The organism is Arthrobacter sp. R4 (assembly GCF_051365025.1).
In the GTDB taxonomy this organism is placed as follows: Bacteria; Actinomycetota; Actinomycetes; order Actinomycetales; family Micrococcaceae; genus Arthrobacter.
In genome coordinates, this window is the sequence record NZ_JBLWIJ010000002.1 from 57,672 (window position 1) to 168,610 (window position 110,939).

At 64.4% G+C, this 110,939-nt stretch carries 106 protein-coding genes and 4 pseudogenes; 46 read left to right on the forward strand and 64 right to left on the reverse strand.

Going from position 1 to position 110,939, the window contains the following annotated elements; translation table 11 throughout:
- Positions 1–218: 218 nt before the first annotated feature.
- From ACLKOZ_RS00880 to ACLKOZ_RS00905, 6 genes are all read left to right on the forward strand, one after another.
- Complete coding sequence (locus tag ACLKOZ_RS00880; protein ID WP_436472261.1) at positions 219–758, forward strand: hypothetical protein; 540 nt, start codon at positions 219–221, stop codon at positions 756–758.
- A 469-nt stretch (positions 759–1,227) separates the two neighbouring features.
- The gene (locus ACLKOZ_RS00885) at positions 1,228–3,297 is read left to right on the forward strand and encodes a beta-galactosidase (protein ID WP_436472262.1); all 2,070 of its coding nucleotides are present in this window, start codon (positions 1,228–1,230) and stop codon (positions 3,295–3,297) included.
- Positions 3,298–3,308: 11 nt separating this feature from the next.
- Complete coding sequence (locus ACLKOZ_RS00890) at positions 3,309–4,289, forward strand: ABC transporter permease (RefSeq protein WP_436472263.1); 981 nt, start codon at positions 3,309–3,311, stop codon at positions 4,287–4,289.
- Between the two features lie 83 nt (positions 4,290–4,372).
- Complete coding sequence (locus ACLKOZ_RS00895) at positions 4,373–5,242, forward strand: carbohydrate ABC transporter permease (protein WP_436472463.1); 870 nt, start codon at positions 4,373–4,375, stop codon at positions 5,240–5,242.
- A 5-nt stretch (positions 5,243–5,247) separates the two neighbouring features.
- Positions 5,248–6,906 (forward strand): ABC transporter substrate-binding protein, encoded by a 1,659-nt coding sequence (locus ACLKOZ_RS00900; RefSeq protein WP_436472264.1) that lies wholly within the window; start codon positions 5,248–5,250, stop codon positions 6,904–6,906.
- An 8-nt stretch (positions 6,907–6,914) separates the two neighbouring features.
- Positions 6,915–7,649 (forward strand): DUF624 domain-containing protein, encoded by a 735-nt coding sequence (locus ACLKOZ_RS00905; RefSeq protein WP_436472265.1) that lies wholly within the window; start codon positions 6,915–6,917, stop codon positions 7,647–7,649.
- A gap of 21 nt (positions 7,650–7,670) precedes the next feature.
- On the opposite strand, the gene ACLKOZ_RS00910 is transcribed toward ACLKOZ_RS00905, so the two are convergent.
- The 6 genes from ACLKOZ_RS00910 to ACLKOZ_RS00935 all read right to left on the reverse strand — a co-directional run bounded on the left by ACLKOZ_RS00910 (position 7,671) and on the right by ACLKOZ_RS00935 (position 13,076).
- Entirely contained in the window at positions 7,671–7,952 is a 282-nt protein-coding gene (locus ACLKOZ_RS00910; RefSeq protein ID WP_436472266.1) for a hypothetical protein, read from the reverse strand.
- Positions 7,953–7,996: 44 nt separating this feature from the next.
- Positions 7,997–8,737, reverse strand: coding sequence for a hypothetical protein (locus ACLKOZ_RS00915; RefSeq protein WP_436472267.1), 741 nt, complete (start codon positions 8,735–8,737; stop codon positions 7,997–7,999).
- 1,084 nt (positions 8,738–9,821) lie between these two features.
- On the reverse strand, positions 9,822–10,511 hold the full coding sequence (locus ACLKOZ_RS00920; protein WP_436472268.1) for an integrase catalytic domain-containing protein: 690 nt from the start codon (positions 10,509–10,511) through the stop codon (positions 9,822–9,824).
- A 56-nt stretch (positions 10,512–10,567) separates the two neighbouring features.
- Entirely contained in the window at positions 10,568–11,026 is a 459-nt protein-coding gene (locus ACLKOZ_RS00925) for a hypothetical protein (protein ID WP_436472269.1), read from the reverse strand.
- Between the two features lie 60 nt (positions 11,027–11,086).
- Entirely contained in the window at positions 11,087–12,424 is a 1,338-nt protein-coding gene (locus tag ACLKOZ_RS00930) for an amidohydrolase family protein (RefSeq protein WP_436472270.1), read from the reverse strand.
- Positions 12,425–12,578: 154 nt separating this feature from the next.
- On the reverse strand, positions 12,579–13,076 hold the full coding sequence (locus ACLKOZ_RS00935) for a DinB family protein (RefSeq protein ID WP_436472271.1): 498 nt from the start codon (positions 13,074–13,076) through the stop codon (positions 12,579–12,581).
- A gap of 76 nt (positions 13,077–13,152) precedes the next feature.
- On the opposite strand from ACLKOZ_RS00935, the gene ACLKOZ_RS00940 reads away from it, so the two are divergent.
- From ACLKOZ_RS00940 to ACLKOZ_RS00955, 4 genes are read left to right on the forward strand one after another with little or no spacing between them, the layout of a single operon-like run.
- The gene (locus tag ACLKOZ_RS00940; protein WP_436472272.1) at positions 13,153–13,722 is read left to right on the forward strand and encodes an AAA family ATPase; all 570 of its coding nucleotides are present in this window, start codon (positions 13,153–13,155) and stop codon (positions 13,720–13,722) included.
- Positions 13,723–13,767: 45 nt separating this feature from the next.
- The gene (locus tag ACLKOZ_RS00945) at positions 13,768–14,238 is read left to right on the forward strand and encodes a DUF3592 domain-containing protein (RefSeq protein WP_436472273.1); all 471 of its coding nucleotides are present in this window, start codon (positions 13,768–13,770) and stop codon (positions 14,236–14,238) included.
- A 21-nt stretch (positions 14,239–14,259) separates the two neighbouring features.
- Positions 14,260–15,123 carry an alpha/beta fold hydrolase gene (locus ACLKOZ_RS00950; RefSeq protein WP_436472274.1) on the forward strand — a complete coding sequence of 288 codons (864 nt, stop codon included), beginning with the start codon at positions 14,260–14,262 and terminating at the stop codon, positions 15,121–15,123.
- A 40-nt stretch (positions 15,124–15,163) separates the two neighbouring features.
- The gene (locus ACLKOZ_RS00955) at positions 15,164–15,670 is read left to right on the forward strand and encodes an N-acetyltransferase family protein (protein ID WP_436472275.1); all 507 of its coding nucleotides are present in this window, start codon (positions 15,164–15,166) and stop codon (positions 15,668–15,670) included.
- Here the strand turns inward: ACLKOZ_RS00955 and ACLKOZ_RS00960 are convergent.
- Genes ACLKOZ_RS00960 through ACLKOZ_RS00970 form a run of 3 tightly spaced genes read right to left on the reverse strand, consistent with a single transcriptional unit; the run spans position 15,667 to position 16,780 of the window.
- Positions 15,667–15,984: a hypothetical protein gene (locus ACLKOZ_RS00960; protein ID WP_337346471.1), complete on the reverse strand. Its 318-nt coding sequence runs from the start codon at positions 15,982–15,984 to the stop codon at positions 15,667–15,669. The genes ACLKOZ_RS00955 and ACLKOZ_RS00960 overlap by 4 nt on opposite strands.
- Positions 15,985–16,028: 44 nt before the next feature.
- Positions 16,029–16,289 carry a helix-turn-helix domain-containing protein gene (locus ACLKOZ_RS00965; protein ID WP_337346472.1) on the reverse strand — a complete coding sequence of 87 codons (261 nt, stop codon included), beginning with the start codon at positions 16,287–16,289 and terminating at the stop codon, positions 16,029–16,031.
- Positions 16,289–16,780, reverse strand: coding sequence for a DUF2975 domain-containing protein (locus tag ACLKOZ_RS00970; protein WP_436472276.1), 492 nt, complete (start codon positions 16,778–16,780; stop codon positions 16,289–16,291). Before ACLKOZ_RS00970 ends, ACLKOZ_RS00965 begins: the two co-directional genes overlap by 1 nt.
- 108 nt (positions 16,781–16,888) lie before the next feature.
- On the opposite strand from ACLKOZ_RS00970, the gene ACLKOZ_RS00975 reads away from it, so the two are divergent.
- Positions 16,889–17,218 carry a hypothetical protein gene (locus ACLKOZ_RS00975; protein ID WP_436472277.1) on the forward strand — a complete coding sequence of 110 codons (330 nt, stop codon included), beginning with the start codon at positions 16,889–16,891 and terminating at the stop codon, positions 17,216–17,218.
- A 361-nt stretch (positions 17,219–17,579) separates the two neighbouring features.
- Here ACLKOZ_RS00975 and ACLKOZ_RS00980 read toward each other — a convergent pair whose 3' ends face one another.
- Positions 17,580–19,859, reverse strand: coding sequence for a beta-glucosidase family protein (locus ACLKOZ_RS00980; protein ID WP_436472464.1), 2,280 nt, complete (start codon positions 19,857–19,859; stop codon positions 17,580–17,582).
- Positions 19,860–20,180: 321 nt separating this feature from the next.
- On the opposite strand from ACLKOZ_RS00980, the gene ACLKOZ_RS00985 reads away from it, so the two are divergent.
- The 4 genes from ACLKOZ_RS00985 to ACLKOZ_RS01000 are packed head-to-tail and all read left to right on the forward strand — an operon-like array spanning position 20,181 to position 24,082.
- A complete protein-coding gene (locus ACLKOZ_RS00985; RefSeq protein ID WP_436472278.1) occupies positions 20,181–21,302 on the forward strand; it encodes a Gfo/Idh/MocA family protein in 1,122 nt (373 codons plus the stop codon).
- 31 nt (positions 21,303–21,333) lie between these two features.
- On the forward strand, positions 21,334–22,284 hold the full coding sequence (locus ACLKOZ_RS00990; RefSeq protein ID WP_436472279.1) for a PmoA family protein: 951 nt from the start codon (positions 21,334–21,336) through the stop codon (positions 22,282–22,284).
- A 2-nt stretch (positions 22,285–22,286) separates the two neighbouring features.
- On the forward strand, positions 22,287–23,024 hold the full coding sequence (locus tag ACLKOZ_RS00995; protein ID WP_436472280.1) for a cupin domain-containing protein: 738 nt from the start codon (positions 22,287–22,289) through the stop codon (positions 23,022–23,024).
- Between the two features lie 35 nt (positions 23,025–23,059).
- Positions 23,060–24,082, forward strand: coding sequence for a LacI family DNA-binding transcriptional regulator (locus tag ACLKOZ_RS01000; protein WP_436472281.1), 1,023 nt, complete (start codon positions 23,060–23,062; stop codon positions 24,080–24,082).
- A gap of 35 nt (positions 24,083–24,117) precedes the next feature.
- Here ACLKOZ_RS01000 and ACLKOZ_RS01005 read toward each other — a convergent pair whose 3' ends face one another.
- The 3 genes from ACLKOZ_RS01005 to ACLKOZ_RS01015 all read right to left on the reverse strand — a co-directional run bounded on the left by ACLKOZ_RS01005 (position 24,118) and on the right by ACLKOZ_RS01015 (position 26,392).
- Positions 24,118–25,374: an MFS transporter gene (locus tag ACLKOZ_RS01005; protein ID WP_436472282.1), complete on the reverse strand. Its 1,257-nt coding sequence runs from the start codon at positions 25,372–25,374 to the stop codon at positions 24,118–24,120.
- Positions 25,371–25,826 carry a MarR family winged helix-turn-helix transcriptional regulator gene (locus ACLKOZ_RS01010; protein ID WP_436472283.1) on the reverse strand — a complete coding sequence of 152 codons (456 nt, stop codon included), beginning with the start codon at positions 25,824–25,826 and terminating at the stop codon, positions 25,371–25,373. The genes ACLKOZ_RS01005 and ACLKOZ_RS01010 overlap by 4 nt, the downstream gene beginning before the upstream one ends.
- A 170-nt stretch (positions 25,827–25,996) precedes the next feature.
- Positions 25,997–26,392 carry a DUF1801 domain-containing protein gene (locus ACLKOZ_RS01015; RefSeq protein WP_337350264.1) on the reverse strand — a complete coding sequence of 132 codons (396 nt, stop codon included), beginning with the start codon at positions 26,390–26,392 and terminating at the stop codon, positions 25,997–25,999.
- A 104-nt stretch (positions 26,393–26,496) separates the two neighbouring features.
- Here ACLKOZ_RS01015 and ACLKOZ_RS01020 point away from each other — a divergent pair, with 104 nt between their 5' ends.
- Entirely contained in the window at positions 26,497–26,841 is a 345-nt protein-coding gene (locus tag ACLKOZ_RS01020; protein ID WP_436472284.1) for an iron chaperone, read from the forward strand.
- Between the two features lie 13 nt (positions 26,842–26,854).
- On the opposite strand, the gene ACLKOZ_RS01025 is transcribed toward ACLKOZ_RS01020, so the two are convergent.
- From ACLKOZ_RS01025 to ACLKOZ_RS01070, 10 genes are all read right to left on the reverse strand, one after another.
- Positions 26,855–27,433, reverse strand: coding sequence for a dihydrofolate reductase family protein (locus tag ACLKOZ_RS01025; protein ID WP_436472285.1), 579 nt, complete (start codon positions 27,431–27,433; stop codon positions 26,855–26,857).
- 170 nt (positions 27,434–27,603) lie between these two features.
- Complete coding sequence (locus ACLKOZ_RS01030; RefSeq protein WP_436472286.1) at positions 27,604–28,692, reverse strand: DUF4862 family protein; 1,089 nt, start codon at positions 28,690–28,692, stop codon at positions 27,604–27,606.
- Positions 28,693–28,718: 26 nt separating this feature from the next.
- Entirely contained in the window at positions 28,719–29,669 is a 951-nt protein-coding gene (locus ACLKOZ_RS01035) for a sugar kinase (RefSeq protein WP_436472287.1), read from the reverse strand.
- A complete protein-coding gene (locus tag ACLKOZ_RS01040; protein WP_436472288.1) occupies positions 29,666–30,352 on the reverse strand; it encodes a bifunctional 4-hydroxy-2-oxoglutarate aldolase/2-dehydro-3-deoxy-phosphogluconate aldolase in 687 nt (228 codons plus the stop codon). The genes ACLKOZ_RS01035 and ACLKOZ_RS01040 overlap by 4 nt, the downstream gene beginning before the upstream one ends.
- 80 nt (positions 30,353–30,432) lie before the next feature.
- Positions 30,433–31,821 (reverse strand): MFS transporter, encoded by a 1,389-nt coding sequence (locus ACLKOZ_RS01045; RefSeq protein WP_436472289.1) that lies wholly within the window; start codon positions 31,819–31,821, stop codon positions 30,433–30,435.
- Positions 31,822–31,893: 72 nt separating this feature from the next.
- On the reverse strand, positions 31,894–32,946 hold the full coding sequence (locus ACLKOZ_RS01050) for an alcohol dehydrogenase catalytic domain-containing protein (protein ID WP_436472290.1): 1,053 nt from the start codon (positions 32,944–32,946) through the stop codon (positions 31,894–31,896).
- On the reverse strand, positions 32,943–34,469 hold the full coding sequence (locus ACLKOZ_RS01055) for a mannitol dehydrogenase family protein (protein ID WP_436472291.1): 1,527 nt from the start codon (positions 34,467–34,469) through the stop codon (positions 32,943–32,945). The genes ACLKOZ_RS01050 and ACLKOZ_RS01055 overlap by 4 nt, the downstream gene beginning before the upstream one ends.
- 3 nt (positions 34,470–34,472) lie before the next feature.
- Positions 34,473–35,690, reverse strand: a complete 1,218-nt coding sequence (manD, locus tag ACLKOZ_RS01060) for a D-mannonate dehydratase ManD (RefSeq protein ID WP_436472292.1) — start codon at positions 35,688–35,690, stop codon at positions 34,473–34,475.
- Entirely contained in the window at positions 35,687–36,667 is a 981-nt protein-coding gene (locus ACLKOZ_RS01065; protein ID WP_436472293.1) for a 2-hydroxyacid dehydrogenase, read from the reverse strand. The genes manD and ACLKOZ_RS01065 overlap by 4 nt, the downstream gene beginning before the upstream one ends.
- Positions 36,668–36,669: 2 nt before the next feature.
- Complete coding sequence (locus tag ACLKOZ_RS01070) at positions 36,670–37,659, reverse strand: LacI family DNA-binding transcriptional regulator (protein WP_436472294.1); 990 nt, start codon at positions 37,657–37,659, stop codon at positions 36,670–36,672.
- Between the two features lie 201 nt (positions 37,660–37,860).
- Between ACLKOZ_RS01070 and ACLKOZ_RS01075 the strand changes: the two genes are divergently transcribed.
- The 4 genes from ACLKOZ_RS01075 (at position 37,861) to ACLKOZ_RS01090 (ending at position 40,502) form a co-directional block, all read left to right on the forward strand.
- Positions 37,861–38,373 carry a mycothiol transferase gene (locus tag ACLKOZ_RS01075; RefSeq protein WP_436472295.1) on the forward strand — a complete coding sequence of 171 codons (513 nt, stop codon included), beginning with the start codon at positions 37,861–37,863 and terminating at the stop codon, positions 38,371–38,373.
- Between the two features lie 220 nt (positions 38,374–38,593).
- Positions 38,594–38,971 carry a VOC family protein gene (locus ACLKOZ_RS01080; protein ID WP_436472296.1) on the forward strand — a complete coding sequence of 126 codons (378 nt, stop codon included), beginning with the start codon at positions 38,594–38,596 and terminating at the stop codon, positions 38,969–38,971.
- A 361-nt stretch (positions 38,972–39,332) separates the two neighbouring features.
- Positions 39,333–39,854 (forward strand): hypothetical protein, encoded by a 522-nt coding sequence (locus tag ACLKOZ_RS01085; protein WP_436472297.1) that lies wholly within the window; start codon positions 39,333–39,335, stop codon positions 39,852–39,854.
- A 21-nt stretch (positions 39,855–39,875) separates the two neighbouring features.
- A complete protein-coding gene (locus ACLKOZ_RS01090; RefSeq protein WP_436472465.1) occupies positions 39,876–40,502 on the forward strand; it encodes a GmrSD restriction endonuclease domain-containing protein in 627 nt (208 codons plus the stop codon).
- An 82-nt stretch (positions 40,503–40,584) separates the two neighbouring features.
- On the opposite strand, the gene ACLKOZ_RS01095 is transcribed toward ACLKOZ_RS01090, so the two are convergent.
- A complete protein-coding gene (locus ACLKOZ_RS01095) occupies positions 40,585–40,983 on the reverse strand; it encodes a DUF1304 domain-containing protein (protein ID WP_436472298.1) in 399 nt (132 codons plus the stop codon).
- 120 nt (positions 40,984–41,103) lie between these two features.
- Here ACLKOZ_RS01095 and ACLKOZ_RS01100 point away from each other — a divergent pair, with 120 nt between their 5' ends.
- Together ACLKOZ_RS01100 and ACLKOZ_RS01105 are read left to right on the forward strand one after the other, a co-directional pair.
- Positions 41,104–42,141, forward strand: coding sequence for a response regulator transcription factor (locus ACLKOZ_RS01100; protein ID WP_436472299.1), 1,038 nt, complete (start codon positions 41,104–41,106; stop codon positions 42,139–42,141).
- Between the two features lie 107 nt (positions 42,142–42,248).
- Positions 42,249–43,007, forward strand: a complete 759-nt coding sequence (locus tag ACLKOZ_RS01105) for a DinB family protein (protein ID WP_436472300.1) — start codon at positions 42,249–42,251, stop codon at positions 43,005–43,007.
- Between the two features lie 139 nt (positions 43,008–43,146).
- On the opposite strand, the gene ACLKOZ_RS01110 is transcribed toward ACLKOZ_RS01105, so the two are convergent.
- The 8 genes and pseudogenes from ACLKOZ_RS01110 to ACLKOZ_RS01145 all read right to left on the reverse strand — a co-directional run bounded on the left by ACLKOZ_RS01110 (position 43,147) and on the right by ACLKOZ_RS01145 (position 49,589).
- The gene (locus ACLKOZ_RS01110; RefSeq protein ID WP_436472301.1) at positions 43,147–43,551 is read right to left on the reverse strand and encodes a hypothetical protein; all 405 of its coding nucleotides are present in this window, start codon (positions 43,549–43,551) and stop codon (positions 43,147–43,149) included.
- Between the two features lie 253 nt (positions 43,552–43,804).
- Positions 43,805–44,107 (reverse strand): putative quinol monooxygenase, encoded by a 303-nt coding sequence (locus tag ACLKOZ_RS01115; RefSeq protein WP_436472302.1) that lies wholly within the window; start codon positions 44,105–44,107, stop codon positions 43,805–43,807.
- 9 nt (positions 44,108–44,116) lie between these two features.
- Complete coding sequence (locus ACLKOZ_RS01120; RefSeq protein WP_436472303.1) at positions 44,117–44,296, reverse strand: hypothetical protein; 180 nt, start codon at positions 44,294–44,296, stop codon at positions 44,117–44,119.
- Positions 44,297–44,537: 241 nt separating this feature from the next.
- Positions 44,538–45,101, reverse strand: a complete 564-nt coding sequence (locus ACLKOZ_RS01125; RefSeq protein ID WP_436472304.1) for a dihydrofolate reductase family protein — start codon at positions 45,099–45,101, stop codon at positions 44,538–44,540.
- Between the two features lie 138 nt (positions 45,102–45,239).
- Entirely contained in the window at positions 45,240–45,557 is a 318-nt protein-coding gene (locus ACLKOZ_RS01130; protein WP_436472305.1) for an ATP-binding protein, read from the reverse strand.
- A 3-nt stretch (positions 45,558–45,560) separates the two neighbouring features.
- A complete protein-coding gene (locus ACLKOZ_RS01135; RefSeq protein WP_436472466.1) occupies positions 45,561–47,426 on the reverse strand; it encodes a glycosyltransferase family 2 protein in 1,866 nt (621 codons plus the stop codon).
- A 161-nt stretch (positions 47,427–47,587) separates the two neighbouring features.
- Complete coding sequence (locus ACLKOZ_RS01140) at positions 47,588–48,820, reverse strand: glycoside hydrolase family 26 protein (protein ID WP_436472306.1); 1,233 nt, start codon at positions 48,818–48,820, stop codon at positions 47,588–47,590.
- 401 nt (positions 48,821–49,221) lie between these two features.
- A pseudogene (locus ACLKOZ_RS01145) lies at positions 49,222–49,589 on the reverse strand (STAS domain-containing protein).
- Between the two features lie 328 nt (positions 49,590–49,917).
- Between ACLKOZ_RS01145 and ACLKOZ_RS01150 the strand changes: the two are divergent.
- A complete protein-coding gene (locus ACLKOZ_RS01150) occupies positions 49,918–50,472 on the forward strand; it encodes an MOSC domain-containing protein (RefSeq protein ID WP_436472307.1) in 555 nt (184 codons plus the stop codon).
- A 1,023-nt stretch (positions 50,473–51,495) separates the two neighbouring features.
- Here the strand turns inward: ACLKOZ_RS01150 and ACLKOZ_RS01155 are convergent.
- The 6 genes and pseudogenes from ACLKOZ_RS01155 to ACLKOZ_RS01180 form a co-directional block, all read right to left on the reverse strand.
- Positions 51,496–51,825: a hypothetical protein gene (locus ACLKOZ_RS01155; protein WP_436472308.1), complete on the reverse strand. Its 330-nt coding sequence runs from the start codon at positions 51,823–51,825 to the stop codon at positions 51,496–51,498.
- A 170-nt stretch (positions 51,826–51,995) separates the two neighbouring features.
- Positions 51,996–52,451 carry an AAA family ATPase gene (locus tag ACLKOZ_RS01160; RefSeq protein ID WP_436472309.1) on the reverse strand — a complete coding sequence of 152 codons (456 nt, stop codon included), beginning with the start codon at positions 52,449–52,451 and terminating at the stop codon, positions 51,996–51,998.
- A 73-nt stretch (positions 52,452–52,524) separates the two neighbouring features.
- Positions 52,525–52,641, reverse strand: a pseudogene (locus ACLKOZ_RS01165) (VOC family protein); the annotation flags it as partial.
- Positions 52,642–52,790: 149 nt separating this feature from the next.
- On the reverse strand, positions 52,791–54,377 hold the full coding sequence (locus ACLKOZ_RS01170) for a serine hydrolase domain-containing protein (protein WP_436472310.1): 1,587 nt from the start codon (positions 54,375–54,377) through the stop codon (positions 52,791–52,793).
- 83 nt (positions 54,378–54,460) lie between these two features.
- Positions 54,461–54,967 (reverse strand): methyltransferase family protein, encoded by a 507-nt coding sequence (locus ACLKOZ_RS01175; RefSeq protein ID WP_436472311.1) that lies wholly within the window; start codon positions 54,965–54,967, stop codon positions 54,461–54,463.
- Positions 54,964–55,785: an alpha/beta fold hydrolase gene (locus ACLKOZ_RS01180; protein ID WP_337350246.1), complete on the reverse strand. Its 822-nt coding sequence runs from the start codon at positions 55,783–55,785 to the stop codon at positions 54,964–54,966. The genes ACLKOZ_RS01175 and ACLKOZ_RS01180 overlap by 4 nt, the downstream gene beginning before the upstream one ends.
- A 64-nt stretch (positions 55,786–55,849) precedes the next feature.
- On the opposite strand from ACLKOZ_RS01180, the gene ACLKOZ_RS01185 reads away from it, so the two are divergent.
- Positions 55,850–56,002: an LPXTG cell wall anchor domain-containing protein gene (locus ACLKOZ_RS01185; RefSeq protein WP_337346504.1), complete on the forward strand. Its 153-nt coding sequence runs from the start codon at positions 55,850–55,852 to the stop codon at positions 56,000–56,002.
- A gap of 49 nt (positions 56,003–56,051) precedes the next feature.
- Here ACLKOZ_RS01185 and ACLKOZ_RS01190 read toward each other — a convergent pair whose 3' ends face one another.
- Positions 56,052–56,594 carry a GNAT family N-acetyltransferase gene (locus ACLKOZ_RS01190; RefSeq protein WP_436472312.1) on the reverse strand — a complete coding sequence of 181 codons (543 nt, stop codon included), beginning with the start codon at positions 56,592–56,594 and terminating at the stop codon, positions 56,052–56,054.
- Between the two features lie 115 nt (positions 56,595–56,709).
- Between ACLKOZ_RS01190 and ACLKOZ_RS01195 the strand changes: the two genes are divergently transcribed.
- The 4 genes from ACLKOZ_RS01195 (at position 56,710) to ACLKOZ_RS01210 (ending at position 59,401) form a co-directional block, all read left to right on the forward strand.
- Positions 56,710–57,924 (forward strand): virginiamycin B lyase family protein, encoded by a 1,215-nt coding sequence (locus tag ACLKOZ_RS01195; protein WP_436472467.1) that lies wholly within the window; start codon positions 56,710–56,712, stop codon positions 57,922–57,924.
- 80 nt (positions 57,925–58,004) lie between these two features.
- Positions 58,005–58,340 (forward strand): cupin domain-containing protein, encoded by a 336-nt coding sequence (locus ACLKOZ_RS01200; protein ID WP_436472313.1) that lies wholly within the window; start codon positions 58,005–58,007, stop codon positions 58,338–58,340.
- A 116-nt stretch (positions 58,341–58,456) separates the two neighbouring features.
- The gene (locus tag ACLKOZ_RS01205) at positions 58,457–58,837 is read left to right on the forward strand and encodes a DUF7793 family protein (RefSeq protein WP_436472314.1); all 381 of its coding nucleotides are present in this window, start codon (positions 58,457–58,459) and stop codon (positions 58,835–58,837) included.
- A gap of 180 nt (positions 58,838–59,017) precedes the next feature.
- The gene (locus tag ACLKOZ_RS01210; protein ID WP_436472315.1) at positions 59,018–59,401 is read left to right on the forward strand and encodes a DUF1304 family protein; all 384 of its coding nucleotides are present in this window, start codon (positions 59,018–59,020) and stop codon (positions 59,399–59,401) included.
- A gap of 99 nt (positions 59,402–59,500) precedes the next feature.
- Here the strand turns inward: ACLKOZ_RS01210 and ACLKOZ_RS01215 are convergent, their stop codons facing one another.
- Together ACLKOZ_RS01215 and ACLKOZ_RS01220 are read right to left on the reverse strand one after the other, a co-directional pair.
- Positions 59,501–60,739: an MFS transporter gene (locus ACLKOZ_RS01215; protein ID WP_436472316.1), complete on the reverse strand. Its 1,239-nt coding sequence runs from the start codon at positions 60,737–60,739 to the stop codon at positions 59,501–59,503.
- 190 nt (positions 60,740–60,929) lie between these two features.
- Positions 60,930–61,382 (reverse strand): SRPBCC family protein, encoded by a 453-nt coding sequence (locus ACLKOZ_RS01220; RefSeq protein WP_436472317.1) that lies wholly within the window; start codon positions 61,380–61,382, stop codon positions 60,930–60,932.
- 195 nt (positions 61,383–61,577) lie between these two features.
- Here ACLKOZ_RS01220 and ACLKOZ_RS01225 point away from each other — a divergent pair, with 195 nt between their 5' ends.
- Positions 61,578–61,772 (forward strand): hypothetical protein, encoded by a 195-nt coding sequence (locus tag ACLKOZ_RS01225; RefSeq protein ID WP_436472318.1) that lies wholly within the window; start codon positions 61,578–61,580, stop codon positions 61,770–61,772.
- Between the two features lie 90 nt (positions 61,773–61,862).
- Entirely contained in the window at positions 61,863–62,756 is an 894-nt protein-coding gene (locus ACLKOZ_RS01230; RefSeq protein WP_436472319.1) for a potassium channel family protein, read from the forward strand.
- Between the two features lie 80 nt (positions 62,757–62,836).
- Here the strand turns inward: ACLKOZ_RS01230 and ACLKOZ_RS01235 are convergent.
- The 3 genes and pseudogenes from ACLKOZ_RS01235 to ACLKOZ_RS01245 all read right to left on the reverse strand — a co-directional run.
- A pseudogene (locus tag ACLKOZ_RS01235) lies at positions 62,837–63,220 on the reverse strand (Na+/H+ antiporter NhaA); the annotation flags it as partial.
- Position 63,221: 1 nt separating this feature from the next.
- A complete protein-coding gene (locus ACLKOZ_RS01240; protein WP_436472320.1) occupies positions 63,222–64,844 on the reverse strand; it encodes an ABC transporter permease in 1,623 nt (540 codons plus the stop codon).
- Complete coding sequence (locus ACLKOZ_RS01245) at positions 64,844–65,755, reverse strand: ATP-binding cassette domain-containing protein (RefSeq protein ID WP_436472321.1); 912 nt, start codon at positions 65,753–65,755, stop codon at positions 64,844–64,846. Before ACLKOZ_RS01245 ends, ACLKOZ_RS01240 begins: the two co-directional genes overlap by 1 nt.
- A 618-nt stretch (positions 65,756–66,373) precedes the next feature.
- Between ACLKOZ_RS01245 and ACLKOZ_RS01250 the strand changes: the two genes are divergently transcribed.
- Positions 66,374–67,651: a TrkH family potassium uptake protein gene (locus ACLKOZ_RS01250; RefSeq protein WP_436472322.1), complete on the forward strand. Its 1,278-nt coding sequence runs from the start codon at positions 66,374–66,376 to the stop codon at positions 67,649–67,651.
- A gap of 23 nt (positions 67,652–67,674) precedes the next feature.
- Here the strand turns inward: ACLKOZ_RS01250 and ACLKOZ_RS01255 are convergent, their stop codons facing one another.
- Together ACLKOZ_RS01255 and ACLKOZ_RS01260 are read right to left on the reverse strand one after the other, a co-directional pair.
- Positions 67,675–68,928, reverse strand: a complete 1,254-nt coding sequence (locus tag ACLKOZ_RS01255; RefSeq protein ID WP_436472323.1) for a glycosyltransferase — start codon at positions 68,926–68,928, stop codon at positions 67,675–67,677.
- A 72-nt stretch (positions 68,929–69,000) separates the two neighbouring features.
- Positions 69,001–69,291 carry a DUF3040 domain-containing protein gene (locus ACLKOZ_RS01260; protein ID WP_436472324.1) on the reverse strand — a complete coding sequence of 97 codons (291 nt, stop codon included), beginning with the start codon at positions 69,289–69,291 and terminating at the stop codon, positions 69,001–69,003.
- Between the two features lie 587 nt (positions 69,292–69,878).
- Between ACLKOZ_RS01260 and ACLKOZ_RS01265 the strand changes: the two genes are divergently transcribed.
- A complete protein-coding gene (locus ACLKOZ_RS01265) occupies positions 69,879–70,199 on the forward strand; it encodes a GYD domain-containing protein (RefSeq protein WP_337350231.1) in 321 nt (106 codons plus the stop codon).
- Between the two features lie 75 nt (positions 70,200–70,274).
- Here ACLKOZ_RS01265 and ACLKOZ_RS01270 read toward each other — a convergent pair whose 3' ends face one another.
- Both ACLKOZ_RS01270 and ACLKOZ_RS01275 read right to left on the reverse strand, forming a co-directional pair.
- Entirely contained in the window at positions 70,275–71,231 is a 957-nt protein-coding gene (locus tag ACLKOZ_RS01270) for a lipid kinase (protein ID WP_376045120.1), read from the reverse strand.
- Positions 71,232–71,338: 107 nt separating this feature from the next.
- On the reverse strand, positions 71,339–72,235 hold the full coding sequence (locus tag ACLKOZ_RS01275) for a ketopantoate reductase family protein (protein WP_436472325.1): 897 nt from the start codon (positions 72,233–72,235) through the stop codon (positions 71,339–71,341).
- 412 nt (positions 72,236–72,647) lie between these two features.
- Between ACLKOZ_RS01275 and ACLKOZ_RS01280 the strand changes: the two genes are divergently transcribed.
- On the forward strand, positions 72,648–73,724 hold the full coding sequence (locus ACLKOZ_RS01280; protein ID WP_436472468.1) for a methyltransferase: 1,077 nt from the start codon (positions 72,648–72,650) through the stop codon (positions 73,722–73,724).
- Positions 73,725–73,764: 40 nt separating this feature from the next.
- On the opposite strand, the gene ACLKOZ_RS01285 is transcribed toward ACLKOZ_RS01280, so the two are convergent.
- Positions 73,765–75,417, reverse strand: a complete 1,653-nt coding sequence (locus tag ACLKOZ_RS01285) for a LuxR C-terminal-related transcriptional regulator (RefSeq protein WP_436472326.1) — start codon at positions 75,415–75,417, stop codon at positions 73,765–73,767.
- A 158-nt stretch (positions 75,418–75,575) separates the two neighbouring features.
- On the opposite strand from ACLKOZ_RS01285, the gene ACLKOZ_RS01290 reads away from it, so the two are divergent.
- Positions 75,576–75,962, forward strand: a complete 387-nt coding sequence (locus tag ACLKOZ_RS01290; protein ID WP_436472327.1) for a hypothetical protein — start codon at positions 75,576–75,578, stop codon at positions 75,960–75,962.
- Positions 75,963–76,016: 54 nt separating this feature from the next.
- Here the strand turns inward: ACLKOZ_RS01290 and ACLKOZ_RS01295 are convergent, their stop codons facing one another.
- Positions 76,017–77,690, reverse strand: coding sequence for a thiamine pyrophosphate-binding protein (locus tag ACLKOZ_RS01295; RefSeq protein WP_436472328.1), 1,674 nt, complete (start codon positions 77,688–77,690; stop codon positions 76,017–76,019).
- 120 nt (positions 77,691–77,810) lie between these two features.
- Positions 77,811–78,314 (reverse strand): Lrp/AsnC family transcriptional regulator, encoded by a 504-nt coding sequence (locus tag ACLKOZ_RS01300; RefSeq protein ID WP_436472329.1) that lies wholly within the window; start codon positions 78,312–78,314, stop codon positions 77,811–77,813.
- A 93-nt stretch (positions 78,315–78,407) separates the two neighbouring features.
- Here ACLKOZ_RS01300 and hisC point away from each other — a divergent pair, with 93 nt between their 5' ends.
- Complete coding sequence (gene hisC, locus ACLKOZ_RS01305; protein ID WP_436472330.1) at positions 78,408–79,505, forward strand: histidinol-phosphate transaminase; 1,098 nt, start codon at positions 78,408–78,410, stop codon at positions 79,503–79,505.
- Between the two features lie 56 nt (positions 79,506–79,561).
- Complete coding sequence (locus tag ACLKOZ_RS01310) at positions 79,562–80,974, forward strand: amino acid permease (RefSeq protein WP_436472331.1); 1,413 nt, start codon at positions 79,562–79,564, stop codon at positions 80,972–80,974.
- Positions 80,975–81,048: 74 nt separating this feature from the next.
- Here the strand turns inward: ACLKOZ_RS01310 and ACLKOZ_RS01315 are convergent, their stop codons facing one another.
- Positions 81,049–81,183 (reverse strand): PEP-utilizing enzyme, encoded by a 135-nt coding sequence (locus tag ACLKOZ_RS01315; RefSeq protein ID WP_436472332.1) that lies wholly within the window; start codon positions 81,181–81,183, stop codon positions 81,049–81,051.
- Between the two features lie 381 nt (positions 81,184–81,564).
- On the opposite strand from ACLKOZ_RS01315, the gene ACLKOZ_RS01320 reads away from it, so the two are divergent.
- Complete coding sequence (locus ACLKOZ_RS01320; protein WP_436472333.1) at positions 81,565–83,019, forward strand: serine/threonine-protein kinase; 1,455 nt, start codon at positions 81,565–81,567, stop codon at positions 83,017–83,019.
- Here the strand turns inward: ACLKOZ_RS01320 and ACLKOZ_RS01325 are convergent.
- Positions 82,920–83,516 (reverse strand): FCD domain-containing protein, encoded by a 597-nt coding sequence (locus tag ACLKOZ_RS01325; RefSeq protein WP_436472334.1) that lies wholly within the window; start codon positions 83,514–83,516, stop codon positions 82,920–82,922. The two genes, ACLKOZ_RS01320 and ACLKOZ_RS01325, sit on opposite strands and share 100 nt — an antisense overlap.
- A 20-nt stretch (positions 83,517–83,536) precedes the next feature.
- Between ACLKOZ_RS01325 and ACLKOZ_RS01330 the strand changes: the two genes are divergently transcribed.
- The gene (locus ACLKOZ_RS01330; protein ID WP_436472335.1) at positions 83,537–84,004 is read left to right on the forward strand and encodes an amino acid permease; all 468 of its coding nucleotides are present in this window, start codon (positions 83,537–83,539) and stop codon (positions 84,002–84,004) included.
- Between the two features lie 313 nt (positions 84,005–84,317).
- Here the strand turns inward: ACLKOZ_RS01330 and ACLKOZ_RS01335 are convergent, their stop codons facing one another.
- The 3 genes from ACLKOZ_RS01335 to ACLKOZ_RS01345 form a co-directional block, all read right to left on the reverse strand.
- The gene (locus tag ACLKOZ_RS01335) at positions 84,318–84,857 is read right to left on the reverse strand and encodes a hypothetical protein (RefSeq protein ID WP_436472336.1); all 540 of its coding nucleotides are present in this window, start codon (positions 84,855–84,857) and stop codon (positions 84,318–84,320) included.
- Positions 84,858–85,192: 335 nt separating this feature from the next.
- Positions 85,193–85,774 carry a hypothetical protein gene (locus ACLKOZ_RS01340; protein ID WP_436472337.1) on the reverse strand — a complete coding sequence of 194 codons (582 nt, stop codon included), beginning with the start codon at positions 85,772–85,774 and terminating at the stop codon, positions 85,193–85,195.
- A 236-nt stretch (positions 85,775–86,010) separates the two neighbouring features.
- Entirely contained in the window at positions 86,011–86,871 is an 861-nt protein-coding gene (locus ACLKOZ_RS01345) for a restriction endonuclease (RefSeq protein WP_436472338.1), read from the reverse strand.
- 408 nt (positions 86,872–87,279) lie between these two features.
- On the opposite strand from ACLKOZ_RS01345, the gene ACLKOZ_RS01350 reads away from it, so the two are divergent.
- From ACLKOZ_RS01350 to ACLKOZ_RS01370, 5 genes and pseudogenes are all read left to right on the forward strand, one after another.
- A complete protein-coding gene (locus ACLKOZ_RS01350) occupies positions 87,280–88,128 on the forward strand; it encodes a DUF3883 domain-containing protein (RefSeq protein ID WP_436472339.1) in 849 nt (282 codons plus the stop codon).
- A gap of 342 nt (positions 88,129–88,470) precedes the next feature.
- Positions 88,471–89,046: pseudogene (locus ACLKOZ_RS01355) on the forward strand (nitrilase-related carbon-nitrogen hydrolase); the annotation flags it as partial.
- 305 nt (positions 89,047–89,351) lie between these two features.
- Entirely contained in the window at positions 89,352–90,659 is a 1,308-nt protein-coding gene (locus ACLKOZ_RS01360) for a hypothetical protein (protein WP_436472340.1), read from the forward strand.
- A gap of 127 nt (positions 90,660–90,786) precedes the next feature.
- Positions 90,787–91,959 carry a PD-(D/E)XK nuclease family protein gene (locus ACLKOZ_RS01365; RefSeq protein ID WP_436472341.1) on the forward strand — a complete coding sequence of 391 codons (1,173 nt, stop codon included), beginning with the start codon at positions 90,787–90,789 and terminating at the stop codon, positions 91,957–91,959.
- A 278-nt stretch (positions 91,960–92,237) separates the two neighbouring features.
- The gene (locus tag ACLKOZ_RS01370) at positions 92,238–92,483 is read left to right on the forward strand and encodes a hypothetical protein (protein WP_376045137.1); all 246 of its coding nucleotides are present in this window, start codon (positions 92,238–92,240) and stop codon (positions 92,481–92,483) included.
- 15 nt (positions 92,484–92,498) lie between these two features.
- Here the strand turns inward: ACLKOZ_RS01370 and ACLKOZ_RS01375 are convergent, their stop codons facing one another.
- The 5 genes from ACLKOZ_RS01375 to ACLKOZ_RS01395 all read right to left on the reverse strand — a co-directional run bounded on the left by ACLKOZ_RS01375 (position 92,499) and on the right by ACLKOZ_RS01395 (position 103,457).
- Positions 92,499–95,792: a UvrD-helicase domain-containing protein gene (locus ACLKOZ_RS01375; RefSeq protein ID WP_436472342.1), complete on the reverse strand. Its 3,294-nt coding sequence runs from the start codon at positions 95,790–95,792 to the stop codon at positions 92,499–92,501.
- Positions 95,789–98,623 carry a PD-(D/E)XK nuclease family protein gene (locus ACLKOZ_RS01380; protein ID WP_436472343.1) on the reverse strand — a complete coding sequence of 945 codons (2,835 nt, stop codon included), beginning with the start codon at positions 98,621–98,623 and terminating at the stop codon, positions 95,789–95,791. Before ACLKOZ_RS01380 ends, ACLKOZ_RS01375 begins: the two co-directional genes overlap by 4 nt.
- Complete coding sequence (locus tag ACLKOZ_RS01385; RefSeq protein ID WP_436472344.1) at positions 98,620–101,130, reverse strand: sigma-70 family RNA polymerase sigma factor; 2,511 nt, start codon at positions 101,128–101,130, stop codon at positions 98,620–98,622. Before ACLKOZ_RS01385 ends, ACLKOZ_RS01380 begins: the two co-directional genes overlap by 4 nt.
- 78 nt (positions 101,131–101,208) lie before the next feature.
- Positions 101,209–102,897, reverse strand: coding sequence for an NERD domain-containing protein (locus ACLKOZ_RS01390; protein ID WP_436472345.1), 1,689 nt, complete (start codon positions 102,895–102,897; stop codon positions 101,209–101,211).
- Positions 102,894–103,457, reverse strand: coding sequence for a hypothetical protein (locus ACLKOZ_RS01395; protein WP_436472346.1), 564 nt, complete (start codon positions 103,455–103,457; stop codon positions 102,894–102,896). The genes ACLKOZ_RS01390 and ACLKOZ_RS01395 overlap by 4 nt, the downstream gene beginning before the upstream one ends.
- A gap of 638 nt (positions 103,458–104,095) precedes the next feature.
- Here ACLKOZ_RS01395 and ACLKOZ_RS01400 point away from each other — a divergent pair.
- Entirely contained in the window at positions 104,096–104,716 is a 621-nt protein-coding gene (locus ACLKOZ_RS01400; RefSeq protein WP_436472347.1) for a DUF6308 family protein, read from the forward strand.
- Between the two features lie 365 nt (positions 104,717–105,081).
- Here ACLKOZ_RS01400 and ACLKOZ_RS01405 read toward each other — a convergent pair whose 3' ends face one another.
- The 3 genes from ACLKOZ_RS01405 to ACLKOZ_RS01415 form a co-directional block, all read right to left on the reverse strand.
- Entirely contained in the window at positions 105,082–106,866 is a 1,785-nt protein-coding gene (locus ACLKOZ_RS01405) for a hypothetical protein (protein WP_436472348.1), read from the reverse strand.
- A gap of 71 nt (positions 106,867–106,937) precedes the next feature.
- Positions 106,938–108,458 carry an ADP-ribosylglycohydrolase family protein gene (locus ACLKOZ_RS01410; RefSeq protein WP_436472349.1) on the reverse strand — a complete coding sequence of 507 codons (1,521 nt, stop codon included), beginning with the start codon at positions 108,456–108,458 and terminating at the stop codon, positions 106,938–106,940.
- Positions 108,455–109,420, reverse strand: a complete 966-nt coding sequence (locus ACLKOZ_RS01415) for an ARPP-1 family domain-containing protein (protein WP_436472350.1) — start codon at positions 109,418–109,420, stop codon at positions 108,455–108,457. The genes ACLKOZ_RS01410 and ACLKOZ_RS01415 overlap by 4 nt, the downstream gene beginning before the upstream one ends.
- Before the next feature lie 92 nt (positions 109,421–109,512).
- On the opposite strand from ACLKOZ_RS01415, the gene ACLKOZ_RS01420 reads away from it, so the two are divergent.
- Together ACLKOZ_RS01420 and ACLKOZ_RS01425 are read left to right on the forward strand one after the other, a co-directional pair.
- Positions 109,513–110,184, forward strand: coding sequence for an NUDIX hydrolase (locus tag ACLKOZ_RS01420; protein ID WP_436472351.1), 672 nt, complete (start codon positions 109,513–109,515; stop codon positions 110,182–110,184).
- Positions 110,185–110,284: 100 nt separating this feature from the next.
- The gene (locus ACLKOZ_RS01425) at positions 110,285–110,854 is read left to right on the forward strand and encodes a TY-Chap2 family putative peptide chaperone (protein WP_436472352.1); all 570 of its coding nucleotides are present in this window, start codon (positions 110,285–110,287) and stop codon (positions 110,852–110,854) included.
- The last annotated feature ends 85 nt before the right edge of the window (positions 110,855–110,939 follow it).

The window sequence follows — 110,939 nt, forward strand, 5'->3', positions numbered from 1 at the left end:
GACTCCCCTAAGTGAGTGTTGACTCCACGCGCGCACTGAGTAGGCTCTGCGGTGCAGGCTGAGCCTGTAACTGCTGTTTCGTCGCCGTGTCCAGGTGCGGCAAAGGGGGCCGAACCTGCGTAAGAGTGCTGCGGATCTTTCGCTGACGCTCGTTGCGCAGCCTTTGGCTGTGCTCGTTGTTTGCGCGGCCCATGTGCCGCCCACCCCCTGGAGAAGCCATGAAAAACGTCCCAGTCCGCCGTCTCGTGCCCATCGCCATCCTTGCCGCAGCATTGTTGGCGCTCCCTGCAGGGGCCAATGCGCTGGCCCCAATACCTGGTGACACCCCGCCTGACTTCCCGCCCGATCTGGTCTTGCCCGCGGGGGAGGGCTGCCCCGACTTTGCCTTGGGCATCGAAGCAACCGGTGCGTCGTCGAAAGTTCGGACTTTCGTTGACAGGAACGGCGACCCGGTACGCGTCCTCACTACCGGGAAGGGATACACCCTGACTTTCGTCAACGACGACACCGGCGCGGAGATCGTCTTCAGGGCCACCGGCTCCAACCGGACCGCCGTCACCAACCCGGATGGCACAACCTCCGTGACGGACAGGGGAGCTGTGGGCATCATTCTGTTCCCAAGCGACACTCCAAAAGGGCCAAGTGCCACGCTTTACCACGGGAGGGTCGAGTACACACTGACCGCTGATGGAACCAATACGTTCCTTTCTTTGGAAACCTCCGGGACAAGTTTCGACATCTGCGAGGCCCTTTCCTGAACGCGCGTGCGTTCCTTCCCAGTTTGTCCCGGCTCGGCAAGTCCTAGGCCGCGGAGTTTCTTGTATCCGCGCTGATTCTTGCGGCATGGGGCGAGGTGTCCGCCGGAGCAACTGGGCGGGAGCGCACGCCTAATGCCGGGAAGGCTGCGATGGATGCAGCAATGCGACGTCGCGGCCTTTCGCTTTGTCCAGGGGCTGCCACATTGCGTGCATTCGAGCATCTCCGATAGTTTCTATCGTTCTCCGGAAACAACAAGCGCCTGTACGTGACAAGAACCGATCCCACCTTGCCCAAAAATGCTGGAAATGCCGGCTGTCAGGACCGCTGCCCCACCCTTCCCCGCCAAAGTGGTAGTGGAATACGCTATCCAAGGTGTTGTTATTGCGTAAACTTTACGATAGTTTCTTCGTGTGATGCAGGTCGCATGGTGGGGAACCAGGCGGCCGACGTGCCAACCAAAGGACAATGATGACCAGCGAGCCACACAGCACGGCCGAAGACCGCCTGAAACACCTGCACGAACGCCTTGGCGGCATTGCCTACGGCGGCGACTACAACCCGGAACAGTGGCCGCGCGAGGTCTGGCAAGAGGACGTCCGCCTCATGAAGGAAGCTGGCGTCAACCTGGTCACGCTGGCCGTCTTCTCCTGGAGCCGGCTCGAAACCGCCGACGGCGTGTACGACTTCGGCTGGCTGGACGAGGTCATGGACCTTCTGCATTCCAACGGCATCGGCGTAGACCTGGCCACCCCGGATGCCGTACCGCCGGCCTGGCTGGTCGCCCAGCACCCGGACATCCTTCCGGTCCTGGCGGACGGCACCACCTTCGGTTTCGGCTCGCGCCAGCACTTCGACGTCTCCCACCCCGCGTACCGCGAAAAGTCCCTGGCCATGGCGGAAAAGATGGGGGAGCGGTACGCCCAGCACCCGGCCCTCTGCATGTGGCACGTGAACAACGAATACGGCCCCGTTTCCTACGGCCCGCACGCAGACCGCGCGTTCCGGGAATGGCTGCAGCGCAAGTACACCGATCTGGCCGGACTCAACCAGGCCTGGAGCACGGACGTGTGGGGCCAAGTTTACTCGGACTGGAGCCAGGTCAACGCCCCCGCCCAGCCCCGCACCTGGTCCAACCCCTCCCGCCGCTTGGACTACCACCGCTTCACTTCGGACTCCATGCTGGAGCACTACAAGGCGGAGCGGGACATCCTGCGCCGGCACACCCCGGACCTGCCAATCGTCACCAACTTCATGCGCTTCTACAAAAACAACGACTACTGGGCCTGGGCCGCGGAAGAGGACGCTGCCGCGCTGGATATCTACCCGGACCCGCGCGAAGCCGACGCCCACGTGGCCGCCGCATTGAACTTCGACCTCATGCGGTCGCTCCGAAATGGCCAGCCCTGGCTGGTCATGGAACAGGCCACCGCGGCGGTCAGCCAGTGGTCCGTCAACGTCTCCAAGCTCCCTGGCAAGATGCGGCTGGGCTCGTACCAAGCCATTGCCCAGGGCGCGGATTCCATCCTCTTTTTCCAGTGGCGCCAAGCCAAGGGCGGCACCGAACGCTACCACTCGGGCATGGTCAACCATGCCGGCCCCAACACCCGCGTCTTCCGCGAAGTCTGCCAACTCGGCCAGGAACTCAAAGGCCTCGGCGGCATGACCGGCACCCGCTCCGCCGCCAAGGTGGCAATCGTCTTCGACTGGGACTGCTGGTGGGCACTGGAACTGGGCAACTCGCCGCGCTCGGACCTGAGCTATACGCAGGAGGTCCTCCGCCTCTACCGGCCCTTCTTCGATGCCAACATTCCGGTGGACTTCGTCAACACCGCATCAGACCTGAGCCAATACGGCTTGGTGGTCCTCCCGGCGTCGTACCTGCTTTCGGACCAAGCGGCGCAGCGCGTCGAGGACTACGTGTCCGACGGCGGCCGGCTGGTGGCCAGCTACCTCTCCGGCATCGTGGACCCGGACAACACCATCCGCCTCGGCGGCTACCCGGGCGCCCTCCGGGACGTGCTCGGCGCGTGGAGCGAGGAACTGCATCCGCTCGCCGGAGAGGGTGAGGAGGTCAAGCTTTCAACGGCCGACGGCGGCACCGCCTCCGCCAGTTACTGGACTGAGCACCTGCACACCGAAACAGCCGAGGTCCTCGCCAGCTATGCGTCTGGAAGGCTTTCCGGCTCACCGGCCGTCACCCGCAACACCTTCGGCCAGGGCACCGCCGTCTACTTGTCCGCCCGGGTGGACAGCACCTTCCTGGAGGAGTTGCTCGCCGTCGAACGTGCGGCTGCCGGGATCCGTGCGGAATTGGACGCTCCGCTGGGAGTCCAGGTCCGCCGTCGAACCGGCAACCGGGGCAGCTACTTGCTTGTCCTGAACCACAACGACGCCCCCGTCAGCGTGGACGTGAAGGCTGGCGGCACCGACCGCCTCACTGGCACACAGCTCCAGGGAACCGTGGAGCTCGCCGCCAACGGCGTCCTCGTCCTGGAAGAAATCCCCACAGAAACCGTGCCCGCAGAAACCATCCGATAGGAGGAAATACCATGGCCATTCAACTGGAAGTACCTCCCGAGGCGGTCACCGCGGACCCGCCCGGCACCAAGGACAAACCGCGGAACAAGCCCAACGGCTGGAAGCTGGCCCTCAAGCGGGACTGGCGGCTGTACACCCTGGTGGCGCTGCCGCTGCTTTACTTCGCGGTGTTCCGCTACCTGCCGATGGCCGGCAACGTGATCGCGTTCCGGCAGTTCCAGCCCGGCGGCAGCATCTTCGGCGAGAAATGGGTGGGGCTGAAGTACGTCACCCTGTTCATCAACGATCCCAGCTTCTGGCAAGCGTTCCAGAACACCATTGTGCTGGGTGTGCTGACCCTGCTGTTCTGCTTCCCGATGCCCATCATCTTCGCGCTGATGCTCAATGAGCTTCGGTCACAGAAATTCAAGAAGTTCGTCCAGACCGTCGCGTACCTGCCGCACTTTATGTCCGTAGTGATCATCGCCGGCATGATCCTGCAGAATTTCTCGATGACCGGCACGGTGAACCAGATCGCGGAATCCCTGTTTGGCACCACGGTGAACTTCACCCAGGACGCATCCTGGTTCCGGCCTATGTACATCAGCTCCGAGGTCTGGCAGACCATGGGCTGGGGCGCCATCCTCTACCTGGCCGCCCTGACCCGGGTGGATGAGTCGCTGTATGAGGCGGCCCGGATCGATGGCGCCAACCGCTGGCAGCAGACCTGGCACGTGACGCTGCCGGCCATCCGGCCCACCATCATCACGCTGCTGATCCTGAACATCGGTACGTTCATGGCCGTGGGCTTCGAAAAGATCCTGCTGATCTACAACCCGCTGAACTACGAAACCTCCGATGTCATCTCCACCTACCTGTATCGGGTGGGCCTGGAATCGTCCAACTTCAGCTACGCGGCCGCGATCGGAATGTTCGAATCCGTCATCGGCCTCACGCTGATCCTCTCCGCGAACGCCATCTCCAAGCGACTCGCCGGAACGAGCCTGTGGTGAAAGGGGCAGTCATGAAGGAAGCACTCCTTAACAGGGCGGGTTCGAAGGCAGCGAGGAAGGAAACCGGCGTGCTGGTCAAGGACATGAAAGTCTCCCGCGGCATGCGGGTGTTCCGGGTGGTCAACCTGGCCTTCCTGCTGCTGGTGGTGTTCCTGACGGTGTATCCGTTCCTGAACATCGTGGCCCAGTCGTTCTCCAGCGAAGGGTTCATCAACGCCGGGCAGGTGAACCTGTTCCCGCTGGGCTTCAACGTGGAGACGTACAAGCTGATCCTGGCCGACTCCACCTTCTGGAACAACTATGGCAACACGGTCCTGTACACGGTGGTGGCCACGGCCATCTCCATGGTGCTGACCACATCCTTCGCCTACGCCATCGCCAAGAGGGACCTGAAGGGCCGCAGCGTGTTCATCGGCATCGCGGTGTTCACCATGTTCTTCAACGGCGGCCTGATCCCCAACTACGTGCTGATCAGCTCGCTCGGCATGCGGGACTCCATCTGGGCCGTGGTGCTGCCGAACGCCATCAGTGTCTTCAACCTGCTGATCATGAAGTCGTTCTTCGAAAACATGCCCCGCGAACTGGAGGAAGCCGCCGCCATCGACGGCCTCACCCAGTACGGCGTGCTGTTCAAGGTGGTGCTGCCGCTGAGTAAGGCGATCGTAGCCACCATGGTGCTGTTCTACGCCGTGGCCAACTGGAACTCCTGGTTCCAGGCGTTCCTGTACCTGGACAAGCCGGAGCTGTTCCCGGTGACCATCTACCTTCGCAACATGATCGCCGGCGTCACCACGGCCGGTTCCGCCGGCGGCACCGCGGAAAACGTGGGCCAGATTGCCGCCAACATCCAGTCGGTCACCATCGTCCTGACCGTCATCCCCATCCTGTGCATCTACCCGTTCGTCCAGAAGTACTTCTTTTCGGGCGTCATGCTCGGCTCCGTCAAGGAATAACCCTTATGAAAGGAAAGCCCATGATTGCAAAACCAGAGTTCCGCAGACGAGACTTCCTCGGCCTGTCAGCGCTCGCAGCTTTCGGCCTGGTGGTTGCCGGTTGCGATTCAGATTCCGGCAGCAAAATTGATACCTCCAAGGCCCGCACCGGCGCCATGGACAGCTTCGGGGTGGGGGATACGTTCAAGGCGACGGCGCCGCTGACGTTCAGCTTCCTCTTCAGCGACCAGCCCACGTACCCGTTCAAGAAGGACTGGCTGCTGTTCACCAAGATGGCCTCGGACAACAACGTCACACTGGAGACCACCATCGTGCCCAGCAGCGACTATGAGCAGAAGCGCAGCCTGCTCATCAGCTCCGGCAACGCCCCGGAGATCATCGCCAAGACCTACCCGGGCCAGGAATCGGCCTACGTTTCCTCCGGCGCAGTGCTGCCGGTCAGCGACTACGTGGACCTGATGCCGCACTTCCAGGACAAGGTCAAGAAATGGAAGCTGGAGCCCGAGATCGCCGGGCTCACCCAGGAGGACGGCAAATACTACGTGCTGCCGGGCCTGCATGAGGAGCTGTGGCCGGACTACACGGTGGCGTTCCGCAAGGACATCCTGGAAAAGGAAGGCATCGCCGAGCCGAAGACCTGGGATGAGTTCCGCGAGGTGCTGCGTTCGCTCAAAAAGGCTTATCCCGACGTCGTGCCCTTCTCCGACCGCTTCAAGGGTGACAGCGTGCTGAACATTGCGGGCAACGCCTTCGGTACCGTGGCCGGCTGGGGCCTGGTGGACGGGCTGAACTTCGCCGAGTCGGAGAAGAAGTTCGAGTTCGGCGCCGGCACCAAGCAGTTCAAGGAGCTTCTGGAGTACTTCAACTCGCTGGTGGCCGAAGGGCTGATGGACCCGGAGAGCTTCACCCAGACCGACGATTCGGCCATCCAGAAGTTCGTCTCGGGCAAGTCGTTCGTGATCAGCGCTAACTCGCAGAACATCATTACGTACCGCACCTCCATGGAGCAGTCCCTGGGCAAGGGCAACTTCAAGGTAGGCAAGATTACGGTGCCCGGCGGTCCGGCCGGCGACGTCATCGGCGGCTCGCGGCTGGAGAACGGCATCATGCTGAACTCGTCAGTGAAGGACAAGGACAGCTTTGTGGCGCTGATCCAGTTCATCGACTGGCTGTTCTACAGCGACGCCGGGCAGGAGTTCTCCAAGTGGGGCGTGGAAGGCACCACCTTCACGAAGGAGGGAGGCAAGCGCGTCCTGGCCAAGGACATCAACTTCCAGGGCCTGAACCCGGCGGGCACCAAGGACCTGCGCATGGAGTATGGCTTCTCCGGCGGCAACTTCGCCTACGGCGGCACCACCGACCTGCTGCACTCCACCTTCAACGAGGAGGAACTGGCGTTCCAGAAGGCCATGAAGTCCAAAAAGCCCAAGCCCGTGGCGCCACCCGTGCCGTTCAGTGACGTGGACCGCGAGCAGGCCACCCTGGTGCTCACCCCGCTGAAGGACCACGTCAAGCAGAACACCCTGAAGTTCATCACCGGCCAGCGGCCCCTCAGCGAGTTTGACGCCTACGTGAAGGAGCTCGATGCGAAGGGCCAGTCCAAGTACGTAGAGTTGGCGAACAAGGCATACAACGCCTATCAGGCGAACAACAACAAGAAGTAAGGCAGTTCGTGGCACAGAAGAAAGCGGAGTACGGCTCCGGTCCGCTGTTCAGGGCGGCCGGAGTGGTCTACGGGGTGATGGTGGCCGACGCACTGCTGGTCCTCGCGAACCTCCTGCTTGTTCTGGCGCCTGTTCTCGCCAGCCTGGCGGGTGGTTCCGCCCTGCTGGCGGCGCTCCTGGTGGTGGCGTTTGTCCCGGTGGGACCGTCGCTGGTGGCCGCGGCGTATGCGTTCAACCGCCTGCTGGCGGGGGAGGACACCGGGGTGTTCCGGGACTTCGTGCGCGGCTACCGGACCAATTTCCGCCAGGCGCTCGCGGTCTGGGTGCCGTACGTCGCGGTGCTGGCCGCCGTCGTCGTGAATCTTCTGCTGCTGCCCGGAACGTTCGACGCCGGGAACCCCGCCCCTTCAGCCGCGCGGGTGGGGCTGCTGGGGCTGGGGCTCCTGGTAGCGACGGCGGGTGTGACGGCCATGCTGCTGCTGTCCCGGTTCACGTTCCGCACCCGGGACGTCTACCGTCTTTCGCTGTACTGCCTGGGCGCGCAGAAGAGGGTGTCGCTGGGCAACGCCGGGATCCTGTTCATCACGGCGTTCCTGCTGACCGCCACCACCGCGGGGCTGCTGATCTTCGTCGCCGGGCTGGCGATGTTCCTGGTCTGCCTGAACTCGCGCCCGCTGCTGACGTTCATCGAACAGAAGTTCACGGTGCAGGAACCGACATCGCAGGAGCCTTTGACAGCCTAGTACAAGGGTGATTTGTGACTCTCACCCTTCGTGTTCCGGGTCCACCGTGAGCGATTCTCTTGGTTTGTTGTGCGCATCGATGTGTCGCATCACGAGCGAAGCTGAGATAAGAGCCGCTGAAAATGGCAAGAAGCCGACGGTAACCAGTTGCCAGAGAACCGACATAATCTCGCCCAGCATTGGAGTGTTGTTTAGCGTAAAACCGGCTCTTTCAACTACCCGGGCAGTGAGGGTAATTGCCAGCACTCCGAGGATCCCAACGATGATTCCGGCGCGCAATGTTCGTTTGGGCATATCGACCATCTTTTATCCTTTCGTTGGCACACCAATTCACTATACGTCGGCCCCTAGGGAACCTTGGATGCGCAAAAGGGCTTAATTCTTGAAGAAAAACCGGACAAATACTGATCCAGTTCCATATGGTGTCCACGTTGTCGTTTCTTCACTTGCTCGACAACTGTGGAGTCGACGATCGATTCAATTAAGTCTTTGGAACCAAGAAATTTTTGGTCAAGAAAAGAAATTGTGGCACTGTACTGTGTGGGATTGACGGCAGCGTCAACTATGGAACTAGTGAGGAAAAAGCTGCAATCACCCATCAGGGACTGCCTTGGTGTGATCCGGGGGCTCTCGGGAACGAACTCTGAAGGTCCATCGAAGGTCCGAAATCTTGCCTTTATTTTCTCCAACTGCAAGGGAGGGCCAACAGCGAACCACTTATCTGTATGAATGACTTGTCGTTCCGGGGACAAGATGTGTTCCCAGTCCTGAAGGACTACCAGTGCAGATCCTTCTGCTTCATAGACGCGAATATGAACAGCTTCGCCGTCGCCTAGAAAGCAGCTTAAACCGTTCATCGAGTCATAATAAGCAATGTCATCCACGAAATATGTTGCATGCTTGCAATTAAGAACCCGCTCCGCAGAGTCTGCCTGCGTGAGTTCAATGGGCTCTGAGGTGGGACGCGGAAAACCTGCAACGCTAATTGCGACGACAAGGGCGCAGACCGCGCCGGAAGCCACAAGCCCAAAGCGCGCCCAGCGTGAATCCTTCGAGACTCCTTCAAAAGTCTCGGTGGCTAGTACCAAACTACGGTAGTTCCTGTTGTGCCCATCGACGCGAGCTGGACCTTAGCAACTGAAGCGACGTTCCCCCAAGGAACATTTACTCCACCGCTCCCACCGCAGCCAGCAGAGACCCAAACAACGGCACTCGTGTGGTTGTAACCCCGGGCCTTGACACATGCATTCGAATTGACAAACGGGGCGAGTTGCCAAGAGTAGTAGCGCGTCGCCAGCGAATTTAGTCCAATGTACGAGCATCCATCCTGGGAAAGGTAGAAGGCGCCTCCAACCGGCGCTGACGACTGCCTTCCTCCGCATCCAGCCAATGGGCGCACTTCCAGTGCCTTGATGTCAGGGTCAGTTGCCTGTTCTGGAGTCAGTCCACTTCCAAAAGTCTTCTGGTCTTGGAATATGGGTTGATCAAACCGGAAATCTGACTTCACCTCAACTTTAGGAATCTTGGCGTCCGATGTGTCCGGAGAGGCTAGTGCAGTGCCCGACGAGGTGCCAATCAGTGCTGTCGCAACCAGCAGAGGAACAGCTATTCTTCTGAAAGAATTAAACCTCATTTGCGATCCCCCATCTTGTTGTAAGTTGGATTTTTTGTATTTGATCGAATTAGTGGCATGCCCTCATCGGCTGCAGACTCCGTCGAGGTTGATTAATGTGGACTCACCGGTGAGGGTCCAGGCCCTTCAGTGAAACCCTAATCCTGGAAACGGGCACTGAGTGGGCCTCACGTCGAAAATGAGTGGCGAAACCGCCCAGATTAGGTGTTGCGATCTCGAATACCGGCTCGAACAGGGGCCGTTGCATTCCTGCCAATCGGAATCGTGGCCCCGGCTCTGGCGGTCGCAATCGTATTACTGTGCACCGTATTTAGATCGCGGCTTCACAACGGGTCTGTCCACCAGTGCACCGGCTCAACTGATGATCATGGAATGGTTGAACAGCAGAAGACACCCGTTGTCGCTCAAGGCTCTGACGAGCTACCGCGCTTGCGTCCCGTCGACAGTTAAGAATCTACAAGGGTCCCTGTTGCCTCATTGCAATACCTCCGGGAACGCGTTTCGTTGCCTCATTGAAAAACCTCCGCGGGAACGTGGGTTCATGATCGGGCTTCCTGGATGGTGGTAGCCGTGGGTGCAGTGCCGGCTTTGTGCCGGGATATGGTCTCGAGTTCGGCGGTGAGTGCGTAGATCTGGCGGGAGAGCGCCATCGGTCGGACCTTCTTGTACTGGGCGTTCATGGCGATGATCGGCCGTTGCCGGATGGCGGAGTGTTCGGTGGCGCGTTGGTGCGGGGTCGCTGGCCGGTCGTGTTTTTTGATGACTTTGGCTCCGGCGCGGGTTTCGGAGACGAGCTTTTGCTGCGGCAGCAGGTAGTTCGTGAAGATCCGGTCCAGTTCCCAGATCCGGTTCAGCAGGTCCAGCTGCCGGGCCGTGTCGTAGCGGTAGTAGCCGACGAGTTCACGGACGCGGGACCAGTTCTTCTGCTCCACGTGCGCGGCGTCGTTCTTGTTGCCCGGCCGGGACCGGGTGAAGGTGATCTGGTGTTCCTGGCAGTACCGGTAGAGCTCGTTGTTGATGAACTCGCTGCCGTTATCGGAATCGATGCCGATAATCGGGAAGGGGAACACCGCGGTGGCGTGTTGGATCGCTTCGAAGACCCACTTCTGGGCCTTGTTGCGCACGGACCGGTTCACCGTCCAGCCCGTGGCGATGTCGGTGACGGTGAGCGTGAAGCAGAACTCGCCCTGGCTGTTGCCGCCCTCATGGCCGACCAGGTCGATCTCCACGAAACCCGGCGCCGCGTCGTCCCACTCGGCCCAGGTCCGGATCGGGATCTGGGCCTTCAGCAGCGACCCGGGCTTGGTGTGGGAGCGCTCATGCGCACCAACAGCTCCGCCTGAGCATCGGTGATCACCAGGACCCGCTCGGCGCGCAGCATCGGGACGAGGTAGCCGGTCGCGGCCGCCAGCAGCTTCCCCGCCGGGCCTCGAAGTACCGACCAGCACAACACCAGGGACGGTTGCAGGTCCGCCGGGTAGACAGGCTTCCGTCCCTGGTGTGCCGTCCGTGGTCGACGCGGCTTGAGAGCCTGGCGCAGCGCGGACCGGGCATAGTCGCGGTGCCAGCCGGTCAGGTCCACCAACTCCGAGAGGATCTGCCCCTTCACCAGCCGGTCCGCCGAGCGGTACCGCAGCGCTAGATGCTTCGTCACTGCCTTGCGCTCACCCATGGTCAGTCCCATCCACAACAATCGCGCCGCCAGCCAGGCCTCGGCAACCCTGCCCATCCGGAGGTTTTCCAATGAGGCAACGTATCGGCCTCCGCGGAGGTTTTTTATGAGTCAACTCGGGTCTTCACAGGCCTAGAGTTCGTTGCGGACAACGGCTCCCTGGGCCACCACCACGCTGACCGTCTCCAATGCGGAGGCGTCGGCCAGCGGATCGGCGTCCACCACGATCGCGTCGGCGAACCCACCGCGGACCAGCCGGCCGCCGTCGTCGCCCAGGCCCAAAAGCCGGGCAGCGTGGACAGTGGCTGACCGCAATGCCTCCAATGGGGACAGACCCGCCTCGGCGAGCAGCCGCGCTTCCTTGCCGATCGGGGTGACATCGGTCCCGAAGGAATCGGTGCCAGCCACGATCGTCACGCCTGCCTCGTGTGCGGCGCGGACGGCAGCCTCAAGGATGGGCGTGTACTCCTGCCCGCGTGCCGCGAGGATCGGGTTGGCTGACGCCGCCATGGAGGTGATCGCGTCCATGGTGGGAGTGAAGTAGGTTCCACGGCGGGCCATCTCAGCGATGGTGCCTTCGCTGACGAAGACGCCGTGCTCGATGCTGCGCACCCCGGCCCGGACGGCGCCGTCGATGCCTTCCGCGCTGTAGGCATGGCAGAGGACACCGGCGCCGTTTGCAGCCTTGACCACTGCGGAGAGCTGCTCCTGGTTGTAGACCAGTTCGCGGGGGTCCTGCTCCGGAAGCCCGGCACGGGGGTTGGCCCGGGTCTTGATGACCTGGGCTCCGCGCTTCAGGTTGACCCTGGTCAGGTATGCGAGGTCTGCGGGGTCTTTGACGCCGCCAGTAAGGGTCGCAAGCGGCGCGAGGTCGGGGTCGGCCAGGAGCGAATCGCCTAGTTCGGGGGAGATGAACAGGCCTGCGGGAGTCATCCGCGGGGAGACGCCGGGGGCCCAACCCGGAAGCGCGGCGAGGGCCACATCCTGGTAGAAACTGCTGGAGCCGCTGCGGACACTCGTGGCGCCGCCCTGCAGGATGGCCCGGGCGTCGGCGAAAGCGTTGGCGTGGACGTGCACATCGATCAGGCCGGGGAGCACCCAGCGGCCCGTGGCATTCAGGACCTGTGCACGGCCGGCGACGGCGGCAACAGCCTTGCGGGTCGCATCGCGGGTTCCGACGGCGGCCACCTTGCCGCCGTCGAGCACCAGGACGCCGTCCTCCACGGCCTCGCCGGTCTTGGGGTCCACGATGGTGCCGCCCTCGATGATGAGGGTCGGGTGGGCAAGGGCGCTGCCGTGGTAGTTAGGGCCGGAAGGCCGTTCAGCGGCCTGCGCAGCGGGAGCGCCGCCGATCTGGGCGGCGATAGTGGCTACGGAAATTCCGGCGAGGGCCGCCGCGCCGGCGAGGATACCGCGGCGGGGCAGGTTGGCTGGCAGCGCGGGCGCAGAAGTGTGGTCATGAAGGCACATCATTGTCTCCTTGGGGAAGGCCGCCCAGGGGAGTGAGCGGCTGACAAATATGGTACTTGGTATTCCAAAGTACGGCCATTCTTATGAGGTGTGCCAGATTGTTGGTAAGTTGCGGTCTCAAATCCCGGACGCGTGCCACATTTGGTATTCCAATTTATGGCTCAAGGATCTGTTCGCGGAGGATATCCGCGTGGCCGCAGTGCTGGGCCAGCTCCCGCAACATGTGCAGGTAGACCCAGCGCAGCGGCAGCGGACCCCGCCTGTTGCCGTGGACCAGATCGTCGAGCCCCAGGGAGGCGACCGCTCGCCGGGATGCTCCGCAGGCTTCGCGGTATGCCTGCTGGACGGAGGCGATGGTGTCGCCGTCGTCGAGGACGAACGACTCGCCCGGCGTGGCCGGAATACCAATCTCGGTGCGTGGCCGGGAGGTGATGGCCTCATCGAACCAGACCCTTTCGACGAAGGTCGCGTGCTTCACCAGGCCCAGCAGAGTGGTGCGGGAAAGGACAAGCGACCGGCGGGCCTGCTCCTCGGTCAGCCCGTTGAGGCAGTCGCTGAGCGCGGTGCGGTGCTCGTCCAGGAACACGTCGAACTGGACGCGCGCTGGTTGGTGGGTAACGTCATCGGCGGAAGTCGTAGGCTGGGAAGTCATGGTCGGAGCGTAGCAAGTGGAGCAGCCGTGGACTGCACGTGGCGGGAGGGGCCGGGTCCGGTACTAGGGTCGATTCATGCACTCCTACAACGAACCCCTTCCGCGCCAGCCGAAGCGTGTGCTCGTGGCGGGGGTCTCGGGTGCTGGCAAGACGACGCTGGCCGGGCGGATTGCGGGGATTACGGGAGGCCCGCACCTGGAGATTGACGCGATCTTCCATGGACCGGACTGGACACCGCGCCCGGAGTTCCTCACCGACGTGCGCTCGTTCATCAGCGCGGACACGTGGACCACGGAGTGGCAGTACGACGCCGCGCGGCATTTGCTGGCGGAGCGCGCGGACCTCCTCGTCTGGCTCGATTTTCCCTTTGCCCGCGTGACATTGCCGCGCGTGCTGCGGCGAACCGTCGGCCGTCGGGTGCGCCGCGAAGAATTGTGGAACGGCAACCGTGAGGCGCCGTTAAGGACGTTCTTCACCGACCGGGACCATATCGTCCGCTGGGCGATCCGGACGCGGTGGAAGTACGTCGAGCTGATGCCGCAGTTCGTCAACGAATACCCGCATGTCGTCGTCGTCCGGCTGCGTTCGCAGCGGGAAGTCGAGGAATGGCTCCGTGGATCGCTGGTTCCCGCGGTCACTGGCTGACTTGCGCTGCGGCAGAATGGGTGCGTGACTCCGCCTAACGCAACCGTGAACAGCAAAACCAAAAGTGCCTGGGGAGCGGTGGTGAATATCGCGATTCTGGTCTTTCTATTCGCCCTTGGCCCGGTGATGATCGGTATCGGTACCCATCTGGGCAACGCTGATGCGGAGTTGGTGCGGACCGGCGAACGTGCAGTGGGAACGATCGTCGACTTCAACGATGCGCGCCAAGCCTCAAAGCGAACGATCGACGTGGAGTTTCAGTCGGCCGACGGGCGCTTCCACTCGGTCGGGGTCCTGGTGGATCATGACCAGCATCCCGTTGTTGGCGAGGAGGTCACGGTGGTGTACCGGGAATCCGACCCGGAAGATGCCACCGTGCTCGGATTTGAGGGCGACGGGAACTTTCTTGCCGGTGCGGGCGGTATCCTGACTTTCATCTTCTGGGGAATCGCGCTCATCTTCCTCATCAAGAGCCTGGTGCGGGCAACAAAACGCCGAAAGAATCGGGCCAGCTAAGCCGCCTGAAAGGGGATCAACATGGCTGAGACTGCCGAGGCCGTCCTCCACGACGGGTCGATCATCCCCGTTACCATTCACGGCGAAGGGCCTGCGCTGCTGTTGCCGGCCCGGCTGGAGCCGTTCGAAGCGGCCGCTGCCGAGACCATGCGTAAGTGGGGCGGGGACCCTGACCTGGGGCCGGCTTTGGTCCGCGGCCTTTCGGGAACAAACCGGGTGATTGTGGCTGACTATGAGGGCCACAGAATGGCGCAGCCGGCCGCGGAGACGCTCACACCGGACAACCTCGCCGCTGACTTTTTGGCCATCGCGGATGCCGCCAGCACGGAGGTTTTCGGCTACTACGGCTACTCTTGGCTGGCGTTGAGCGGACTCCAGCTTGCCCTGCGCACCGACCGCCTTCGGGCCCTGGCCATGGGCGGATTTCCGCCGTTGGACGGTCCGTACCAAAGCATGCTGGCCGTCACCCGCGCCGCGCACGCGAAGTCCACCCAGGAACCGGATCCTGCGTGGGTTCCAGCAGACGAGGCCGAGCCGGGCGACTGGGATTCTGCCGCCGTCCAGACCACCGAGGGCCAAACGCGCCAATTCGTCACCCTTTACGAGGCACTCCAGGACTTCGACGACTCTGTCGCAGCCCTGCCCCGTGACCTGCCGCGGCTCGCGTTCGCGGGGGCCGATGACCAGATCGACTACAGCCCGCAATGGGGCGGCGTCCAGGTTCGGATCGGTGAACCCCTGGCCAGGCACGGGGAGGAACTCATTGCCGCCGGCTGGGATGTGCAGGTTCTTCCCGGGCTCGACCACCTGGGTGCGATGCACAGCTCAGTGGTCCTGCCGGTTCTCACGGGCTGGCTCCGGAAGGTCGGTTGGGTTAATGGCTGACGTGTCGCGGCGCGAACGGCGCCGGGCCTAGGCTGGGACGATGGACTTTCAGCTCCGCCAGGCCACACCCGACGACGCCGAAGCGGTGGTGCGGATGCACACGCTGGCCCACGAGGAGTGCTACTCGCATTTGCTGTCCCCGGAGTTCTTCCGCACACGCCGAGCCAGTATCCCCGAGCGTGTGGAACGGCGGCGGCCCCACCTGGACGTGCAGGACCCGCGGATTATTGCCCTGGATGCCGACGGAGAGGTGGTGGGATTGGCCGACGCCGGTCCGCGCCGCGACGAGGACGGACCGGTTGAGCTTGAGCTGTACTCGATCTACGCACTGAGGCGCACGCACGGCACCGGACTTGGTGCGGCCCTGCTGCGCGCAGCCATTGGAGATTCCCCGGCCTACCTCTGGGTGGCTGAGGGCAACCCCCGTGCGCTGGCGTTCTACCTCAAGCATGGATTCCGGCCCGACGGAAAACGCGGGCAGTTGCCGCTCGAATGGGAAAGCCTGCCGGAATTCCGGATGGTCCGGCCCGGACCAGCCCTCGGCTAGCTTGCGGAGCGCCGGTTGCGGGCCTGGCGGACCAGTCGCAGGAAGGCAAAGACGAAAACGGCCTCGATCGCAGCCATCAGTCCAAGCATCAGCCACAGGTTTTCGCTAATGAAGTAGATGACCCCCAGCAGGACCAGGACGGTTCCAAGGACCAGCGCGTACACGGCGAAACCAAGGGCCACCCTGGCGCTGCGCACGCCGGTCCGGAAGCCAAAGCCCACGGGCTGTCCGCCGGGGTACCCCTCCACGCGGTCGCGGCCGGCGGGTTTGAGCCTGTCGAACTCATCCCACAGCTCATGGTCCTGGTCCGTCATACCTCCATTATCCCGCGCAGCACTAACGTCCGTGATCTATACAGCTAGCTGGACTCGGCAAGCGGCCGCCCGCCGTCGTCCGCGTTAAGTGAGGCGGAGTCCTCCGGTTCCCAGCGCAGCAGGTCGCCGGGCTGGCATTCGAGCACCTCGCACAGCGCCTGGAGGGTGGTGAACCGCACCGCCTTGGCGCGGCCGTTCTTGAGAACCGCGAGGTTGGCGGGGGTGATTCCCACACGTTCGGCGAGCGTGCCCACCGGCATCTTCCGCTTGGCCAGCATCACATCGATGTCGACGACGATGGGCATCAGATCACCTCGTCGAGCTCGGACTGGAGGTGGTGCGCCTGCGCATCCAGTGCCACCGCCTGGGCCAGCAACGTGCGCATCACCAGCACCACCAGGGCAACCCCGGCGATCATGACGGACGCTCCGCAGATCAGGAGTACGATACCGGGTGCAGTTTCGCCGGGTGCCAGGATGGCTGCGATCCCGAACATCAGTAAGGAGGCGAAGGCGATCGCGCCGAAGATGATGTCCACATATCGAAAGGCCCCGTGGGAGAAGACCGTCCCCCGGCGCACCATGGTGAGCAGGCGCCACACGCATACTGCGGTGACCTGGACGCACGCGATGCCCAAAACGAAGATGGCAAGCAGTGCAATGCGTGGGCCATCGGGCGCGCCCGCCTCCACGAGGTCGGTCGAGACCAACGGAATCATCCACACCTGAACGAACAGGGAACCGGCAAGCACCATCGCAATCACGATGCGCAGGGCGAGGACGGTGAGCTTTCCCATGAGGTCTCCTAGGGTGTCGATTAACAGCTAGATAATATCGATAATCGACAGGTCAAGCAAGTGGGAAGACTCTGGCGGTTCTACGGCGTCCGGGCCTACGGTGGAGGCATGACTGATACTTTCTCCAACCTTGTGGACACGTTCAAGAACGTCGGCGTGGCCAGGGCATACGGCGATCCCGTCCAGTTGGGCGGGCAGGAGGTCATCCCGGTGGCCCTGGTTACCTTCGGGTTCGGTGGCGGCGCGGAGGGCGAGGCCGACGGCGGCGCTTCCGGCGGTGGGGGCGGCGGCATGGTGCTGCCACTGGGCGTCTACCGGAACGTTGGCGGCGACGTCGCGTTCCGGCCCAATACCGTGGTCACCCTGGTGTGCCTGGTTCCGCTGATCTCCGTGCTGGGCGCGGCGGTGCGGCGGGCTATCCGTGCGGCGAAATCCTGAAACTGCACTCTTTTCGGGCGATGGCCTCGCACGCCGGCCTTGCCGACGGCACGCAGCGAGGGGACCGGAGGACTAGATGGAGGTCCTCAGCGTGGTGCTGCTGTCAGCAGTCGGCATGCTTCGTCGAGACAGGCCTGGCGTTGTTCGGATGTGATGAGTCGGCGTAGCCGAAGCAGACAGGAGGGTAAGAGCTAAAACAACGCTGATGCATCTGTTCATCACTAGGGTAGCTTTCGGTGCTTGGAAGAAACCCCGGGAACCAGAGCAAGCAGCCACCCAGAAGGATATGGCAGGTAGCCCATTGAGATTCCCGCAAGGAGACCTAGCGCTGCGAGCCCAAATACACCACAGGCCTGCTGGCTTAGTCCATCGGTGCCGGGGTGACGGCGACCGGGGTGAGCATCTCGCGCTCGAAACCCACGGCGCGTCGCGGACCGTGCAGGATGACCTCGTGCGTGTGGACATCGGACGTGCTTGATGTGGCCACGTGGAGCTTCACCAGTCCGGGAGCCACAACGCGCTTCAGGTCCACACCTGTGAAGGACGTCCGGTCGGCGTGCACCGTGAACTCCACCGCCGCGGAGGCGCCGGCAGCCAGGTCCACCCGCGCATAGCCAATCAGCTCGCGGACCGGCCGCACCACCTCGCCCACGGGGTCCTCCAGGTACAGTTGCACCACTTCGGCGCCACCCACCGCGCCGGTGTTGGTCACCGTACAGGCCACCGTCACCGAGCCCGATGTCGACACCGTGGGCGCGCTCGCCACATGCTCCGAAAACTCAAACGAGGTGTAGGACAGGCCATGGCCGAACCCGAACAGTGGCGACGGGTCCAGTGCGCTCACGCCACTGGGACCGGCCAGCCGGCTGTGCAGGTACGTGCCGGGCTGCCCACCCGGGGTCCGCGGCACGGACACCGGAAGCTTCCCGGAAAAATTGACGACGCCGGTGAGTACGTCCCACAGCGCCTCGGCACCTTCCTCGCCGGGAAAGAATCCCTGCACGACGGCGTCCGCCAGGTCCGCGAAACCGCCCAGTGCGTAGGGACGGCCGCTGAGGACCACGAGGATGGTGCGTGTGCCGGCAGCGGCGGCCGCGGCGAGCACCTGGTCCAGCATCGCGGACTGGTCGCCGGGGAGGCGGAGGTCTTCGGCGTCGTTGCCCTCGCCGGAAGTGCCCCGGCCGAACAGGCCGGCGTTGTCGCCCACCACCAGCACACACGTGTCCACGGACGCGGCGATCCGGCAGGCCTCGGAGATCTCCTCCGGCGTAATGGCCTCGCACGTCCCTGTTGCGGCGGAAACGACTCCCTCAAAGCGGCGTTCCGCGGCTTCGGCCACGGTGGGCACGGAAATGCCCATCGGCACGTCCGGGTGCGAGGCGCCCACATGAGCGTCGAAGGAGTAGCAGCCCAGCATCGCGAACGGGTCCTCCGCCAGCGGCCCCACCACACCCAGCGACCGCACGGCCGCAGCGGGCAGCGGCAGTGCCGCGCCGCCGTCGTGCGTCCCGTTTTTCAGCAGCACCAGCGACTGCGCCGCCATGGTCCGGGCCAGTGCGCGGTGCCCGGCCGGGTCCAGGTTGATGCCGTCCGTTAAGGCAGGCGGGGCAGGGTCAAAGCCGGGAGAGAGCAGCCCGGCCTGCTGCTTCTGCGTGAGCACGCGGCGGAGGGCGGTATCAACCAGTGCCTCGTCCACTGCGCCGTCGCGGACCCGCTGCAGCAGCGGCGTTCCGTAGCAGTTCACGGTGGGAAGTTCGACGTCGACTCCCGCAGTCAGTGCCAGCGCTGCGGCATCGCCGAGGTCGGCAGCCACCCCGTGGGTGACATTGAGGAAGGCGACGCCGAAGTAGTCGGCCACCACCGTTCCCGCGAAACCCCATTCATCGCGGAGCAGCCCGGTGAGCAGGGCCTGGTTGGCGGCGGCCGGGACGCCGTCGACGTCTGTATAGGCGTGCATCACTGAGCGGGAGCCGCCGTGCCTGATGGCCATTTCGAACGGCGGCAGCATGACGTCGGCCAGCTCACGCGGGCCCATGGACACCGGGGCGTGGTTGCGCCCGGCCACCGAGGCGGAGTACCCCACGAAGTGCTTGAGCGTGGCAACAATGCCCGCCTCCTCAAGCCCCTGGACGTAGGCGGACGCTACGGTGCCCACCAGGAACGGGTCCTCGCCGATGGTCTCTTCCACGCGGCCCCAGCGGAGGTCGCGCACCACGTCCAGCACAGGCGCCAGGCCCTGGTGCACGCCGAGCGCGCGCATGTCCGCGCCGATCAGCCCGGCCATCTCGCGGACCAGCGCGGGATTGAAAGTGGCGCCCCAGGCCAGGGGGACAGGGAAGGCGGTGGCTTTCCAGGCAGCCAGCCCGGCCAGGCACTCCTCGTGCACCTGGGCGGGGATCCCGAAGCGGGAGGCAGCCATGATCTGCTCCTGCGCGGCGGCCAGCCGGCGTGCACCGTCCAGCGGTTCCAGCGGGGTGGTGCCGTACATCCGGGTGATCTGGCCCAGGCCGTTGGCGATCACGTCATCCCAGGAGCGGGCGTCGCCGGCCATCTGGTTCTGCAGCGGGGCCACGGAGTCGCCGTCGGTGGACGCGTTCACCCATACACCCACCAGTTGGGCGAGCTTCTCTTCGAGCGTCATCTCAGCGATGAGATGCTCAACGGTTTCCGGCCCGGCGGAACGGGGGAGTGCTTGTTTCTCGGCGGCACCGCTCACGGGCGTCTCCTCACATAAGAATCTGTTTTTAAGAAACTATCAGAAATTTCTATTTAGTTTCTAGGGCGAAAACCATTGACTTCGCAGTATCTTGCTTCCTACGGTTGAAGGGCGGCCGGAATTGTAGGCAGAGTAGGTTTCGGAAACTAATGATCCGGTCATGAAAGTTTCCGAAGTTCCGGACCGCCAGTGATCAAAAGTGACCGGCACCATCCAGTGAAGAACTGCAAAGGCGGAGAATTTCAGATGCGGACGTACAAAGTGGCCATCGTGGGCACCGGCGGGATCGCCGCGGTCCACGCGGACAACTTGGCCCGGACCGGCGGCCGGGCGGAAGTCGTGGCGGCCTGCGATGTGGATCAGGCCCGGCTGGACACCTTCGCGGACCAGCACGGCATCGCCGGGCGCTACCTCAGCCTCACCGAACTGCTGGCAGAAGCCAAACCGGACATCGTGCACCTCTGCACCCCGCCCATGATGCACATCGACCAGGCCCTCGAGTGCCTGGCGGCGGGCGTCCACGTGCTGTCGGAGAAGCCGCCGGCCTTGTCCCTGGCCGACTTCGACCGGTTGGAAACCGCCCAAATCCAGGGCGGTGCGCAGTTCTCCTGCGTCTTCCAGCACCGCTTCGGCGATGCCTCCGCCGCGGCGCAGTCGCTCATCGGCGGCGGCGAGTTCGGCCGTCCGCTAGTGGCCCGGTGTGACACGCTGTGGTACCGGCCGGACACCTACTGGGACCTGCCTTGGCGCGGCACTTGGAACGCGGAGGGCGGCGGCCCCACCATGGGCCACGGCATCCACCAGTTCGATCTCCTGCTCCACCTGCTCGGCCCGTGGCAGGAGGTCACCGCCATCGCCTCCCGGCAGGCCCGCGACACCTCCACTGAGGACCTGTCCGCCGCGCTGGTCCGGTTCCAAAACGGCACCGTTGCCACCATCATCAACTCGCTGCTCTCCCCGCGCGAAACTTCGGACATCCGGATCGACTGCGAGTTTGCCACCGTTGAACTGAGCCACTTGTACGGCTATGCCACGGACAACTGGACCATCACCCCGGCGCCGGGTCACGAGGACGCGGTTACGGGAGCGTGGGACGCGCAGCCGCTGGAACGGGGAAGCGGACACTCTGCCCAGTTCCTGGCCATGTATGACGCGCTCGACGCCGGCAGGCCGCTCCCAGCCGGCGCGGACTCCGCGCGGCAAACGTTGGAGCTCGCTGCCGCGATCTATGCCTCCGCCTTCACCGGCGCACCCGTCCGCCGGGGCGAGATCGTGCCCGGCCACCCCTTCTACGCCGGTATGGACGGCGAGGGCCTGGGCACCCGGGTCCTCGATTCCACCGCGCCCGTCGCTACTTCCGCCGCCTGACCAAACACCCTTGAACTTATCGGAGACTCCCATGACCAGCCCCGCAGTTACCACCACGACCACGCAGCTCAGCTATTCCGACGACGGCGCAGCACTCACCTTCACCGCCGGTGGCCAGCAGATCGCCACCTACACCTACAGGCCCACGGATGACCAGTACGAAAGCCCGCGCCCCTACTTCCACCCGCTCAGGACCCTCGGCGGCGACGAGGTGACCATCTTCCGGCCGTGGGACCACGTCTGGCACAAGGGCCTCTCACTCGCCCTGCCCAACGTGGGCAAGGACAACTTCTGGGGCGGCGCCACTTATACCCGCGCCACCGGCTACGCGAACCTGGGCAACAACGGCGCCATGACCCACGAGGCCTTCACCGCCATCGACGACTCCGGAACCGGGATCACCGCGGCCGAGGAACTCGTGTGGAGTTCACAGGACGGGACTCCGGTCATCGCCGAGAAGCGCCGCTTCAGCGTCCAGGTCCTCGATGTCCCGGCCACCCCGGCCTGGGTGCTGCTCTTCGAAACCGAACTGGCCAATATCTCGCCGGACGTCATCGAGATCGGCAGCCCCACCACCGAGGGCCGCGACAACGCCGGGTACGGCGGGTTGTTCTGGCGCGGGCCACGGTCCTTCACAGGAGGCCAGTTCCGCTCCGACGCCGGTACCGGGCAGGACGAGTTCATGGGAACCCGCTCGGAATGGATCTCCTTCACCGGCCGGCACGATGACACCTGCCGGTTCTCGTCCATCACCTTCGTGGAGGACGGTACCAACCCCGGCGCCCCGAACCAGTGGTTCGCCCGCTCGTCCATGTTCGCGTGCCTGGGATCCGCGCCTTTCTTCAGCGAAGTAGTCCCGTTGAAGGCGGGTCAGCCGCTCACGTACCGCTACGCCGTCGTAATTTCCGACGGGCAGGTGGACGAGCGGTCCGCTGCGGAATTGGCCGGCGCCGCCAAGACTGCCCTGCAGGCCTGGTCCTGAATATGGCAGCCACGACGTTCCCGGGAGCCACCGCCCTGTCCGAGGTCAGCATCTACGACTGGCCCGCAGCGGACGGTGCGGCCGGCGGCACCCCGCACCTGCATACGGCGTCCGCGGAAGCCTACATGGTGCAGCAGGGGCGGGGCCGGCTGGAGACGCTGGACTCCCGCGGGTTCACCTCCACGCCGCTGGAGCCGGGGGTGGTGCTGTGGTTCACGCCCGGCACCATCCACCGTGCCATCAACGATTCGGGCGACCTGCGCGTGCTGGTAGTGATGCAGAATGCGGGCCTGCCGGAGAACGGCGACGCCGTCATGACGTTCCCGCCCGCGCACCTGGCGGACGTGGATGCGTACCGGCGGGCAGCGGCACTGGTACCCAGTGATGCCGACGGCGGTGACCAGGACGCAGAAGCGGCCGCGCGCCGTCGTCGTGACCTGGCCCTGGAGGGGTACTTTGCCCTGAAGGATGTGGTGCTGGAATCCGGTCCCGGGGCGTTGGCCGGCTTCCATGCGGCGGCGGCCAGGCTGGTTAGTTTTCGGATCTCCGAGTGGCAGGACATGCTGGCCCAGGGCGCGGAACGGCAAGCGGCGGCGACGCGGGAACAGTTGCAGTCTCTGGAAATCGCCGAAAGTTTCTATCTGCAGGATGCGCGGACTACCATGGGGAAACGGAAAGCCCGCAGGATTTACGGCATGTGCGGCCGGATCCAGGCGTGGGGACTTTCCGAAAACTCGTAGGGCCGGGCCAGTGCTCCGGCGGGAAGGTGGGTTCCATGGTGACCAAGCAGGATACCGGGCGCGCGACGATCAGTGAGATTGCCCGGGAGGCCGGGGTCTCGGTCCCCACCGTTTCCAAAGTGCTGAACGGCCATGCCCACGTTGCCGCCGAAACGCGGGCGCGGGTGGAGGAGATCATCGCGCGGCGCGACTACGCCCGCCGCCCGGCCAAGCGGAGGCAGAAGGCCGGCCTGATCGACCTGGTGTTCCCTGGCTTGGGCTCGGAGTGGGCGCTGGAGATCATCGAGGGCGTGGAGCGCGTGGCGCAGGAGGCCGGTTACGGCACGGTGGTGAGCAGCCTGAACATGGACGGCTCGCGGATCCGGCCGTGGCTGGCGAACGTGGCCGAGCGGAAGTCGGACGGGCTGCTGATGGCCGTGTACCAGCTGGATGCCAAACAGATCCAGCGGATCAAGTCGCTGGGGATCCCAGTGGTGCTGATCGATCCGGTGGGCCAGCCCGGGCCGGACCTGATGACCGTGGGCGCGGCTAACTGGGACGGCGCGCACTCGGCCACCGAGCACCTGCTGCAGTTGGGGCACCGGCGGATCGGGATGATCGGCGGCCGCGAGGACCTGCAGTGCAGCAGCGCCCGCGAGGACGGTTATGTCTCGGCGCTGCGGCGGGCGGGGATCGCGGTTGATCCGGCGCTGATGGTCCCGGGCGACTTCTCCATCGAGGCCGGCGAGTCCGGGACCCGGAAGCTGCTGTCTTTGGACGACCGCCCCACCGCGATCTTCACCGGCAACGACGACCAAGCCATGGGCGCTTACCGCGCGGCCCGGACCGCCGGACTGCGGATTCCCGAGGACCTGTCCATCATCGGTTTTGACGACATCCCGGCGGCCGAGTGGATCGAGCCGGGCCTGACCACCATCCGACAGCCCGTGGTCCAGATGGCCGAGACCGCCATGCGCGCGTTGCTCCGGCACCTGGAGGGGGACGAGGAACTGCCGCAGCGGATCGAGCTGGGAACAGAGTTGGTGGTTCGAGGCTCGACGGCGCCCCCGCGGAAGTAGGGAGCCCCGCCCCGACCAGGACGCAATGGGTGAACTCAGGCCGAGGCGCGGCGCCCGGGAAACGCAGTCCGCACCTGCTGCCGGAATGTCTGCGGGCTGCGGCGGTTCACGGCGATGACCGCGAACAGGCCGGTCAGCAGCACGATCGCACCGGCTGCGGCCACTGACCAGCGGGCCCCGAATTCGGTGCCGATCCAGCCCAACAGTGGCGCCCCCACAGCAGTCCCGCCCTGCAGGATGGCGAGGTACAGGGCAAGTACGCGCCCGCGGAACTGGGGCTCTACCGTGAGCTGGATGGTGGTGTTGCAGCTGTTCAGGAAGGTAATGCAGGCCAGGCCCAGCGGTATGAGCACGGCGGCGTAGAGCCAGATCGACGGCGACGCGCTGGCCAGCAGCGAAAAGACGCCCACTCCCAGGGCCCCGCCCAGGAGGAAACGCAGCCGCGGGCCTGACCTGCGGGCGGCGAGCAGGGCGCCGGCGAGTGTCCCGACGGCCATGACGGAACCGAGAAGCCCGAATTCCCCGGGGCCTGCCCGGAATTCCACGGTAGCCATCAGGGCGTTGGTGATGGCGAAGTTCATGCCGAAGGCCCCAATGACACTGACCATGACGAGGATGAGCACAAGGTCCGGCCTCTGCCGGACGTACCCCAGGCCGTCCATTACCGGGTGCTTGCTGCGCGCTGCGGGGGTGGCCAGGGTCAATTCAGAGGTCCGGATCCGCAACAGCGAGATGATGACGCCGGCGAAGCTCACGGCGTTGAGCAGGAAGACCGGTCCCGTTCCCACCCAGGCGATGAGCACGCCGGCGATCGCAGGGCCGGTGAGCCGGGCGGTGTTGAAGGACGCGGAGTTCAGGGACACGGCATTGGTGACGTGTTCGCGCCCCACGAGTTCGGACACAAACGCCTGGCGGGCGGGTGCATCAATGGCGCTGGCGAGGCCGAGACAGAGCGCGGCCAGGTAGGCATGCCACAGTTGCGCGTTGCCCGTTACCACCAGGAGTCCGATGGCAAGCCCGCACAGGCCCATAGCCACCTGGGTCCACAGCAGGATCCTGCGCTTGAGGTACCGGTCCGCGAGGACGCCGCCGTAGGGGCCCAGAAGCAGGCTGGGCAGGAACTGCAGCGCCGTGGTGATGCCGACGGCGGTCCCGGAGTGGTCGGTGAGGACTGTCAGCACCAGCCAGTCCTGGGCGATCCGCTGCATCCAGGTGCCGACGTTGGAGACCAGCGCCCCGCCCGCCCAGATCCGGTAGTTACGGTTCTCCAGTGCCCGGAACATGGCGCTCATTTGGCGCTCATTTCCTGCATGATGTGTGCGGCCCGGCTCAGGACTCGGCGGTCCTCTTTGCTGAGCCCGGCGACGCGCTGGGCCAGCCATGCGGTCCGTTGGCTGCGGGCTTCGGCCAGGACGGTTTCGCCCGCCGGGGTGATGGCTACCTGGATCTGGCGGCCGTCCTCCGGATGCGGGGACCGTGACACGAACCCCTGTTCCGTGAGCGCATTGACGATCCGGGTCATCGACGGCGCCTGCACGTGTTCGCTTTCGGCGAGTTCGCGGAGGGTCTGGGATCCGGTGCGAAGGTGGGCGAGCACCGTGTACTGGCCCGGGGTAATGACATCGCCGGTTGCCTCGATGCGGAGCCGCCGGGACGTTCGCATGACGGCCGTGCGAAGGTCGATTGCCAGCATGTCCGGTTCAATGTTGTCCGCGGACTCGTGGTCCGTCGCTGTGGTGGTCATGGGTCCTCGCAGATAGTTAGCACTGCTAATTAGCTCTGCTAACCATTATGCTCCCGAGGGGTTGTCGGAGACAAGTAATGTCCGGCAACTCACAGTGTCTGGCCCATCATGTGCCGCCTCCCGCTGAGGTCCACAGCGGCAAGGTGTCCGGTCCACGTGGCGAAGCGCCCCTACTGCCCGCCTTTGATCTTCCGCCACCCGCCAGCGCGGTTGTTCGCGATGATCGCCCGGAACATCTCCACCAGCGCGTCCTCGTTCATCGGCTCGCCCTCGTGGTACGAAATCATGCGGCCGGTCTTGTTGCCATGGCCCGCGGTGATGATGTTGTGCGGGTCAGGGGTGATGCCGCCGTCGTACAGGAAGACGTTGACGTGATCTTTCGCCGCGAGCAGGGCAATAACGTTGCCCTGCAGGACAAAGTACGGCTGGACGGTCCGTTTGATGGTTTCCTGGACCTCGGGATCGGCGGCATGGACCAGGTCGCGGACCTTGCGGCAAATGTCCTGCTGCCATGCAGGGAGGGCGTCGATGTACTGGTCAACGCGGGGGTCTTTGACGTAATCCATAGCTTCAATTCACCCTTCGCTTGCCAGTTTCTGTGATTGAGCCTGTTTCGAAACTCTAGGCGCTCCCAGCCGCCAACAGAATGGGCAGGAATAGAATGGGCGCCATGGGCACCGTTGATGATTCCCTGGCCGATTTGCCCGAGCCTGAGCGCCTCTCCCTGCAACGCGTGATCGCCGTTGCCCGGACCCTTGTCCCGGAGGCCGAGGAAGGCATGAGCTACGGGATGCCTGCCTTGAAGCTGGATGGGCAGCCCCTCCTCGGCGTCGTCGCAGCGGCCAAGCACCTCTCCGTCTTTCCCTTTTCGCCCGCGGTGATTGACGCCGTCGCGGACCGCCTGGAGGGATACTCGCTGTCCAAGGGCACCATCCGCTTCACCACGGACCACCCGCTTCCCGACGACGTGCTCGAGGACATCGTCCGCCTCCGCCGGGCGGAGATCCAAAAGTAGGTCCGGGCTCCGGTCACACGGTCGCGTAGGTTGCAATCACGACGCCGGTGGTGGTCGTCACGCTGTTGGTGAGCCGGAGCCCTGACTCCGGTCCGTCCGGGAACAGTCGGCGGCCCGTCCCCAAAATCAGCGGATGGATGAGCAGCACGTATTCGTCTACGAGGCGCCTGCCCCGCAGCGACTGGATCAGTTCCCCGCTGCCCAGGATGGCGATGTCCGGCCCGGGCTGCTCCTTGAGCCTGGCCAGCGCATCCGCCGCATCACCCTGAAGCAGGGTGGAGTTCTGCCAGGGCAACGGCTCGGTCAGCGTGGTCGAGGCAACGTACTTTTGAATGTTGTCCAGGAGGTCGGTGAAGGGGTTGTCCGTCTGGCGGGGCCAGTAGCTGGCGAAGTCCTCGTACGTGCGCCGCCCCAGCACAAGCGCGCCGGTTTTCGCCATGCCCTCGCCCATGGCGCGTCCCATGACTTCGTCGTTGTAGGGCAGGGCCCAGCCACCGCGCTCGAACCCTCCCCGGGTATCCTCATCGAAGCGCCCGGGCGCCTGCATGACGCCGTCCAGGGACACGTTGTTGGTGACGCTCACTTTTCTCATGAAATTACTGCCGTCCACTGGATCGCTGCGGTTGGCTACGCCCTCCAGCTTTGCAGGGGATGGAGCGGCGGATTGACGCTCCATCCCCTGGGCCAAGGCAGGCGCAGAGAACTCAAATGTTGGCCTTCGCGCTATGGGGCGTCAATGGCTAAACGAAACTAATGCTGCGTTTAGCCTTTGACGGCGGCTCCGGCAAGACCTGCCTGGCCGTGCGAGGCCAGTTGCACCGCGGCCAGGGTCTGCGAGATGACGCTGACCCGCTGACTCACGCTGGCGTTCGGCGGTGCCGCCACTTTGATTGCGTGGAAGCCTGCTTCAGGCAGCGCGCCAGCGGCCTGCAGGCACTGTTTGATCCGGTCAGGGGTGAGCAGCGAGGCCGACTCCAGGAGTTTGTGGTCAGAGGAGCCGTTGGACCCCTCCGCGCCGGAACCGCCGGAACCCCCGGTACCGCCGGAACTGCCGGTACCGGGTGGGGCCGGCGGGACATGTACGTCGTCCCAGGCGTTGCCGAACCTCGTGTCCACGCTGGCGCATCCGGAAAACACGAGGCCGCGCAGGAGGCCACGGTCATGGAGGTACGTGATGTGTTCACGGGCGGCTTCGGGCCGTCGCTGCTCAATGACGGACCTGCCCCAGTTGATGACGATCCCCATGGGGTTCCCCGTGGCGTCATTGGCCCGTTGGACTGCTTCGGCCTCCGCTTCCAGGCCAAGGAACCCCTTGGCGGGGGCCCGACCCGGCATTAAGGCGTCGCAGTGCTCCAGGACGAGGTGGGCGCCGGCCGTGTCCCAGTCTGCCAGTTCGATGAGGGAGGCTTCGAGGGCAGAGACTGACGCGGCACCGTTGACGGCTACCGGTGCGGCGTGCAGTTCCATGGTGGCGACGGCGGGCCTGCCCAGTTGCTGGTTTAGCCGTGTCACGGCGTCCAGTGCTTCTTTGACGAACTCCAGTGCCGACCTTCTGCCGGACGCAGACGTCGAGGCAAGGCCGAAGCTCCTGTCGGCCTGCAGCCGTGCCATGGTCCCAGGGATCGTCGTCACCACAAACCGGGCATCATGGGGGAGCTGTCGCAGGAACCAGGCCTCGTCGTCCTTGTGCAGCTTCCCCGTGAAGGGAACCTCCAGTCCGGCCACACCGTCCAAGGCAAGGACTGCTGCCAGGAAGTTCCCTTCTGCAACGGGATCCCAACCGGCGAGGCTTGGCGCGGCGGCGTAGGCGCCCACGAAGCAGGGGGTCTGGTCCGGGCTTGTTGAAGTCATCATCGTCTCCATTGGTTTGGGCGCCCTCAGCGGCTTACGGGCTCGCGCGTCTGGAGAATCGAAAGTTCGTGCCGGCGAGGGAAGCCTTCCCAGTCTCCGGGGACAAGGCAGGCGAAGGCCCCGGTGGCTGCTGCGGTTTTGAGCCTGTCCTGGGGCCCGCGGCCGGTGACGAATTCGGCCAAGTATCCGGCGACAAAGGCGTCTCCGGCACCCACAGTGTCTACGGTGACAACGGTGACTGCCTCCTGGCGGAACAATGTGCCATTAATCAGGGCCAGTGCACCATCAGCGCCAAGCTTGATGACCGCCTGGCTTGGACCGAGCGCAGCGATTCGCCGGGCCAGCTCCTCTGGTTCGCCTGCGCCGACTGCTATCGCGGCCTCATCATCGCCTGCGAACACGATATCGGCGCGGGGGATGATGTCCTGGTAGACGCTTCGCGCTCCTTCGGCGGACCACAGATTGCCGCGGAAATTCAGGTCGAAGGAAACCGTCACGTTGTGGGCTCTCGCCGTGTCTACTGCGTACCGGAGGGTTGCCTCCGCCTGCGGGGAGAGTGCAGGGGTGATGCCGCTGACGTGCAGGAGGCCAGCTCCCGAAATCAGTTGTTCGTCGATGTCATCCGGAGTAATCCGGGATCCGGCACTGCCGGCGCGGTAGTAGCTGACGCGTTGGGTGGCGGGCGTCCGGCGTTCCTTGATCATCAGTCCGGTGGGGGCGGACGGGTCCACAGCGATCCGGACATCGACCCCTTCGGCGCGGATTTCCCGTTCCACCAGGTTCCCCAGTGAGTCAGCTCCCACGCGGCCGCACCAGATGGCCTGCACACCGAGCCGCTGGAGGCCGATGGCAACATTGGATTCTGACCCGCCGATCCCCAGGCTCAGGCTGGAGGCGTGGGCAAGGGGGCCGACCTGTTCAGAGGACATCAAGGCCATGGTTTCCCCAAATGTGAGGACGTAGGGCGGAGCGTTCACCGGGCTGTCCCGGCCTGGTTTGCGGTCTGGTCGATCAGGTCGCGGACGCGGCGGGCCCGGGCTGTGAGTTCCTGGAGGTCTCCGCCCTTGAAGGCGTCGCCCAGCAGCGGGCCGCCCAGGCTGACCGCGAGTGCTCCTGCCCGGATCCATGCGGGGACGTCGTCGATGTCTACGCCGCCTGAAGGAATGACCTGGATGTCAGGGAATGGTCCGCGCAACTGTGAGATGTACCCGGCACCAACGGTGGAGGCGGGAAATACCTTGACGGCGGTGGCGCCCAGTTTCCACCCGGCGTGGAGTTCGGTGGGCGTCAGGCCGCCAGGGTAGACGGCCACGCTGCGGCTGACGCAGGCGTTGATGACGTCAAGGTCCGTGATGGGGGTGACGATATAGGCCGCGCCCAGATCCAGCGCGGTTTCTGCTTCGGCTGCTGACGTGACTGTTCCGACGCCGATTTCCACCGCACCGCCGAATCTCTCCTGCAGGCGGGGCAGTTCGTCCCAGACCCCCGGGGTGCTCAGGGTCAGTTCGATGCTCAGTACCCCGCCGAGCTGCAAGGCCTCCATGACGGGAGCGTATTCGGAGGCGTGGGAAGCGCGGAGGACGGCGACGACGCGCGTGTCAGAGAGGATGGCGGACGGGGCCGGCCGAAAGAGGGTGCCTTGGTCATCGAGGCGCTGCATGGAGGGTCCTTTAGTGGTCAGGCGGGGAAATGGTGCTGCCCGACGGCGGCGAGTGCCGCCGTCGGGCAGTGAGAAACGGCCTACTTGGCGTGCTGCGCGGCAGTCATCTCTGTGGTGGCTTCGTTCCCCTGGACGGCATTGTTGCTCCACCGGGCATCTTCCGGGTCCGTGAGGTCGCGGTTGAGGGTTTCCGGTGTCATCCTCGTTGCGATGAAGCTGACGAGCATGACCAGGGACATGTAGATGGCCACCGGAATCCAGGAGTTGCTGAAGAGTGCGAGGAGTCCGGCGCAGATCATCGGGGCAATGCCGCCGCCGATGATTGAGGCGAATTCGCGGCCGAGTGTGACGCCGGCGTAGCGGTAGCGGCTGCCGAAGATTTCCGGGAAGTAGCTCATGTGCACGCCCACCACGCCTTGGCAGGCGAGCATGAAGCCGACAACCATCACCAGGATGATGGCCACGGGCGACCCCGTGGTGAGAAGCATGAACGCCGGTGCCGGGAAGAGAACCAGCGCTCCGGTGATGATCGAAACGACGCGCCGGCGGCCGATCTTGTCCGACAGGGTTCCGAAGGCCACCGCTGCTACACCACCGCAAAGGGCGCCGATCAGGAGTACTTGGGGAATGAACTTAGGGTCGGTTCCGACTACTGAGATCAGGTACGTCGCCATGAACACCTGGATGGTGTACGACTGGGCGCTGACGCCAAACGTCATCATCGTGACACGAAGGACGTTGGCCTTGCCGAACCTGGCTACTTCCTTCAGCGGTGCAGGCGGTTCTTCACGGGTCCGCTTGATTTCTTCGAAGACCGGGGACTCGTCCAGCTTGCGGCGGATGATCATCGCGGCGATGGTGACGAAGATGCTGGAGAGGAAGACGAGCCTCCAGCCCCAGGTCATCATGTCGTTGGGTGCCAGTGCCTGGGCGGCCATCCACACGAGTGCGCCGAGGGCGGTGCCCGCTGCAGCGCCGACCATGATCAGGGACGCCATCTTGCCCCTGGTCCCCAGACGGGCGGATTCGGTGAGCAGGGTGGCGCCGCCGGACTGTTCGGCACCGGCGCCGAAGCCTTGGCCGGCCCGGCACAGGACAAGGAGGATCGGTGCCCAGATGCCCACCTGTTCGTAGGTGGGCAACAGGCCGATCAGTAAGGTCGCGCCACCCATGATCAGCAAGGTAGTGACCAGGACCCACTTGCGGCCCAGGCGGTCTCCGAAGTGGGAGAAGAAGATTCCGCCGATGGGACGCGCCAGGAAGCCCACAGCAAACGTGCTGAAGCTTGCGATCATGGCCACGGCCGGGGTTTCGTTGGGGAAGAACAGTTTGCTGAACACAAGGGCAGCAGCTGTGCCGTAGATGACGAAGTCATACAGTTCCAGCGTGGTGCCGATCAGGCCGGCAAGGGCGGCCTTGCGGACCTTGCTTTGGTCCAGTTCCTGATGTGGGACGTGTGCTGTGGTCATTTCCATACTCCTTTGAATGGATGCTTCTCTATCCAGGGGTCCGCGCACCTTTGGCGCGTCGTCCCTGTGGTGTCAGTAGGTGATGAGGACTTTCAGGTTGGTGGGGTCGGTCACCGGGGCTGTGAGTGCGGTTGCGGCATCTTCGAGCGGGTAGGTGGCGGTGATGATGGCTGAAAGGTCCACCGCACCCGATGAGGCGAGTTTGATGGCTGTGGGAAACGCATTGGCGTAGCGGAAGGCGGTGACGAGGTCGATTTCGTAACGCTGGAGGAAGCCGAGCGGAATTCCGTCCGCGGTCGGCCGGGCCTGGCCCACCACCGTGGCGCGGGCGGCCGGGGCGAGCGTTTGGATGCCGGCAGCCAGTGCGTGCGTGTTGCCGGAGCACTCGATCAGGCGGTCCATGTTTTCCAGGTCCAAGGGAGCCGTGGCGGTGTTGATGGTACGGGTTGCCCCGAACTTGCCGGCAGCGGCGAGGCGGTCATCGTTCACGTCAGTCACCACGATCTGAGCTGCGCCCTTGGCGGCTGCGACTTGGGCTACCAGCAAACCGATGGGGCCCGCGCCGGTGATGAGCACCCGGTGCCCGGCCTGTACCTGGGCACGTTCCACTGCCCAGACGGCGACGGCGAGCGGCTCGATGGCGGCTCCGATTTCGGCGGGGACCGCGGCCGGCAATACGTGGACGGCAGCTTCTGGAACTACTACGTGCCGGGCAAAGAGCCCGTCGGTGGGCGGTGAGCCGAAGCAGGTTCCGGAGGGGCAGAGGTTGTACCGGCCGGAGAGGCAAGTGGCGCAGCTGCGGCAGGGGAGCGCCGGTTCGATGACGACGGCGGTGCCCGCGGCAATGCTGGCATCCTCACCTGCGGCGATAACCACTCCGGCACCTTCATGGCCGAGGACAGTGGGCTGAGTGAGGACGTTGGTGCCGTTGCGGCCGTCGGCGTAGTAGTGCATGTCCGAGCCGCAGATGCCGCCGGAGCGCATCTCCACCAGGACGTCGGTGGGGCCGAGGCGCCGCAGGGACTTGCGTTCGATGCGGATGTCCAGTGCGCCGTGCAGGACGGCGGCTTCGGTGGTGGTGGGAAGGTTGGTCCGGGCGCCAGGCACCAAGGTCTGGGTGGTCACAGTGTGCTCCGAGTGGTTTGGAGGGAAGAAGCGTGCGAGGGTGCGCCGGCCTCGGCAATCGCGCCCGCGGGACCGTGGGCGTGCAGAATGTCGATCAGTTCCCCGGTCCGTTTGATGAAGCTCGCCTGGCCGGCCAGTTCCTCACCGAGGAGGTGGTGTTCGGCGAGGACCCGTTCGGCCAGTTCCTGGCCGGAACGGGATTGGGCTGCCAAGGTGGAGAGCAGCCCACGGGCGGGGTCTTCCATGGCCGCGGCTTGGGGGCCCGGGTCAAACCCGTTGAGGGGGGCGATGCAAGTCAGGTATGCGGCGGTGGTGAGCGCCAGCAGTTGCGGCATGTGTCCGGCAGCGAGCAACTCCACTGCCGGAAGGGGGATGCGTTGGCGGAGTTTGACTGATCCGTCGGAGCCCACCTGGCTGGTCCGGTGGCCCAGCGCGGTGTTCCGCCAGCGGGAGAAGAGCTGCTCCTCATAAGCATCGACGTCCACTCCGGCCGGCACCGAGATGCTGGGGAGGTATTCGTTCCGCAGGACCGAGCGGGCGGCCAGTTCGATGTGGGTGTGCGCGACAGAGTCCGGGATAGTGGCAGCGCCTGAAAGGGCTCCGAGGTAGGCGATCAGCGAATGGGTGCCGTTGAGCAGCCGGACTTTGAGCTGTTCGTAGCCGGATACTTCGTCGGAGAACACGGCGCCGCCGGCCTCCCAGGCCGGGCGCCCGGCGATGAAGTTGTCTTCGACGATCCACATGGTGAACGGCTCGGCCGGCACGGGGATGCTATCCGTGTAACCGGTCTGAGCCGCAACGAGGCTGCGGTAGTGGTCGGTCGTGGCCGGCACGATCCGGTCCACCATGGAGGACGGAAAGCTGGTGCGGTGCTCGATGAAGTCCAGCGTTTCGGTGGCTTCGGCGGGGGAGAGCTGTGAGGCGAATTCCCGGACCAGCCTTTGGGTGTGGTGGCCATTGTCAGCAAGGTTGTCGCAGCTGAGGATAGTTACGGGATCTGCGTGGGTCCTGGCCCTCAGTTGGAGGCCGCGGACGATCTGTCCGATGGGCGTCCGGGGCGGGCCGGCATTTTCGAGATCGTGCCGGATGGCAGGGTCCTGCAGGTTCAGTGAACCGGTGGCCGGCGTGTAGTGGTAGCCGTTTTCAGTCACTGTCAGGGAGACAATGCGCGTCGCGGGGTCGCCGATGACCTGGACCACTCGGTTGGGGTTGTTGGCTGCCGTGAAGGCGTCCGTGTGGACCTGCGGAACCGAGAAGTTCGATCCAGCAGGTGAGATTTCCACCACCGTGTAGAGCATGTCCTGGGCGTGCATGGCTTCCGGGACTGCGGAGGAACGGCTGGAGACCCCGATGATGCCCCAGTCTCCGCCGTGTGCGGCGACGGCGGCGTCGGTGTAGACGGCCTGGTGGGCGCGGTGGAAGTTGCCGAGGCCAAGGTGGACTATGCCGGGGGCCGGGGCGGCTTGCCGTCGCAGGATTCCGGGCATGGCGGCGGAGAGCCGGGGAAGGTTTGGGGGAGTCATGGGCTACCAGTCCTTCATGGAGCCGTCGAGCTCGCGGGCGATGGGCAGGTAGGCCTGTTTGTAGGGGAAGCGGGCGGCCGCTGCTTCGTCCACGTGGACTCCGAGGCCGGGTTCTTCTCCGGGGTGGAGGTAGCCGTCCTCGAAGCGGTAGCTGGACTGGAAGACTTCGGAAACCATGGGGTCGTAGCCCATGTATTCCTGGATGGCGAAATTGGACGTGGCAAGCCCGAGGTGGAGCGATGCGGAGAGGTTGATCGGGGACACATCGGACGGGCCGTGCGGGGCGCCCTTGATCTGGTAGACCTCGGCCAATGCGAGGATTTTGCGGACGTGGGAGATACCTCCGGCGTGGACGACGGCGGTGCGGATGAAGTCGATGAGCCGTTCGGTGATGAGCAGCTCGCAGTCCCAGATGGTGTTGAAGACTTCGCCGATGGCCAGCGGGATGGTGGTTTGCTGGCGCAGGGTGCGGAGCAGCCGCTGGTTTTCGGCCGGGGTGACGTCTTCGAGCCAGAAGAGGTCCACGTCTTCCAGGGACCGGGCCAGGCGGGCGGCTTCGGTGGGGTTGAGGCGGTGGTGGACGTCGTGGAGCAGTTTCAGCTCGGGGCCCACATGCTCGCGGACCGCGGAGAGGATCTTGGGGGCATGGCGGAGGTACGCGGAGGTATCCCAGTCCTCTTCAACGGGTCCGGCGCCGCGGCCGGCGGGCTCGTAGCTGGCGGCGCCTTTGGTGACCCCGTAGACCTTGTCCAGGCCGGGGACGCCGGACTGGGCGCGGACCGCGCGGAAGCCCTGTTCGCGACGCTGGTCCACTGAGTCGAGGAGTTCGGGGAGGTCCCAGCCTGTGGCGTGGGTGTACGTGAGGATCTTGTCGCGGGCTGCGCCGCCGAGGAGCTGGTAGACGGGCACGTCCAGGGCTTTGCCCTTAATGTCCCAAAGGGCGAGGTCGATGGCGCCGATGGCGGCCATGGTCACTGGCCCGCGTCGCCAGTAGGCGCCACGGTAGAAGTACTGCCAGGTGTCCTCGATACGGTCGGCGTCGCGTCCGAGCAGTGCGGGGGCGAGGTGGTCCCGGAGGTAGCTGGCGACGGAAAGTTCGCGGCCGTTAAGGGTGGCGTCTCCCCAGCCGACGATGCCGTCGTCGGTGGTGATTTTCAGGGTGACGAAGTTGCGGCTGGGGCTGGTGACAAGGACGTCGACGTCGACGATTTTTCGGGTCATCGGGAAATCACTACATTCTTCAATGGTTCGTTCTTGGACAGCCGGGTGATGTTTTCGGCTATTTCGTGGGCGCGGCCACGAAAGGTTTCGGCGGTAACGCCGGAGGAGTGTGGGGTCATGATGATGTTGTCGAGCCTGCCGAAGGGGAGGGCGGAGGGTTCGGCCCGGCCATCCGTACCGGGATACTGGTACCAGACGTCGACGGCTGCCCCCGCGATCCTGCGGTCCTTGAGGGCTTCGTAGAGTGCTGCCTCGTCAAGGACAGGGCCGCGGGCAACGTTGACAATCTGACCAGTCGGGCCGAGATTGTCCAGCTCCTCGGCACCCACCAGCGCCGTCGTTTCGTCGCTGAGCGGGATGCTGACGAGGAGAATGTCGGATTCACTGAGCGCTTCGTTGAGGCGGTCGGTGGTCCCGGCCCAGCGCAAGCCATTTTCCTTCGGGTCCACGCTGCCGCTGCGGGTGATCGCGATGCCTTCAGCCCCGAAGGCCTTGAGAAGGTTCCAGGCGACGCTGCCGATGTGGCCAAATCCGAGGAAGGTGACAACCGCTCCGCGGAGGGTTTCCGGCTGCGGGATGTCCTGTGAATACACCGAGGAAGCCCAGATGCCGCTGCGGAGGGCGGCGTCCTGGCCGAGCAGGTTCCTGCGCAGTGCCACCAGGGCGGCCGCGATGTACTCGGCGATGGAGCCTTCATGGTGGAAGGTGTTGGCGCACACCGCACCGGCTGGCAAGGCATCCGCGTCGATGCCGTCGTAACCTGCTCCGGCGACATGCACCAGGCGAAGATTCGGGGCCTGTGCGCCCATTGCCTCGGTGAACTTGGGTCCCACGTAGACGTCGGCGTCCTTGAGGTCAGTCAGGACAGAGTGCTCATTCCAGCTGTCGTGCCAGGAGGTGACGGCGCCGGAGGGGAGCGCCGCCTCCAGGGTTGCCCGCTGGGGCATCAGGTTCGGGTCTGCAATGACGATTCGCATGATTATTTTCCTTGGAGGGCGTGGTCTGCGTTGCGCGCGGCGAAGGTGGAGCCGCGCACGATGAGCTGTGAACTGAGGTGGACGGCCTCGGTGGCAGAGGGCTTTCCGGAGATTTGCTCCAGGAGGAGTTCGAGGGCGAGGGAGCCGCTTCGGCCAATCGGGACGCGTACTGAGGTCAGGCCAGGTTCTGCTGCGGCGGCGATGTCGAGGTCATCGATGCCGACGACGCTGATGTCTTCAGGGCAGTGGCGCCCGAGGGTGCGGGCTCCGGCCAGCATGCCGATCGCCACGAGGTCGTTGTAGGCGATCACCGCAGTGGCGCCGCTGGCGACGACCGAGGCTGCGGCGGCCAGGCCGCCGTCGACCGTGGCATTCTGATTGCCCACCGTCACCAGTTCAATTCCCCAGTCGTCGCAGAAACGGCTGATGGCCGTCAGGCGCTGGCTGTTAGCCCACGACGACGCGGGGCCGGGAATGTAGGCGAGCTTGCGGTGGCCCAGCGCGTGAAGGTGTTCCACGGCCTGGCGGAGGCCTTCGCCGGCTTCCATCAGCACGCGGGCTGCGTGGTCGGCTTCACCGTTGATCACTACGAGCGGTGAGTTGCCGGCCAACTGATGAATCTGGTCCGAAGGCAAGCGGGGCGAGCAGAGGATGATGCCGTCAACGCCGGTGCTGAACGACCCGAGGTGGTCTCGTTCCCGGGTGGAGGATTCAGAGGTGTCGGCCAGCACCATCCGGTGACGGCCGTGCCAGGCCTGGTCCTGGATGGACTTGATGAGTGCCGCGAAGACAGCGTTGGAGATATCCGGAACGATGACACCGAAGGTCCTGCTGCCGGTGACGCCCGGCACGTCGTAGCCAAGCTGGACAGCAGCGTCCATCACCTTCTGCCGCGTCTCTGCCGCCAGCCGGCCCGGATCGCCAAAGGCCCGGGACGCTGTCGCAAGCGAGACGCCGGCGAGCTTTGCGACATCCGTGAGTTTGGCCGACATGGGGTCCTCCAGTTGCTTCGTTGAAACCTTGCTTCATCAGTATGGAAAGAGTTGTACAAGTTTGTCAAGCATTTTCCATGAGTGGCATCACAAGTACTGCCCGGCGTACAGCGGCCCAGTCATGAGCAGGTGCTCTATGCGACGCCACGCCTCCGTGCAAGCATGGGGTTCAGCCCAGAGAAGCGCACCGAGAGGGACCCGATGAAATCGAACGAACTCCTGCTGGACGCCTTTGGCCGGATCCGGGAAACTGTGGAAGCCGCGTTGGAAGGGCTCGACGACGCATCCCTGGTTCGGCGCCCGGCCGGTACCGGGAACTCCATCGCTTGGCTGATCTGGCACCTCAGCCGGGTGGAGGACGCACAAGTGGCGGAAGCCGCCGACGTCGAACAGGTGTGGACCGCGCAGGGCTTTGTGGCCCGCTTCGACCTGCCACTGCGCGCCCGTGACACCGGCTACGGCCATTCCTCCGAGCAGGTGGACGCCGTCAAGGCAAGCCCGAAACTGCTACTGGAGTACTACGACGCCGTCCACCGGCAGACCGCGGATTTCCTGAAGACCGTCGACGACGAGGCCTTGGACCGCGTCGTCGACACCCGCTGGGACCCGCCCGTGACCTTGGGAGTGCGGCTTGTCAGCACCATCGCCGACTGTCTCCAGCATGTGGGGCAGGCTGCGTACGCCAAGGGTTTGAAGCCCACGCAAGTGCAGTAGGGATCACCTATTTCCGTCGCCGCAATTCGGCTCCATAATGGCCACATGAACTTCGGGGACCCTCGCGCCGATCATGGCTGGCGTGGCGTTGCAGGGTCCCAGGTGGCCACCCCGGCTTTCGGCGGAACGGGCGGCCACGCGGCACCGGACAAGGATGTTCCGGGACCGAACCGGGGGAGAGCGGCGCCATCATCGGGAAAACGCACCAAAGGAAATCATCATGCTCAACAATTCAACGGTCATGGCTGTTCTTCCGGCGAAGGACATCAACAGGGCGAAGGATTTCTACCGGGACAAGCTGGGGATGGAACCCGCCGAAACGGTGGAGGACAGCCTTTTGTACCGCTGCGGCAACGGAACCAGCTTCCTCATTTACCAGACAGACAATGCCGGGACGGCCAAGAATACGCAGATGGGCTGGGACACGGACAACCTTGAACGCGAGATGGAGGAGCTGCGGGGCCGCGGCGTCACCTTCGAAGAATACGACCTGCCCGGTCTGAAGACGGAAAACGGCGTTGTCGACAACGAATGGGGAAAGGGCGCCTGGTTCCTGGACAGCGAGGGAAACATCCTCAGCCTTTCGCAGCGGACCTAGCAAGGAACGCACGACGCCGGCGCTCGGCGCCGCCTGCCCGCTCACCCCGGGTGGGCGGCGGGGCGTCGACGTGTCACTCTAGCGGTTGGCCGCGGTCAGCGCGCTGGGGTTCTGGCGGCACTCGGTGTTGCGCGTACCTCACCAGCCGGTATTTGCCCATCATCCAGCAATTGTTAAGTGCCGAATTTCCTCTGCGACAGGCACCATCAAGATCGGCTCAAGACTCAATCAACGTTGCCCGAGGATCGCCAAAGATTCGGTTTTGCCGGGTGTCTGAGAAATAGGCTCCTCACCAGCAGCAATATTGGCTTAAGCAAAGGGCCCGGCTATCCGCCGGGCCCTTCCTTAATTGGGGGAATTTTTGTCGAATTACGGCCCGCCCAGGAAACAACGCGCCTCCAGGTTCGTCGCAGGCACCAAGCGGAAGGTAGGGGTTGCCGCCGTCGCGGCCTCCTTTGCATTCATTGTTGGGTGTTCCGCCGGGTCGCCGGGGACCACAACGCAGGAGCCGCAGGCTGGTTGGAACGAAACTTCGGCGGCCACAGCCAAGGCGACTGAAGCCGCCAAGCCTTCGCCGCCGCCGTCGGGCGCCCCGCTGGATCCCGAGACGCCTTACCTCGTGGCGAATGGGGTCAGCGTCACGGCTCCGAAGACGCAGCCCGCCTTCGCCACGAAGGCGGTTGACCTGCTCGAGACCCTGCCGATCAAGGGCAGGGCACCGAAGACGGGATATGACCGTGCCCTGTTCGGCCAGGCCTGGGCGGACGTTGACCGGAACGGCTGCGACACCCGGAACGACACCCTTAAACGCGACCTGACGGGCATCTCCTTCACCAACAGCGTCCCGTGCAAGGTGCAGTCCGGAACGCTGGCAGACCCCTAAACGGGCACCAGCATCAGCTTCATCCGGGGAACTTCCACCAGCACTGCGGTCCAGATCGACCATGTTGTTGCCCTCAGCGACGCCTGGCAGAAGGGGGCGCAGCAGTTGAGCACGGAACAACGGACAGCCTTCGCCAACGATCCCCTGAACCTCCAGGCGACGGACGGCCCAACCAACATGAAAAAGGGCGACGGCGACGCGGCCACCTGGCTGCCGCCGAACAAAGGCTTCCGGTGCGAGTACGTTGCCCGGCAGATCTCGGTGAAGGCCACATACAGCCTGTGGGTGACCCAGGCGGAACGCGACGCGATGGCCAGGATCCTCGGCGACTGCTCCGGGCAGCTCGCACCGACCAACGAGCAGGCACCGGCCGCAGCGCCGGCTCCAGCACCCGCACCCGCACCAGCACCCCCACCCGCCGTTGCAGCTGCACCGGTGGCTCCCCCTCCCGCAGCGGTGGCACCAGCCCCCGCCCCTGTGGCTCCCGCCCCGGTTGTGCCGGCACCTGCTCCAGCGGCACCGGCCGCCGCCTACTACGCCAACTGCACGGCTGCCAAGGCAGCCGGGGCTGCGCCGCTCTTTGCCGGGCAGGCCGGCTACCGGCCCGCGCTTGACCGCGATTCAGACTGCGTAGCCTGCGAGAGCTAGCCACGCACTGAGTCAACAGGAATGCCGTGGATACCTTCTCCCTGAGGGTATCCACGGCATCTTTGCGTCTTTCAAGTGCCGCTTAGAAGGCCAGCGCGACCAGCGCCACCAGCGCCGGGACCGTTGCACCGAGCGTGCCGGGAATGCTTTCGCCCTTCCGGGGGTAATGGCCCAGGGCGTCCGCCAGCAGCATGGTGGATCCGCCGAGCACCATGTTCGCGCAGCAGTAGATCACCAGCGTGTAGCCCACCACCAGGTACCCCAGGTTCACGGCCACCACCCCGGCGATGACGCCCAGCCCGATCAGGAGGTTGCGGAAACCCGTTGGGATGGCCCACATCATCACGGCTGGCACGTTCTGCGGCGGTGTGCTGAGGAACTTCTGCGCCCCCGGCCGGTGCATAAAGAAGCTCTCCAGCGGAAACACGGCGATGTGGATCAATGCGGCCAGCACCGCGAAAACCTGGGCTACGGCGTTCATGAAGGAAAAGTACGACGCCGGCACACGCTGCCGCGATCCCCTCACCGGGGGTTTGGGGAGAGGCCCTTAACCCCCGGTTTGGGGGATTGCGCTCCTCCGGGCCGATCGGATACTGGATGTATGTGGGAGGAACGCGCTGAGCGTGCGCGGCGTGAGATCGCCGCCCTGGCTACCGGCGGCCTGGACGTCGCCGACCTGTATGAGTCCGCCATGGCTGTTGTGCGGCAAACGGTGCCGTTCGAACAGGCCTGCTGGGCCGGCGTCGACCCCGAATCCCTGGGGATGACGTCCGTGACCAACTGGCGTCCATGGCCGGTCACGGACGAATATGCGGCCCGTTTCGCCCAGTCCGAATACACCGGCCGGGAACCCAACACGTTCGCCGAGTTGCTGCAGCGGCCGCGGCCTGTCGCGAGGATTTCCGATGCACCGCACCGGGAAGTGGTACGCAGTATCCGGATCAACGACCTGCTGCTGCCGCTGGGCCTGGACCACGAGCTGCGCGCGGCGTTCCGCGTGGACGACGCATGCTGGGGCGTGGGCAGCCTGTTCCGCGAGTCCGGGCATGACTTCACGGACCGCGAGGTGGAATTCCTCGACGCCGTGACGGCGACCCTGGCGGCGGCCACCCGGATCGCGGTGAGGGCCGCCCACCAGGCCCGGCCCGCCGCCGTCGGGCCCGTGATTGTCCTGGCCGGACCGCACGGTGAACTGCAGGCGGCAACGCCCGCTGCGACGTCCTGGCTGGCCGAGGTGGAGGACGCGGCTCCCGGCCGGTTCAGCATGACGCTGTATGCCGCGGTGGCGCGGGCGCGCGCGGCGCCGTCGGGGACTGCACGGGCGCGGATGCGCGACGCCGGCGGCACCTGGGTGGTGCTGCAGGCCAGCCGCCTCATCATGGGCGACGACCCTGAGCAGATGGTGGTCACGGTGGAACCGGCCACCACGCACGACCTGGTCAGCTTGCTGCTGGCGGCCTACGGGGCCACCGCCCGGGAGCGGGACGTCTTCCTGGAGGTGCTGTCCGGGAGTACGACGGCGGACATCGCCCGGCACCTGTTTATCTCCCCACACACGGTCCACGACCACCTGAAGGCGCTGTTCGGAAAGGTGGGCGTGGGCAGTCGCGGCGAGTTGGTGGCGAAGCTGCTGGTGTGAAGGGGTTGTCTGCACTGGGGTACGCGAAAGGCAGTGCCGGGCCATACCCTTCGGCGCGGCCCCGTAATGCTTGATGCTCTCGGTTCCTCCATGGAAGAGTTACGCGCATGGCGACCTTCACCGGATCCGAAGACCTGCAGGGTGCTCAATTTTTTGACGTGAACCTGCGTGGGGCCCGTTTCGTCCGAAGTGATCTGTCCGGTTCCGTGATGCGAGGCGTGGACGTGGAGCGTGCGGACATCGACGCGCCGTGGCTCCTGGAAGGCAAGAGCTTCCTGCGGGTCAACGGCGTGGATGTGGCTCCTTTCGTGGAAGCCGAACTCAACCGCCGCTTTCCCGGCCGTGAAACCAGGCACGCCCGGGATCCTGAAGGCCTGCGCGAGGCCTGGGCCATGCTGGAGCGGACGTGGGCGGCCACGCTGGAGCGCGTCGCAGGCTTGCCTGCTGGCACTGTCAACGTATCTGTCGACGGCGAGTGGTCCTTTTCCCAGACGCTCCGGCACCTGGTGATGGCCACGGACAAGTGGCTGGGCAAGGGCATTCTGGAGAAGGACAAGCCCTACCACCCAATTGGCCAACCCAATGTCGAGTATGAGACCGATGGCCTGGATATGTCGGTCTTTAGCACGGCCGCACCGTCCTATGATGACGTGCTCGACGTCCGGGCCGGCCGCGTCGCCATGGTGCGCGAGTTCCTCGCCGGCGTCACCGCGGTGGACCTGGCCCGGACGCACGAAGCCCCCGATGAGCCGCAATACATGGTGACCACACTCGAGTGCCTGCACACGATCCTCCACGAGGAATGGGAACACCACCGCTTCGCCGTCCGCGACCTTGACGCGATCCAGGCGGAACGTAAGGGATAAGACACTGGGGTGGGATAGGAATCTCAGCTTCAGGAGAGGCAAAGGATGCGATCCCGGACTTCCAGGGCTCAGAGTGGATATTGAATAACTGACGGGTTAGTAGCCGTGCGGTGAACCATTTGCGTCAAAATCCGGCAACTCATGATTTTGAGGAGCCTGCAATGCGTTCCGCCAGGAAACGGGCTATGGCAAAGCTCCTCGACTCCGGCTTTTCCTGGTCACTGCCTTCCAACTCGGCCTCAACTCGGCCCCATCGGTGCATTTCGTCCAGAACGAACCGCCACGCCGCTATTGGCAGCGTTACGCTGAGCTCATCGTCTGTGGGCGGCCAGCCAACCAGCCCTTCCCCACTTCTCGGATGAAGACGCGCCGCCTCCCAGCCTGCACTACGAACTCGCCGGCCTTGGTCGAGCACGCGATCGTCGCCGTCCTCTGCAGCAATGTCAACACTGTTATCAATGGTCGCGTCAATGATCTGCCAATCACCGACGCTAATAGTTAACTCAACCGGTTTGGCTGATTTCTCTGATTCCGGATTCGACATAGCCTCAGCCTGCCGTAACCCTCCTTGGTGGAGAACAGGCGCGCCGTTGGACTGCTCGTTTGGGGAACGCTTGAGCGGACGCATATTTTTTGGCGCGGAAACTCGCAGCGTTCTGCAACACCGAGTGATGCTGGCATTCTCAGCCAGCATCGCAAAGTATCAGCCCGTGGAATCGACGGTCCCCGCCCTCCCGGAGAGCCAACGAACCGTCTGGTCGTCCTCACCAGCGAGCGTGCGCTTGGAGCGCGGCGGTTCAGTCGCGCAGTGGTGATCCGACGACGTTAAAGCGGAACCCGCCGAAAGCGCCGGACAGAAGCGGCCGTGCGGCCGCAATAGCCGCTTGGACCTCCGGCAGCGCGAGTGAAGCTTGATGCGCTTCCGCGCTTTCCCAAAGTTCCACGACGAACACCGTATCGACGTCGTCGTCGCTCACCCCCACCTCATACGTGAGGCAACCGATCTGTTTCAGGGTGTCACTGCGCCGAGTCAGATGAGCCACCAGCTCATCACGCTTACCATGGATCACACCAAGTGTTCCCGCGTTTGCGAAAGTCATGGCCCAACCCTACCTACGCTGAGGAATGTAGGCCGTCGACGGTGACCAGGTCAGCGCTTCCCCGATCGACTGCGCGGTGGCAGTGTCCTCATAGTCGAAGAAGCGGTCCGGCATCTTGCCGTTGCGGATCCTCCGGGCGGCGGTCGCCAACAGGTCGATCAGATCCGTGCCGACAACAAACGAGCTCAACGTGGTCCCCCTGTCTGGCGAACCGCGGCCGGCCCGGTTCGCGCAGCCTATCGCCGACAATCGATCCTGCCTAGGGCGGTGACTGCCCGCGGCCGTCCCGAGCCCGCTGAGGGATCCCTCTTCGGACGGATCGTCTGCGGTGAAAAGCAGGATTGGCAGGAACATCATGATCACGTTTCGGAACACAACTCCACGAGATCCTTGGGTGGCCCGAAGCCCGCGCTGATCCGGCGTCGGGCACTCAGCGCTTGGTCTCGTACCTGGTCAGGATCACACCGTCGGGAAACGTCCGGGTCTCCACCAGGTTCAGGTTCACCCAGTGGTCCAGAGCTGTGAAGAACGGCGTGCCGCCCCCTACCAGGACCGGATGGGTGACCATCACGTACTCGTCGATCAGCCCGGCCCGCATGGCCGCCGCGGCGAGTGTGGCACCGGCGATGTCCATGGAGCCGTCGTCGTCGGCCTTGAGCCGGGTGATCTCGGTGACCGCGTCGCCGGTGACCAAACGAGTGTTCCAGCCGACGGTGCTGGTCGTCGACGAGAACACCACTTTCGGCATGGCCCGCCAGCGGCGGGCGTACTCAATGTGCGCAGGCGTGGCCCCCGGCTGCTGGTCGGCCGTCGGCCAGTGGGAACTCATCGTCTCCCACAGTTTGCGCCCGTACAGCGCCAGGCCCGTCGCCCTCACCCGTTCGGACCACCATTGGAACAGCTCGTCGCTCGGTAGGCTCCAGCCGAGGTCGTCGCCGGGTGCGGCGATATAGCCGTCCACGCTCACATTCATGGCGAAGGTCAGGTTGCGCATGGCGTCAGTCTCCCGTGAGTCGGCATCCGTTGTACAGACCAGTACGGCGCGGAGAAATCATCCGTCAGGCCAAACCAAGGCCCAGTTGAATACGGCGCCAAGCAAATGCTCCGGTGGACGGATCCCTGATGGCGACGCTTATGGCCGCAGCCACTTGAAGGGGGCCCGGGATTGGGATTTTTTCTGGGCGCTGAGACCGTCGTCCCTGAGGTGCGCTTCGGGGCGGTCCGGGTAGACCTCGAGAGTGAGATTGCAGAGAGTGCTGCCCTCATCGTTGCCGTGCAGGATTATGTTGGCAGCGATTTCGATGACGGCGGTTTCGAACATTGCCCGGTCCAGTTCGGACACGTCCGGTGAACTGTTCCACATCTCGGCCAGGAGGTTGTGGACTTTCCCCAGGCATTCGGGGTCCGCGCACGCGTGGAGCTCGTGGATCTGGAGTGGTTCGGCGGTCATTTCTCACCGTCTTCTGTCGGGGGTGTAGCCCTTGTAGAGGGCGGCTCGGATGATCACGCTGAGGAGCACGAGGTCGAAGGCGACCCAGGCGATGTTGACCAGGGTTCCGGCGGGTGCGCCGGCGCCGACGAACATCCGGATGAGCCCGGTGACGGCGGCGATGACAAGGGCGGCGATGGTCACAAGTTGGGGGCGTATCAGGGACCAGGGCGGACCGTCACCCTGGCGGGTCTTCGGGGTGACCGCGAATCCGAGGTCGCGGCCGAAGATAACGTTGGCGGCCGCCGTCGTGCAGGCTTTGATCCAGATGGGGAAGAGGGCAATGCTGTATTGCTGTCCGCGCCAGGTTTTCCTGCCGCGGGCGGCGACGAAGAACAGGACCTGGTTCACCATCAGGAAGGGGATCAGCCTGGCGAAGAAGTCGACGCTGAGTGCAGCCACTGGCAGTACTCCAAAGCACAGGAAGATGATGGGGGCTGCGATGTAGACGACGGCGGCGAAGCCGGAGAGGTAGCTCCACATCGTGGAGAAGTACATGAGCCGCTGCCCTGCACTGAGGCCATTCTGCAGGAGCGGGTTTTCTCGAAAGAACACCTGCATCGTGCCCTGCGCCCAGCGCAGCCGCTGGGTCAGCATGGTGCGGAGGTCCTCCGGGGCCAGACCCTTGGCCTGGATCTCGTGGTGGTAGACGCTCTCCCAGCCCTGTGTGTGGAGGCGCATGCAGGTGGCCATGTCCTCGGTCACTGAGTTTGTAGCCATCGGCATGACGGGTATGGCTTCGTCGGAGCGGTCGACGTCCAGTGCCTGGACCATTCTGCGCACCGATTTGATGGCGCCGATGGGTGACCAGTCCCGCTGCGCCAGTCTGTCGATCGTGGCGTCGTCGATGGAGACGGTCCTGTTGTCTCCGGAGAGGCGGGCGATCTCGTCCAGGTCCGCCTGCAGCGATGCGACATCGGCCGTCACGATGCTCCTGGCTGCGGCATCGACCTTTCGCTGGAAGTCATACGTGATGCTGGCGACAGGCCTGTTGTCATGCAGGTCCTTCCGGGCGTTGCGGACGGCCATTTCCACTTCCTCGAGTGCCTGGAACACATGGGGTCCGGTGGCTGCATGTTCGGTGCGTGCTCTGGCGATGACCTTGTCGGCGGCTCTCAGGGTTTGCCGGACTGTGGTCCGGACGCCCTGGACATAGCCGGTGATTCCGATCTGCATGAGGGCTTCGCGCCGGATCATGGCGTTGGAACCGCAGAAGAACGCGGCGTTCCAGCCGTCCTTGCCCTGCTGGATCGGGCCGTAGAAAAGTGGTGCCTGGCTGCCGAGGATGTCCTCGTCCGTGACATTGTGGAACCACTGCGGGGTCTGCACCAGGGCAACCTTTTCGTTGGCGAAGTGACCCAGCATGCTGTGCACGATTCCCGGTTCCGGGACCTGATCCGCGTCCAGGATGAGGAGGAACTCGCCCTGCGTGGCGGCCAGGGCGTTGTTGAGGTTACCCGCCTTGGCGTGCCGGCGGTGGTTCTCCCAGTCGGGGGAGCGGGTGATGTAGCCGATGCCGGCTGATTCGGCAGCGCTTTTCATGGCGAGCCGGCCGCCGTCGTCCAGGATCCAGGTCTTGTGCGGGTAGCTGATACGGCTTGCGGCGAGGGCCGTGGTCATGACGAGGTCGATGGGCTCGTTGTAGGTGGTAATGAACACGTCCACCGTGAGGTCCTCGGGTGGGGCAGGCGGGGTGTCGCGTACGCGCAGCTTCCACATGGTTAGCCCGAAGAGGAAGGCATCGACGAGGCTGTAGGTTTCGACCATAACCAGCGGCACGCTGATCCAGGCTGCGGACCAGTTCACCGAGAACAGCCACCGCCACACCATGTAGTTCACGCCCAGGATCAGGGTCAGGGTTGTGAGGATCCTGACGACGAGTTGGTGGTTCACGGAGCGACCCTTCCAAACATTGGGTTCCGACCGGTCACCCCGCACCCGTCGCAGCAGAGCGGGTGGGGGGTGACTCAGTAGTATCGCGGACTTAGCGTTCAGCGGGCCGCCAGGGCCGTGCGAAGGGCGTTCGTCGAGGCTGTGGAGCTGTTGATGCGCCAGTCGACTTCTTTGTTGTGGTGGAACCAGACAAAGCCGGTGACGTCGGACTGCGCTGCCAGGTAGGAGACCAGGGCGGTGTTCCAGTTGGCTTTGGACCCGCCGGCTTCGGCGGAGGCCGTCTCGGAGATGATGATCGGCTTGCCGGGAGCGAGGCTCCGGAGAGCGGTGAGGCCCTCACCGAACAGGGACGACGGTGATGTCCAGGAGCTCCAGGACACTGCGGTTCCCCAGTTGTAGCCGTCCAGGGCGACGACGTTGACGTAGGCGGCGCCGGGGTAGAGCCCGGTCAGGGGCGTGGAACCCCAGTACGGGACGTTCGGGCTCCAGACCCACTGGACGTTGGTGGCGCCGGTGGCGGCCACCACGTCATGGACGTGGCGCCACGCGGCGACGTAGTCGCCGGCGCCGTTGCCATTGGCTGCTTCAGCCCACGGGTACCAGTTGCCGTTCATTTCGTGGGCGAAGCGGAGCATGACGGGCTTTCCCCAGGTCTTCAGGGCGTTGCCCCAGCCCTGGATGTAGGTGTCGAAGTCACCGGCGGTGATGCGGTCCAGGGCGTACGCGGGCTGGTTGGCGCCGTTTCCGCTCCACAGCCAGGGTTCCCAGGTGATCAGGCTGGTAGCGCCGCGGGCGTCGACGGCGTTCAGGTCTGCGATCGGGGCGGCCTGGCTGAAGTCCTTGTAGGACATGATGATCGACGGGTTTTCCTTGACCAGGGAGGCGACGGCGTCCAGCTCGCTGGCAGCCAGCGGCCCGCCGGGGGTGGACACGCCGAACCGGAGCGGGTCGGAGCTGATCGGCGGGGTGAGAGTTGTCGCCGACGTGTTCGTCCGGGCGGCCATCGTTATCGGTGCAGACCCGGCGCCTGCGCTATCACGGCCGGCATTGAGGGAGGCTGGGCTGTACGTGACGCTATACGCCGCGGATGCCGATGCCTTGCGTGCCGTGGCCGTCACGACAACGGTTGTATCGGTTGTGGCCGGGATGATCACATCGGCTGTGAAGGAGCCGTCAGCTCCGGCAGTGAACGGGACAGAGGATGAGCCGGCCGTCAGGGTCCCGGAGGACTGGCGGGCAAAGCCGGCGCCGGTCACGGTCACGGACGCTCCGGCGGGCCCCGCTGAGGTACTCAGGGTGATCTCTGCCCGTCCTGCGGCCTGCGAGGGCACTGCGATGCCTAACAAAACAGCCAGTGACAACACCAGTCCGGAGACTAGTAGCTGTATCAATCGATTCTTATGCACAAACACTCCCCAGCGTCGGTAAATAATGAGGCCCCCGTGGCGGGGCGAAAGTTCTGCCTCAGTGGCCTGGTCGGGCACGCACCATGAGATGCGTTCAATCAATGGGCACTGAGGCCCGGATAGTTCCCTTTCAAGGCCTCAACAGCTCGCTTTGGAAGGAATCCCGGGACAATGGTCGCAAACGGCAGAGGCCTCCGGCCGGAATTGGGAGGAATCCTTCGTAAAACCCTGTGCTGGCCTTAGCGAATCTTGAGCAAACCTAGGCAAACCTGCGGCCTCGTTCATACGGATGCGTAACTACGGCGGCGGGGGCTCCGTGTTGCCGCTTAACTTCCGGCCGGGCGTGCCGGAACGGACAGGGTGAGTTCGAAGCATTCTTCGACGGTGTTGTGGGGGCGCAGGATCTGGTCAAGGTTGGTCAGTTTGAGAACGGTCATGACCTGTGTCCCGGGGCGGCGATGCGCAGGTCCCCGCCTGCCAGCCGGGCTAATTTCAACCCGGAGATCAGCGCGCCGAGGCCGGTGGAGTCCATGAATTCCGTTCCGGCCAGGTCCACGACGATTTGCTTACGGCCCTCCTGGTCGAGGACATGTGCCAGAAGTTCACGGAAGCCGGGTGCCGCGACCATATTCAGCCGCCCTGTGAGACGGATGGATCCTTGGCAAAGCTTTTGGAACACGGTTAGAAGCTGCATAAAGCGTGGGAAACGCCTGCTACGAGCGTCCGGAATAGGGACGAGCCGGGCCGACGACTCACGGCGGCAAACGCACTGAAACAACCCCGGAAAAGGACCTGGCCACCATCGAACGCCTGGGCGGGTGGAAGAGCCGGCCAATAAGCTGGCGGTGATCCGCTTGCGTCTCATTACCAAAGGCGTGGTGTACTTGCCGGCATATAACTCGATTCAATTACCATCCCGGGAATGTCGGCCTTCATTGCGCGCCACAACGAAGGCTGAAAGGTAAATCCCAACCCGGCGCCTAGGCTGGGAAGGTTGGATTACCCAGGCGTAGGAGCGATACATGAACGGAAATGTGGGCAGCTACGTTGTTTCAGTCAGTCAGGATGCTCAGCATAAGTTCAGTAAGCAGCAGCGTCCGTCGATCCTTCTCGTTGAGGGGCTAGGAGTAGACGGAGATGCCCACAGCGGGACTACTGTTCAGCATCTCTCGAGAGTTCGACGTGATCCTACGCAGCCCAACCTGCGGCAGGTGCATCTGATCCACGCAGAACTGTTCCTGGAGCTTGAGGAGGAAGGTTTCTCAGTGCAGCCCGGGGACCTCGGAGAGAACATCACAACTCACGGCGTCGATCTCCTGGCCCTGCCGGAAGGAACACTGCTGCGGATAGGAGCGCACGCGGTCGTTCAGGTGACAGGTCTGCGTAACCCCTGCCTCCAGATTGATCGCTTCCAAGCCGGGCTCCTGGAAGCAGTTCTACCCCGAGACAGCGGGGGCAATGTAATCCGAAAAACAGGGATCATGGGCATCGTACATACGGGCGGCGAAGTAAGAGTCAGTGACGGGATTCAAGTCGAGCTGCCAGCTGAACCTCACCGCCCTCTCGAACGCGTCTAACCACGACAATGCTGAGATTATCTTGGCTGGCTGCTGAAAGGGCCGAGGCTAACGCCAAACGGCGCAGCGGAGTCAGCCCCAGACGTCGTAGGTTTCTACTTGGCAAGTCACCCCAGATCAGGGTAGGACTCCCCTTAGAGGTATAGGGTGCGGCTTATTGCTGATAAATCGGGGGAAACAAGTGCGGTGGTTTCGCAGAGCGTTATTTGAGCACCGGCGCCTGCCACAACGTGTACGCATGCTGCGGATAATTCAGGCGGGTTCAGCCGCTGCCGCGTTTGGCTGCGCTTTAATCTCCATTGGTTTCCGTCTCGGGCCGCACGCCTTCAATTTGCTCCTGCTCATTCCGGTTCTAGTGCTTCTGGCCTCTGTCTTTGGAGTCGGTCTTCTGACATGGAGAAATTTCGAACGCACAGCAGAAATTTGGGCGGAGAACGTCAGAGGTCGAGGGCTGGAAACTGCAGGGTTTGGATGGCTTGTCGATACCGGGACGATCCGTGGTCTGGGCGCTGGGAAGTGTATATCTGCGGTAGTCATCCTCTTAATGGCGATTACGCAAATCATCTGGCCGGATTTCGTATCAAGATGAGCTACTCGAATGGTGCCATTGCTGCCTCAGGTTTGGAGTCCGCAGGGGCTTCTACTGCAGTAAACAAGGTCATGAGGGCACCGCATAGGACTATAGAAGTCGTCCAATCAGTGGGTCTCGCCGCCCTGGTGGTGTCCGTTAGTCAAAGGCTGCTGGGACGTTTCTGCTCACATACCCCGGGAGGTTCGTGGGCAAGTAGCTCAGGACGGGTCGGACTTCTTCCTCATGTAGGTGTAGGCGAAATAGAGGTTTAGAGGCAGGATCCCCAGTACTGCGATAAGGGCGTCACCCACGCGAAAACCATAGGCTAGCAGTGCTAGAACGAATGTGATGAGCATTCCAACCGCTCGACCGTGAGGACGACTGGCACGCCTCGTTCCTAGTCCGAAGATCGATCATGAGCTGAACCTTTTCCGGGACGGTGTCCCCCCTTGTCAGGAAGCCGGGCGGCCAGCCAGGCTTAGCACCGTTACCAGGACAGCCATCACCATGAACATAACTCCAAAGAGCCTGAGGAAGCGAGGATTGGCGAAGGCCGTCCCTGAGTAGTCAATTCCCCACATTCTCAGGCCCTTCATCATGGAGGCATAGACTTTGGCCGATCCGCGGAAATTGGTTGCCAGTACAAGGCCGAACAGAAAGGCCAGCAGCCCCAGCCCAGCCGTGACCCATGACATGCCGAAACCTCGAGCATCCCTGACCACCAGCGTGAAGGCCACTCCGGCCGTTCCGATCACCGCGGCGGCGGCCACGTATACAACCATGATTGCCCTTTGCGGCTGCGGCAAGGCTTTGACTAGCTTCCATAGATTCATTAGTCCCCCTGGCTGATCCGAGCCCTTGCCCCGCTAGAGGTAAACGTAGCCTGCACTGCTTGGAGTCTCAACGTCTCGGCGGCCCGGGGGTAGCGCGATTGGGGATCCTCCGCCGGGCGTCAGGTCTCTTCGGACGTTGCGATGAGACGTTCAACCTCATCCGCCAAATCTGGGACCGGTCGACGACCATCGAGTTCGAGGGTTGCCCCGTTCCGAAGCAGCGGTTCGACGTCGAGAATGTATTGGCGGATCGCGGACTGGTCTACCTCTGAGTTGCCGTAGGGATTGTTCGAACGAAGCGACACTCGCTCGATGAGGACTTCTACGGGTGCGCTCAGGAGAACAACAGCGGCGAAACGGTCATAGAAGCGTCCTTGATTCTCCACAGTTCCCGAGACAACCAGGGACGAATCAGATGCCAGAAGTGCCGACATGCGCGGTTCATCCCACGTGCCGTCAGGAAGCACCCAGGCGTCGTAGTCGGTGTCGATCGTCCGGTAGCCCCGCCGGGACAACTCGTGCAGCACCGTCGTTTTTCCCGCCCCTGACATGCCGGTGATCAGAACTCGAGACATGGGAGCCAGCGTATACGGTGCGCAAGGGTGCCCGGTAGCCGATCCTCAACCGGGCGCGGTGCCATTTCCGCGCCTACATGGTTGCCACAAGCTCCAGCTCGAATCCATCAGAATTTACCAGGTATGCTGCATAGTGCTCGGGCCCGCCGGCATGCGGGTACTTGTCCTGGAACAACTGCACCCACCCGTGGCAGCGGCTCTCCTCGACAAACATTAGAGGGGCGCGTCGGGGCCGCCAAGCGTCATGACAGTCGCGATAGTGCAAGCGGCGATTTTGCTGCAGGGGCAGAACAATGCGGGGGCGAGACGGTCGATCGCCGCAATGCGCCGGTCAGGGCGTCAGCCGGGGCTTGAACGGGCAGTATCAGCCGGCGCCGCACGCAACCGGGCGAGCAGCCACACCGTCCGCGGAACCGGCCAGAGGAGCGCCAGCGCGAGGACCGGCACGAGTGAGACGCCGACGTCAGGGAACTGGCGGATGATGACGAACAGGTGGGTGTCGAACCGCGCGGGGGCGTAGGCCAGGCACAGCCAGAGCGCAAACGCGTCGAGGGCGAGGGCGACGACGGCCCACGCCAGGGGAGCCCAGCGTTTCCGGGCCGCCGCACGCCTCGGAAGCAGGAACCGGAGCGCAGCCCACAGACTCACCAACTCCGTCAGCAGAAGCACAAAAGCGACAGCCCAGCTGTAGCGCTGCAGCCAGTCCTCGAACACCACCGCCGGCACGGGGGACTGCCCATAAAGGATCCTGAGCACATTGGTGTCGATGGCCTTCAGCCGCGATGGGGCAGCGGTGTCATTGCCGTTGATGACCAGGGCAACGCCGAGGCCCGACTCCGGAACCATGGCCAGGTACGTGTGGCTGTTGCCCCATTCGCCTTGGTGTTCCACGAGCCGCGGCAGGGCTGAATCCGGGACGGGAGGTGCGGCGGGATCAGCTGACTCGAACAGTGGCCGGGTGAACCAGCCCATGGCGTAGCCCTTGGACCCGTCCACTTGCACGCGTGGCTCGAACATCGCCGCCACGCTCCCGGGCTGGAGAATCCGGGCATCGCCGTACCGTCCGCCGTCGAGCAATGCTGTCAGCTGGTGCCCCAGATCCTCGGCCGAGGCATACAAAGTGGAGGAGGGCATGCCGGCGGCGGGTACGGGCACATCTGTCCTGAGCCAGAACGAACCGAACCACCGGGAATAGCCGGCGGCCGCGTTGTCAGCGCGGGCGGCGGCGCGCGTCGGATGGCTATTGGACATCTCCAACGGCCCGAAGACGTGCTGTTCCAGATAGTCTCCGAAGGGCTGGCCGGTCACGGTCTGAACCAGGACACCCAGGATGTTGAAGTTGGCATTGGCGTAGTGGAACGCCTCGCCGGGCGCGCGGTCCAGGGGAGCACCTGCCAGGGCGCGGACCCCTTCCTCGAGGGCCTCCGGACCTTGCGCGTCGGAGGCCTCGAAGGCCGTGTCCTTCGAGGACATGCCGCTGGCTTGGTGGAGCAGGTGCCGGACGGTGATCGCCGACGCTCGGCTGTCGTTCATCGTGAACCAGGGCAGGTAGCTCTGCACCGGCTCATCCAGCCGCAGCCGGCCGGCTTCTACCTGCTGCATCACGGCGATGGCCGTAAGGGACTTGCTGGTGGAGGCCAGCAGCACCGGTGTCTGGGTGGTCATCGGCCGCCCGGAGTCATCGGCCCGGCCAAATGCGGCCGAGTGCACTTGTACGCCGTGCTGGACGACGGCGACGGCGGCACCCGGGATCCCGACGTCGTCGAGCTGTTCCTGCAGGTAAGAGTCCAACGCACTGTAGGCCTGCTCGGGACTAGTGGGCGCTGCGGGCGTCGGAGGTGCCGGTGCCGGCGTCGTGACGCCGAGGATCCCCACGGCCAGCAAGCACAAGAGGGAGCAGCGCGCTGACCTGGTAACAGTTCGCATGCCCACACCCGCGTTCGGCCGACCGTCCTTTCACGGTAGGGTCCTGCCGGACGGAAAACAATGCACGACGCCGGGATCGCCGCTCACGCCCGCGGGAACCCGAGGTAGCGCGGCACCCTCTTGGCGTATTCCGGGTAGGACTGCGGGAAAAGTTCGGCCAGTATGGCCTCTTCGCCGAGGACAAAGCGGTGTTCCAGGAGCACTTCGGCCGGCAGCGTCGCGATAACCCAGGACGAACCGGCCAAGGTTCCCGAGCCCAGTTGGAGGAGCCACCAGCCCACATACATGGGGTGGCGGGTGATGGCATACGGACCGGTGGTGACCAGTTCCTCCGGCCGCTCCAGTGCGAAGGGGCCTGGTGCGCGGCGCCGCCGTTCAGCCAGAGCCCAAAGATTCAGGCCGACGCCGGCAAGCACCAGTCCAGCCCCTGCCGTCCGGTGCAGGGCGCGGGAGCCGGGAAGCGGTCTTGGCCGGATCCGGTCAAGGAGGAAGTCCAGAGTTATCGCGGCCACGGTGGGAAGCGGCAGCGGGAGGTTTTCGTAGGCTTCCCTCAGCCGTTTGGCCACGGCGCTCGCAGAACGGTCCGTCACAGTGTTTCCGACGGATGGAGGGCATCGGCGAGGGATCGGAAGAACGCCGCCGCATCATCGGCGATCCGGTCCGGGACCTCCCAAAGGACCACATGCGCCACATCGGGGTAGACCTTCAATACCGAGCCGGGGATTCGGGCAGACAGGGTTTCCTGGTCGGTGCGTGGCAGCAGGTTGTCCTGGGCGCCCCACAGGATCAGCGTGGGCGCCTGGATGGTGCCCGATTCCGTGGGTGGAGTGGCTTCGCAGAGCCCGTACAGGATGGCCTTCCACGCATGGGCAGGCATCCTGAGACCATCGCGCACCAGGTTGTCGATGTACCAGGCCGGAACCTCGTGTACCAGCGGAAACCAGGTCAGCGAATCCCGGACCCAGTCCTCGTCGAGGGGGTCGGTGAGTTTGTCCACTTCGTCGGCGAAGGCCGGCCGCCCCTGAAGGCTCACGGGACAGCCCGCCAGCACCAGCGCCGCCACCTTTTCAGGATGGACGACGGCGAGCTGCTGGGCCACGTAACCGCCGCTCGAAGAGCCGACGACGTATGCCCGCGGAACGTTGAGCGCGTCCAGGATCGCGGCAGCATCCTCAGCCTGTTCCCCGAGGGAATAGCCAGCCTGCGGTTTGTCCGCTTCGCCCTGCCCGCGAAGGTCCGGGGCGTAAGTCCGGAAACCGGTGAGGAGGGGTATCAGGCGGTCAAAGCTCCGGCGGGATTCACCCCACGCATGCAGAAGTAGCAACGGTGGGTCGCCGGCGTCGCCCTGGACGCGGCACGGCACGGTGATGCCGGTGCGGAGCCGGAGATCCCGGACTTCGGGTTCCATAGTTTTAGGGTACGCCGGCCGTTAATACACCGGTTCGGTACCTTGGTGCCGTACGCTTTCCGGCATGGGACTAATCATCACACTACTTATCATTTGGCTCGTTCTGTCGATCCTGGGCTTCGTGCTTGAAGGCCTGCTGTGGTTGGCCATCATCGGCCTGGTGCTGTTTGCGGCCACAGCAGTCTGGGGCTGGGTGAAACGAAAAGCCAGGGCCTGACGCCTAAGCTCATCCAGCCGAGGGCCGACCGTGTCCCGGCAGGACAGAATCAGTAGAGGATGCGCTGGTACAGGATGTGGTCCTGCCAGGATCCCGCGATCCTGAGGTAACTGGGGGCTGGCCCTATTTCCTCAAACCCGGCGCGTTTCAGGATTTTCTGCGAGGCGGCATTGTGCGGGAGCGTTGCGGCCTGGAGACGGTGCAGCGCCAGCTCCCGGCGCGAGAAATCGGCGGCGAACGCGATCGCTGAGGAGCCGATGCCCCGGCCGTTATATTCCTTGTCCACCCAGTAGCCGAGGTGGGCACTGAGGAACGGCCCGCGGACAATCCCTGTGAGGGTCAGCGCGCCGACAACGCGCTCCCCCTCCAACAGAACAAACGGGACTTCGGAACCAGCCGCGTGCTGGGCGAGTGTCGAGGCGATGATCTGGCGTTGCCTCGCGGCGGTGAAGAACTCGTCCTCCCGTTCCGGTTCCCATGGCGCAAGGTGGTCCCTGTTGTGCTGATAGGCGGCCGCCATCGGTTCGGCATCGGAGGCGCGCAGCACCCGCATTTCTACGTTGCCGGTCAGGGAGTAGGTCTTTGCAGTCACCCGGTGACTATAGCTGGCGGCCTACAAGAGGCGGACGTCCGCGAGCCCAACGGCCGGTAGGATCGGAGGATTGCCGCAGGTCGGCCGCACTTTTTGGGGGAACACCGTGAAATTCATGCCACTGCGCCGCGCCATCGGCACGGCCCTGCTTGCCGCCGTCGTCAGCGTTCTCGCGCCCGCCGTCGTCAGCGTTCCGGCCGCTGCCGACGACGGGACGGACGCAGGCCCGATGATCGGCATCGGCATCCAGCCGCTCGGGATAGCGGAAGGGCCGGACGGCACCCTCTACGTCAGCGATTACGATTGGTCGGGCGGAATCAGCGTCTACCCGCCGGGGGAGACGCAGCCGTCCCGCACCATCAGGGCGGGGCGCTCCCCGTCGTCGCTGGCGGTCACCCCGGACGGCACGCTCTACGTGACGCAGGCCGACGAGTCCGGGCAGGCACAAATCGGCGTGGTGGCGCCCGGCGCCGATGAAGCGGCCCTGGCCATCAAGGTGACCCCCGGCCACCACTGGCTAACGGTGGGGCCGGACGGATCGCTCTACGTTGCCAACCCGTCCGAGGGGTCCCTGTCCGTGGTCCTGCAGGGCGAGGCCTGGATCAAGCGCACCATCCAGGCGGGGCCGAATCCGGTGGAGGTGGCCGTGGCCAAGGACGGTACCGCCTACGCCACCAACGAGCTTGAGGGCACGGTTACCGTGGTGCCCGCCGGCGCACCGGCCCCCTCGCACACTATCGACATCGGCGCGAAGGCCCATCCGCATGGGATTGCCGCCGCTTCGGACGGGACCGTCTACGTGGCGAACATCCTCACCGACGACGTCGCGGTCATCCAGCCAGGCGGCACGGCGGTGGCACGTCGCATCCCCGTGGGCACGGCACCGCAGGAAGTGGTGGCCGCTCCGGACGGGACGGTCTATGTGACCAACAGTTTGGATGACACGGTCTCGGTCATCCAAGCGGGCGCGTCCGCTGTTTCAACGACGGTTCCCACCGGTGACGACCCCGGCAGGATGGTGGCCAGGGCGGACGGCACTGTGGTGGTGGTGAACCGGCGCGGGAGGTCCCTCACGGTGATTCCCGCAGCATCGGGGACGGCCGCACCCGCGCCCGCCGGGGCCTCTTCCGCGGAAGCGGCGGCTGAGGCGGCGCCCCAAGGGGTTGCCGGGACGTCCGACGGCGGCACTCCGGGTGCCAGCCTCCCTGCGGTGGCCGCGGGCACGGCAGCTGCGCTGTTGGCGGGCGCCGCCACGCTCGTTGCCGTGTTGCGCCGGCGGCGAGTGAAGAACAGTGCCGGCCGGCCGGCGTCGGCCTGGACGTTCGAGTAGTAGTGCCGCCAGGCGGCCGTCGTCGAGCGGCCGGATGATTGGCCCTCGGCAAAGCAGGCGTGCGTGGGTACGGTTGGCTCATGCAGAAGATATCGATCGATGCCCTGGCCCGCCAGCAGATCACGGCCGCCGTGGCTGCCCCCAGCGGGAGGGCGGCGGACACAGCCTACGGCGGGCACGAGAAGATGCTGCGCCAGACTGTCATGGCCTTTCGCGCCGGCACACAGCTCAGCGAACACCAGAACCCCGGCGAGGCAACAGTCTTTGTGCTGAAGGGATCGGTGTGGCTCAAGTCAGGCGGTGAGTCCTGGCAGGGCAAAACGGGCGACCTCCTGATCGTGCCCCAAGGCCTGCACAGCCTCGAAGCCGAAGAGGATTCCGCAGCACTGTTCACGGTGGTCAAGACCGACCGTTAGACCCCGCCGGCAGCAGCGCCCGCACTGCAGACAACGTGGGCCTGCCCGACCCTTCAAGGGGAGGGCAGGCCTTCGCCCGTTAAGCTTGGCTGGTAGTAGATGCTGGGGGAGCAGAAATGGAACCAATCACAGTTGATGGCGGCAAGGGCACCATAGAACTCGGTGCCGACGGAATCATCTACCTTGTCTGGAAACCCGGGATCGTCCTGGACGGCATTGACGTGCACGCGGCCATGGCAAGGTTGACTGAAATTACCGACGGCTCCGAATACCCGATGTTGGTGGACATGGGGAAGACCAAAGCCGTCACCCGCCAGGCCAGGGATGTTTTCAAGATTCCCAGTGCCGCTTCGCGAATTGCCTTGCTTGGCTCCAGTCCTGTGGACCGGGTCATTGCCAACTTCACCATCGAACGGCAGGCCCTGCCGTGTCCCACGCGCTTTTTCACCTCCCGCGATGAGGCCCTGGGCTGGCTTCTCCAGATTCCGCCTTCATAACCCTGGGCTGCGGGCACGATGGCCATGGCACCAGAGCGCAGTCCGGCAGAACCGCCGCCCTGAGCGTCGCAAGACCGGGATCCCGAGCTGGCCGGTGGATCCCTTGAAGGACTTTGCCTCAACGGCGTATTCTGCACGGAAAGTCAGCGGGATGTGCCGGCCTTGGCATGGGAGGTGACGATGAATCTAGTCAGTCAGATTATTGCCGGGGCCACGGCCCTTGCCCTGATCGGCGTCGGCCTGCTGGAGATTTTCTTCCACGGCGATCGCCGCTTTTACCGGCTCTTTTTGATCAAACCCGAGGACGTTGCCGCCGTGCGCATGTGGGCGATGAACATTGGCGCCTACAACATCGCCTTTGGGCTGGGAATCGCCTCAGGGCTGTGGATGGTGAACTTTTCCGGCAATGCCGCCGGTGGATCGGCAATCGTTATCTTCTGTTGCGCGAGTCAGTTCATCCTCGGCATCTGGCTGTGGATCACGGAGAAGCGTCTACTCATCAGTGCCATCGGACAGGCCCTCATCCCCGGCCTTGCAGTGGTCTTCTACCTCTTCTTCCGGTAAAGCCGTTCCCTCTGTAGATGCCGGCGGGGGATTGGCTACCCACACGAGTTAATGATCTGGCAGGCCGTGCCGAAGGCCCGTCCGCGCCTGGTGGTCCACTTACCGCGTGCCCGGCCGCTTCTCAACCGGCCGCGGGCTCTTCCATATAGACTCGCGCGGGCCCGGCGGGTACGCAGCCGTCTTTCCGGCCCAGGCGATCACCAGTGCCGCGATGACCGGCAGGGCCGCCGCGGCGGGTACCAACAAAGGCCCGGCCACCACCAGGGCAGCTGAGCCGTAGAGTGCACCGATGGTGATGCCCAGCTGGATGGTCAGGACAGTCAGCCCGTTCGCGGCGTCCTTGTTTTCGCGGCCGGCCCGGAGGATGGCCGATTGATTGTAGATGCCGATAGCACCGAGCCCGGCGCCCCAAACGCTCATCAGCACCAGGGCGAAGGCAAGGCTGCCGCCCACAAACGGCAAGAGCAGCATCGAAACGGCGATTGCCGCCGTCGTAATTAACAGCGAGCGGCGCGGGTGGGAATCGACGGTGAGCCCGGCGATCCAGATGCCCACCAGGCCGGAGACGCCCAGGATTGTGAGGGAGAGGGTGATGGCGTAGTCGGGCAGGCCGGCGTCGCGGATGTACGGGGCGATGTAGGTGAAGAGCGCGAAGTGCGCCAGGACCAGCAGCGGCCAGGCGATGGCCACGGGCTTCACGCCGGGCTGGGCGATGGCGGCGCGCAGGGAGGGACGGGCCTCGCCGGCTACGCGCCGGACGGACGGCAGGAGGAAGAACCCGAGGAGGGCAAGGGCCAGCCCGAAGCCGGCGAGGGCAAGGAATGCCGCGCGCCAGCCGAGGAACGTGCCCAGCGCGGTGCCGATCGGCGCGCCGATGGCCAGGCCCAGGCTGTTGCCGCTGAAGACGATGGCCAGCGCCTTGCCCACTTTGTCGGCAGGGACCACACGGGCAACATACGGGGCCATGGTGGTCCAGAGCAGTCCGTGGGCGAGGCCACCCACCAGCCGGGCGATCATCGCGGCGGTGAAGTCGGGGGCTAGGCCCACCAAGGCGTTGCTGATGGTAAATGTCAGGACGAGTGCCACGAGCAGCGGCCGCCGCGGCACTTTGCCCAGAAGCCGGGCGGCTGGCACCACGGTGATGACGATGACGGCGGCGTAGGCGGCAGCGAGGTATCCGGCCACCGGTTCGGAGACATTCAGGCCGGTACTGATCTGGGGGAGCAGGCCGGAGGGGAGGAGTTCGGTAGTGATGGCGGTGAAGGCGATGGCGGCAAGGACCATCATGGCGGCCAGCGGGAAACGCTGGGCAGCCGGCGCGGAAGTCGCGGAGGACATGGGAAAGGGTTCCATTCAAGGAGGAGGGGGATGGAACCGGGCTCTGCGGGCCGAACAATTCCTCCATAAGTTTACCCGCTGAACGAAGGTGTTACGTGCACGGGCGAGGTGCCGGAATCAGCTTCGCGGACCGGCCGTGGCGGCAGGCAAACAGGGAGGTACGACGGCGGCGCGCAGCTTCTGGAAGCCGCTACCCGTTCGCGCGGGCGGCCTTCTCGGTGGCGGCCAGCATGTCGGTGAAGGTGGCGGTCAGCATCTTGTCGATCAATGGGCCGGTGAGCAGGCCGAGGGGGCCACCCCGGGGCACATAGCGGTAGTCGAAGGTAGCCAAGGTCCCGTCGCCGTCGGGCTTGAGGATGAGCGTGGACTCGGCCCGCTTGAACGGCACCGACACGCTCGGCTGATTGTGGGTGTCCATCCTGCGGCCCTCCTCCCAGATGGTGACGGTTTCCTCCATGCTGCCCATCGGTTTCAGGTCCACGCGGCGCCGGGCGCCCAGGCCCATGGTTTGGTCGCTGATGGCTCTCGTGGCCTTGAGGCCGTCCCAGTGCTTCGCGAGATTCGGGAAGTCGGCGTACAGGGCCCAGACGGAACCCGTGGGCGCAGACATACGACGTTGCACCTTGATGTGACGTTCAGGCATGGGAACCACTCCAAATGTTGAGTCAGCCTCAGGGCAGTGCGCTGTCCCAATCCCATGATCCCGCTGGCACTCGCGCGAGCGCAATCAACGTGGAACGGCCGGGCCTTGGTCAGTTCACCGGCATCATCCCGGGCCTCCAAAGGCCAGCAGCGGCGCTCCATTGACAGCCCTAAAGGCCGATGGGACGCTCGACTCATGTCCCGAGGGAGAACAGCACGTTTCCGGAACATCCAGCCCTTCGGCATCGAGAAAGCCGCGGCTGCTGCAGGCCATGATTCCGGTGTCCTGCGGATGGAAAACCTCGACACGGACATCGCCCCGCCGCCGTCTGCCGTGGCCGTGACCCGGGAAGCTGTCGGACGCCGGGATGCCAACAGCGGGTGGTGCTGAGTCCGGGCGTCTGCCCCCGGACGGTCGGCTGCTCGCGCTGTTCGCCAGGAGGCGGGGCAGGCGCAGGCGGTGACGCCTCTAAGATGAGGCATGAACTTGGAGGACGTGCTCTGGACAGTTGTGGGGGCCGGGCTGATTTTGCTGATGCTCGCCGACGTCTTTCACACGCTCCTTTATCCGCACGGTTCCGGTCCTGTAGGCCGTACGATCATGCGCGGCTTCTGGCTGCTGTCGAAAAGACTGCGCGGCCGGGCCTCCACCATCGCCGCACCCTTGGCGATGGCTGCAGTCATCGGTGCTTGGGCGGGCTTGGCAGCCGTCGGCTGGGCCCTGCTGTACTTGCCCCACCTACCGGAGGGTTTTGTGTATGGAGTCGGCGTTCCGCAGCGGGCTGACTTTGCTGAAGCGCTCTATATATCCATGGTGACCCTCTCCACTGTGGGTTTCGGTGAAATCGTGGCAGCGCATCCGCTGCTGCGGCTGGTTGCCGCCTCCCAGGCAGTGACCGGATTCGGTTTGCTGACCGCAACGGTCTCCTGGATCTTGCAGACGTACCCGGCCCTCAGCCGTCGCCGGGCTCTGGCCCACCAGCTGAACTTGTTCAGGGAGGCTGCAGGTCCAGCGGGCGTGGCCTCGCTGGATCCGAGGCATGCGGCCGGGCTCCTGGAATCAATTGCCAGAGCTGTGGCTTCCGTGAGCATTGACCTGCTGTCCTTCCACGAGACCTACTACTTCCACGAGGTGGAGAAGCGGGGTTCCCTACCGGCCACGGTTGCCTACGCCCACCATCTGGCGTCGGAGGCCCAGGGCAGCAAAAGCCCTGAACTGCAGTTCGCGGGTCGGATGCTGCACGCGGCGCTGGACGATCTTGCGGAGGTCCTGCGCGGTAAATTCGGCCATTCAGGATCAACGTCGTCCGCGGTGTTCGACAGCTACGCGCTGCACCATAGGCACCGTCAGCCGGGCGAACCGGATACGAAGTAGCCCCTGGGACCCTACTTCGGGGGCCGGGTCGGTTCGCTGCTCCCGGGTCATGGCCTGTGGTCCTGGCGGTAGACATCCGGTACGCCGTTGTGGTCGGAGTCAACTGGCACAACGGATGTCCGGATTTGTCGCAGGTCCCCGGCTACGAACTCCCGTTTGAGTTCGAGCCCGACGAGGAAGAAAAAGATTGCCAGCAGCCCATCGGCGGCCCAGGCTCCGAGGCTGAGCTCCAGGTGCCAGGGTCCATAGCCGATCCTATGGTTCCGGAGCGAAAAGTAGCTCTCGGCCCAGGGCGAGTTCGCCCAGAACACTGCGGTAGCGGCCGCGCCGAGCATCAATGCGCCACCGACAGTTTCCTTGCGCAGAATCGCCCTGATGCGAAGCGCCTCGGCGTAGCTTCCCCGTCCAAGGACCGTAGACCCGCGGGGCGGATTTGGGTGATCGTTCATGGACCGGCCAGCCATTTCATGTGGTGACGTCGCGGCGCCGGATGAAGTAGGCAGCCAGGGCAGCCAAGGCCGCGGCAGTGACCGTCAAGCCCAGGGCGCCGGTCAGGTTGAAGGACTCCACGGGCATCGCGGACGAGTGACGGAACGGACTAACGTCCTGCAGCCACACCGGAAGCCCGAAGAGTTCCCCAAATTCGCCCAGGACGAGTCCGGCCGCAAGCATCCCCCAGCCGAGCAGGATACTGAGCCGCGGTGCGAATGCGAACACGAGCGAGGCAGCCGCCAGGAACACGAGGGCAGCGGGAACGTGCGCCAGCGCCGCCGGAACCAGGGACCCCGCGGGTCCGTCGGCCGCCGTCCCTGACAGTGCCAGGCCGACGGCGGCAGCGACTCCTGCCACTCCAGCGACAACGGTGGCCGAGGCCGCGGCAGTGAACAGGTTCGCACCGAGCCAACGGGCCCGGGCCACCGGGGCGGCGAGCAGCACCTCGGACCGGCCTTCGGCCTCCTCTGCGCGCATCCGCAGCACCGCCTGAATACCGGCGGCCGCAGCGAACACCCCTGCAATGCCCAGCAAGGCCGTAACGAACACGTCAATCAGCCCTGCCTGGCCACCGGGTACGAGCCGGGAAATGAGTTCCTTCAGGGGTGCCACGCTGGAGACCGTCTCGGAAACCAAGGGCCCCAGAGCGCCCGCCACGGCGCCCAGTGTCGCGGCCCCGACACACCATCCAGCCAAGGTTGAGCGCTGCAGGCGCCAGGCCAGGCCCACGAATGAGGTGCCCCCGGCTCCGGCCCGCTCCCTGCCGTCGCGCTGGGGCAGAAGGCTGGCGCCCACATCCCGCCGCCGACGGATCAGCACGGCCAGTGCACCCAGTGCCAGCGCGCCGACGATTAGTACCAGCAGCGCCGACACGTCCGGGCTGGTGAACGGCCGCGACCGCTGTCCCCAGCCAATGGGCGAGAGCAGCGACGGCCATGCACTCGTGACGTGCAACAGGTCCGCCGCCGGAGTCCCCAGCGCGTCCCCGGCACCCCGGAGCAGATATGCCGCCCCCACCAGGCCTGCGGCCGCACCGTTCGCGCTCCGGCCCGAGGGCAGGACCTGGGCGATGACCGCGGCCAGGCCCACAAAGCAGGCACCGACGGCGCCGACGGCGGCCCCCGCCCATGCGGCGCCCGGAAGTTCCAATCCGGCCGCGACGAATCCGGCGGCAAGGAATACTGCCAGCAGCAGGTTCGCCACCGTTCCCAACACAAGCGTCGCGGTCAGGGAAGCTGCCCGCGGAAGAGGAACGGCGCCCAGGAGTTCGGCCCGTCCGAGCTCTTCATCGGTGCGGGTGTGCCGCACAACCAGAAATGTGCTCATCAGTCCTGCCAACACGGCCGTGAACGCGAAACCCTGGAAGAACACCACCGCCCCCACGCCCGTCCCGTCAGGCACGCCGCGGAGGAAGAGGAATGCCGGGTTCGAGGCCGCCAAAGTGAGGATCGCTGCCTGCGAGGCCTCATCACCGAACTGGATGACGACAGCGCTCGACGTCGCAAACCCCAGCAGTGTGATGCCCATGATCCAGACGGGCAGTGTCACCCGGTCCCTGCGCGCCTGGAACAAGGCCAGCCGAAGCACGCCGGGCATCACCGCACCTCGCTTTCGTTGCGGTCACTGTAGTGGCGCAGGAACAAGGACTCGAGGGACGGCGGAGCCACTGATAGTCCGCTGATCCCCGGCTCGGCGATGCCGGCCAGGACAGCACCCAGATCGGCGGCGTCCGCGTCGAACTCGGCGGAACCGCCGTCGATGCTCACGCCGTGCGTACCGGCCAACGCCGCCAGCCGCGCGGGCTCAGCCAGGCCGGTGACCCGAAAATGCGTACGCTTCAGGTGACGGAGTTCACCCAGTGTCCCGCTCTCTACCGCTTTTCCCGACCGGATGATGGTGATCCGGTCGCTCAGCTGTTCGACTTCACTGAGGATGTGGCTCGAGAGCAGAACGGTGGCCCCGTCCCTGCTGACCCTTTCGATCTGGCGCCGGAACACGGCATCCATCACCGGATCCAGTCCGGCGCTCGGCTCGTCTAGCAGGTACAGGCGCGCCGGGCGGGCGAACGCCGCTATCAGGGCAACCTTCTGCCGGTTGCCTTTCGAGTAGGTCCGTGCCTTCTTCCGCGGGTCGAACTCAAACTCCTCGATGAGCTCACGGCGGAGGGCTTCGTCGGCACCGCCGCGCAGGCCGGTGAGCAGGTCGATGACTTCCCCGCCGGAAAGGTTGGGCCACAAACTTACATCGCCCGGGACATAAGCGATGTCCCGATGGGTTCGGACGGGGTCGGTCCAGGGGTCCATGCCGAATACCCGGGCCGTTCCGGCGGTCGGGCGGATCAGGCCCAGGAGAATCCTCAGGGTCGTGGATTTGCCCGCACCGTTCGGGCCCAAAAACCCGTGAATTTCACCGGCGGCGACGCTCAGGTCCAGGCCGTCCAGTGCCCGTGTCCTGCCGAAATCCTTGGCGAGTCCGAGAGTTTCGATGACAGGTGTTACTGCATTCATGAGCCGTCCGCTCCTCAGGTCATCACGCGAACACCCGAGGCGGCCGCCAAGGGCGTTCCGCGGGCACTGCCCACGGGCCGACCAGGCTTCCCGGCTCTCCGATCCACAGCATACAAGCCCCCGAAGGCGCTAGGAAGACCAGCAAAACCTGATCCAGGCCAGACGTGAACGCAACCACCCGGACCAGACCTCTCTGTGTTAAGTGCCCCCGAAACTGTCGGCGTTAAGGATTCGTCAAGACTTTCAGGGATCCGGCAATGTCCCGGATTTCCGGTGCTACGCTCCGTGATGGTCTCGGCAGTCCGGCCGGGTCACTGACCGGTACAGGCAAGGACGGGCCACCAAGAGCAAAGGACCAACCTATGCCGGCATCAGAGCGCGTAGCCCCGGTGCGCGGCGTGGCCAGAGCACTCCGTTCCCGGGTATCCGCAACGTTGCAGCAGAAGCCGAGGAGGTGCCCGGGTGAGGGCCAGCGGAAGAGAAAAGGGGCTGAAGATCCGTAATGACGCCCCCTTGAATGGCGGCCAGCGCGTTCAGTCTCGGATCAGGGCCCAAGGCGACAGTATCGGGCGCGGGCTGCTGCATCCTGTCCGTTCAGTACCTCTGGCTTTCCTCGCCGTGATTCTTCTGGGCTCCGTACTCCTGATGCTGCCTGCCGCCCGCTCGGCGGCAGAGGCGGACCCGGTACTTCCTGCCCTGTTCACCGCCGTTTCGGCTGTCTGCGTCACAGGACTAATCACCGTCGACACCCCAACGTTCTGGTCGCCCTTCGGACACACAGTGATTCTCGGGCTGATACAAGCCGGCGGATTCGGCATCATGACGTTGGCAACCTTGTTGGCACTGCTGGTGCGCAAAAGCATCGGGCTGCGGGGCCAGCTCGTCGCACAGTCCGAAACGCACACCCTGAACTTTGGCGACGTCCGCTCCGTCCTCTTCCGGGTCGCCAGAATCATGGTGGTTTTCGAAGCCGCAACCGCCGCCGTTCTCACGATCCGCTTCTGGTTTGCTTATGACGACAATCCGGGCACAGCCCTATGGCACGGGACTTTTCACGCTGTTTCGGCGTTTAACAATGCCGGCTTCGCCCTCTACAGTGACAGCCTGATCAGCTTCGCCGACGACCCCTGGATCATTGTCCCGATCTGCCTGGCGGTGATCGCTGGAGGCCTCGGATTCCCCGTGCTCATCGCCCTCCTCACGGGGGGTGTCAGGATGAAGGCCTGGACCGTCCACCTCCGCCTGACCGTCTTCGGTACCCTGCTGCTCCTGGCCGCCGGCTGTGCCCTCTTCGCCGCCTTTGAATGGAATCGGGACGAAACCCTCGGCCCCATGTCGTTCGGCGGGAAACTCCTCGCGACCCTGGCCGGGAGTGTCTTCCCGCGTACAGCGGGCTTTAACAGCATCGATTACGGCTCCGCCGCCCCTGAGACCCTCATGATCACGAATGTCCTGATGTTCATCGGCGGCGGCAGCGCCGGCACCGCCGGCGGCATCAAGATCACCACGTTCCTGGTCCTGGGGTTCGCCATCTGGAACGAGATCCGGGGCCGAGACGAAGTCACAATCGCCCACCGCTCCATCACCGCTTCCGCCCAGCGCCAGGCCCTCTCCGTCGCACTCCTAGGAGTCGCCGCGGTCGTCACCGGCACGCTGCTGCTCCTCATGTTCACCGACCACAGCCTAGAGAGAGTCCTCTTCGAATCAATTTCTGCGTTTGCCACCGTGGGCCTCAGCACCGGAATCACCTACGACCTGCCAGTCAACGCCCAGTGGGTACTCATGGCTCTCATGTTCACAGGCCGTATCGGCACCATCACAGTCGCCTCCGCTCTGGCCCTGTCATCCCGCCCACGCCTCTACCAACTCCCGGAAGAACGACCCATCATCGGCTAGCCTCGCACCACTGCGCCCGGACCTCATGGCTCCGCAATGCGCTCCAGTGCGGCCACTGCAGCGGATATTCCATCCTCGGCGCGTACACGGTGGCCCAGCTTTTCGGCGGCGCGTGCCATATCGGGATCTGTGGTGGCGGTGGTTATGGCGGAGGCGAGGCCGGCGGCCGTGAGGTGGCGTTGCGGCTGTGGTGCGGGAGCGACACCGCGGTGGTGCGCCAGCCGGGCCCAGAACGGCTGGTCGGCGACGAACGGGCACACTACTTGCGGCCGCCCGGAGGCGAATGCGGTGCCGACTGTGCCCGCGCCCCCGTGGTGTACTACCGCAGCCATGCGCGGGAACAGTCTCATGTAGTCCACATCGCCCACACCAAGAACGTCGTCAGCTTGTATGCTGCTGTCCAGTCCGCCCCAACCCGCGCCGATCACCAGGCGCTTCCCTGCCCGGCGTGCGGCTTCCAGGACCAAGGCGGTGCCGCGCGCGGGGTCCCTGCCGGACATTGAACCGAATCCGACGAACACCGGCGGGTCGCCCGATCCGAGGAAGTCCTCGATGTGCGGAGGCAGGGCCTCGTCCGAGAGCGGTAGGAACCAGTAGCCGGTGGTGTGCACCGATCCCGGCCAGTCCTCCGGCGGAGGCAGCACCGAGGGACTGAAAGCGTGCAGCACCGGAGCCTGGCCGTTGTCCGGCCGGCGCAGCGGGTCGTGCCGTCCACGGCGGCGGGGGAGACCCAGGGTGTCTTCGCGCCACCGGTCAACGACCCGGCCGAACATTGCCTCCACGGCCTTCATCCCCGCGAACGTGGCCCGATTTGCCGAGGCAGGCAGCCAGGATGGCAGGCCTACGCCCGGCCACGGGAACTCCCGGGTCGGGACGTACACCGGCATGGGGAGAGCAAGCACGGCTGGGATACCGAGCTTCTCGGCCACGTGCTGCCCGGCGATGATCTGGCCGTTGTGCACCACAACATCTGCGCCGGCTCCCGCGCCGTGCGAAGCGACGGTCCAGCAGTAGGCGAGCAGTTGGGTGAACATCGCCGGCATGGTCCGGACCTGTCGCAGCCGGGCACGCATCCGGCCCTCGATCACACCCGCAATTGCCGGGTCGTCCATCAACCGCATCGGGCCGTCATCCACTCCGGCGAAGGGCACCCCGTGACCGGCGACGAATCCGGCGAACCGTTGCGGCGCGGCGAGCGTCACCTGATGCCCGGCAGTGAGCAATCCCTGGGCCAAGGCTATGAACGGCTGGACGTCACCGCGCGTCCCCAATGTCATGATCAGTACCTTCATTGGTATGTCACCGATTTAAGGCCCACGGCGACGTATTCGTCCTCCGCATGTACGGTTTCATGTCTGGTGCCCGGTCGTGTCCCCCATGTGCAGACCGCGGAGGAACCAGTTGACTCCCGCGACCATCAGCAGGAAACCAGCGACGCCGATGACCGCGAGCTGTGTAATGATTCCGGCAATGACCAAGGCGAAGCCAACGAAAGTGGTCAGTAAACCGTAGATAGTCCGGGCGGATGCCCGGTACCTGGATAGACCGCCCTGTAACTCCCGGTCCAGGTCCGGATCGCTTGCGGCCAGTTCCTCTTCCAGCTTTTCAAGGCGCCTGCGCTCCTCATCAGACAGAGCCATGACGGCTGCCTGTCCTGCCGAAATCCTTGGCGAGTCCGAGAGTTTCAATGACAGGTGTTACTGCATTCATGGGCCGTCCGCTCCTCAGGTCATCACGCGAACACCCGAGGCGGCCGCCAAGGGCGTTCCGCGGGCACTGCCCACGGGCCGACCAGGCTTCCCGGCTCTCCGATCCAAAGCATACAAGCCCCCGAACGCGCTAGGAAGACCAGCACATCCTTCCCGCTACAAGGGTTATGCATCGGTTGAATTCCCGCAGGGGGACTGGGTGGGACCCATACGTTATCCCCGAGTATTGACTGCCCGTAGCCCGAGGAATAACGTCTGCTTTAGCGGGGTCATCCACCCCGTTTCCACGGGATAAGGGGCCGGATCTGGGCCGCTCCTGCACGGCGATGGAGCCAGGTGAGGAGGATTCTGTGTGGATGTCATCCTGCACCACAGGCACCCGGGATAAGAGTGTGCCCGCTGGTGGTCGCGGTAGTCCGTACCTCCTCAATGGCGTGTTGCTGCGTAAAAATGACGGCGTTGATTGCACTCGGCGCGATGAACAGCCGACGGGATAGGAATCCAGGAAAGGAATGACAATGCCGAAGTATCTGTTTGAAGCGACGTATGTAGGCAACGGGATCAAGGGGCTCATGCAGGAAGGCGGCACCAAGCGGCGTGATGCCCTGACGGAGGCTCTCAAGTCTGTCGGTGGATCGCTGGAGAGCTTCTATTACGCCTTTGGTTACTACGACGTCCTTGGAGTTTTTGAGGCGCCGGACGATGCAAGTGCTGCAGCACTGTCGCTGCTGATCAATTCGACCGGGACCGTCAACGTCCGCCTGAAGCCGCTCCTGACGGTGGAGGACATCGACGAGGCCGCCAAGAAGACGCCGAACTACCGGCCCCCGGGACAGTAAAGCCGGGACAGTAGGGGGGGCCTGGCACCTGGCCAGCGGCCGCCGTCGTGAGAGTACGACGGCGGCCGCTGGCTTTCACACGGGCGGCCAGTCCGCGGCGCCCGGTCCGTCAAACAATGCGCTGGTGCTGCTTTGGGGCACCACGACGTGGACGGCGTTTCGCTGGATGGTGAAGTCTGCCGGCGTGGTGGTGGCGATTTCGCCGTCGAGATTCACCGAAAGCGGCGGCTCGGTGACAAGCCGGACGTGTCGGCTGGTCACGTGGTGCACCCGGTCGTGTTTGATGAAGCTTCCGTCCTTGAGCAGCCGTGCGATACTCACGTGCTCCCGGAGCGGGCCGGCCAGGATGGCGTAGATGTCAAGGATGTGGTCATCGATCCCGGCGGTGGGGGAGACCGTGTTGCCGCCGCCGTAGTGCCGGCCGTTGCCGACGGCCACCTGAAGCAGGTCCTCGAACTCCATCGGCTCGTGGTCCCCTTCCGGAAACTCGAGGCGGGCCCGGAACGGCTGGTGCCTGGCATAGGCCCGAAGCGTCGCGATGCTGTAGGCCAATGGCCCGATCATCCGCTTCAGGCGGGGGCTGAGGGCTTCGGTGACCGCCACCGACAGGCCCACGGACGCGACGTTGAGGAACGGCTCGCCGTTGGCCCGGCCGAGGTCGATGTCCACCACCTTCCCCTCGGCGACGGTGGCGCACGCCTCGGCGAGATTGTTGGGGATCTCCAGCGTGCGGGCGAAGTCGTTGGCGGTGCCCAGCGGAAGAACGCCGAGCATCACGTTGGTGCCGGCAACCCGGCCGGCGGCGTAGGACACAGTCCCGTCGCCGCCACCAACAACCACAAGGTCGTGCCCGTCTGCAAGCACCCGGTCCAGCGTCCCGGCCAGGTCTGCCCCGGACAGCACGTGGTGCACGGCGGAGATCGGCACGCCTGCCTTTCGCATCGTGTCCACCGCAAGTTCGGGTGCCGCCCCTCGGCGTGATCCGGCGTTAATCACAACGGCGGCTGAGCGGACGTCCCTGGCAGCTTTCATGAAGGCCATGGTAGGCCGCGGACCTGTGAATTCCTTAGGCCGAGCGGGTGGGATCCTGGGCAGGCCCGGCTTCGCTCCTTGCATTCCGTGCAGCTGCGCCGAAGGGTTCAGCGCTGCAGGCCGGCCCTGATCTGGATGAGGGTGAGGTCCAGCAGCGGCGCTGGAACGTTGAGCTCCCGGGCCCTGCGTGCGAGATCGCCGAGGATGTGCTCAGCCTCCGAAGGGAGCCCTGCGCTGAGGTCCCGGTACAGGGAGGACGTGAAGGCCGATCCCGGCTCGGTGAGGATGCTCACCGCCTGTCCATGAGCGGCGTCGGAAACGGCATGTCCTGCAGCGGCAGCCACCGCCTCAGTTTCGCTGATGGCCTCCAGGATTTTGGATTGCCCGCCGGCCTCGATGATCCGTCCCACCGGCGCCCGGAACAGGCAATTGACGATCCCCGCGGCGGCGATAAATGCCCATTTATCCCACAGTGCGCCCACTATGTCGTCAACTACCGAGAAATCGACGCCGGGCACGTCCAGAGCCTCAGAAACATCCGCGGGGACAGGGTTTCCGTTCAGCCCACCTACCGTGAGCGAAGTGAGGGGCACCTGCTGGCGGACCACATCGCCGTCGAGAGTGGCGACGATCCGGGCCAGGCCGCCCAGCACCTGTCCCGGGTACTGCTGCTCGAGCCGGTCCACATGGGCCATGCCGTTGAGGATGGGAACGATGCTGGTTCCAGGCCCCACGAAAGCGCCCAGTTCGCCGAGTACGCCGTCGAACGCGGTGGCTTTGACCGTGACGAGGATCAGATCGAAGCCGTCCGACCCGTCCGGGGCGGTAATGGTCTGCACCGGGTGCGTCCGGTCAGCGGTGGGGGAGATAAAGCGCAACCCGTCGCGGCGAAGGACCTCCTGCTTGCGCGGCCGCACAAGATATGTGACATCCCGTCCCGCTTCCTGCAGGAGCGTGCCGAACGCCCCGCCGGTGGCTCCGGCTCCGACAACGAGTATCCGCATGGGTGCATACCTTTCGAGGGGTGGTGCTCAAGGATGTTGACCGGGCCCTGGAGCCCAGGAACAGCTGATGAGCCTTTGGATCCGATGTTCCAAGGCTAGGGGGTTTCAGTTGGACCTCCCACCCGCGGCGCACCTGTATCCTGAGAAGGCAGGTTGAATGGCTCCAGCGGCCATCAACCACGCTCGGTTCGCGGCCGGATGACGGTCCGGAAACCTGGGCCGTCGCCTTCCCCGTCGTGGATCACCGCCGCAATCGTCAGTCGCCGATCGGCTCCCCTGACGCTTGGAATGGATCTCTATCAGTACCGATACACCAGCTCCCGTGGGAATCCCGACGCCGGTCCTCAAGCCCGAGCGAACAGCTGCGGTGGCTGATCCCGCCGTCGTGACCTGGGCCGAGGCTGGCGTCAGCATGACCGCGCGATGGCGGTCGGCGAACGGCAGACCGGCGCCGACCCGCGTAGAAGTAGTCGACGACTCCCTCACGGCAGACGATGCGAACCGGATGGCGTCCCAGGGGATCGCGATGCTCTGGCACGGTGACTTCCACAACGCACGGCAGATCCTCAACGCCCTGGACCGGCGGGTAGGCGCCGGAAAGAAAGAGACCACAGCAACTCCGGCCGAAAAGTTCTATCGGCACCGCCAGTCCGCCTCGCACCGTGCGCGCATCCTTGGCCTGCTGCTGGTTCCCCTTGATCCGGGCCCGGTGGTGCCGCTGCGCCGCGCACCGGACATCCGGGAGGCCGCCGCCGAGGCGTACGGGGACCTCAGCGAACCCTCAGTGGTGTCGCTGCAGGAGCTGGTGGGAGTCATCGGCGCCCACGAGTGGCGGCGGAAGGGCGTCTACGTCGATGCCCTGCAGGACCGCATCCACCCGCACTACGGCACGTTCTTCCCCACCCGGAGCGAGTATGTGGATCTCGTGGCCGCCGCACCGCTTCCCTCTGACACGCTGGCGTTCGACGTCGGAACCGGCACCGGGGTGCTGGCTGCCGTCCTCGCGCGCCGGGGCGTCCACCGCGTGGTGGCCACGGACAATGAGCCGCGTGCCATCGCCTGCGCCGCCGAGAATTTCCGGAACCTCGGTGTTGACGATCGTGCCGAGGCCGTCCTGACCGACATGTTCCCGCCCGGGTTGGCACCCCTCATCGTGTGCAACCCGCCCTGGATTCCGGCCACGCCGCATTCCAGCCTGGACAACGCCGTCTACGACCCCGGGAGCAGGATGCTGTTCCGCTTCCTGAACGGAGTCTCCGACCATCTGGAGCCGGGAGGTGAGGCCTGGCTTGTCCTCTCCGACCTGGCCGAACACCTTGGCCTGCGGACGCGAGACGATCTGCTGACCGCCATCGAGGCGGCCGGGCTGAAGGTGGTGGACCGGCTGGACACCAAGCCAACGCATCCGAAGGCATCGGACCGCGACGATCCTCTGTTCGAGGCGCGCGCGGCCGAAGTCACGTCGTTGTGGAGGCTTGTTCGCCAGTAGTTGCCTGCGGGGTCTAACGGGTACATCGTGGTAACGAGCCTCACGGGGCGCCGCTGATGATCCCTTCCTCGATGGCATGTGTTGCAGCCTGTGTCCGGGAGCTCACTCCGAGCTTGTCGAAAATGTTGCTCACGTGGCGCTGGATGGTGCGCTCGCTGAGGAACAGCTCCGCACCGATTGCCCGGTTGGTCAGGCCCTGCACGATTAACCGGAGCACTTCCACCTCGCGGGGTGAGAGTCCGTGCTGGCCCGGCGTGTCGAGATGCCGGAGCATGCCTTCGACTATCAGCAGGTCGTGACGGGCGCCGAGACGCGTGAAGGCCTGGCGTGCCGATTCGAGTTCAAGGTCCGCCGCTTCGTCGTCCCCAACCCCCCGGTACGCGGTGGCGAGGAGTACGGTGCACTGTGCCGTCTCATAGGGGACGTCGAGGTCTCGCCACAGACCGGCGGCCTGCCGGAGCCAAGGAAGTGCCTGATGCAGGTCATCCCTGGCAAGAGCCAGTTCGCCAAGTGCCCGTGCGTGGGTGGCGCGCACGCTGTCGGACGCGAAATGCTCGGCGAGGCTGCCCAACTCGGCTGCAGCGGCCTCGGCTTCACCTGCAGCCTGTGCCGCCAACAGCACGGTCACTGCCGCAGGCAGCAGTTCCACGCGGGCAGCCGGCCCCACGGACTCGCCGAGCGCACGCCGGATTCCCGCTGCCGCCGCTGGCACGTCTCCCAGGGAGAGCCTGAGCAGGGCGAGCCCTGGCTGCGTGGGGCCTCCGGTGAACGCTGCCGTCCGGTAGGATGCCACGGCCTCGGCGAAGTCGCCTAAGAGGCGATGCGATTCACCGAGCTCGTAGCGCGCATGCCCCATGAAGCGGGTTCCTGCGCCCTCGGCCAGGCTGCGGCATGCCTGTTCCAGTTGGGCAAGGGCGGCCGCCCACTCGCCTGCGAGCCGGAGGTGGACCGCATGGTAAGTCAGGCAGTGACCGTAGAAGGGCCCACCAAACGGAGGTACTTTCTTGAGCCACGATCCGAGGGCGGCGCTCCATTCCCGGATCCGCGCGACGTCGTGCACCTCCATTTCGCAGGTGCCGATCGCCGCGCAGTAGAGCAGGCTTGTGACCCGTGGCGTTGTCTGGCCCGCCACTACGCGGAGCATCGAATTGTCGAGCCAGTCCAGCCCGTCCGCGAGGCGGCCGGACAGGACGAGGGCGCGGCCGGTGAGGAGCGTCGAGAAGGCGAGCTGATCGTCGTCGTGCGTCCTTGCGGCCCCGTCACGGGCGCGGGCGAGGAGCGTGACGGCGTCGTCATAGGCGCCAGCGCCCATCCGGTAGTACGCCGTGGTGATGAGCAGCCAGCCGGGCTCTTCGCCGGCGTCGTCCGGGCCGAGTTCCCGGGCCCGTGCCAGCCAGCCGTTGGCCTGAGCGTCCTCGCCGTTGAGGCGGTAAGCCTGCCACAGCCAGAAAGCGGAGGCGACGGCGGGACCCACCTGGCCGTTCGCGGCCCGCTCCTCGAAGGCACGCACCAGCGCGGCAATCGCATCGTCGCGGAACCCCACGATTTGTGCGCACTCGGCGAAGCACTCGACATCCTCCACCCCGAGGCCAGCGGGCCCGCCGGCGGCGCGGAACTCGTCGCAGGCCTGCCGCCACGCGTACGCCGCGTGGAATGCCCGTGCCTGCGCGAGGTGATTTCCGTCGTCGGCCACTTCAACCTCCTGAGCACTACTATGCATCGTTGGACTGGGCATAACTACCCAATGCCGGATGTCGAAGGTGGCGCGGTTTGCCGATGCCTGCCTGGCACCGCCGGCGGGATCCTGAGAGTGATCCGCAGGGTGCGGATTAGCTAGTTCAGGAGGCCATCATGTACGAGCCGTTTGTCTACTTGGGCACCTACACCGTGCGCGCGGGGCATCTCGATGAAGCACTCGCGTCCTGCCGAGAGGTGGCCAGCCTCGTGGAGAGCCGTGAGCCAAAGATGCTCGTGTTCCAGTTCTTCGCGGATGACCAGGGCCGGCAGATCACCGTCCTTCAGGTCCACGCCGACGCCGAATCCATGGCCAACCATATGGGCGTGGTCAGCGAACACCTGGCACGGTCCGGATCGTGGATCGAATCGTTCAGCAACACGACGGTCCTGGGCAAGCCTCCGGCGGTCCTCTCGCAGTGGTATCAGGAGGCGGGCGAAGAGCTGACAGAGTTCCCGCGGCACATTGCGGGGGTAATCCGGGTCGGGTCGCCTGTTGGGTGAGCGGGTCCAGCGGGGGCTTACGACGGCGGCGGGCTGGGTAGGTCTTGAAGGTTGCTACCCCGCCACCGCCGCCTTCGCCTCCTGCTTGGCCTGCATCCACTCGCTCATCCACGGGGCCCGGACGCTTGAGGTAATGCGGCAATCGGCCACGAACGTTCCTTTGGCGCCGGCGTCGATCCAGTCTGTGAGCGCGGAAAGGTCCGCCAGGGAGCGGATGATGGCCGACTCGGCACCGAGTGCGCGGGCGATCCCGCTGAAGTCGACCTCGGGGATCAGCATGGGCTTTTCGGTCAGGCCTTGGGAGCCGTACTGGTGGATTTCGGCCCCGTAGGCGGCATCGTTGTAGATCACCACGACGGCGCTGCTCGCCGCACCAATGAGCGATTCGAGGTCGGACAGGCCCATCAGGAAACCGCCGTCGCCGGAGGCCAGCACCAGCGTGCGGCCGTCCTCCACGGCGCGGGCCGCTCCGACGGCGCTCGCAAGGCCCAGGCCGATGGACTGGAAGGCCGTCCCCACCATGACCAGGTCCTGCGGCCGCGGGATGTTCCAGTACATGGGTGCCCAGCCGATGAAGTGCCCGCCGTCCTGGACCACCGTACGGCGGTCCGGCAGCACGGCATCCAGTGCAGTGGCAAGGGAGCGCGGGTCCAGCCGGCCGTCCGGGGTCTCGTCGGAGCCTGCCGCGTGGCCCGGCCCTTCGGCCAGCCGACGGCGGGCTTCCGCGCGCCAGACGTCTGGCCGGCCGGCGTTCGGCGAGGCCGCGCCGTCCAGCATCGACAGGAGACGTCCCGCAGCGGACTTCACGTCCGCGCTGACGAACGTGTCCACCCGGGAGTGCGTCGGCTGCAGGGCGGTGTCGATCTGGATGACGGTGCTGTCAGGGCCGAGCAAGTGCCCGAACCGCATGGTGAATTGGCTCAGGCTTGCCCCGGCCACCAGGACCACATCGGCATCACCCATGAGCCCGGCCGCGGTGTCCGTGCCGAAGCCGCCCGCGACGCCGAGGTATCCCTCGCCCTGGAGGAGGTTGAGCGCCAGGGCGGTTCCGGCAGTCAGCGCGCCCAGGCGGTCGGCGAGCTCCCGGAGCTCCGGGCCCGCTCCGGCGAGGTGCGCACCCCGGCCAGCCAGGATCAGCGGCCGCTTGGCCCCGGCGAGCAGGCGGGCTACCTGCCCAAGGCCGCCGTCGACGTCGTCCGTCACCTGAGCTGCCAACGGCGCCGGAAGTTCCTCATCCGCAGCCTCGAGTGCCGCGAGGTCGTAGGGAATGGCAATAACGACGGCGGTCCGCTTGGTGAGTGCGTACTCCACTGCCTGCTGGGTGATGGAGCCCGCGGCTTCGCGGGTGACGGTGAAGGTTGCCGCGCCGAGGCCTGCTGCGATGGCCGCCTGGTCCACGTCCTGGGGCCGGGGGCCACTGGTGGGGGCGTCCCCGGTGACCAGTACCACGGGGATCTGGGCCTGGACCGCCTCTGCGAGGGCGGTGAGTGCGTTGGTGTAGCCGGGGCCGTAGGTGGTGGTGCCCGCTGCGAGACGTCCCGAGGCCCGGAAGTAGGCGTCTGCCGCGGCGATGGCGGCGCCTTCGTGGCGGACGGGGGAGAAGCGGAGGCCCAGCTTTTCCGCGGCGTCGAGGAAATAGACGTTTCCGTTGCCCATGACGCCGAAGACGTCGCTGAGGTAGCTGCTGAGAACCTGTGCCACGCGGCCTGAGACGGTGAGAGTAGTCATGCAGGAATCTTGTGGGCTGGTTCACAGATAGGCAAGACGCGTGATTTTGATTGGGATAATTGGCAGGAGAATACTGGAGCAACTGAAAATATGCGCACTTGTGGCGTGCGTCACCCGCACTCAGTTGGAAGGGCGGGATTCCTGCTCCGAGAGCCGGCTCAAGAGCCCGTCGTAGCGGGGCGGCATGAGTTCCAGTACAGATATGGCCGTGCTGGTCCGCTGGATCCCCTCGATTTCCAGGATCTGGTTGGTGATGCGGTAGAGATCGGCCGTGCCGCGGGCCACCACCTTGGCCATGAGATCCGCGTCGCCGGTGGTGGCGTGCACCTCGATGACCTCCGGGATCGCGGCGAGTCCGTCTTCCACGGCACCTGTCCGCGTCTGGCTGATGGACAGGGAGAGGAAGGCCATCAGGTCATAGCCAAGCGCGGCGGGATCCAGCCTTCGACTGAAGGAACGGAGGGCGCCACTGCGCTCGAGTCGGGCCAGTCGGGCATGGACCGTGTTCCTTGCGACGCCGAGCGTCCGCGAGAGTGCCAGGGCGCTGGCCTCGGGATCCTTGTCCAGGGCGAGGATGATCCTGCCGTCGAGGGAATCCAGGGTGCGAGAGTTCTGGATGGTCATATTTTCACCACTGTCAGTAGAAGTTGAGCAGAAGTCCCAATGGGTTGAGGGTATCTTGCAATGTGCGCCCGGTCACATCCATGATCGGTCCTCATGACCCGTGATCAACTCCTGACCGCACCGGAAACGGCGCTTCCCACCCTTCGTGGCGCGGTGGCCGGCCTCCCGCCCTATGTCCCGGGACGGCGCAGCGCCGGCACGGACATCGCAGCCCTCGCCAGCAACGAAAGCCACTACGAGCCACTCCCCGCTGCCGCCGCTGCGGTGGCCGCGGCGGCCGGTACGATGAACCGCTACCCGGACAGTGCCGCCGTCGAACTCCGCGAACGGCTTGCCCGACACCTCGGCGTCACCGCCGGGGAGGTGGCGGTGGGACCCGGCAGCGTGGGTGTCCTCCAGCAAATCATCACCGGACTGTGCGACGCCGGGGATGAGGTGATCTTCGCATGGCGTTCCTTTGAGGCCTACCCCATCCTGGTTGAGCTGGCAGGCGCCCGGCCGGTCCGCGTTCCGCTGGACAGTGCTGAGGGCCACGACCTCGATGCGATGGCCGCGGCCGTCACTGACCGCACCAAGGTCATCCTGCTCTGCACGCCCAACAATCCGACGGGCGTGCCGATCAGCCACGAGCGCATCGAGGCGTTCCTGCAGTCCATCCGCTCCGACATCCTCGTGGTGATCGACGAGGCCTATGTGGAATACGCGGAAGCGGGCAGCGGCCCCGATTCCCTGGCGCTGTACCGCCGGTACCCGAACGTCTGCATCCTGCGCACCTTCTCGAAGGCGTATGGACTCGCCGGCCTGCGCGTGGGATATGCCGTCGGGTCGCCGGCCATCGCTGAGGGACTGCGCAGGACCGCCCTTCCTTTCTCCGTGAGCACGCTGGCCCAGAAGGCGGCCATCGCGTCGCTGGATGCGGGGGAGGAGATGGAAACCCGGGTGGGCGCCGTCAGGCAGGAGCGCACCCGGATGGCCGCGCAGCTGAAAGCCCAGGGCTGGAAACTGCAGGCGAGCCAGGGCAACTTCTTGTGGATCCGTGCGGATGACGAGCTCCGCGCGAGGCTGGTGGACGCGTTTGACGTCGCGGGAATCCTGGTCCGGGCGTACCAGGGCGACGGCGTGCGGATCACCGTTGCCGATCCTGCCTCCAATGACCGCGTGCTCCGGATTCTGCAAGCCCACGCAGCCTGAAAACCGACTGACCCAAAATCCCCAACCCCGTTCCACCTACAACCAGAGGAATCCCCATGGAACAACAGACAATGAAGTCTGGCCGCGCACTGGGCGCGGCACTCAAACCCCGCCAGCTCACCATGATGGGGCTCGGTAGCGCCATCGGCGCGGGCCTGTTCATCGGCTCAGGCGCCGGCATCCAGGCTGCCGGCCCGGCGGTGCTGATCTCCTACCTCGTGGCCGGCACCCTCATCATCCTGGTGATGTGGGCGCTCGGCGAGATGGCAGCCGCCAATCCGGACAGCGGCGCCTTCTCCGTCTATACCGCCAAGGCCTACGGGCCGGTGGCAGGTGCCACGGTGGGCTGGCTGTGGTGGCTGCAGCTCGTGGTGGTCATCGCGGCCGAAGCGCTCGGCGCGGCAGGCCTGCTGGCCACCATCTTCCCGGCCCTGCCGGTGTGGCTGATGGCGTTCGTGTTCATCGTGGTGCTCACCGCCGTGAACCTCACCAGCGTGAAGAACTTCGGCGAGTTCGAGTTCTGGTTCGCCCTGCTTAAGGTGGCGGCGATTGTCGGGTTCCTCCTGGTGGGCGCTGCCCTGCTCTTCGGCTGGCTGCCGGGCGTGCAGTCGCCGGGCCTGGCCAATTTCGCCGGTGCCGGGTTCGCGCCCGACGGCTTCGCCGGGATCGCCACGGCACTCTTCGTGGTGGCGTTCGCATTCGGCGGCACCGAGATCGTGTCCGTGGCGGCAGCTGAGACCGCCGAGCCGGCCCGCAGTGTGAAGAAGGCAGTCCGCACCGTGCTGTGGCGCATCCTGGTGTTCTACATCGGTGCCATCTTCATCATCGCTGCCGTGGTTCCCGTAGGCTCGGCGGGGCTGAAGAGCCCGTTCGCCGCGGTGCTGGAGGCCGCCGGCATGCCCGGCGCGGCGACTGCCATCACCCTTGTAGCCGTCGCCGCACTGCTCTCCGCCCTCAACGCCAACCTCTACGGTGCCTCCCGGATGGCGTACTCCCTCGCCGAGCGGGGCGACGCGCCGCGCCTGCTTGCCTCGGTGTCCAAGGCACGCGTCCCGGTTGTGGCAGTCCTGGCCAGCGTCGCCTTCGGCGTTGTGACGGTCGTGCTGGAGCTGGCTTTCCCCGAGATGGTCCTCGGCGTTCTGCTCAACATCGTGGGCTCAACCTGCCTGTTGGTGTGGACGTCCGCGCTCCTGGCCCAGCTGGCGCTGCGCCTCCGCGCCGACCGCGAGGGGACGGACCTTCCCCTGCGGATGCCTGGCTTCCCGTGGCTGACGGTGTTTGGTCTTGTCATCCTTGCGGCGATCTTTACGGTGGGCTTCATCGGCGAGGATTCCCGTCCCCAGCTGCTGAGCACGTTCGGACTTGTGGCACTGCTGGCAGTGGCGAACTGGCTGCACCACCGGAACGGGAAGGTTTCGGTCGCCGTGGAAGCATCGGACGGTGCCAAGGAGCCGGTGCTCATCGACTGAACCAGGCGCTGAACTACGCTGCGGGTTCCTTGCATGCGAAGGGCGCGTCCGGTTTTGGCCTGGCGCGTCCTTCGCTAATTCGGCTCATCGGATCGGTGCCACGGCCTCACCATGATGATGGCATCGGCAACACTCACGACGGCGGGGATATCGTACGCACGGGCCACCACAGCCCCGTGCGATACGACGGTGCCCATCTCCATCACCAAGGCGCCTGCCCGTCAACTGGAAGTAGCGTGCGTGGCTGGTGCCGGCCCCGGCCAGTTCGCGGAGGGCGACGTTGTTCGCAGTGGCCGTACTGGCGTTTTTCGGTGCAGCGGCTAGGGAAGCGTTCAACCCATCGGCTTTTCCTATGTACAGTTTGCCAGTCGTTGTACTGGAGATGAGGTAAATGACCTAGACGGAACTGAGGGCTGTTCGTTCCCCACTGACTGTTGCTGTGTAATCAGCGACAAGTGCCTGGGTTCGTTGTACCGGACGAGAAATTGGTATTTACTCAAAAGTAAGACGCCCCTTTTGAGTGCCGAACACATACATCGGTGCAGGTCTGTAGCATTGACAAAGGCAAATTGCAGGCAAGGGGACAGCAAATGCAAATACAGCTAGACAGCACTTGGACGATCGGGAGTCAGATCGGTAACGGTGCTTTTGGTCGGGTACTGGAAGCATCTGGTCCGCAGGACGGGTGCGTGGCGAAATTTATACCGAAGGAGCCGGGAGCCGAGCGGGAGCTTCTTTTTGATACCCGGTTGGCTGGCGCCCACAATGTAGTGCCCATTTTGGACAGTGGTGAGCACCTTGACGACTGGGTAATCATCATGCCTAGGGCGACACGATCCTTGCGGGATGAACTTATCAGCCACAGAGGTCCCCTCGACATTCAGGATGCTGTCAAAGTTCTGGAAGATGTCTCCGACGCGCTCGAAGACATGCTCGTTAGAGACGTGGTTCACCGCGATATTAAGCCTGAGAACATCCTTCTGCTAGAGGATAAATGGTGTCTGGCTGACTTTGGGATCTCCCGGTATGCAGAAGCGTCTACGCAAGCGAACACGCACAAGTACCGGCTCACTCCGGCCTATGCGGCACCCGAACAATGGCGACTCCAACGCGCTACTGGGGCAGCAGACATGTACGCCCTCGGCGTCGTTGCATACGAGCTTATTGTCGGTCAAACGCCCTTCGCGACCCACAGGGACTTGCAAGAAGCTCACCTGCATTCGCCGGTCCCGCCATCGAACGCGCCGGGGAAGCTGCACTACCTCATCGAATACTGCCTTGCCAAGGCCCCCGAGGCCCGGCCTACGCCCGCGGACTTCAGGAAGCAGTTGAAGCTGAGCCTCAGGGGCGCCGTCGGCGAAGGACTTTCCGCTTTGGAAAACGCCAACCAGGCGCTAGCGCGAACAAAACTGGAACTAGCGCGTAAGGAATCAGAAGCCAAAACCGCAGCTGACCGCAGGACGGCAATGGCGGACTCTGCCATCCATATCTACCGGCGCCTGTCGAAAGAAGCACTGGACGCCTTTTCCGATTCGGCAGGTCAAGGGGAGGTTAATGCCGGCGAGAACGGCGCTTGGACTCTCGTACTCGGCGATTCGAGGCTTGAAATGTCTGCGGCCGTGCCCGCGGGCACCGCAGATCTCCCCTTCGAAGTCATTGCCTGCGCCGCAGTCCATGTGCGTCGTCCTAGGGACGCCAGAGGATACGAGGGACGTAGTCATTCGCTCTGGTATGGAGACGTCGCAGTTGAAGGCCAATTTCAATGGTTCGAAACTGCATTTATTCAATCAATCGTTGCCCGCCAACCCCAACCGTCAGCGCATCCTTATGCCCTTATGGCCGGTCCCGCGGCCGCTGAAGCAATCCGCGGCGGAGGCACGTCAGGGCGCGATCAGTTGGCTAGGCCGTTCACGCCGGTTGACGTTTTCGATTTGGATGAGTTTGTTCAGCGGTGGGCGGGTTGGCTGGCCGCAGCTTTCAACGGCACGCTCCACTCGCCGTCGATGTTGCCGGAGAGTCGACCAGAGGGCTCCTGGCGCCAGTGAATCGCAAACGGCGGCTTAGACCCCGCCCTGCGCCAGCCCCATAAACATCGTCCGGTGCAGGATATCCACGTGTTTGCGGGCGATCTCCACGGCCCCGGTCTCGTCGCCGGCACGCAGGGCTGCCACCAGAGCCACGTGGTCGCAGTTGGACTGTGCAGCAGCTCGATGGGGTAGGGGATGAAGTAGGCATAGAGCTCGGCGAGCGCCTCGTGGTAAACCTCGAGGGCGGTGCCCAGCCCTGACGCGGTCCCCACCAGCTGGTGGAACTGCTCGTCGGCCTGGTCGTAGTCGGACCAGTCCGAGGACTCTGCCATGTCCCGGGTCAGCCGGTCCAGCTCATCCAGTTGGTCGGGCGTGGCGTTGATCGCCGCGTAGTGCGTCACTGCGCATTCGAACAGCAGTCGCCGGTCCACCAGCCGGTTCACTGCCTGGGACTCGGCAGGGGACGCCGAAAGTTCCGCTAGAACATCCGAAGGAAGGCGGCGAATCCGCCACAAACGCTCATCCTGCAACAGGAATGGGGCTACGTAAAAAGGTAACGGGGCTGGCCAGCACCCAGCCGTTCTTCAACGACACCGCCAGCTTCGCCTCCATCTCCGCCGGTGCCGCGATCGCCGCGTACTCGTCCCTGGGGTTCGACGCCGTCACCACCCTCACCGAGGAAACCATCAACCCGCGCAAAACCGTGCCCCGCGCCATCATGCTGGTGGCCCTGATCGGCGGCGGAATCTTCGTGGCGGTGTCCTACGTGACCCAGCTGGTCCACCCCGGCGGCGTGTTCGAGGACTCGGCCTCCGCGGCCAGCTCCATCGCCCTGCAGATCGGCGGGCAGCTGTTCGGCGCCGTTTTCCTGGCCGGCATGGTGGTGGCGCAGTTCGCCTCCGGCCTCGCAGCACAGGCCAGCGCCTCCCGCCTCCCGCCTGCTGTACGCGATGGGCGGCGACTCCGTCCTGCCCAAGGCGATATTCGGCCGGCTCAGCGATAAGTTCCACACCCCGGTGGCGAACCTGACTGTCACGGGCATCGTGGGCCTGTCTCCGGCGTCCGTGCGGCGACTGCGGGGCCCGCCAGAGCTGCGATCAGGGCGGCGGTTGCCGCTGCAGTCAGGATTGGGCGTATGGGTGGTCCCTCCTGGGGTGACGGCCCGGCTGTTGGCCGGTGACCCGTCCACGCTAGGGGGCGAGGTTGCGCGATTGGTGCCCTGAGTTGGAGGCGAGGTCAAAGAGGAACAGTTAGTCCGTTTGCCCGAGGCGCCGGACCAAACGAATTAGAACACGGCAGTTCAGCCAGGGTTCGGACTATGCCCCGTAGGGCTTCCAACTGGCCAGCGTTGACGCGAGTCCTGGTGCCGCCATGCGGTAATTCAGTCGAGCTAGCCGGCAGACATCCGAAACCGTTGATTGAGAATCGCAGGAGTCATTTACCTTGATGGCCGCCAATCTTTTGGCCTTGGCTATGGTGTCCTCCACCAAGGACGCCAACTCCTCTGGGTATGGCGCCAGCTTCGTGAGCTTCGTGACGAGAATCTCTGCGTTAATCGCATGAGTCTGCTTTCCAATTGAGCAGGTAAGGGCTTGGACGTTGGCTGCGAATGCCTTGGGATTTCCTTCCGCGCTGTGCTCATAAAAACTGCAGTCTTCATCAAGGTTGATCTGCTCAACACTTGCATTGTGCTCCGCGACGACCGAGGCCAACTGCTGTGGGGTGGACGTTTTTGCTGTCTTCGTCGGGGTAGGCGTAGCCGTAGCTTCAGAGCCTGCGGAAGCTTGGCTCCCGCAGGCGGTGCCGCCAAGGCTCATGAGAAGAAGTGCTGCAATTAGCAGAAGACGCTGCTTCAAGTTGGATCCCCAATCTATGAATATTTGAGCTTTGAAAAATACGACCGTGTACGCAGCGATTATTCCTTGGCAGAAATCGCATCAGAGGTTTCGCTATGATTGCTGTCACCAGTTTAGATAAATGCCTTTGATTATGAACCGCTGAAAGCTCCACGAGCTGGATTCCTCACAGAAAATTGTCGGATTCTTGATCCTCAATTGATGCTTGGTGCCGGATAACCTCAGCGGAACCCATGGTTTGTTGCCAAGAGTTTCTTGGGAGGCCGCGGATGTGGCTATTGCCGGGCAGAAACACCGGAGCACCCTCAGGCCGCTCTTGCTGCGGTGGCTACAACCTATTTTCTAGCCGCTGTGCCCCGGTGTTCTTCAACAGGCCGCGGCGTCTTCCACACCGATTCGCGTGGGCCGGGATAGGCAGCCTTCCTGCCTCCCAAGGTGACGAGCAGGGCCGCGAGGACCGGGAGCACCGCGTCCGTGGGCTCCAGCAGCGGTCCGGCCACCACTAGGGGCGGCGGAGCCCAGGGGGCGCCGATGGGGATGCCGAGCTGGACGGTCAGAACAGTGATCCTGTTAGCGGCGTCCTTGTTTTCGCTGCCGGCGCGAAGGATGGCCGACTGGTTGTAGATGCCAACCGCTCCGAGTCTGGCGCCCTCGTCATCAGCACCAGCACAAGGGGAAGGTTGCCACCGACAAAGGGCAGCAGGAGCATCGAGACGGCGATAGTCGCTGGGGTAATCAGGAGCGAACGGCGCGGGTGGGGAATCGACGGTGAGGCCTGCGATCCAGATGCCGAGCAGGCCGGAGACGCCCAGGACGGTGAGGGAGAGGCTGATGGCTTGTCGGGCAGGCCGGCGTCGCGGATGTACGGCGCGATGTAGGTGAAGAGCGCAAAGGGGGCCGGGACCATCAGCGGCCACGCGATGGCTACCGCCTTCACGCCTGGCTGGGCGATCGCTTTGCGTAGCGACGGGCGGGCCTCGCCGGTGGCACGCCGGACAGACGGCAGGAGCCACAAAGCCAGAACGGCGAGAACCAGGCGGAAGCCGGCCAGGAACAGAAACGCCGCGCGCCAGCCGAGGAAGCCGCCCAGGGCGGTGCCGATTGCGCGCCGAGGGGGCCGGGCGGGCTGTACTGAGATGGACTGTCAGGGCTGTCAGAAACCGGTCTCGAAGAACTCCTCGTCGATGCTGACGTCCTCTACGGCGCGGGTGGTGACTATTACCCCGAGACCATACTCCTTCATGAGGGTACAAAGTGTGCTTCCGTCGATGAGATCCAGCGGAGGGGCGCCGTCGCGGGTGGCTTCCTTCTTTGCTTCTGCTGTGAAGGTCCCCGTGGTGATAACGAGTCCTTTGTCGCCTCTGCCTGCCATAGCCCCGCGGAAGTCCCGGACGTCGCCGGCACCCACACTCCCGACGTACCGTTTGCATTGGAAGAAGATAGGGAAGGAGACGAGGGAGAGCCGATAGACCCCAAGCCCGTCGATGCCCCCGTCCCCGGATCGGCCCGTGACCTGGGTGTTGGTGAATCCTGCTTCGCGAAGCAGGCGTTGAGCGAGACGTTCGAACGAGGCAGGGGAGAGGCGCATGATGCGTCCGAGGAGTTGGTCCTCCCAGCTTTCATCGAATCCTTCGCTTTCGGGCGTGCTGTCCTTCCGCCTGGGCCTCGCGCCATTCTTCGAACGGCTGGCAGCGATGTACTTCTGCCTCAAGGGCTCGATCTGTTCCGGTTCCACGTTCAGTCCCGCCTCAGTCAGGCTCCAGACACCGCGCTGCGAGTTCTCGGCCAGACCCATGCCCTTCAGATAGGTCCGAGCCCATGCCAGCCTGTATCCGATCTCGGTTCGGGGCCCGTCGCCGTGCAGGACTGCCTGCTGCTCCTCCGAGTACCGTTGCTGCACGATCACCTGCTCCAGGAGTTCGTCGATTGAAGCGGACCCACCCAGAGTCCGCAGGGCCACAACCGCTGGCCAGAGGAAGTCCTGGTACGGGGGTATCTGAGCCTCATCTGCCATTTTCATCCTCTGCCTTCGTCTTTGATTTTGTACCGTCGCTGCGCAGGCTCGTCTTGGCGTTTAAATGAGGGCCCTTGCGGTCCAAAAGCACCTGTCAGGTATGCCAAGAGAATCCCATAATTCCTCGTCCGAATCACTCATTCCGCAGCATACTCGCCCCGACGCAAATCACACTTGCCCCTACTGTTCGAATATTCAGCTTTGTCTCCCACTCACCAGGGTTTGGCGCATGTGCGAATTACTCCAATCCCTTGATTCGCAACGTATAGCGGCAATAAGTCCAAGTCTGGGATAGAAATCAAACCACGCCGCCCTCAATATCACCCGGACGGCCAGAGGTGCCTTCCGCACAATCTCGTGATGTAGCCTGTGCCGGAGCAAGCTATTTTTTGGGGAACTGGGGGCATCATGGCAGGCGCACCAACGGATTGGTCTGAGGCTGAAGTGGCAGCCACCGTCCGAAGCTACTTGGATATGTTGCGGCTGGAGGTGTCCGGCGAGTCCTATGTCAAGAGTCAGTTCAGGAAGGCACTCTTGCCGCTGCTCTCTAACCGGTCTGAATCAGCTATTGAGTTCAAGCATCAGAACATCTCCGCCGTGCTGATGAAGCTGGGGTTGCGGCCTATTCGCGGCTACCAGCCCGCTCAAAACTATCAGCAGTCCTTGGTTCCCGAGGTTCAGCGTCAGTTGGCTTCCAGTCCATCCCTCGTTGAGCTTGTCCTGGCGGAAGCATTGCAATCGCCCACGGCCAACCCGAGCGGCACCCTAGATTTCAGCAGCGCCAGCATTCCCTCGATCATTCACTCGGATGGTTCGGGAAGGACAGGTGCCCAAAGCGGCAGGCCAGACTATGCCGCGATTGAAGCGAGAAACCGCGCGCTCGGGTTGGCCGGCGAACTTGCGGTGGTTGACCTTGAATACCGGCGACTCGTTAAGGCAGGAAGAACCCGTTTGGCTCGGAGCATCGATCATGTCAGCCAGACGAGAGGTGACGGGGATGGCTTCGATATTCTTTCCTTTGAAGAAAGCGGCAAGGAAAAGCTGATTGAAGTGAAGACGACGAGGTCACGCGCCGAAACGCCGTTCTTCGTAAGCAATAACGAACTTCAAGTGTCCAAAGATCGCGCTGATTTCTATCACCTCGTTCGCGTGTTCAACTTCGGGCAGGACTCTGCTTGGTTCCCGCTGCGCGGCAGTCTCGCGGCCAGTTGCGTCCTCGAACCAAATGGATTCACTGCGCTTCCGCGCCCCTCATAGGTTGACCAACCTTCAGGGATGGCAAGCTGAACGAAGGTTGAGATTGGCGGCCCCAGTTACCGCGGGCCCGCCCGCTCCATGACGGGCCGCGGCATTTCCACATTGATTTGGCGGGGGCCCGAGGCATAGGCAGCTTTCCTGCCTCGGATGGTGCCGAAGAGACGGCAATGACGGGGATGGCCGCGGCGGTCGAAACCAGATCGGGCCGCCCGGTGGCTGGTCGGTTTCGACAATGACCCGGCGAGGCCCATCGGCCAGCAGACTGGCGGAGATGACGCGGTGGACGCGACGTTCCCCGCGGTGGCCGAGCCGCTGGACGGCCCCGTCTGACAGGCACTCGCCGCCAACGCCCGCCGCTACCCCATCGCGCTGGTGACAGGCGTGGTGGAGTCCTCGGAGGAGCCGGGCAGGGCATACAACACGCTTGTGGCGTTCGCGCCCGACGGCGGCCGGCTGGCTTCCTACCGGAAGATCCACCTTTTCGACGCGCAGGGGTTCAGGGAGTCCGGGTTCATCAAGCCGGGCGAGTCCCTTGAGCCGGTGGCGTTCGAGCATTGGGGAGTGCGGTTTGGGCTGATGACCTGCTACGACCTGCGGTTCCCCGAGCTGGCCAGGTCACTGGCCGACGCCGGCGCGCAGGTCCTGCTGGTCTGCTCGTCCTGGGTGCCGGGGGAGCACAAGACGGAGCAGTGGCTGGCGCTGAACACGGCACGCGCCATCGAGAATAGTGTGTACGTAGCGGGGGTGTGCCAGGCGCCGCCGGTGTCCGTCGGGCGGAGTGTTCTGGTGGATCCCATGGGCGTTGTTGAGGCTGACCTTGGGCTGGCTGCTGGTGTCCGGACAGTGGAGGTATCGCTGGAGACGGTTAAGCGGGTGCGAAAGTCGTTCCCGATGTTCCGGCAACGGCGGTTGCTATAGGGCCGACTGCACGCCACGGGCTCATGAAGGCGAACACCCGCTGCATCCGATCGCGCGGGTCTAGCATGTGGCACGGGCGGGTACCAGACCGGGCATATCGCGCCTGAGTGGGCAGTCGATTGAGCCTACTCAGGCCGTTAGTGGGCGCACGTGGGAGTCACTTGGTCGAGGAGTCTGAACGCGCCGTGACCTGTCAAGCCTGGATCTATGAATACAATCACCATAGATCCACGGGCCACTGGCGAATTCTCACCTATCGGCCGCGTTCACACCTTCCGAGAGGTGCAACCACAGAGGAGTAAGCGATGACCGATATCGAGAGCATCACGCTGGAGGCAGAGCTTGTCGGCGAGGACGCCACGCGTGACATTGCAAAGGCTGTTAGCGCCCGTCATTCGATCGCTCGCAAGTACGTCATGAGGCTCCGCCGGCGTCATCCGGATGCGACGCCCGCTGAGGTGATCCAGATGTTGGAGCGTCACTACGCAACCTCGATTACAACTGCTGGTGCTCTCATCAGCGCCGGCGCGATCGCAGCTGATATTGGTATCGCGATGATCCCCGGAGTAGGGGCGGCAGCAGCCGGCATGAAGAGTGCGGGGCAACAGGCCGCCAAGAAGACTGGCAAGGAAGCCGTCAAATTTGCCGCAAAGAGCGCTGCCAAACAGGCAGCGAAGAACATGGCGATGGGCACTGCGAAGAACGGTGCACAGCGCGTTGCTGCTCTCCTTCCCGCAGGCGATGAACAGCTGCAGTTCGAGATCACGGCGGTGTTTGCTCTCGCTATTGCCGATATTCACGGAATGGATCTCGATAAAGACCAGGCCCTCGCCCTTGTCTATGGACTCTCGAATGAACGAGTGAGCCAGAAACAAATCGCGGCGATGGCCACGGACCTATCGAGTGCGTCGGCTGAAGGTGCCGTCGGTGTTGGCAATAGGGTCGCTGCCGGCCGCACGGATTGGTCACACTGGGCGAACACGCTCGCGGAGACCCTCCCTGGAGGTGCGGCGCAGACTTTGGTTCGGACCATGGAGACCGGTCAGCTGGAGACCGTGCGCAAAAATTTGAGCGGAAAGCAGCAGGCAACGATCGAATACGGAGTCGGAGCCTTGGCAGGAGGTGTCACGCGCTTCGTGTTCGGTCGCGAAGTCGTGACCGCCGCCCGCGCTGCGTTCGCTGAAGCCCCAGACACGTTCCCCGAACATCTGGCCGTCAATGCGAAAGATAATCCCGAGGCCGAAGACCGCGAGATCGAACAGAACCGAGCTCTCGCAGCAATGGAGGACGCCGCTAAGGTGACGGGAAACTGGATCGCAGGCACTGCCAGCACAGTCGGAGGCGGCGTCGCGACAGGCGCCGTCGCAGTGGGCACAGGGGTGGCAACCGCAGCCGACACGGTAACGCGCGCGTTCCGGAGCGTGGACATCGACGGAGACGGGATCCCGGATGAGCCCCAGGCCCTCACCGCGGTCAAGGGCGTTGGTGGCGCCATTGCCGGCACGGCGGGCTCGGTCGGCGGGAGCGTGGCAGGTTTATTCAAACGGAAGAAGCGCGACGAACAGACGGCTGACGGGTCTGAGACCGGCAGCGAGGAAGCGACCGAGGAATAAATCCCCGAAGAGGGGAATCACCTGGGGGACGCGGGGAGTTCCCGTTTAGCGTTCGAGGTTGTCCTATTCTTTAGTCAGTGGCCGCGTCTTCTATTGGCCCTAACGTCGATGCCAGGGGGATGATGTCGTGTCAGATGATTTGGTAACTGGACTCCTGCCAGTGCTAGGCAGGTCTCTAGAGCTGGGTTTCAACGTCTTTGACGTTATGCACCACGGACTCCACGAGAAGCAGATCTCCAATGTATTCAGATGGTTGTTGGACCCCGAGCAAACGCACAACCTGGGCGACCGTTTTCTGCGGATCTTTATCGACGAGTTGAACCGGGTTTCGGTGGGGCGCGACCCCCTTCCACATGACAGCTACTTGGTGCGCCAGGAGGTGAACACCTCGGTGGGCGGGGCGGGAGCGGACATCGCCGACCTTGTCCTTGAGAGCGAAGATGCGGTCATCGTCATCGAGAACTACTTCACCTCTGACGGTCACGGTCACAGTTACAGCGGTTACCTGGCGTTCAGCGTCCGGGACGGCAGGCGTGGCGTCGTCGCTCTTTTGTGTCGCGATGAGGATGTGTCCCTGCAGACCTTGGGGTGGGAGGACGCCGCGGTCCTCACGTATGGCAAGTTAGCTGAGCGACTGCTGGAACACGTCGGTGGCGACAGGGCTTACCAGCGGAAAAATCCCGATTCCTATGCGTTCATCGAGCAGTTGCACCGTAAGTTCGTTAGGGGAAGAGGTCGCGTGGGTGATCAGGAAGTGCTCAACTTCGTTGTTGCCATGTGTGATTCCGGGGAAATAGGCAGATACCAGGAGCAGCCGCAGGAAGTAGCCGCCGAGCGCTTCGCTGATGACCTTGCGGTGCAGGCGAGGGAACGGTTTGGCGAGGGCCGCGACCTCCTCCAACGAGCCAAGCGCCGCCTCAGCGTGTTCAGCGAGGGTCCTCTCAGACGCCAACTCAACGCGACTTGGGGCGAGGGGTTTGTGGTTGGAGTCAACGCCAGACTCGCGGGGATATACCAGTGGACCGTCAACATTGACGTGAAGGAAGAATCGAACGACTTGGGCCAGTCGCTGCTCCAACTCAAGTTCGGGCCGTCAGCGTGGTTCGCCAACGAACGGGATCCGAGCTGGACCCGGACCGTCGATTCGAGCCAAGCGGACTACTCGCGATTGTTCCTTACGTGGCCCGGCGTCAAAGAAGTCCGTCAGTCGACCGTGAGTATCCATGACGTGCTTGACGGCCTCGAACCCGCCGACCCTAGGCTCCACGACGAGATTAGTGGGTTGCTCAGCGGAAACTGAATGCTGCCGGACGGGGGTGCACTCGACTTGTCGGAATTTCCTGTCAGTCAAAGGGCGAAGACGGACTGGGAACTGCCCAGCGGTCTCGCACTCTATGGCGAAGTCCAAGAAACTGGGAGACGTCAGCCCGTTATTAGCCTGATGGAGCTCAGTCAGCAACTGGATACCACCTACATCGTTAATCTCCTGACGGAAGTTCTTGGGTTACAAAAAACGCTTAGCCATAGGAAATTTTTGTAACTCGTCAGAATGTCCGTCACTGCGGCTAAATTTCCCGTATGACCGAAAAGGGAAAAGCAAAGAAATCAGCTGTGACAAGACGCTGCCCGGTGTGCGGGCACGAATCCTGGCGCATCGTCTACGGAATGGTTATGCCCGACGTCATTGAGCAATATCCGAAAGCGGAATTCGCCGGCTGCGTCATTGTGCCCGAAGACCGCTTCTACTTTGCTACCGGCAAAGTTGAAAGTGGCATAGCCAAGTGGGCTTGCCAAAATGACGAGTGCCGCCACCGCTGGTGGTAGACGGCACTCGTCACTTTACGACTCGGCCTCTGCTTTGGTGTGCCGTGCCTGACGGCGGATTTCACCATCTCCGGTTCGGCAGAAGATCAAGACTAGTTCACTCACTTTTTGACCGGTGATGCCCTCCACCATGCCTGCATAGGTCGACAGCTGGCGCCAGTAAGCCGCCAGGGTCTCCTGCGTGACACTGATGTCAGTCTTGAAGTCGGCGATGACCAGGGTTTCGTCGTCCTCGCGGTACATCAGGTCAATGATGCCTTCGAGAGTCATTCCGTTATGGGGTGTGACCACGGGAAGCTCAAGCCAGTGCTCGCGGTCAGCCGCACGCTGTACAGGCGTGCTGCGTAGTGCAGAACGGGCACGTTCAGCCAGGCCAGCGGGATCTGCCAGGCCGGATGCGCTGGCGATCCTTTCGGCGAGCACTTCGAGGTTCTCGCTGTCTCGCAGGTCACTCAGCTCGAGCAGCCGGTGAAGAGCCGTACCGAATTCCTTGCCATGTTCCCCGCCGGACGCTGCCGAGGACGGCAGCGAGCCATCCTCGTCAATGCTCACAAAATGCGGTGCCGTATCGGTCTCAAACCCGGCCAACTCACCGTCACCTTTGGCGATCGCCGTGACGGAGGTGGACGACACGAGGGCCGAATTCTTCTGCCAAAGATCCCGTTGCTGCCGCCACTCTTCAAACGCTTTGACGGTTTGGACTTCGTGGGCTGTCCTCGCATGGAGCGGCATGTCCTCCGGAATACGGAGATCTGGCGCGGGGACAGCATCGGCTGCGTCCTTGAGGAACTGGCCGAGACTATTCCTGGCGTTCACGTAGTGGGAAACCACAAGGTGGCTTTCCGCGCGGGTGCATGCAACGTAAAGCAGGCGGCGCCGTTCTGCATCATCGAAGTCCTTTTCTATGTCCTCAGCGGTTCCGTATCCTGCGGACCGTATGTCGCCGATGAAATGCACCTGTACTTGTGAGCTCTGATCCCAAAGGGCAGCCGCCTTCTGGTTGTTGGGTCCGGAGCCTGTACCGGCGAGAATCACCATTGGGAACTCGAGCCCTTTAGAAGCATGGATGGTCATGATCCTGACGGCCTGGACGTCCGTTTCCGGCACTACAGCTTCTTTGACCCGTGAGTTTTCCTCCTGCTGCACGGCCGCCCACACCAGGTAATCGCGCAGGCTGCCGTGGGTGGCCTCCGTCCAAGCCCGTGCTTGATCGATGACAAAGCGTAGCCGTCGCCAGACGTCCCGGTAGCGCGGCGCATCAATGGCTGCCTCGAGCATGCGGCGGTCGGTAGCAAAGCGCTCCATAATTTCGGCCGGTGTCATCACCTCTATCTCCCGGCACAGGGCGGCAAGATAAGCGATGGCGTGTGCGACGGTGGAATTTTCAAGCGCATCGGGCGCCTCCGCAAAGAGGTTCCAGCGGCCTCCAGCCCGCTTCCACTCGAACAGTTCATCATCACCGCACCCGAACATCGCCGACCGCAGGGACAGCACAAGCGCCGCCTCATCCGCGGTATCGGAGATTGCCCGCATGGCGAGCAGCAGATCGGTCACTTCCTGCGTCGAGTAGACCAACGACGAAGCCTCAGCCCGGTATTCGATGCCGGCGTCGTCGAGTGCATCTTCGAGGGCGGCGAGGGTGGTCCGGGTGGGGATCAGGACACAAATGTCCTTCAGCTCAACCGGTGAGCACCTAAATCCCTGGGACCGCTTGCTTTGCTTCCGCCACGCCGGCAGCCCTGCCGTGCCCGTCGCAACTCTGATAGCTGCGGCAACATCTGCAGCTTCCTGCCGGCGCATGGCATCGGCCGAGACCTTTCCCGCTTCGTCGGCCTGTGCACCGCCGCGACCAATGATTGAGACGGCCGGGCCGTGTTCATCGCTCCATTCGGGACGCTGGGGATCGGGCGCCAAGGCGCGGTATTCCGGCTGGACCGTGCCGTTCGCCGTGATGAGCTCGCCGAACGTGCCGTTGATCCACTCAAGGAGTTTTCCCGTGGACCGGAAGTTGGTCTGGAGAGAAGCGGTCCTGGAATTCCTGTCTTCTGAAAAGCGCTGCTGTGCCGCGAGGTAGGTGGCGATGTCGGCCCTGCGGAAGCGGTAGATGGACTGCTTCGGATCCCCGACCGTAAACAGCCGGCCTGGGGGTACGCTGAGCTGCTCCCAGCCGTCGGGCCCACAAACCTCACTAGCGGCAATCCGCGTGGCCAGTTCAGCCTGGATAGGGTCCGTGTCCTGGAATTCGTCCAGCATGATGCAGCGGTAGCGATCATGCAGGACAGCATGGACAGCCTGCTTGTCCTGGCCGACAAGGAGGTCCCGGGCGTGGATGAGGAGATCGTGGTACTCAAGCTCGCCGCTGCGCTGGCGTTCGTGAGCCGCCTGAAGAAGGACCTCGGCCATGGCGGCGGTAACGGTTTCAACGGCGGGCTGCACAAAGCTGTTGCGCAGGGCTATCGCATCCTGGGCGAGATCTTTGCAGGAGCTGCGTACTTCCGCGACGTTAATAGACCAGTTGCCCCTTTGCCCGATACGAGAGTCGGGTCGCGGCACCGCATGGAGCAATTCGAGGACAAGTCCCAGTTCGCCTGTCTCCGCCTCCGCAAGGCGGCCGTGCCAGCTCTTGATGAGTTGGATGGCGGCTAACAGTCTGTCAGCAGGGTCGGTGCAGTGGTCGGAATGGGCGACAACGTCGGTGGCCTTGTGCAGAAGGGGCTCCAAGTCAACTGTCGGAATGGTGCGCCTCCGGGGAGGATGGCTTTCCAACCGGTCCCAGTTGGCGTCCAGGTCAGCCGCAACGTTTTGCAGGTGATCCAGCGAAACGCCGACGGCGAGGAGTATACGGAGTGCGTCGTCCATGGACGAGTCGGTGAACAGTTTCTGGCGGGCATCTTCCCACCGCCGCGTGAACGCAATCTGGGACCGCAATTCATCCACCACGGTGATCAGGGGAGGGACTCCAGCCTCGATGGGATGTTCGCTGATGATGCGTGCTGCAAAGGAGTGAATGGTGCCAATGGGAGCCGTATCCAGCTGGTCGAGCGCCCGCCGGCGCAGGTCTGTGGGGCTGGCATCCGTCAGCTGCCGGCGGACCCGTTCCCGGAGCTCACCTGCTGCCTTTTCGGTGAAGGTGATGGCTGCCACGCTCTTGAGTTCGACGCCGGCGTCAACCATCGCGCAGATGCGCTCGACGAGTTCATGCGTCTTGCCGCTGCCTGCACCCGCTTCAACGAAGATGTTCGCTTCGAGCGCCTGCTCGATCAGTGTTCGGTCGGTCTGGTCTGTGAGTTCCATGAGTTCCGGGTTCATTTCTCCGCCTTCAGGAGCTGGGTATAGGGCTGCAGTTCGGGGGCGTTTTGAAGCTTAAGCCATTGCTGGCCAAGCTCTTGGGCGCCCATCATGGTGGTGAAGTTGACGTACCGGTCGGACTCGGGCCGTGGCGGGAAGACTCCGTTCCGCAGCGCAGTAATGATGAGACCCACATCCGCGCGCAGTTGATCTACAACCTCGTCAGTCACGGTGTAGCCGATTTTCTTGAAACCGCCTGCTTTCGAGATGAACCAGTATTCCGCTGCGACATGGGACGAATTGTCACGGAGGGTCCGGGCAAACAGTCCGTAGACGGGAAGCTGGTACCGAGTGCCAGCGGCAGTCGGGTGCTTCGCGAGCGGCTCATAATCTTTCGACTTGCCTGTCTTGTAGTCGATCACCCGGATACTGCCATCGGAATGCTGATCGATCCGGTCCACCTTTCCCCGGAAGCGAACCGTAGTGCCGTCGTCGAGAGTCAGTTCAACAGGCGGGTGGCTGTCCGTGTCCTCGGGCCCGAAGGTCGCCTCTTCGGCGAGATACTTCCAGCCTTTGGTAAAGCTGTCTTGGTCGTCCGCCAGCACACGCTTTAGGTCTTGGCGGAGCATGGCCTGATTGCGGTCCCACACGTGGCTGAGCCATGCCGGATTTGCGACGTCCTCAAAAGCGGAGTTTGCCAACTCCATAAGGCGGTCCGACGACGGCGGAAGGCCGTCTTTCGTGATGCTGCGGACGTAGTCTTCCAGCACTCGGTGAACTAGGTTGCCCCGTTGCTGCGGCGAAATCTGCACTTCGAGTGCCGAGTCCTCCAAGATGCTGACTTTTAGGACGTGTTTCATGAAGTAGCTGAACGGGCTGGTGACCCATTCCTCAAGCCGGGTGGGGGACAGTGGCTTTTCGGGGTCCGCGATGATCCCCGCAAATGCACCGAGGTTGCCGTTGAACCTGGAGAAAATGCCATCCCGCCTGTCGCGAGTTGCAGCCAGCGCATGCTGCAGCGCCCTGTCCTCTTCCAATACGGAGGTGCGCTCCTCGGCAGTAAGGACACGACGCAGCCGCCATTCCTGGGCTGTGGGGGGCAGCGCGTCGGAGGCGGGTGCGCTGTTCTCGATGCCGTGGGCGAAGGACCGCAGCTGGTTCTGTGGCTCAGGCTTGCGGTTGATCCAGCGTGACACTTCGTAGCTCCCGGAGCCGCGCAGGTCCCCGCGGGGGCTGGTAATGAACCGTTCCGATCCTGTAGCGAGGGCAGCAAAGAACTGCTCCTTGCTGGCTTCGGCACGTTGCTCCACCGTTGGGAGACTCCCGCCCAGCATGGCACGGGCGCTGTCCGGAAGCAGAGGGTTCTCCCGTGTCCGTGCTGGGGCAAGCCCTTCCGCAACCCCCATAAGAAAGACGACATCAAGGTCCCTGGCGACCGCATCAGCGAAACTGCCCACGACAACTCCCGTGCCGCTTTTCCCGGTCCAGCGGCCTTTTGAGGCTACGCCGTCTTCCAGGGCGCTTTGTAGGAGCGCCGGGCGGGGCAAAGGGCCGACAAGGTCCAGATGCCGGAGATCCGAGGCGGCTTCGACCAGCGCGTCGCGGGCAGCGCTTTTCTCCGGACGTTCGCCAGCGCCCCTGGGACCCATGAAGTCCTCAAGAAGTGAGATCAGCGACGCGGAGGCGTCATTCCATGAGGCAGCAGCTAGGACCTGGTTTATCCGTGCCGCAAGGGCCTCTTTGAAGGACTGGAAGATCCGGAACTTTTCAAGGAGGTTCGCGTGGGCGGAGGTGTCTGCTCCTGCATAGTCCTCTTCGGCGGGTGGTTTTGCGTAGAACCTTTCACATGCTGCACTGCTGGGCAATTTCTGCTCACGCCAGGAGAAGGCACCTTCCGCATGGATGTTCAGGATCGCGCGGGTGTCGAGGTCCTGCGGGTCCAGCTTCAGCAGTTGAAGGAGGCCGCGGGCCAATGGCGAGTCCATGAGCCGGTGGGCTGATGGACCGACGAAAGTGACTCCCGCCTGGCTGAGGCGTTGTGTGAGCAGCGCGGCGTACGGCTGGGAGGCCGAGTGGAATATTCCGATACGGTGGCCCGGGGTGCCTGCTGCAAGCCGCTCGACGACGAGGCGCACCACGGCGCGGGCTTCATCGTCGGCGTCGGACGCTGTCAGAAGTCTTACGCCATTCTCTGCCGAGCCGGCCGCTGTGAGACGCTGCATTCCGGCCGCCTCGAGGCTCGCTCTGAACATTGCCTCGGCGGGACGGTTTTCTGTACCGAGCATGAAGTCGATGATGGTGCCGAGCCGCTGCGTCACGGTCCTGGTCCCGAGCTTGTTGCTGGCCAGGGTGAAAGCCTCATGGTCCGTGTACCACTGCCGGCCCAGTGCCTCCTTTGAGGCACCGTGAAGCCGCAGCACTTCCTGCATGAGCTCTGGGAGTTCCGGGTCGGAGGGAGCCGGAACCGCGTCGAGGAGTTCGGCTGTCCTGGCTATCGCACGGGCGGTCGAGGGCTGGTCGGCGACATCTTTAAAAAGCCCTGGTTCGTCCAGCAGGACGCGGCTCACGGCTCCAAGCCGGAGGACGGGAAGAAGGGGACGTCGCCCGTTCAAAGCGTCGTCGTCGGCGATGAGTTCGGTTGCGAGGTCCTTGAGTGTGAACGCCCTGACCCCCACACTCCCAGCGCCCCCGTTGAGGGTCCTGCCCAGGTAACGGGTCACGTCCAGGCCAGCGGCATGGGAAGGAACCAGCATGGTGACGGGAGCCAGCGGATCGGCGGCCTGGGCATGGCTGATCATTACTTCGAGCTCGGCCAGAGCGAGACTGACCGAAGGGAAAATCGTGCAGGTCATGCAACACCACCGTAGTTGTACTCGCGTAGGGACTGGGATCGTTCTGGTTCTCTGAGCAGAGCCATGGTCTTCGACTCGATCTGGCGGATGCGCTCCCGCGTGACGCCGTAGGCCTTGCCGATGGCATCCAGGGTCTTTTCCTCGCCGTCGTCAAGGCCGAATCGCATCGCAATGACGCCGGCTTCCCGTTCCGTCAGAGTGTCCAGGACCGCGTGAACTTCGGCCCTCAGCTGTCCCTTCGCAATCTGCTCAATAACATCCACGTGCCATGGATCGAGGAGTTGGTCCGCCAGCGGCTCCAAGCCGCCCCTGCCGTCCGGTACGAGGTAGTCCAGCGAATATACGGGCTTGTCCAGCGCGAGCAGCCGCTCGACTTTGGCGGCGGCCTGATCCGTGAGCTTGCCGAGTTCTTCAAGACTGTATTCGAGGCCCTTCCGGGCCGCTTCACGCTGAATTGCCTGCATTTTGTGGATCTGCTCCACCATGTGGACCGGGAGCCGGATGACCCGAGCCTGGTCGGCCAGCGCCCGGGTGACAGCCTGCCGTATCCACCACGTCGCGTATGTGGAGAACTTGTAACCCAGGGTGTAGTCGAACTTGCACACGGCCCGGTGCAAGCCGATATTTCCCTCCTGAATCAGGTCCAGCAGGTCCATGCCGTGGTAGACGTACTTCTTGGCGATGGAGACCACCAGCCGGAGGTTCGCCTCGAGCAATGCGTCCGCGGCCCGCTGGCCCATCTGGGCGATCATCCGGAGCTCCCGGGTCTCGCGGCGCCCACGTGGAGGGCCTTCGGCCAGCAGGTGGGCGGCGTAAAGGCCGGCTTCGATGTCCTTGGCGAGCTCCACTTCCTGTTCGGCTGTCAGCAGGTCCGCGCGGCCTGCCCGCTGGAGGTAGTCCGATACACCGTCGTCGCTGAAACCCTCCAGTCCCTGGAGTTCCTCAAGCCAGCCGGAGTCATCAAGATCAAACGACGTCGGCGCGCTCTCGTCGTCCTCCTCCACGGGAGGCTCCACCACCGGCTCCAGCTCACTGCCGACCTCCGGTCCAGCGCCGTTCCCGGGCGTACCCGCCGTCGGCTCACCAGGCTCGGGCCGTGAAGCCTCTTCAGGTTCGGCCTGACGGAGGAACTCCTGCAACCCGTCCTGGTCCGTCCTGATGTCGAAGAACCCCACGTTGCGGGCGAAGGGCAGGACCTTGCCCAGGAACTCCTCGCCCTGGACGTCCGGGTCCTCCACCGTGCCCTTGGAGTAGAGGACAACCAGGCGTCCGGGCCGTCCGTCGGCTTTCTTGCGGATAACGCGGCCGAGCCGCTGCACCATCTGCCGCTGGCTGCGGTTCGCTGCAACGATGATCCCGAGGTCGGCCTCCGGGACGTCGATGCCTTCATCGAGGAGCCGCGGCGCGGTCAGAACCTGTGATGCGCCGGTGCGGAAATCCTCAAGGCCCTGCCGGCGGTCATCCTTGGCCATGCCGCTGACCACGGCCGACGCCGTCGATCCGAGGGACGTATACACCTCCTGTGCCCGCCGGGCTGAGTCCTGGGTCTGCGTGAAGACCAAGGTCCCGCGGGACCCATCAACCGTTCCCTTCAGAGCTGCCAGCGCCAAGTACTTTGTCTTCGCCTCCGCCAGCAGGGTGAGCCGCGAGGACATTGCCAGCATGTACCTGCGCGCGATGGTTGCTTCCCGGCTGGGCGAATCCGAAGCGGCCAGCGCGGCCACGGCAGTGATGAACTGGGGGAAGGGCCGCCGCGGGATGCCGGCGTACGTCTCCAGGTTCCGCGCCGCCTCCGCCATCACCGTCGAGAACTCGTCATAGTCATTCTGTTCCGACGGCGTCAGATCAACGCCAACCAAAGCGATGTCGAAGGGGGCGATGACCTGGTCCTTCAGCGCCCTGTCGTACCAGAGGTTGTAGATGACGCCGCCGAAGTAGGGGGTCAGGAGGTTCTCGTGCTCGCCGTCCGCCCTTTCGAACGTGGCGGTGAGCCCAAGCCGCCAGGCGTACCCTTCCTGGAGGGCGCCGGTGAACATGGGCGCCGCATAGCGGTGGCACTCATCAGCGATGATCAGTCCGGCCTTGTGCGAGCGGAGCGTCTCCCGGTTGGACGCGGAGTGAACGATGGCGACGAGGATGTCGACGTCGTCGAGGGAATCGGCCCGGCCGTCGCCCAGGGCACCACGCCGAGCGGCGGGCAGGTCCCGGCGCAGGGACACCAGCCATTGGCGCTGCAGCTCGGCCGTGGGCACCAGGATCAGGACTTTGATGCCCTGCCGGACTGCCTCGAAAGCGGTGGCGATCCCAACGCGCGTCTTGCCGGAACCGGTCACGGCCTCCACCACGCCGCGGCGCGCATTCGAGTGCCAGGCCTTCAGCGCTTCCTGCTGCCACGGATACAGGAAGGCGTACTCGTAGGAGGCAGGCACCGCCGCGGGCGGAGCCTGGACGGGCACCGGCGGAAGCGTCGCGACCGGGTGGGACCCGGCGTCGGCTAGTTCTGGCATTTCATCCCCCATTGGACGGTTCTGATCTGGTGCCTGAAGGGTATTGCGGGGCACCGACAATCTAGGTGAGCAGCGCCACTAACCGTCTTCCAGCGCAGGCTTCCACGCTTGGCTGCGGGACAGCGCGAGCTTGAGATCGCGGCCGCCGGCCTCCTCCAGCAGCCCCGAATCACCCACAACCACCAGCAGGCTGCGTGCCCGGGACAGCCCGACGTAGAGCTGTTCCCGTGCCCGGCCCATGTCCTTGAACCCGTTGACGCAGAGGACAACAACGGACCGTTCCAGGCCCTTGAACCCCAGCACATGGCCGTAGAACTCACCCTCGTTGGCATGGAAGTCCCGCCAGTACTCCTCCGTGGCGCCCCGTTCGAAATAGTCCAGGTGGACGGGATGGCGGTCCTTGGTGGTGAGGAGGGCGATCTGGTTGTTCGCCCAGCCTTCCTCGATCAGCGCCTCCAGGCAGTCCCCGGCAACGTCGAGTGCCTCCTCCGCCGGGCAGTCCACGAACCGGACCGGCAGGCCAGTGCTGCCGCGGGGCTTGAAGTATTCGCCGGCGAATGGCTTGAACGTCTCAGCGATCTTGACGGTGTTCCGGAGGTTATCGTCGATGTGGATGGGCACGAAGGTGGCCATCGGGCCGCTGGTGAGGTCCGCCGTCGCGCCTCCCCAGCGCTGGTAGACGTCCTGCCGGTCGTCCATGAACGCGTATACCTCACCCGCGTCCGGGTTGCTGGTGCACGCGAGAAGCGCGTCCCACCACAGGGGCGCGAAGTCCTGCGCTTCATCGACGACGACGGCGTCCAGCCGCTCGTGCGGCTTCAGTCCGGCTGCCAGCTCCTTCAGGAGGCGGGGCATCTCGACGTCGAAATAATCCTGCCCCGAGCCGTCCGGGACTCCCAGCCCGCGCACGTATTCGTGGAACTCGCCCGTGAACACCGGCTTGGCTTGCCGTTTCCATGTCCCGACGCGGTCCTGGAGGTATTGCCCGAGGCCTTTGTTGTAGCAGAAGAGGCCTACGCGTTTGCCCTGCTTGCTGAGCAGCTTGGCCTTCTCGACGGCGAGCCACGTCTTTCCGCTGCCCGCGCCGCCGGTGAAACGGACCCTGTTGAGTGAGCGGGTTGCCTGGAGCAGCACGGACTGGCGTTCCGTGAGGTGGTCCTGCGCTGCCTCGTCCTCCTGCGACGTGGTGGAAGGTACGACGGCGGTGTCCAGGTTTCCGCCCAGCTTGCGGACGATGCGTTCCAAGAAGGCCGGGGCCAGCGGGGAGGCGCCGCCGCCTTCGTTTTCGATAGCTTGGCGGACGAGGTCGGCGGGGGACTTGCTGCCGGTCTGGTCGAGGATGAGCGACCGGGGGCAGCCTGCCATGTTCCAGTCCCGGGGCACGTCGGTGTAGGGCAGGCTGACCATGTAGACGCAGCGGCTGCTCAGGCGCGCACCGAGCTGGTTCTCCAGCCAGTTCTTGAGGGCGTGGAGTGAGCTCTGGGACTGCGCCACGGGGCTTTGGATCTGGCGTCTTTGGGTGCGGTCCGACTGGTACCACTGCCCGTCCGTGATGCTTACCTGACCGCCCTTGACCTCAATCGCGGCCATGCCAACGTTGGGCCAGAGGACCAGCAGGTCAATTTCGTATTCGTTCCGGCCGTCGCGGACGTGGACCGAGTGGGCCAGGACGCAGTCATCGGGGAGGCTGTTCCGCAGGGCGGTCCAGACAGCCTTTTCCGCGTGGTGTCCTTCGCCGAACTCAGGTTCTTCCGGAATGCACCTCATCGTGCCCCGACCCTGGCGTCCTGGAAGGGGGCCAGCCCGAACTGAGCGCGAATGTCAGCCAGATCCCGCGTATTCCGGTCGATCTGCTTCATTTGGTCCTTTTCGATAATCGAGGAAAGGATGCGATTCGTGATGGCGAGACCTACCAGCACAACGGACGCCCAGCCCGCGGCGACAATAAAGTCCGGCATCGTGAGGAACGCGTTCTTCAGTGCGATGACGTTGTTAACGCTGCCGGTCAGGCCGTCCAGGATGTCATTCAGCGTGTCGGTTATTGGCTGGAAGAACGGCCCCGCAGACAGTTCAGGGCTCTCGACCGTTGCGTCCCTCCCGACCGACCAGCGCGGATCCATAAGGTGGGCAAGGATGTAGAAGACCACCGCAAGATTGGCTGCGGCAAAAGCCGCCGTGCCTGCCGTGAGGGCAGTGACCACCCTCGCTGCGATTTTCCGCGCAGTGGAAACGCGGCTTCCAATGAGGAACAGGAGGCCGATCACCACCGCAGTGATCCAAACAAGATTCTTGAACGTGCCTACGCTGGCTCCACTGAGCAATTCCATCACGGGTATCGATCTTTCCACTGCTGCGCATTTGCACGCGCACGGTTGCTATGCTCCGGACACCGCAGCGTGGTATTGCTCTCCACGGAATTCAGAAGTTGTTTCAGATCATATTTGTACCAGCAGGATCCGACGCTATCCGGCAGCCGGTTCTGTGGCGTACAGGCATGGGGCGCTGACCAATTTTTCATTTGCCTTGCTGCCGGCGACGTTTGCGGTTCGCGGCAGCTGGCCAGGTTGCTGGCCGACGCCACCGCGCAGGTTTCTGCTGGTCTGCTCGTCCTCGCTGCCTGACACCCTAGGACGGAGTAGTCGCTGGCCTTGAATGCGGACCGCATCATCGAGAACAGCGCGCACGTCGCAGTGGTGCCAATCGCCGCGGTTTCGGTAGGCCAGAGCATAATGGTGGACCCAACACAGGCTGTGAGAGTTGACCTCGGCGCTAAGGCCGGTGTGCCCCGAGTGGTGTTTCGTCTGAGCTCGTCGAAACCCTCCCTATGACGGCTCCGGCGGAGTAGATTGTCCTGAGTTCGGCGTGGAGTGCCTAGCCAGGCCAAAGAACCAATCAGACGGGGGACACAGCATGACAATCTTCCAGTGCATTCCAAGAAATTTCTAACGAAGCCGCGAGCTCATATTTGAAACGCTATTTCGGGCTCGCCGAGTGGGTCGGCAAGGAGTTCACTGGGGCCCATTTCGATACGTTCGGCACTAATGTGCCCAACGCCATCACCGCGGATGATCTGATCGCCGTAGCGTGCCTGTCCAAGCATGTGCCGGCAAGAGCCGCGTTGGGAATCCTTGGCGAACACTCACACGACATGGGCACTCTGCTCGGATACATTCCGCCTGATTTGTCACTTAAGGACATCCCGTTCGAGGAACATGACCAATATTTTGGTAATGGAACTCCTTCGTTGCGTCTTTGGCGGCTCCTTCGGAGGGACAGGAGCACTCGCTGGGGCATAGGCGCCACGACGGCCAGCAAGCTCATGGCGCGTAAACGTCCCGGGCTTATCCCAATCTATGATTCTGTTGTCGGTGAAATAACAGGTTTCGATAATGCGGACGGGACCTGGAGTGCGTGGCACCACGCATTTGCCACAGACGTTGAGCTTGTTGAGCGGCTGGAGTCCCTGCGCTTGGTAGTTGGGCTGCACGGCATCTCGCTTCTTCGTGTCCTCGACGTGGTGCTTTGGATGCACGGCAGTCAGGGAACGGAAGGTCCGGAGAGCGTCGACCAGACGGACGAAAGCTGACGTAGGCGGGGCAGGGGAATCGGTTGAGAGTCGGCGGCGTTTTTCTTTGGCAATGTACGACAGAACTTTTGGAAGTTCGACATCATATAGTTCTGTCACAAGTCTGATCCGGCGGCCCGAACCCTTGAGCAGCACCGTTCGAGCCGCTTCGGCGCTGTCCAAGTGTAGTGACCGCAGCGCCACCATGACCTGTCTTATTTGTTTCTCGGTCAGCGGTTGGTGTCGTGGCACTACTTTGTTGTGCCCAGTATCAAAAACCTCGTATCCGTCAGCCATGACGTTCCTTCCGAAAGTACCTCTTGGCGCTCTTCTGCGAGGCCTGAAAGCATTCTGAATACGAGGTCCGACATTCTGCGTGGAGACAGCTAAATCTGCATTCCGTCGTGGACTGTCACGCTGGAAAGTTCGATGACACCGTCCGCGCACTTCCAATAGTGGAGACGCCTTGCTGCCGCAATATTCTGTTCTATGTAGAGCCGCCAGCAGGCGTCCTTGCCGTTGTTGCGCGTCAAGACGTCCGCTCCCCCGGACGCACTGGTGCGCAATGGATGCGCTTCCCTGGCGCTGAGCCTCGCCGGGTCATTAGCCAGGAGATCAACGATGGCTTTGAGGGCCTTCTTTTGTTTCTCCCTGGGTTGCTCGTTGAGGCTCTTGAGGAAGTTTTCCCCGAGCCGGTACGGTCCCATTGTGAGCCGGGGCTTCTCGGCGGCCGGGACCTGGACCGCCCATGTGGAGTGGAGCTGGAATCTGAAATTCTCTTCGGGGTCCAGAAACACTCGCTCCAGGGTTGCTTCCTCCCTGCGGACTCCGCGAAGCTTCTTCCTCAGGTCGGAGAGCTGCTTACTGGCAGCGGTGAGGTCACGGCGGAGGCGATCGGCTTCCTGCTGCAGCCCAGCCAGCTCGGCGGCCTGCTGGCGGCCAAGCATAACGTCCGCATCCAACTCCGCCGCGTGCATCTCATGCCGATGGTTAGCTGACCTCAACCCTGTGAGCTCCATTTCGAGCTGCTGCCGCTTGGCACGTTCGGCGGCCAGTGCCAGTTCCACGGATTTCAGCGCTGCGGCTCCCGAAACTGAACTCTGGTTCTGCACTTCCCGGGAAGGCGGAGTCAACCGGCCGGGCGGGGCCTCGGGCACCCTCGGCAGTAGATCGCGGCCGGGAACAAGCCAGGGGCTTCCGCCAGGAATCAGCTCTGGAGCGGTCAGCACCGGTTCGGAGTCATCAACGTCGAGCATCGACAGCCTGATGTGACCGTTGTTTCTATGGATCCTGACCGCCACAACTTCGCCTTCCGTGAGAAGGTCGGCAACAGAATCCAGCTCGTTGTAGGAGATGCTGCTGAGAGCCATAGTGTGGGAGTGTCCTGGAACCAAGGATAAGTCTGCTGAATCTACCCCTACCGCACGGACAAGGGCAGGCACCAAATCGCCGTCCTCACGGCCTTCGCCTGGAATAGCCGCTTCGATAGGCGCGAGCGAAAAGACCCTTTTTGCCGTATCGAAGGCGCCGGAAATCGTCATGCCCTCGCTCAGGATCCAATGCAGGGGGACACCAAGACCGGTGGACTCCGCAGGCAGAAACAGTTGCTGTCCGTTGTCGAGCTCCACCACAGCCCTTGATCCATCGGGGGCGATGCTTTTCACCAGCCCGGTTTCCCGGGAGTTTCCTTTGCCGGCGGGGCTGGCTGTCTTCCAACTGCCCGAGAAAGCGAGGTCCTCGGCGTCCCTGATAATTTGTGCGGTGACGGTCGCGACGTCCGAAGGGGTTCGGACCAGCCGAAGAGGGCTGCTGTACGGGTCCGCGGTCCATCTCAGCCCGGGCGGATAAACCCTGGCGGCACTGCCGAAGATGTGGGTGTCGGGCGGCAACAGCTTTTCGAGTTCGTAGGTGAACGGCCCATTGGTCACCACGACGACGTCGGCTACACCCTTTAGCTCGAGGGCAATGCTGTCCCCGTCCAATCGCGGCCTATCCTCGTCGGCGAGGCGGGAGATAACCACCACCGGTCGCACACGGGACTGCTCCAGCAGGAGGGCAGCCAGGTCTTCCGGTTTGGGGTCTGCGCTGGAGTCGGGGGAAGAGACGTCATGCGACTTTTCGGGCGCAGGCGAAGAGTGGGAAGACTGCCGGTGACGATGACGCTTTGGCATATGACTTCTGCCCTTCCATCTCGGTTGCAGGTTTGATTCAGGGTAGATGCAGGCTCTGACATTGGACATCCTCATGCGTGCCTCCGCCCGGGCAGAGCCTCGCTCGCAGCCTCCGCATCTCCCAGCACATTCATGAAGAGAGGATTCGGCCGCGCGTTGGGCAGTGCCCGCAGCACATCCTCCAGCGCCTCCAACGGAGACACCCCGGCCACCTGCGCCCCATAAAGGGCAGCCACAGTCGGTGTCCGAGACTCCGCCCGGACGCAGTGGAGCAGCACCGTCTTGCCCTCCGCACGGTAGCGTTCGACGGCGGCCGCCGCCTCCCTGAGGACAAAGGCCGCATCTGCGTTGTCGCCTTCAACAGCGGAGTCGACCACCCAGAAGGTGGCATGGTCCTCCGGGGAAAGGCCAAGGACGTCCACGGACCCCAGCCGGCAGAGCGACACCACCGCGTCGATGCCCAGCTCATTCATTCGCCCAAGCGAGCCGACCCCGCCGAGCCACACGCCGTCGTCATGCGGGTGCTGAACGAGCACATCGGTGCGGCTCCACATGCTGTAGTCGTGACGCTCGGCGCGCGGCCAGGACGCGGACCGGCGGCCCTCGCCACGGCCGAGCTCCATGCCCAGGACCATCAAATCCCGTGCCCGCATGCCCGGCCAGCCGTGGAGGCGCTGCCGCCACTCGAAGGGCACAGCGGTGTAGCCGTACGCAGCACCCAGCAGCCCACCGGCGATCGCTGCTACCGTGTCGGTGTCCCGGCCGCCGCGCACGGCCTCCTCCAAGGCAGCCCGCAGGTGGGCTGGGCCGGACGCCGAGAAGCCAGCGTAGTGGATGGCGCTCCACGCGCCCTGGAAGGCCTCAACCACCCAGCCATTGCGGGTGAAGTCGCGGGGACGGGAACGCTCGGCCGTCTCGATCCGCTCCCGCCACACGCCAGCGCGTTCGGCGGGCAGCAGCTGCAGGCCCGCCCGGACATCGAGCAGACCGGTGAGAACCGCGTGACGGATCGCCACGCACGACAGCCCGCAGGCCTCCTGCGCGTCCGGATCTGCGTGGGTCAGCGCGCTCATCACAGCCGCAGCAGCCATCAACTCAGAAGGATCCCGGTTCAGGTAGGCGAGGGCCAGCGGGGCCGTCCGCATCAGCGAGCCGTTGCCGGCGCTGCGGCCGGTGCGCGCGTGGAAGTCCGAGGCTGCGGCAGCGAAGTCGGCCGCGTGCACCTTGCTCCGCCCGGCAGCCGAAGCCATCCGGCGGGCTGCCGCGATCACGGAGCTTGTCTGCGCGCCCGCGTCCTTCGCCTCCGCAGCCCAGGACGTCCACGCCCGGACCACCATGGTGAGCGCCGCGGGGGAGGAGGAGCCAGCGTCGGACGCTGACTCCAGCAGCGCCTGGGCGATCGGGATGGCCATGGACGTGTCGTCGGTCCACTCGGCCGGCGCGAACCCGAACGGACCGCCGCCCTTCATGGTGACTTCGGCGCCGTCCGGCAGCGGCGCGCCGAACTCGTAGCCGGCTCCGAGGGCGTCGCCCGCGGCCAGGGCGACGAGGACGCCGGCCGCGCGGTCATTCTGCAGGGGGTTCAGTTTCATGCCATCTCCATCAGGGGGTGTTGGGTGTTCCAGCCGGTCAGGTGGGCCAGCTGGGGGCGGCGCTGGGGGAGCGCGACGGCGATGCCGGCGGCCGTGACAGCTCCCGCAGCGCGGGACATGTTGCGGCTTCGGAGCGCGCCGTGGTCGCGGACCTCCACGGCCGCCGCGCCGCCGTCGAAGGTTCCGAAGTCCATCGCCTGGACGTGGGCGGCGAAGTCGCGGGCGCGCTGGCCGGGCATCGGTCCGGAGGCCAGAACCTGGGGTGAGAGGAGCTCGAGGTCCAGCAGCGCCGCCTCGATCAGCTGGCGGTAGTGGCGGAGGAAGAGCGTGCTGGTGCCGAAGACCTCCAGGAGCAGCGGTTGCCGGCCGAGGCCGATCACCACGCCGCGCTGGCCTTCCAGCGGCTTCGGTGCGTCCGCGGCGCCGAAGCGGTTCCGTTTCTCCTTGTCGTCCTTGAACCAGTCCATGTGCTGGAGGAGGGAGCTCGTGGCGGAGGCGCCGCGGGCGCTGTCGAAGCGGCTGACCCGCTCCCAGATGCGGCCCTGCCGGTTGCCGCCGCGCTCGCCGCCAATGCCGTTGGCCAGTTCGGACCAGACGTTGAACGGGGCGCGCCGGGCCTGCCGGCGGTGGGTGGTTTGGCCGGCTTCCCAGCGGCCGGCCTCGACACAGAAGGTGTCGATGTCGCGGGTTTCGCCCGGGCCGAGGACGACGTCGCGGGCGCAGGTCCGGTGCTGCTGTCCGCCTTCGAGCAGCTCGCCTTCCAGCAGCAGTGCGGGGTGCGGTCCGTTGTTGGTGACGGTGAGGCGGGCCACCTGGGCGCCGCCGGCGAGTTCGGTGACTGCGACGTCGGCGTGGGTGCCGGTGCTGATGCCGAGGCTGCCGGAGCCGGAGGTCCAGACGGGGAAGGTGCTGAGGGGGCCGAGCCTGCTGCCGGCGCCGACGTGGAGCTGTGGGACTTTCATGGTGACCTCCGGTTGATTTAATGCATTTCTGCGCTAATTGTTCCAGTATGGGCCGGTTGCTTCTTTAGCGCAAGACTGCAATAAATGGAGGTGTGAAGGATTCCAAGAACAGCGCAGGCCCATCCCTGCTCGACTACCCGCGGCCGTCGGTGGCGGTGGATACGGCGGTGCTGACCGTTTCGGAGGGCAGCGTGTGCGTGCTGCTGGTGCGCCGCGCGGAGGACCATCAGCACGGGAAGTGGGCCCTGCCGGGAACGTTCCTGCGGGAACGCGAGACCCTGGCGGACGCGGTGCTGCGGTGCCTGCGGGAGAAGGCGGGGATCTCGGGGCGGGTGCCGCGGCAGCTGCAGGTGTTTGACGAGCCGGGGCGTGATGACCGCGGCTGGGTGCTGTCGGTGGCGCACGTGGACGTGGTGCCGCTGGCGGCGTTGAAGAAAGCGTTGAAATCCGACGGCGCTAGGCTGGCTTCCGTGACCGGGGAGCCGGAGTTGATCGCCGGGCTTCCCTATGGGCACGCGGACATCGTGGCCAAGGCCGTGGAGTGGCTGCGGGCTGCTTACGCGGAGGCCCCGGATCCTGGCGCGTTGCTCGATGAGCCGTTCACTTTGAAGGACCTACGGGAGCTGCATGAGGCCGTGGCCGGTGCTCCTTTGATGCGCGACACGTTCCGGCGGTTCATGGAGCCCAAGCTGGCGGGAACGGGGCAGATGTCGGACGGGACGCGGGGGAGGCCCTCGCGGTTGTGGGTGCGGGGTGGGGAATAACAGTTGTCCCGCGAGGCGTTCGTGCCGGGTCGGTCCTCTGCATAAAGAATGGTCTCAACGACGAGGTGACTAAGGCAGTCGCCGTCACAAAGGGAGTGCAATGATCCACGCAGAACGCGGGACTCTTGGGTATCGGCAAATCAACGCCCTGTCGTGGCGGGTGGCGAGCGAGTTGAGTCGCCGGGACCCGGGTCTCTTCATCGGGCTGACGGGTGACGGGGGATCCGCGGCCCACGCTGACGCCTTGATGATGACCAACGCCAGTGGCCTTGAGTACCAGGCACGTCGTTGTGGCCTGGGCTTCACTGCCGGCTCCACTGGGGACTTCCAGATCCCATGGGACAGGGCTTTGGCCATGCCCAGCGCCAGAGCGATTGCGATAGCCCTGGAAGAATTCCAAGGCCTCCATCGTCCAAACAAGTCGCCGGCGACAACGCCCCGTGCGCTGGGCTACCGCGTGATGGCTTCGATGCTCGAGCTCACGGTGGGAGACCGGGCGGACTGGGCAACGGGCGAATACATTGGCGGACCGTTGGACTCTGCGTCATTGGCTTCGCGCGACCGTCTCCAGCCATGGGAAGACACGCGCTGGGCGCTGATCCGGGACGGTGAAACCCGTTGCACGCATGGACAATTTTGGCTGGCTGGAAATCCAGGAACGCACGATTGATCTTCATTCGCGGTACCGTGCACTCGACGGGCGCATTTACCCGCTGATTCTGGAAGTTCTCGGCGACATCTTGCCGAAGTAGAGA

Bases quoted from the DNA above. Each gene is read 5' to 3' on its own strand.
- ACLKOZ_RS01290 (WP_436472327.1), top strand. From the start codon at position 75,576: ATGTACGAGCCGTTTGTCTACTTGGGCACCTACACCGTGCGCGCGGGG.
- ACLKOZ_RS01220 (WP_436472317.1), bottom strand. From the start codon at position 61,382: ATGCCTGAACGTCACATCAAGGTGCAACGTCGTATGTCTGCGCCCACG.
- ACLKOZ_RS01105 (WP_436472300.1), top strand. From the start codon at position 42,249: ATGGCGACCTTCACCGGATCCGAAGACCTGCAGGGTGCTCAATTTTTT.
- ACLKOZ_RS01270 (WP_376045120.1), bottom strand. From the start codon at position 71,231: ATGAAAGCTGCCAGGGACGTCCGCTCAGCCGCCGTTGTGATTAACGCC.
- ACLKOZ_RS00940 (WP_436472272.1), top strand. From the start codon at position 13,153: ATGCACTCCTACAACGAACCCCTTCCGCGCCAGCCGAAGCGTGTGCTC.
- ACLKOZ_RS00950 (WP_436472274.1), top strand. From the start codon at position 14,260: ATGGCTGAGACTGCCGAGGCCGTCCTCCACGACGGGTCGATCATCCCC.
- ACLKOZ_RS00910 (WP_436472266.1), bottom strand. From the start codon at position 7,952: ATGGTCGATATGCCCAAACGAACATTGCGCGCCGGAATCATCGTTGGG.
- ACLKOZ_RS01130 (WP_436472305.1), bottom strand. From the start codon at position 45,557: ATGACCGCCGAACCACTCCAGATCCACGAGCTCCACGCGTGCGCGGAC.
- ACLKOZ_RS01275 (WP_436472325.1), bottom strand. From the start codon at position 72,235: ATGCGGATACTCGTTGTCGGAGCCGGAGCCACCGGCGGGGCGTTCGGC.
- ACLKOZ_RS01045 (WP_436472289.1), bottom strand. From the start codon at position 31,821: ATGACCACAGCACACGTCCCACATCAGGAACTGGACCAAAGCAAGGTC.
- ACLKOZ_RS00885 (WP_436472262.1), top strand. From the start codon at position 1,228: ATGACCAGCGAGCCACACAGCACGGCCGAAGACCGCCTGAAACACCTG.
- ACLKOZ_RS00995 (WP_436472280.1), top strand. From the start codon at position 22,287: ATGGCAGCCACGACGTTCCCGGGAGCCACCGCCCTGTCCGAGGTCAGC.
- hisC (WP_436472330.1), top strand. From the start codon at position 78,408: ATGACCCGTGATCAACTCCTGACCGCACCGGAAACGGCGCTTCCCACC.
- ACLKOZ_RS01345 (WP_436472338.1), bottom strand. From the start codon at position 86,871: ATGGCAGATGAGGCTCAGATACCCCCGTACCAGGACTTCCTCTGGCCA.
- ACLKOZ_RS01280 (WP_436472468.1), top strand. From the start codon at position 72,648: ATGACCGCGCGATGGCGGTCGGCGAACGGCAGACCGGCGCCGACCCGC.
- ACLKOZ_RS01425 (WP_436472352.1), top strand. From the start codon at position 110,285: ATGATCCACGCAGAACGCGGGACTCTTGGGTATCGGCAAATCAACGCC.
- ACLKOZ_RS01370 (WP_376045137.1), top strand. From the start codon at position 92,238: ATGACCGAAAAGGGAAAAGCAAAGAAATCAGCTGTGACAAGACGCTGC.
- ACLKOZ_RS01125 (WP_436472304.1), bottom strand. From the start codon at position 45,101: ATGCGCAACCTGACCTTCGCCATGAATGTGAGCGTGGACGGCTATATC.
- ACLKOZ_RS00970 (WP_436472276.1), bottom strand. From the start codon at position 16,780: ATGGGAAAGCTCACCGTCCTCGCCCTGCGCATCGTGATTGCGATGGTG.
- ACLKOZ_RS01110 (WP_436472301.1), bottom strand. From the start codon at position 43,551: ATGTCGAATCCGGAATCAGAGAAATCAGCCAAACCGGTTGAGTTAACT.
- ACLKOZ_RS00895 (WP_436472463.1), top strand. From the start codon at position 4,373: ATGAAAGTCTCCCGCGGCATGCGGGTGTTCCGGGTGGTCAACCTGGCC.
- ACLKOZ_RS01115 (WP_436472302.1), bottom strand. From the start codon at position 44,107: ATGACTTTCGCAAACGCGGGAACACTTGGTGTGATCCATGGTAAGCGT.
- ACLKOZ_RS01150 (WP_436472307.1), top strand. From the start codon at position 49,918: ATGAACGGAAATGTGGGCAGCTACGTTGTTTCAGTCAGTCAGGATGCT.
- ACLKOZ_RS01020 (WP_436472284.1), top strand. From the start codon at position 26,497: ATGGGCACCGTTGATGATTCCCTGGCCGATTTGCCCGAGCCTGAGCGC.
- ACLKOZ_RS01005 (WP_436472282.1), bottom strand. From the start codon at position 25,374: ATGAGCGCCATGTTCCGGGCACTGGAGAACCGTAACTACCGGATCTGG.
- ACLKOZ_RS01320 (WP_436472333.1), top strand. From the start codon at position 81,565: ATGCAAATACAGCTAGACAGCACTTGGACGATCGGGAGTCAGATCGGT.
- ACLKOZ_RS01040 (WP_436472288.1), bottom strand. From the start codon at position 30,352: ATGCAGCGCCTCGATGACCAAGGCACCCTCTTTCGGCCGGCCCCGTCC.
- ACLKOZ_RS01170 (WP_436472310.1), bottom strand. From the start codon at position 54,377: ATGCGAACTGTTACCAGGTCAGCGCGCTGCTCCCTCTTGTGCTTGCTG.
- ACLKOZ_RS00990 (WP_436472279.1), top strand. From the start codon at position 21,334: ATGACCAGCCCCGCAGTTACCACCACGACCACGCAGCTCAGCTATTCC.
- ACLKOZ_RS01030 (WP_436472286.1), bottom strand. From the start codon at position 28,692: ATGACTTCAACAAGCCCGGACCAGACCCCCTGCTTCGTGGGCGCCTAC.
- ACLKOZ_RS00975 (WP_436472277.1), top strand. From the start codon at position 16,889: ATGACTGATACTTTCTCCAACCTTGTGGACACGTTCAAGAACGTCGGC.
- ACLKOZ_RS01015 (WP_337350264.1), bottom strand. From the start codon at position 26,392: ATGGATTACGTCAAAGACCCCCGCGTTGACCAGTACATCGACGCCCTC.
- ACLKOZ_RS00930 (WP_436472270.1), bottom strand. From the start codon at position 12,424: ATGTGCCTTCATGACCACACTTCTGCGCCCGCGCTGCCAGCCAACCTG.
- ACLKOZ_RS00900 (WP_436472264.1), top strand. From the start codon at position 5,248: ATGAAAGGAAAGCCCATGATTGCAAAACCAGAGTTCCGCAGACGAGAC.
- ACLKOZ_RS01380 (WP_436472343.1), bottom strand. From the start codon at position 98,623: ATGACCTGCACGATTTTCCCTTCGGTCAGTCTCGCTCTGGCCGAGCTC.
- ACLKOZ_RS01395 (WP_436472346.1), bottom strand. From the start codon at position 103,457: ATGGAATTGCTCAGTGGAGCCAGCGTAGGCACGTTCAAGAATCTTGTT.
- ACLKOZ_RS01415 (WP_436472350.1), bottom strand. From the start codon at position 109,420: ATGAAAGTCCCACAGCTCCACGTCGGCGCCGGCAGCAGGCTCGGCCCC.
- ACLKOZ_RS01100 (WP_436472299.1), top strand. From the start codon at position 41,104: ATGTGGGAGGAACGCGCTGAGCGTGCGCGGCGTGAGATCGCCGCCCTG.
- ACLKOZ_RS01230 (WP_436472319.1), top strand. From the start codon at position 61,863: ATGAACTTGGAGGACGTGCTCTGGACAGTTGTGGGGGCCGGGCTGATT.
- ACLKOZ_RS01080 (WP_436472296.1), top strand. From the start codon at position 38,594: ATGCTCAACAATTCAACGGTCATGGCTGTTCTTCCGGCGAAGGACATC.
- ACLKOZ_RS01350 (WP_436472339.1), top strand. From the start codon at position 87,280: ATGGCAGGCGCACCAACGGATTGGTCTGAGGCTGAAGTGGCAGCCACC.
- ACLKOZ_RS01095 (WP_436472298.1), bottom strand. From the start codon at position 40,983: ATGAACGCCGTAGCCCAGGTTTTCGCGGTGCTGGCCGCATTGATCCAC.
- ACLKOZ_RS01240 (WP_436472320.1), bottom strand. From the start codon at position 64,844: ATGCCCGGCGTGCTTCGGCTGGCCTTGTTCCAGGCGCGCAGGGACCGG.
- ACLKOZ_RS01070 (WP_436472294.1), bottom strand. From the start codon at position 37,659: ATGTCGGCCAAACTCACGGATGTCGCAAAGCTCGCCGGCGTCTCGCTT.
- ACLKOZ_RS00890 (WP_436472263.1), top strand. From the start codon at position 3,309: ATGGCCATTCAACTGGAAGTACCTCCCGAGGCGGTCACCGCGGACCCG.
- ACLKOZ_RS01205 (WP_436472314.1), top strand. From the start codon at position 58,457: ATGGAACCAATCACAGTTGATGGCGGCAAGGGCACCATAGAACTCGGT.
- ACLKOZ_RS01330 (WP_436472335.1), top strand. From the start codon at position 83,537: ATGGGGCTACGTAAAAAGGTAACGGGGCTGGCCAGCACCCAGCCGTTC.
- ACLKOZ_RS01200 (WP_436472313.1), top strand. From the start codon at position 58,005: ATGCAGAAGATATCGATCGATGCCCTGGCCCGCCAGCAGATCACGGCC.
- ACLKOZ_RS01000 (WP_436472281.1), top strand. From the start codon at position 23,060: ATGGTGACCAAGCAGGATACCGGGCGCGCGACGATCAGTGAGATTGCC.
- ACLKOZ_RS01390 (WP_436472345.1), bottom strand. From the start codon at position 102,897: ATGAGGTGCATTCCGGAAGAACCTGAGTTCGGCGAAGGACACCACGCG.
- ACLKOZ_RS01405 (WP_436472348.1), bottom strand. From the start codon at position 106,866: ATGCCAAAGCGTCATCGTCACCGGCAGTCTTCCCACTCTTCGCCTGCG.
- ACLKOZ_RS01385 (WP_436472344.1), bottom strand. From the start codon at position 101,130: ATGCCAGAACTAGCCGACGCCGGGTCCCACCCGGTCGCGACGCTTCCG.
- ACLKOZ_RS01180 (WP_337350246.1), bottom strand. From the start codon at position 55,785: ATGGAACCCGAAGTCCGGGATCTCCGGCTCCGCACCGGCATCACCGTG.
- ACLKOZ_RS01215 (WP_436472316.1), bottom strand. From the start codon at position 60,739: ATGTCCTCCGCGACTTCCGCGCCGGCTGCCCAGCGTTTCCCGCTGGCC.
- ACLKOZ_RS01260 (WP_436472324.1), bottom strand. From the start codon at position 69,291: ATGGCTCTGTCTGATGAGGAGCGCAGGCGCCTTGAAAAGCTGGAAGAG.
- ACLKOZ_RS01300 (WP_436472329.1), bottom strand. From the start codon at position 78,314: ATGACCATCCAGAACTCTCGCACCCTGGATTCCCTCGACGGCAGGATC.
- ACLKOZ_RS01210 (WP_436472315.1), top strand. From the start codon at position 59,018: ATGAATCTAGTCAGTCAGATTATTGCCGGGGCCACGGCCCTTGCCCTG.
- ACLKOZ_RS00965 (WP_337346472.1), bottom strand. From the start codon at position 16,289: ATGCCCATCGTCGTCGACATCGATGTGATGCTGGCCAAGCGGAAGATG.
- ACLKOZ_RS00935 (WP_436472271.1), bottom strand. From the start codon at position 13,076: ATGACTTCCCAGCCTACGACTTCCGCCGATGACGTTACCCACCAACCA.
- ACLKOZ_RS01410 (WP_436472349.1), bottom strand. From the start codon at position 108,458: ATGAAACTGAACCCCCTGCAGAATGACCGCGCGGCCGGCGTCCTCGTC.
- ACLKOZ_RS01255 (WP_436472323.1), bottom strand. From the start codon at position 68,928: ATGACATTGGGGACGCGCGGTGACGTCCAGCCGTTCATAGCCTTGGCC.
- manD (WP_436472292.1), bottom strand. From the start codon at position 35,690: ATGACCCGAAAAATCGTCGACGTCGACGTCCTTGTCACCAGCCCCAGC.
- ACLKOZ_RS01010 (WP_436472283.1), bottom strand. From the start codon at position 25,826: ATGACCACCACAGCGACGGACCACGAGTCCGCGGACAACATTGAACCG.
- ACLKOZ_RS01360 (WP_436472340.1), top strand. From the start codon at position 89,352: ATGACCGATATCGAGAGCATCACGCTGGAGGCAGAGCTTGTCGGCGAG.
- ACLKOZ_RS01075 (WP_436472295.1), top strand. From the start codon at position 37,861: ATGAAATCGAACGAACTCCTGCTGGACGCCTTTGGCCGGATCCGGGAA.
- ACLKOZ_RS01135 (WP_436472466.1), bottom strand. From the start codon at position 47,426: ATGGTGTGGCGGTGGCTGTTCTCGGTGAACTGGTCCGCAGCCTGGATC.
- ACLKOZ_RS01245 (WP_436472321.1), bottom strand. From the start codon at position 65,755: ATGAATGCAGTAACACCTGTCATCGAAACTCTCGGACTCGCCAAGGAT.
- ACLKOZ_RS01155 (WP_436472308.1), bottom strand. From the start codon at position 51,825: ATGGTTGTATACGTGGCCGCCGCCGCGGTGATCGGAACGGCCGGAGTG.
- ACLKOZ_RS01185 (WP_337346504.1), top strand. From the start codon at position 55,850: ATGGGACTAATCATCACACTACTTATCATTTGGCTCGTTCTGTCGATC.
- ACLKOZ_RS00955 (WP_436472275.1), top strand. From the start codon at position 15,164: ATGGACTTTCAGCTCCGCCAGGCCACACCCGACGACGCCGAAGCGGTG.
- ACLKOZ_RS01160 (WP_436472309.1), bottom strand. From the start codon at position 52,451: ATGTCTCGAGTTCTGATCACCGGCATGTCAGGGGCGGGAAAAACGACG.
- ACLKOZ_RS01055 (WP_436472291.1), bottom strand. From the start codon at position 34,469: ATGACTCCCCCAAACCTTCCCCGGCTCTCCGCCGCCATGCCCGGAATC.
- ACLKOZ_RS00960 (WP_337346471.1), bottom strand. From the start codon at position 15,984: ATGACGGACCAGGACCATGAGCTGTGGGATGAGTTCGACAGGCTCAAA.
- ACLKOZ_RS01025 (WP_436472285.1), bottom strand. From the start codon at position 27,433: ATGAGAAAAGTGAGCGTCACCAACAACGTGTCCCTGGACGGCGTCATG.
- ACLKOZ_RS00985 (WP_436472278.1), top strand. From the start codon at position 20,181: ATGCGGACGTACAAAGTGGCCATCGTGGGCACCGGCGGGATCGCCGCG.
- ACLKOZ_RS01195 (WP_436472467.1), top strand. From the start codon at position 56,710: ATGCCACTGCGCCGCGCCATCGGCACGGCCCTGCTTGCCGCCGTCGTC.
- ACLKOZ_RS01295 (WP_436472328.1), bottom strand. From the start codon at position 77,690: ATGACTACTCTCACCGTCTCAGGCCGCGTGGCACAGGTTCTCAGCAGC.
- ACLKOZ_RS01310 (WP_436472331.1), top strand. From the start codon at position 79,562: ATGGAACAACAGACAATGAAGTCTGGCCGCGCACTGGGCGCGGCACTC.
- ACLKOZ_RS01065 (WP_436472293.1), bottom strand. From the start codon at position 36,667: ATGCGAATCGTCATTGCAGACCCGAACCTGATGCCCCAGCGGGCAACC.
- ACLKOZ_RS00980 (WP_436472464.1), bottom strand. From the start codon at position 19,859: ATGACGCTCGAAGAGAAGCTCGCCCAACTGGTGGGTGTATGGGTGAAC.
- ACLKOZ_RS01375 (WP_436472342.1), bottom strand. From the start codon at position 95,792: ATGAACCCGGAACTCATGGAACTCACAGACCAGACCGACCGAACACTG.
- ACLKOZ_RS01225 (WP_436472318.1), top strand. From the start codon at position 61,578: ATGTCCCGAGGGAGAACAGCACGTTTCCGGAACATCCAGCCCTTCGGC.
- ACLKOZ_RS00880 (WP_436472261.1), top strand. From the start codon at position 219: ATGAAAAACGTCCCAGTCCGCCGTCTCGTGCCCATCGCCATCCTTGCC.
- ACLKOZ_RS01265 (WP_337350231.1), top strand. From the start codon at position 69,879: ATGCCGAAGTATCTGTTTGAAGCGACGTATGTAGGCAACGGGATCAAG.